This is a genomic window from Ruegeria sp. BE3 (assembly GCF_056538865.1).
Map to the genome: position 1 here is coordinate 171,283 of NZ_JBQFTW010000005.1, position 95,385 is coordinate 266,667.

A 95,385-nucleotide genomic window follows, 5' to 3' on the forward strand; every position below is an offset into this window, starting at 1 on the left:
GCCGTCCTGGAATCCCGAGGCAAATATACCGGGTCTGTCCGACATCCTTGTACGCCGTTCCGGCGTTGCGTTGGATTCGGCTTTGCCGGGGTTGTTCACGCAGGACGGCTGGGCCTATGCGCGGGATTACGGCATTGGCGTCGCCGTACAGGATGCCCGCCGCATGGTTCCGGTGGTGTTGGGTCAGATGTCTGACCCGGTCAATCAAACCCCGGACGAGGTTCAGGCCCGATTGCATCGGGAAACGATTGCCGTGTGGACGGAGTGGTTGTCCGATCTGCGGGTGGAACCGTTCGATGACCCGGATCGGGCCATTCTGGTTTCAGGCGTATTGGCGCAACGCGCGAATCCGCTATCGCAGGTGCTGCGCGCAAGCTGGACGCAGATGGGAGGGCGGGACCAAAGCCGAAGCTTTGACCAAAAGGTCGAATTGGGCCGTGTCTTTGGTCCGGTGGTCCAATGGATGGATGAAGGCGGCATGGCAGAGCTCAGCCAGTTGTTTTCAACATTGAACGTGGCGCTCAGCACGCGGCAGCGCGACGGAGAGAAAGGTACAGCGAAACTGGTTAGCGTGCAGGAGCGTGCGCGGACGATCAACGTGCTTCAAACTGCCCCCCGGATCATTGTGCAGATTGCCGAAGATGTGCTGGCACAGGCCAACGCGGCAACCTCTCAGTCCGGCGCAGATCCACTGGTTCTACGCTGGCAACAAACCATCTATCCCACCTGCCGCAGAGTGTTGCACAATCAGTACCCATTCGCAGACGGTGCGGACGCAGTTCCGTCCGAGGTTACTGCATTGATGGCCCCAAACGGCAGTCTGATGCAATTCTACAGTGCTTATCTGGCCCAATTCCTCGATCAATCCTCACGGCCATGGCGCTGGAAACCAGAAGCGCGTTTTGCCGGGCTGGACCCAGATTCAGCCGCCTTTTTCGAACGTGCCGTCCTGCTGTCCGATGCGCTTTTTGATGCGCAGGGTCAGTTGCAGTTGCAGTTAGAGATGGCGGCATTGGCCGAACGCGGACGAATGGTCGTCGCAGTGGGGGGGCAGGGCGCACCAGTGCGTGCAACGGGTGAACCCGCGATATTGGCATGGCCGGGCCCGGCGCCGTTAATGGGGGCCAGTATCAGCTTCCGCGAGGGCACAGACAATGCAGAGCTTAATGCCGCTGGATATTGGGGATTGCTGAGGCTTCTGGATCGGTTCCGGCTGCGGTTTCGCGACGAAGGTGCCCGGGTTCTGGTCGACATTCGCAGCGATGATGGACGCGCTTTTGTGGAAATTGTGTTCCCGGATGCGGCGAACCCAGTTTCGGCGCGCAGCTTGATGCGTGGATTCTCATGCCCACCGGTTCTGTAAATTGCGCGCCGGGACTCTGCGGCGCGCCATGCCTGTGCTACATTAGCACGCAGATTTGAAAGAGATTTTCAGGAAGCGAGTGCAGTGATGTTTGACGAGCGGCATTTCCAAGCCAAGACCGAGCCAGTCGATACCCCCGACGACCCGGATGGGTTGCGCTTTGCCCGGATGACCGGCTTCGATGCCATCAGCACGTGTTTCAAATTCGAACTCACACTGCAGTCATCCGATTTCAACGTTAGTTCGGACAAGTTGCTGGGAACTCCCGTTACGGTCCGGGCCGGGTTTGAAGAACACGAGCGCTATTTTCACGGCTTGGTTGATCGGTTTCGCTTTGCCGGTCTCAAAGAAGGGTGGGGTTTTTATGAGCTCACGCTCAGGCCTGCCTTGTGGTTTCTATCGAAGACCACAGATAATCGCATTTTTCAGGCCAAAAGCGTTGTCGAGATCATCGAAGAAATTCTGGGTGAGCAGGACAATCTGCTGTTCGAACTGCGTCTGAACGAAAGTTATGAGCCGCGCGACTATTGCGTTCAATATGGTGAAAGCGATCTGGATTTTATCCAGCGGCTGATGGAGCATGAAGGCATTTATTATTTTCATGAATTTGACGATGGGGAACACAAGCTGGTTCTGGTCGATGACATTGCCACCTTGATTGCCACCGATGGGATGTCCGAGATCGAATTTGAAGGCGACAAGATTGATTTTGCGCAGGACCCGCAAGTCATCACGGATTGGGACAGAACTGATGCTGTCGTGCCGGGTGCCTATGTGCATACCGACTATGATTTCATCAAACCGTCCGCCGATCTGATGGCGCTGGACGAGCTGCCGGTCGGACATGAACAGGACGACAAGGAACGTTACAGCTATCCCGGTACCTATAAGGACCATGGACGCGGCAAAGATCTGGCCACTGTCAGACTGCAAGAGGGCCTGTCCCCGGCACAAAGGATCACTGCTGTATCCACCGCACGAATGCCGTGGTCCGGTGCGCGCTTCAAGTTGGCGCTGTATCCGCGTGATGCCGAGAACGCGGAATACTGTATCCTGCGGGTCGATTATGACATGCAGGGCAAGGCCTATTCGTCGCTTCTGGGCGACAACGAACACCCCGGCTTCGAGGCCAGATATCTTCTGATGCCCGGTGATATCCAATACCGGCCACCCCAAGTAACTCCAAAATCCGTTATGCGTGGCCCGCAGACAGCTGTGGTTGTGGGCCCATCCGGAGAAGAGATTCACACAGATGAATACTCGCGCGTCAAAGTGCAGTTCCATTGGGACCGCGAGGGGGCGAATGACGAAAATTCCTCGTGCTGGGTGCGGGTGTCGTCCGTCTGGGCTGGGGCGGGTTGGGGCTTTATCCAGATACCGCGCATCGGGCAGGAGGTCATCGTTGATTTTCTGGAAGGTGATCCGGATCAGCCGATTATCACAGGCCGCGTCTATAACGCAGAACAGATGCCGCCTTACGGGTTACCTGACAATGCGACGCAATCGGGTTGGAAGTCTAACTCGTCATTGGGCGGGGGCGGCTGGAATGAATTGCGTTTCGAAGACAAAAAGGGCTCGGAAGAGGTATATTTCCAGGCCGAAAAGGACCACAATGAGCTGGTCAAGAATAATGAGACCCGCACCATTGGCAACGATTGGGTCGAGGATGTGGGCCATGACGGCACCCAATCCATCGGCAATGACCGCACCGAAAGTGTCGGCAACAACAAGTCTACATCGGTGGGTGTAAACCGCGATGTGACCATCGGCAGCCATGACACTGAAACAGTCGGCGCAACGCGTACGCTTACTGTCGGGGATACGGAATCGATCACCATCGGCTCCAGTTCCACTGAAACCATCGGTTTGAACCACACCCAGACCGTAGCGGCGCTGCAGACCGTATCAGTTGGTGCGGCGCGTACCGATACGGTAGGCGCTGCAGAAACCCGATCTGTCGGGGCGGTACAGACGAATACAATCGGTGCGAGCCGTTCAATGACCGTGGGGGCGCAACAGGATCACGAGATCGGTGCTGATGACAGTTGGAAAATCGGCGGTAACCAAAAGGTCGAAATCGCAGCAACGCAAGATGTCGAGATTGGTGCCGACGGGGCCTATAAGATTGCTGGTTCAAGGTCTGTGAATGTCTCTAAAGACTCGAAACACGTAATTGCTGAGATGATGGAGGTCGAGGTTGGCAAAGATCTGTCGATCAAGGCCGTCGACAGCATCACTTTGGTTTGTGGAGATGCCAAGCTGCAGATGAAAAAGGACGGAACGATTGTGCTGGATGGCAAAGATCTGTCGTTGAAGGCCAGCGGTAAGATCGTAGCCAAGGCCAGTGGCAACATGACATTGAAAGCCAGCAAGATCAGCCAGAACTGAGTTCGCCTATTGGGGGGTCACCCAAAAAGATTGCCAAAGCAGTCTTCTGGTTTGACCGGCGGGTCCGAGGCCCAGGCCAGCGGCGGTGTCAGCGAAGAAGCCACGGCTGGAGGATCGGAAACGGGCTGCAGGGCTGCGTACAACGCATCCGGGTTAAATGCTGGGCTTTGTGACATGCAAAGCGCTGGGAAAACAGCGGCGGCCCAGTTTTCAACCCCTGCCTGATCGGCAGACTCCACAGGACAACACGCCGCCAGAGGAAAGTGCCGCCCGACGGCATCTTGGCTGGGCAATATCGCCAGAGCCAGCATATGCTCCGGCCCCTGTATCAAAGCGTGCAGGGCCGTCTCAGGCCAGATTTCGGGCCGACGGGCCGGTTCGGCCAGATGCAGGGTCAGCCATCTATCCAGCAAAGGCCGGATATGTGGTCTCAACCCGCGTGCGATGAAATCGCCGGATGCTGGCATTTTGCCAAAGAAGCCAGTACCCATCGATCAGAACCCGCTGGGGCAATCAAAGCCGGAAAACATTTCCAGATTAAAGGGGTTGTCCACGGAATTGGCGCGGAGATCGAAATCGGCTTTGTAATTGGCCGCCGAAAGGCTAAGGCGGAACACTTCGGGCAGTGTTGTGGGCGAAAGGCGCCCGGCCCGGATCAGTCGCAAAAACGCCCAGGACCCGGTCTGCGAGGTGATGACCTCGGTCGAGCCATCCACAGGCGCGAAGCTCATCGTGATCATATTTGTCCCATCCGGTCCCGGCCATGTCATCGGCACTGGCCGCGCGGCTGCGTTGAAGTAGCTGAGCGTTTGACCATCCAGATTCAACGTGATCCTGCTTGCGTTGGCTGAAAGGTCCCTGGGCTCCAGCGCAAAGGACATCACCGGACCCGCGCCACCGGGAAACAGGGCCTGACGCATGGCGCGCGCGTTCTGGAAAGGGGACAGCGACGCCGGGTCCAGCCCCAGATCATTGCGCCAGCTCCAGGGCCGGGTGGTGGTATCGATATAAGGAGCAAGGTGGTTTTCGGTGAAACTGTCGACCAAGCCACCAGGCCCGAATAGTCGCGCGAAATCGGCCGTATTCACATCAATCGAACTGGATGGATCAAACGGGTATCGCCCCCGCGTTGCCGAAACACAGAACGGCATCACATCCGCCCGCCATTGTGCGTTGAGGCCAGCGACGATTGCGTCGCGCGTGAATTCGATGGTGTCGCCCGCAATTCCGCGTACCCAGTCATTGATCGGCGGGGGCAAGAACTGCGCCTCGTCGGCAATCGCACCGGTCAGCACCGGCAATCCGCCGCGCGCCAGCAACTCCGCCTGGGGGTTCGCCCCGGCAGATACTGTCTGAAGCTCATTATACAGCGCGGTCAGTGCTACGGTTGTGTCACCGATAAGCGGTGGTTGTCCTTCGACCTCTTCCACGACGCTGCGAACCGGTTTGAAGTGATCGGCGACCGGTGCACCGGGGAGGGTCGCTGTCGCACCCCCGCCGGACCCGACGATTTTAGAACCCTTTTTCGCAAGCTTTCCGACTTTACCGAGTTTTTTGGTGGCGGCCTTGAGCAACCCTTTGGGTGGTCCGCCGCTATCGGTATTTTCAACGCGTGTGAGATGGGTTTGGGCCACCACTTCCAGCAGCAGCCGCTTGAGCGCGCTGTCATCCGACGACAGATCCTTCAGATTGACCCGTGCCGTGTTCAGATCGGTGATCGGGGCCAGCCGGATGTCGCGCAGGAAGCTGTCCCACTGGGCCACGTAGTCATCGTAATATAGCTTGAGAATATCCGTCTCGAGCAATGTCGTTGTGGTATCCGAGCTTTCGGCGCACCCCCCTTCGAACACGGCGCGATCCAGAATGGCCTGCGCAGCCACTTCGGGCACGGCGGGCAGCACCGTCTTGTGGAACCCCTCATAGGTAAAGGCACCGGGGAGGCCCACCCGCAGAGTTTTCTCGGACAGCCGTGTCAAAACACGTGTCCCGTTGGGTCCGGTATGTTCAGCGGGTATCCAGTCCTCGAGCCCCGAAACCTGCGGCTGCCGCATCAAGGACCGATAGGCACGGATCGCAAGCGGTATGGTGCAGATGCTTTCCAGGGCGGTATTCACCAGGGCCGGATCGGGCGCGATACGGTCCTCCTCATTGGCCATCCGGGCAATGGCAGCCAATTGGTGATCAACGGCATCTTGCGTCGGAAATACATCAATCGGGGCGTATTCGGGCAGATCAATCTGCCACCATTCCGCGATGAAGTCGGCGTCATAGGCCGCTAGTCCGGTCATCATCTGGTAGGTTTTCAAGGCGCTAAGCAGGAAGTCCGGATCACGTGAATGGCGCCACATGGTGGCCTCAAGTGTTGCAACCATACGTGGTTCGAGAATATTGCGCAGCGTGTGATCGTAGGCCAGGGTTTGCGCTTGATCCAGCTCGGCTTTGGCGGTGGGGCCGAAAATGGTCATCAAACCAGCTTGCACAGCGCTGTCAGAGTTGACGGTTTCGGTGGCTGCATCCAGCGCCAGATCGAGATCCAGCGGATCGGTCGGAGCCTGGCGGGCAGCGACATTGGCCAGCCGCGCATTCAGCTTAGACAATTGCCGCTCCTGATCCGTCAATCCACCTGAGTAACGGAGATATGAGAATGTAAACATCAGCACGGCCACCACCGTCGCAAGTGTCGCCGCCGCCAATGTACCGCGGAATATCCAACGCCGGCGATCTTCGGCACGTGGATCAAAGGTGCCCAGACCGGCCTCCTTGAACACAACCTCGGTTAACAGATTGCGCAGGAAGAACGATCGTTTTTCCCCCATCGCGCGTGGTTTGGGCGGTGCAACCGGCAAGCCCAAAGACTGGCTCATACCAGAGATCATCTGATCGATGGGTGAACCTTCCTGGGTGGCCGAAGTCAGATAGAACCCCCGCAGCCAGGGGCTGTCTTCATAGCGGCTTTCCCCGAAGACGGCGTCGATCAGTTGCTTGATCGGACCGCCCAACTGGTCCAGTTGACTGGGAAAGCGGAAGGCTGCGCCACGTTGGTCCAGCGGCAAATCCGATGCCATGCGCCCGACCAGACGGTGTTCGAGTTCGGATTGCAGGGCACGGGTTTCGCGATCTATCGTAACCCCATCTACCCGGACATCTGTGGGTAGGGTAGCACCCCAAACCTGCTCGCGCTCACGGGTCGACAGATCGGCAAAGAAGGGCTCGAACCCAGGGATCAGATCCGCTTTGGTGATCATCAGATAAACAGGAAGTTGCAGGCCCAGCTCATCCTGCAGTTCGATCAGACGCTTGCGCAGCTCTCGCCCGTGTTCACGGATCGAGGCGTCGGACCCGGCAAGTTCCTGAACCGACAAGGTCAGGATCACACCGTTCAGCGCGCGCCGACCGCGGTGTTTGCTCAGCAGTTTGAGAAAACCTTTCCATTCGGCGGCATCGACCTCGGCGTCGCTTTGCTGTTGTACATAGCGGCCTGCAGTGTCGACCAGCACGGCCTCTTCGGTGAAAAACCAATCGCAGTTTCGAGTGCCACCAACGCCTTTGAGGTCGTCTGACAGGTCAATTGGGAAATGCAGACCGGAATTACGCAGGGCTGCGGTTTTGCCAGTGCCGGGCGGGCCGATGAACAGATACCAGGGCATGTCGCGCAGGAATTTACGCCCCCCCAGTTTCGATCGTTTCATCTGATCCATGATTTCGGCGAATTTGGCGTTGACCTCAGCAACATTTTCCTCGCCGGGCGCGCTGGGCTCTTCGGGCGGGGCGGCGGCCAGTTCGGCGACAAACATGCGATTGGCACGCGCTGCCCTGATCTGCTTGTAAAGCAACCGCAGCAGCCACAGAATCCAGATCACGCCAATGGTAATTGTGCGTGACAGATCACTTTCCAGAGGCGCTGTTTCGCCGAATTTCAGCAATCCTCCAAACAGCCAGATCAGTACCGATAACAGGCTGAGACCGATGATAGTCCACAAAAGGCGGGAGAAGAGAAAGCCGAAGATTGCTTTGACAACACCCATCCCTAAACCCTCTTTTGAACGATGATTTCGACCCGGCGATTACGGGCACGGCCTTCTTTGGTACCGTTGTCAGCAATCGGTTCCGCCGCAGCGCGCCCCTCGACCGAGATCAGATCGGTCGGAACGCCTGCTGCGATCAGGAGTTCTGCGATTCTTTTGGCACGAGCTTCGGACAGGCCTTGATTGGATTGGAATGGGTTGGTGCGTTGCACCGGAATGCTGTCCGTGTGGCCGACGATACGCAGTTTGCCAATGATGTCCTGATTATCCACGATTACGCTGGCGATCGATTGAACCAAAGTCGTGTATTGCGGGTTCAGATCTGCCTTGGCAGAGCGGAAGACTTCGGGGTTGGTTGCCTGCAGGACCACAATCGCCAGCGAGACGTCCTCGCGCCCGGACAGGGCGGATACGGTGTCAGGTGGGGCGGCCTGCGCAAACAATGGCAACAATTCAATGATCAGCGGCTCGGGTATCGGGCTGGGTTCCTTGACGGTTTCAATGATGGGTCGGAAAATGGCGGCCCGTTCAGGCGGGGGGAGCACTTCGGCCAGCGCATAGAGCTGTTCGCCCTTGTTTGACAGACGAACGCCAAGTCCCACATAGACCAGTGCCATGAACGCGATGACGATCAGGCCAATCGCCCAGAGCGGCACAATGAATCCCGGATTATCATGTTCGGCGACAACCCCTTGCCAATGGGGTGAAATGGCTTTGTCTTCGGCGTCAGAGTCCGTCAGTGCGCGCGCCAGCTGAGCCCGCAGTTGTGTCAGCGTGGCTTCGCCGCTTGAACCCGTCAGCCGGTGTTTGCCACGAAACCCAAGGGACAGGCACAAGAACGCCAGCTCGGCCAGATGTGGATCACGCTCGGGGAAACGCAGCAAGTCGTCGGTCAAGTCAAAGAACCGCTCCCCTGCATCGACATTGCCATAGAGTTCAGCCACCAACGGCATCCTTGGCCAACCAGACCCACCGCCCCATGGCGTGTTGAGCGCAATGTCATCCAGCAGGGCGGCGACAAACCAGGCGCCCTTGTCGGCTTGCCCCAATGTCAGCCCCGAAGAGACAGCGCTGTCGCGGGCATATGTCAGATTGTCCAGTAAACGGGCGCGCAGAACCTCGGGGTTTTCAGGGGCCGAGGCGGTTTCAAGCTCTGGCGCGAGCCCAAGCAGCGGCGAAAACGCATTGACTAGTGGATTGGCCGAAGCTCTTGCGTCCCGCAATCGCGCATCGGAAACTGGAACCGTCGAATGTGAGTGACCATGTTGTGACGCCGTTGCTTCGCGCTTTTTCGACACAGGTCGAATGCGCGTGCGGCCAGCATCTTGGCCCAGTCCGAATGGATCATCTTTCGTCATGGTTTGCGGCTCACGGCGTAGCAGTCAATGTCAGGGTCGCGGTCCAGCTTTCCCGCCACCCCAAGAACAAAACCCGGCGCGTCCGCGAGGGCCGCCCAATGTTCCGAGTTGCGATCAAGTTCCAGACACAGCCTGTCTCCGTCATAGGGGATTTCACGAGGCTGCGAATGAAGAGGTTTTAGCGGAATACCCGGCAGTTTCGATTTCCACAGATCGTCGAAATCATCTGCGGCACCGACAGTGGCCTGATTGATAAAGATCTTACGCATCATCTCTTCGGACATCTCGCTGCCGACCCGGATTACGATACGGTTGCTTTCGATGATACCGGGATTGTCGATGCGCACGGTCCAGATGTTGTCTGCATGCCGTTTGACGGCCAATGCACGGGATTTCGGCTCGACATGCTGAAGCGAGAGTACCAGTGAACGTAGCGTGTCGGTCAGTGCATCGAAGGCGGGTTGCGGATCCGTGTGATCATACAACGGGAACTCGGCCAGCCTGCGTGAAGATGAGCCGAAAGTTGCCATCTGTCCTGCCAGCCCGGAAAGCTCCATGAACAGATCCGAGGGGTGTAGATTGTTCTGCGCCAGAATGTGTGCCATCCGCGGTCGTGCTGCATTGGCCAGTTGCAGTATCAGCAGGTTTTCCATTGATGCGCCCGTGCCGCCCAGAACCATTTTGCCATGGGCATCTGCAATCCGATCAAGACCGGTGACCAGTTCTTTCAGAAAACTGGCATATCCGGATTGCGCTCCGAGTGTGAGAGCAGGCGCAAGAAATCCAGAAGCCAGAGTCACTGCACCGTTGGAATCCAACCCGTTGATGCGCGCGATTGGCAAGGAGGTGTAGCCTGCGGTGTCATCACCGGGCAACAATAGCCGCGGTGCAAGACGTGCCACTTCTATTTCGGTGGGATCGGCCCCGCCGCGTATGGCGTCGCGCACGGTTATGATCTCACCGCGATAGCGGGTGCCGGATGGGTCCGCATGGCTGGGGTCAATCTGTGCGGCGTCGGCCCGTTCCAGCGGCACTGCCAATTGTACCAACCCGGCTTCGGTGTCCGCGCTTACCTGAGCTGGCGGCACCGCCGCTGTGCTGCCGGGTACTGAAAATATCGTACCATCAGGCAGGATACCATCTGCCGTTTCGATACCGATAAGCCCTGCCTCAAGCGCATTGCGGTCCAGCGTCAGACTTCCGAAGCCCCAGTTTTGCAGAGGCACGGCACGGATTGCGCGCTGGGTCAGCCATTCATGATGGCGATCCTGCTGTTGCAAGTGTTGTGTACGCAGGAACAGCCCTTCGGACCAGACCACCTTGTTGCTATCGGTCATGCGCAGTCGGCTCCTTTTGCGGTTCAGGCGTCTTGAAGTTGCAGACCCGAGGGTCCGGCGGACAGGATCACACCGGCATTCTTGCCGGGTGCGGGCGTTTTGGCGCGGAATTGCTTGCCCGTCGGGTCGCGGAAGGCAGCTACGAACCCAACGACGGTTGTTTCCGGCTGCATGGTCAGGGTTTTGGTTGCCACATTGCCCGGGGTCAGCACGATCTGTTCGGCTTTGAGCAGCTCACTGCCCAGGGCCGCGGATGGGTCCTGAAGGGCGAAGAAATCCGCGCTGTCAAAAGCACCGCTGCCAGACATCTGAAGCAGGAAGATGGTCAACGGTCGGTCCTGCCCGTCCACACCGGGGTTCGCACCGGGTTGCCCCTGTGCCGACACTGTCAGAGTACCTGGTTTTTTACAGGCGGAAATGGTCAGGGTGGCGGCGATGCCGCCGATGAATAAACGTCGGTTCAGGCTCATCTCTGCTAACTCCCTTTTGTTTCGTATGCATCGCGAAAATCCGCGCCGACCTCGCCAAGAAACCGCTCTTCTGCAGATTTGGCGATGTCTCGGTATCGTTCCTGATAAAGCTGCCACATCTTGGCGGAACGCCCGCCTGCCACGATCTGTTCCAGAAAACCGGTATCCTCCAGTTCCCTCTCAACCTCCTCCGGGTCGAACCGGTCGATCATCCGGCGTAGCGCTGCCTGCAGAGCTTTCCAAGTGCGGATCTGGTGATCGGCAAGGTCACGATAGGCATCAGTTACAGCCCGATCGCCGGGCAGGTAGGTGGCGTCTCGATTGCGTATGATAGAAAGCAGTGCTTCGTCCGTGCTGGCCAGAAACTTCAGCGGGTTAACGTCTGAATTCGCAATGATGGTCTGGGCTACGCGGATCTTCTGCTTTTCCTGTGCCCGGGTGCGCAGCAAGAACATCAACCCTTCAACGCTTTCGCGCAGGCGCGCGCCGATCGCCTCAATCTCTTCTGCTGTGGCACGTTCAGCATCTTCTTCCGAAAGCCCCAAACCCCGAAACAGGGCCGTGCGCAGATCGGCGTCTTCGGTTGCCAAAGGTGTCTGGGGCTGAACCGGCTCTGTCGGTTTATGTGCAGGTTCGGGGGCAATCCTTACGGATGGCGCAGGATCTGTCGCGTCTGCTGCCCCATCCGGCAGAGGATCTTCGTGTGTCTCGGTGGGCGTGTCGTCGAAATACCGGCTCGCCGAAAACGATGTCTCCTGCGGGGCGGCAGATCGCCTGCTGAGGTCAAGCTCAAACGGATCGCGCTGATCCAGCGGGCGGGGCGGAGGGGCCGGTTCATTCGGCTCGGCCCATTTGTCCCACTCGTCGGATGTGCTTCTGGTACCAAATGGGTCGGGCAACTCCTTGGGTCTTTCCTTTGGTCCAGCATCCGGCATCTCAGATGTGCCGAAATCGAAAAAGCTGTCGCCGGCTGGTTGTGGCGAAGTGGCTTCGTCCGTCTTAGCGTCGTGCAGATCGACGCGAATGACAAAATCGCCAAGACGCAGGCGCATCTGATGTTCCAGTCGGAGGCTGTTGCCCGTGCCCAATGGTTCCGATGATCCGTCAATGAACAGCCCGCCCGAGCTGGCATCCAGAACCGCAAGCTCACCGCTCTCGTCGGTCAGAATTAGGTGTTTGCGCGAAATGAACATATCCGGGTCATCCAGCCGCCAGTCGCAATCCTCACCTCTCCCGATCAGCATCTGGCCACCCAGATAGGTTTTCTGCGTTTCGCTTTGCGCATGTGGGGCGCTTTCGAGAGTCAGGGTTACGTTCATGCGGCCACCTTGTTGTCAGGGGTGGCACTCCAGTTTTTTGTGATACTGGGCACGCAAAGGTCGTCAGCATCCTGATCCGGCAACGGGTTGAGCCAGATCGTACGCCCCAATTGGCATGCGCCCAGCCGGGCATCCGGTACTTCGTCGGCGCGCAGGACAAGGCGCAGGTTGAATTCGATCTCGCGCCCGGCCGCAAACACCACGGCATGGCACAGCCGCTCCCACAGATCCGGATTTTCCAGAAATGCAGCGAATTGGTCAAAGCTCAACGGGCCGACACGTAGCTCGGCTCGTGACAGGCGGTCAAAGCTGCGCGCGCCCACGACCGCCTCAGTCCCCAGACCTGAATGAGCCTGGCCCAGACGGGTTTGCAGCGCTTCGGGCAGATCGATCCAGACACCGACAAATTCTTCAAGCGCGACCGGCGCATCCACGACAGACTCGATAAAGGCGGTCAAACGTTCGGGACTGTGACGGTCCTGTACCAGCGACGTTGCGTGCCGCAATTTGGCATCGTTCAATTTTTTGTCGTCGGACAGGGTGCCGGGCAGGCCAAGCCCCGCTAGGGCTCGCAGCATGGCAGTTACCCGCCCGCCATCGTCATGGACCATGTGAATTTCCGGACGGGCGTCGGCCCAGGCGCGCCAGTAGAACGCCAGCATCCGGTGCTGAAGCATGTTGACGAGGTCCAGAAAGGACGTGTCCGCCAGTGCGCCGGCGTTGTCGCCAGCGAACCAGCGGTTCGACAAGCGCTCGCGTACCCAGCGGGTCAGGTGTAGCGGCATCGGACCTTCAGGACCCAACAGGCCCAGGACATTGACGGAAACCTGTGGAACGCCGCCTTCGCGAAGGGTCAGGCTGGCGACATCTTGTGTGGCAAATCCTTGCCTTGGTGATTGACCCAGTCGGGCAGGTTCGTTCATGGGCCCGCCAGAGCGGCCAAACCTTTGCCCATCAGTTTCCAGCAGTGCCAGCATCTGGAAGAAATCCATCTCGGTGATGCTTTGTTCTGCTAGATCGGGCTGCGCGCGCCGGGCGTCATCGGCCATGCTACCTCCTGTTGTTGCTGCGTCAGATGCGTGCGGGTCCGGATGAACGAGTTGATGCCGACATGGCGGGCGAACAGGTGCGACAGCAAAGCTGACAGCAGCAGCGAACTGTGACCCGACAGAACGGTCTCGTCTATTTCCAGCTTGATCTCGACCCCGTGGCCAAAGCAGATAGGTCCGGGGCGCTGGATCCGCTCGATCACGGGCCGGGATTGTACGCGCGTCAGCGAGCGACCGTGGCGTTCCAGCGTCGGATCGCCCCGGTCGGCATATAGCATCAGCAATGCGCGCAGAGGTTCACTGTCGCGCCCTTCGGCTGCCAACGAGATGTGGTTCAGGCTGAGTTGTGCGATCCAGCGCCAGGTCAGATCGTCCATCTTGCGTTCGGACCCGGACCCCGATGGGAGGGCCGCGCGCAGCGATGGACGCGGCCGTTTGAAGGCGCTTAACAGGTCGACCTTGCCCACCGGATCACCGGTTTCCAATGTCAGCACCGGGGTGTCATCAAGGATCGGCAGATCGCGGTTTGTGCAGAGGGCCCGGATATCCAGCCGTTTGAGGGCCCCACTGCTGTTCATGCCAGCGGGGTGGGTCACCGAGATGAACAGATCGTCACCGGTATAGCTGGTCCGGGTTTGCCCACGTCTGATTTCATCTTCGCCCGGTCGGCGCGGTCGGCGTTCGACCGAGTAGACATAGCCGGAATCCGAGCGCTGTTCGACGGAAAATATCGGGGTGACACGCGCCTGCGGCCCGTTGGTTTCGGCATCTTCAACACGAAGCAGGCGATAGACCTCGTAATCCCGGGGGCGCGTGCGGTCAGCATGAATGATGTGTGCCGATTTCTGCGGATCTAGCTGAACCAGATTGCATTCCCGCTCGAACAGATTGACCAGCGGAGTGGCAAAAAGTTGAAAATCCTTCAACTTCACATCGTTGAGCGCGGGTTGTTCCTTATCCAGCAAGATCACCAATTCGATGCTGGTGCCCGTGCAAGTTTCCACTGCGCTAAACAGGCCCGATAGCCGTGCATAATGGAACCGCTCCGGCATCAGGAAGTATTCCCGCAGCAATCGATAGCCTTCGAAGGCGTGGCGAACCTTGGGGGTCAGTGCCTCATCGTCCGAGATGCCGACCATGGTCGGTGCCGCCGCGGGCTGAAATCGTGCGTTGCGTTCGGCTGGGCGTACCACCATACGATGCCCGAATCCAAACACCGCATCAAAAATTGCACCTGCTCTGCTGCTGGTTCCGAAGTAGATATCCAGACTGTCCAAGCTCAGATCGGACATTAGCCCTGGGCCGGTGCGTGTCAGTTCGATCCGCAAGCCCGCCTGGGGCTGCGATCCCGCCTGATCCCCGATCCCTGCCTCTCGCAGGGAGCCCGGGTCCTGCAGGTATTCCACCTTGGAGATTTTGACGGGCCACAGATGCACCGCCTGTGCTGTCGTGAATGTTGAACGTGTGGTCAGCCCGTCGCGCAGGCCAGATACCAATCTTGTGCCCCGGACAACCTCGTGCCCGCCCACCATGCTGTCGATCTGCGGGCCGGGAGCCAGACGCGCCATGGACATGGCCGGACTGGGGCCGGCCAGATCGGGATACAGAGTGTCCAGCAGGTTGCGTACATAGCGGCTGGCCTCACCATCTACCTTTAATCGGGTACGAGCGCCCAGAAATGCGACGCCTTCGAGCAGGCGTTCAACATAGGGATCGGGGCAAGGTGTGCTTTCAATCGAAAGGTTGCGTGCCACATTCGGATGAATTGCAGCAAATTCTCCGGCCAATTCGCGGATATGGGTCAGTTCCTCTTCGTAATATGCCAGGAACGCGCGATCCATCAGAGCTCTACCAACGTTGTTGCGGCCTCTCCGTTGTCGAGGTCGATCGCTGTGGACAAACGCAGCCGTTCTGGCACTGGAGACAGTAAAAGAACGCCGTCGATGGTGATCCGCATACCTGTCTTGTCGTTGAAGTCGACCTTTACCCGAACGGTGTTCTTCTTCAGCCGGGGCTCATAGATGTGCAGGACCTGCCTGATCTCACGCTCTAAAGAGTCCTTGTCGAAATCGGATCCGCGACGCCCCGAGAATGATGGCACACCATAGTTCAGCACCGAACTTCGGACCTGCGGAAAATCCGTCAGTTCTTCGGCGGTGGTCTGTGTGGTCATCTGTTCCAGTTCGGTCAGCAGAAAATCGGCCTCCATCCGTTCGATGTTGAACAGCATCTCGATATCACGACGCACGGCTTCGCGCAGAGTGTCGGCATCAACCACAATGCCGCTGTCTTCCAACCTTTGACGCTGGTGCATCTTGGCAACGTAGACGTGTAGTTTCTGTCGCTGCTCGTCGCCAAGGTCTACTAGCTGCTCAACCGCGCGCGCACCGCCCAAAACGACCTGCTCCAAGTCGACATTGCGTCCCAGCTCTTTGCTAAGTTCCAGGCGCATACTGTCGGTTTCAGCCAGAACACCCGGCAATTCATCGACCAGCCGGTCCCACAGGGACGGCTGGACGCGTTCTTGACGGGCAGACAGCCCAGACCTTTGGTTTGACATAAGTTCAGTCGGCCCTTTTTGGGTCACGCACCGGCTGAGATATCGTATTCAATCTCGTGCTCATCTCCGGCGCTGTGGTCGTCGGCCTGAACGGTGTAGAGGATCGAGATCTTCTCACATGTCAGGCTCACATGTTCTTCAATCACCAGACTGTCCTGAGGTGTTGGAAGAATTTCATAACCTGAAACTACGACATTCTCCATTTTGATCACCAGATAATCCAGATGCGCTTCGCCGGAATCCTTGCGAACCGCGATTGTCACCTCCGGGAAGTCCTTGCCCTGCATGCAAGCCAGCGCAAGATAGGGTGAGGAGGCGTCATAGAACTTGTTGACTTTGACGGCCCCAACCTGGGCACGGGCAAGCGACCGACCACTGCCGACCTGTGCAGTTGCGCCCTGCTGGATGATCCAGTCGATGGAGTGGACATCGATCTCATCTTCGTGATCAGCGCGCACGCTTTCGCCAGGGACGTCGTCGATCAGCATATATCCGGTTAACATGGAATTACTCCTTTAACTTAATGAACTACGATTTGACGGAGGGCAGCTCGGATACGAGCCTCAAGCTCGCGTTGATGCCTTCCAGTTGGTAATGAGGTCTGAGGAAAAACCGCGCATTGTAGTAGCCAGGGCGTCCTTCGACACTGTCCACCTCAACCTCTGCCGCAGCAAGTGGACGTTTGGCCTTGGCTTTGTCATCAGCCATGGACGGGTTGGCCAACACATAGCGGTTGATCCATTCGCTTAGCCAAACCTGCATATCGGACCGCTCTTTGAACGTGCCCACCTTGTCGCGTGCAATGGCCTTGAGGTAATGCGCGAACCGACTGACCGGGAACAGATAGGGCAGGTTGGCAGACAGCCGTTCATTGGCCTGCGCATCCGGATCGACCAAACGTCCGGCCCGGGTTTCGTCATCCTGCAGCGAATGAGCCCCGATAAAGGCAGCCAGATCGGTGTTCTTGCGATGCAGTACCGGCATCATGCCCAGCTTGGCCAGTTCAGCCTCGCGCCGGTCATCGATGGCGATCTCGGTCGGGCATTTCATTGCAATCGAGCCATCGTCGGTCGGGAAGCTGTGAACCGGTAGATTGGTCACGGTTCCACCGGATTCCACGCCCCGGATCTGGGTTCCCCACCCATACAGCTTGTGGCTGCGGTTGATATTCACGCCCATCGCAAAGGCGGCATTCATCCAGACATAGTGATCATGCTTGCCGTCAATGGCTTCTTCGAAATCGAAACCCTTGACCGGAATGGTGTCCGCGCCATAGGGCAGGCGGCCCAGCACGCGTGGCATGGTCAACCCGATGTATCGTGCATCCTCGCTTTCGCGCAGCGATTGCCAGCTGGCATAATCCGGAGACGACACGATGCCTTCGAGATCCTGCGGGTTGGGCAATTCCTGCCAGCTTTCCATCTTGAACAGCTGCGGCGCAGCGGCGGCAATGAACGGTGCGTGGGCCGAGGCACATATCCCCGACATCTCGCGCAACAGACTGACGTCCTGCGGATTGTGTGAGAACTCATAAGCACCGATGATCGCCCCGAAGGGCTCGCCGCCGAATTGCGAATACTCGGCCTGATAGATGCTTTTGTAGATCGGGGACTGGTCCCACATCTGGCCTTCGAAGTCCTGCAGCGTTTCGCCCAGATCCTCTTTCTTGATGTTCATCACCCGGATCTTGAGCTTCTGATCCGTCTCGGTGTTGTTCACCAGATAGTGCAGACCACGCCAGGTGCCTTCCATCTGACGCACTTCGTCATTGTGCAGGATTTCATTCATCTGCGTGGTCAGAAGACCATCGATACCGGCAATCAGTGACTTGATGGATTTGATCGCATTGCCCGAGATCGTGGCCGAACCTGAGCGATCCTTGGCAGCAATCGCCAGATTGGCAACCAGCCCCTTGAGCTTGTCACTCTCACTGTCTTTTATGCGGAAATCTTTTTCCAGCAGGTCGGAAAATTCACCCAGATCCAGTTCTTCGGCCTCGGCGGCACCTCCGGCGGCCTGTGCTTCTTTCTCAGCCATGCTTAACCCTCCTCGCTTTCAGCGTTTTTCAGGGCTTCTTCGGCGGCCTGCGCGAGAAGCGGTTCGTTGTTCAGAAGTTGGGCGATGCGCTTTTCAGCATCGACCTTGCCGTCCATGTATCCCAGCAATTCCTCAAGCTGGTTGCGCATTTTCAGCAGCTCGTTGAGGGCCGGAACCTGCGCTGCCATCTTGTCAGGGGCAAAGTCACCCATGCTGGAAAAGGTCAGATCCACGAAAAGTTCTTCGTCGGCTTCCCCGCCATCTGCAGATGGCAATGTGTTTGGAACACGGGTCTTCACACGCGGACCAAGGGCTTCCATAAATTTGTTGAAACGACCCGCATCGGTTTCGACAAAGTTGCGCTCACCTACGGGTTTTTTGGCTTCAGGTGTCTCGGATTTCCCCGCCAGATCGGCCATTACGCCCATCACAAATGGCAATTCAATCGTCGTGGGACTGCCATAATGTTCAACGTCATAAGCAATTTGCACCCTCGGGGCGCGATTACGCTCAATGACCTTCTGCTTACTTTCGGACATTTAAAACTCCTTCGAAATTTTAAGACTTTCTCCCCTTGGCGTCCTCCACGCCTGCAACGTTGCGAAACTCTTTCAGGCCGGATGGGGCGACTTCCTCCATCAGGTCCATGAAATCCATCGGGACCATGCGCCTTAGCCGACGGGCCAGATGAGGAATCGGGCTTGACGGTTCAGTGCGCTCGTAAAAGGCGATAATGCTGTCCAGGCACCGTTCGACATCCGCACGGGAATTCACGACGCCGGGTGTCGCAGAGCTGGCGGGCGTGGCGGTTGACGGAGCAGCCTGCGGTTGCTCGGATACGATTTCCTGTTCGCCGTCAGACTGACGGATGTCTGACATTGCCACCTCCAGCGTGGTTCGTACCTGTCCCAGAAATTCCCCTAGTTCGTTCAGGTTCAGCCCCGGATCCTTTTCGTAACCGGCCTGAGTGTTGAAACGTACGCAAATGGAGCCAAGTGCCTCCTGTGCCTGATTCAAGGCTGCAACCAGTGCTTCGGCGCGATCCGGTTCTTCTGCCGCCAGCGCACGTGTTCCCGCCTTGACGCGCCCGACGCGGGCTTCGTGCTTGGCCGCGATCCCTGCCAGTTCTTCTTCGGTAGCACCGGCATATTTGGCTTGCGCGTCAAACGCGCTCAACGTGGCGGCCGCCAAATCCTCTCCGGTCAGGGGGCCGATGCCACGGGGGCTGAGTGCGACTGAAAACTTCAGGTCACCAAGAAGTCCGTTGTCATCATTCTCCAACTGTTTGATCGCATTCTGCCTGGGCTGAACGCAGGCTTGCGGCGTATCGCGGTCCCGCAGTGCCGGGTTCAGAGTGTCCCAATAGGTTTCCAGCGTTGCGTCCAGCATCTTAAGGCCAGCTGCCAGTCCCTCGAAACCGTCAGTGGCGACACCGGCACGGATGAGAATATTCAACATCCGCAGATCGCGACCCGTCTGGGCCAGGTCTAATCCGTCGCGTTCAATAGACGGCCAGTCGATCGGTGCAGCAGAGGGGTTGAGTGTCCCGTCGGGCAGCACGCGATTGGTCTTCGTCGCTGTTTCAAGCAAACGTTCTATCGCGTGGAAACGCGGTTCGTTCCTCAGTTCCACCCCGGAAGGGTTGTCACCTTCCAACGGCTCAAGAAGGATCCCAAAATCCATACAGCAGCCTAAAATTTGTGTTCAACAATGTTCAAAGTCTCGCAAAACAATCTGATTCTTGCAATAAAATCACTATATCTCGATATTTGGCATTATTTGTGTGAACTAGATACCAGAAGATGTCTGCAGCCTTGGTCATCGTGGATGACGGGTCATGAATTCGAATTTGCCTTTGGTGAAGGGTGCAGCTTCATGTGATACTGAACAGCAACTACGCCGGAGGGTTGCATGCGTGTTACAGAACGGATCGATGGAATTATGATCGGTGTCCTTCAGGGGTTCGAGGACGGCGTGCCTTTGGTCGCATATCCGGCCAATCCGCTGGATCACCCGGTCGCAGCGCGCAGTCTGGTGATGTTGGACGACAATCACACCGGATGCGAGGTGGCGCTCCAATTCGAACAAGGGCAGGTTGATTGCCCGTTGATCCTTGGACGGATCATTGCGCCGGGCGACGGTGCCGAGATTGTCCGGGATGGAGACCGCGTGCGCGTCACCGGTCAGGAGCGGATTGAACTGCGCTGCGGCAAGGCATCAATCATCATGGAAGCGGATGGTCATATCACCATCAGGGGCAGCTATCTGGTCAACCATGCAACGGCGTCCAACCGTATCCGCGGTGGTTCGGTCAACATCAACTGAACAGGTGACTGGTGACAAGCCTGATCCTTGAAAACATAGTGCGACAACACGCAGAAGAGGCGGCGCATCTGTGGAATATCTACGATTACGTGTTGCTCAATCCCGATGAAAACCCGGATATGGACGAAGAGCGCATCGACCGGGTCGTGGAACGCCTGAACGCTCATATCGACGGGCTCCGCGTTGCAGGTGAGGAAGGGTTGCGCGTGGCGCAGGAACGGTTCGATGAATATCCCGAACCAGGTGAGCTGTTCGTTTTGAGGATGCTGCAACCCAACGCCGCCGATGTCTGGATCGCCGATTTGAATCTGGATGGGGTGCGGGCGTATTTGGCAGAGAAGTTAGCGGGTTAGGCCATAGTCACCTGATCAAATTTTAACCAATATTCCTCGTCGAATATCAGAACGTCTTTCATACCTAGCGACCACAATGTGTCTCCGCCAACAACAAGCTCTGAAAAACTGTTAGCAATTTTGAGGGGTTCCGGAATAAGCGTGAGTTCATCTTCAACATCGAGAATGAACAACGCAGTGAACCCGGCCAAATAAATGTCTCCGTGATATTCCGCTACGCTCCATATATCGATTATCCCGGGTTCGCTGCAAAGAAGTTCGAAGTTATCCTGTCTACCACGCAATACAGTCCCGTACTGACCGGCCGTATAAACCTGCCCACCCTTCGTACATAAGACAGCGTAGAAACAAGCGTTTGTCTGACTTTGAACCGGATGCCAATCTGTTCCGTCAAAACGCCAGACCACACCAAATTCCCCCGCTGCGTAGAGCTCGTGAGCACCAAAACCATCAATGGATTCGAAGTTCTGCTGATCAAATTCTTTGCGTAGTGTTTCGGATGGGCTGATATCGGTCCATTTGTTGGCGCCGTCGCGCCGGAAAACTTGCATAGATGTTCCAGCGGCATAAAACCTGCCATCGATCCAGGCAAGTTTACGCAACGGCCCGCGTTTGACAGCGATGTCTTCTTCGATTGTTTCACCATTAACAAAATGAATGAACTTACCCCAGTCTCCTAAAAAGGCTGGGCCTGATTGGTGACCTTCACTGTAACAAGCAGAAACAATGCTGTGATCGCGATTTCCGATGGGTTTGACCGTACCGTTATGCATTTCCAGCAAGGCTGCGTGCGGTTCGTTCCTATCGCCAGCCAATTCGTCAATGACGCATGAAAAAGCCAGCGTGATATCATCCTTGGCAGCTCCACAAGTCAGCGAGAAATCGTTAAGAATTGGTTGCATATGTGGCTTCCTCAACCGCCGGCCATTTTCATTGCCTTGTCGAGATAAGACTGGATATTGTCGATCATACGCCTTGCTTCGACTGCCGGTCGGCCCGGGTTTTTGTCTGCGCGCAACGGTGTATTCTCTGTGACCCCTGCTTCTTCGTGAAATGCGTCAAGCTGCGCTTTGATGCAGGCGGGGCTACAATCAGATTCCGGAAAAACCTTTTTCATTGATGAAATCGATTTATCACGCATCTGGCCATAAGTAAGCGAATGGCAATTCAATGGGTTCTTTGGATCACTTGGTGACAATGCATTGTCAAGGATCTCGCAATACATGTCGTTATGCATCAATCCATGGCTTCCCTTGTTATGTGTTGCCCCTTCGGCACAAACACATGGTGCTGCCTTCTCATTGTAGCTGACTCCAGGCAGTGCGGTTCCGTCCACCGAAAAACTGGATTCGGGTACTAGGTGGTGGCCTGTTTGCTTGCCACAGCATTCTCCCTTGTCGGCGTCCTTTTTTGCCACAAGTTTGCATTTCATTGCTGCAAGACAAGGGTTTTTGCGCGCCGCACCAGAGTCACGCATACGTTCTTTGTTTACGCGGTTTTCGTCTGACGCCAGATCTTTTGACGCCTTTAGACCAACGAAGACCGCGCCGCCGGCTTTATGTGAAATTGTATCGTCCGAACTCCGGGTAGTGTTGTCCACACCGGGGGAAAGGCTTAGTCCCGCTGCTTTGCAAGCTTCATCAAGATTCTTGTAGTCTTTGCAGCCTTCCTGCATCTTTTGGATATCTTTGGCGCAGGGATTTGTCGGGTCAACCACCCAAGGTTGCCCAATCTTCGGCCAGGGTGGCGCGTTGGGCGGTGAGCCATGATTGTTGGTCTCGATATCCGAGAACCGGCATATATTCTTGCCCTCGGCTTTCACATTCATCGAATAGGCCTGCGATTTGGCCTTGCCGGTGTTCTTTGAACTGACGATGCCCTTTTTACTCGCACTTCCGGCCTCAGTGCCGGTGGTTTTTGTGAAATGTGAGTTGTTTTTCAAGTTGATCGTTTCGTCACCGATTTTGACGGTTCCGGTGCCTTTGTCCGTATTACTGTCCATCCCGAAGGAAGGATAGGGGATCGGAACGCCCGGCGGTGTTGGCGGGGCTTGCGGCGGCGTGAAACAAACATCGGGAAACGCGGCAATCACTTGGTTGGATTGCTTCTTGCAGGACACTTCCAGATTATTGGCGAAGACGGTCATGCGGCGCTAGCCTTGTCTGAAATCTCGGGTGCGAAGAACACTGCCGCGCCGCAGGTTCCATCATCCCCCGACGCTTCTATGAGCACCGGATTACCTGGCGCGTAGCGCTTGATCGAAGCTTCCAGCGCCCATGCGATCATTATCGGAACCGCTGCGGCGCCCACGTTCCCGATGCATTCGGTCGGAGTCCAAAGTTCCTGTAACTCCCGGTGTTCACGCAAAAGCCGTTGCATCGACAACGCGGTTTGTTTGAAGAAATAAGCCTCACCGGTCAGATCAGAAATGCGATAATCAATCCGGTCGAATGTAATGCCCGAGTTCTCAAGCGCCTGACGATAGGCGCTGGTCATGCCATCGGCGCGGAGCGGCAGTTCTTCATCGTTGTACAAATAGGCCAATTCGCGGTTCAAGCCGAGACCTGTCATCGCAAGCTGTGTCGGCGCCCCGCCGGTACATAGCAGCGCGGCGGCTGCCTCGCCAGGAATGAAACCATTGGCGTTGTTCCCGTCGAGAAGACGACCGGCTTGGATGAAACTGGCGACGGCGGGACCTGTCAAAAGGCTGTCTGCGCCGACAATCAGTACGTGATCATCCGGGTTCTGACGGAGTATGCGACTGGCGCGTTCCAGTGCGGCAAAGCCCGAGGGCCGGCCATATTCCACGGTTTCGAAACTGGTCTGTTGCGACAGGCCTGAAAATTCGATCAGCTTTCGGGCGAAACTGTCGGGGTCGCGCACGGGCGCGCCGCGTCTGGTTTCTTCGGCCAGACAGAGAATGACGGTCAGGTTTTCGATCTGTGCGCGGAAGCCCTCAAGCGCGTCGACCACAGCACCAGCTGCCAGATGCGCGACACGTTTTTCACCGACCCAATTTCGGGGCAGGGGGACCGGAGCCCCCAATTGCCATTCACCATCGGCGGCCAGAAAATCGGTTTCCTGAAACCCGTCCAGCCCGCCCCGCATGGCCGCCGCAGATGCCGCGCGATTCAAGCCGACGGCCGTGACCATTCCTGCGGACAGGATGTTGACGGCGCCGGTCATAACGCAACCTGTTCAGGCATGCGTAAGGAATGGGCTGGCCTGTAGACTTTGCCTTTCTGCTTAGCGCGCACCTGCGCGCGCGTAGGCGGTCCAATCCAGAACTCGGTAAATTCGGTGATCACCCGGCGAATAGGCACCTCGACGCGCCAGGTGAGCGAGAAAACCCTGTTCTCGGCGTCAATCAGCAGCGTGTCAGGCAGGGCAGTTTGTTCCAGTGCATTTTCCCAATCGCGCCAGATGGTCAGCGGCAATCTGGTATCGGGCAGGTAAAATGCTTCTTTCCCGCGCGGCGTCAAGTTGACGAGTACCACTTGAGCGCCGCCGGCAGGATAGTCGATCTGCTGATCGGTCGCGGTCTGCTGATAATAGCGTTCATCGAAATCTGCGGGCAAAAACGGAAAGACATTGTCTTTCCAGTTATCGTCATAAGTTCCGGCAAATCGCTGCCGTTCGGGTGAAACGCGCGATATTGGCCCCAGCGCCATTGGTTTGTAATCTTCATAGGGCGAAGTAACGGGCACTCCGATTTCTTCGGTGTTTGGAAGGGGAAGCCCGCTCAGGCGTGACTGGTTTTTGACGCTGGCAAATCCCTGTCCGATAGGGTTGGGCAGATAGACGGGTGGAAGCTTGTCTTCCGGGTCCAGCATGCAGGCTCCGCCAAAAGCAGTATCGTAGCTGAACGCCGCCCGGGAAAAGGGAATAGGGTCAGTTGTCGTGATTGCTGGGCCGATCACACGCCATTCCCGGTGACCGATGACGTTGAACGTCTTGGCCATGGCGCCAACTTTCAAACCGACTTGAACCTTTTGGGCGGGTTTACCGCCCGGCGCATAGGCGGCTCCGTTCAGGACGACGTCACATTTGCCTTTGCGAAACGCAAAATCGGTTTCCCATGTGGTTGCCGAATACCCCGGTTCGCCACTGTATTCATCGGCCATCACCAACGGAGCCTGCTGTGGCATTGGCAGCGGTGGCTGATCCGGGTGGTCGGGAAATCCGAAGGTGCCCTTGACCACCAGCGACAAGTATTCGCGCCCGGCCACATCCATTCCCATCGTGATGCCATAGGCGAAATTAGTTTTATTGAAAACCTGCATCTGCTGGGCCTATGCAAATTTGTAGGCGAACCCGTCCGGGCCACCGGAAACAACTACCGAAGTCAGCTCAGCCCCTTCCAGCGAATAGTTCAGGATCTGGCGGCTGAGCTCGGGCAAAAGCGTATTCGTCAGGATCGCATCGATCATCCGGCCGCCGCTTTCAATTTCAGTGCACCGATCTTTGATGAGCTGCATCGCACTTGCGTCAACAGTCAGCTCAGCGCCGTATCCTTCTTCCAGCCGTCTGGCGATACCGCGCAGCTTGTGCCCGGCGATGGCCTCGATCATTGAATCTGACAATGGATAATAGGGGATCGTCACCACTCGCCCCAGCAAAGCGGCGGGAAAGACATTCAGCAGCGGAGCGCGCAGCGCCGCGGTCAACTCCTCCATATCGGCCGTTTTGCTGCCGTCTTCCGTCATCGCCATGATCTCTTCCGAGCCAACATTCGAGGTCAGCAGGATTAGCGTGTTCTTGAAATCGATCCGGCGCCCTTCGCTGTCATCCATCATGCCTTTGTCAAAGACCTGAAAGAAAATCTCGTGCACGTCCGAATGAGCTTTCTCGACCTCATCCAGTAGAATGACCGAGTATGGGCGGCGGCGCACGGCTTCGGTCAGAATGCCGCCTTTGCCATAGCCAACATAGCCCGGAGGTGCCCCTTTCAGCGTCGAGACAGTGTGCGCCTCCTGAAATTCGCTCATGTTGATCGAGATCAGGTTTCCTTCGCCGCCATACATCAGATCAGCCAGTGCCAGCGCGGTTTCTGTCTTGCCGACGCCCGAAGGGCCGCACAGCATGAAAACGCCGACGGGCTTTTCCGGTGCGCCAAGACCCGCAGTGGCGGTCTGAATACGATTAGCGATCATCTCCATCGCATGGTTTTGTCCAACAACCCGTTCCGCCATGGTCGTTGCCAGCGCCAGCGCTCGTTCGCTCTGGCTGGACAGCATCCGCCCCATGGGAATGCCGGTCCAGTCCTGAACAATGGCGGCGACGGCTTGCTTATCAACTGATGGCAGGATCAGCGGAGTCTCACCCTGCGCCTCGGTTAGCTGGGTCATTTTCTGGCGCAGTTCAGATAGCGCGGCATCGCGATCAAAGGGTTCGGTTTCAGGTTTGGTTGGATCACTATCTTGTTCATCCGCACCAGCCTCAATTTCGGCGCCGGTTTCATCCAGAACTGCGCCAGAGGCGCGCAACTGGCCGCGCAGCTCGAGGATGTCTTTGACCAAGGCCTGCTCCGCTTCCCAACGGGCATTGGCGGCCTCCAGCTGGCTTTTGGCCGCTGCGATTGCGGCATCGACATCGGTCTTGCGCTCGTCGATGTCGATGCCGATCTCGCCCTCCCGGTCGATGATTCCAGCTTCGATCTCCAGCGCGGCCAGACGTCGTTCGACATCGTCAACTTCGGCAGGTGTGGCATGTTGCGACACGGCGACCCGGGCGCAGGCGGTATCCAGCAATGAGATCGCCTTGTCCGGCAACTGACGGCTTGGAATATAACGGTGCGAGAGTTTGACCGAAGCTTCTATCGCTTCGTCCAGAACCTCGACCTGATGGTGCTTCTCCAGCACTCCGGTGACGCCACGGCACATCAATATGGCCTTGTCTTCGGACGGTTCATCGATTTTGACGACCTGAAAGCGCCGGGTCAGGGCGGGGTCGGGTTCGATATGCTGTTTGTATTCAGCCCATGTTGTCGCCGCGACGGTCCGCAGTTCTCCCCTTGCCAGTGCAGGTTTCAGCAAATTGGCAGCATCGCCTGTTCCAGCCGCACCCCCTGCGCCGATCAACGTATGAGCTTCGTCTATGAAAAGGATGATGGGTGTGTCTGAGCTTTGAACTTCGTCGATCACGGCTTTCAGGCGCTTTTCGAATTCGCCTTTGACCGATGCCCCGGCCTGCATCAACCCGATGTCCAGCATATGCAGGTCCACGTTGCGCAACTGAGGCGGAACATCGCCCCGTGCCAGACGTTGGGCAAATCCTTCGACCACGGCGGTTTTACCCACACCTGCTTCACCCGTCAGGATCGGGTTGTTCTGCTTGCGACGCATCAGAATATCGATGATCTGACGGATCTCGGCGTCACGCCCGACAACCGGATCCATCGCCCCGTCCCGGGCGCGCTGTGTCAGGTTGGTGGCATATTTTTCAAGCGACGACTCGCCACCGCGCGCCGGTTTACGGGGGGCTTCTGCGGCACCGTCGGGTTCAATGCGTTCCAGCGAAGCCGCCAGAAGGTCGTCAAGTTGCGCTGCCATCGCCGCCGGGTCGAGCTTGTCGAACTCAAGACTGATCTTGAACAACAACCCCTCCAGCACGGGAACCTGCAGGGCGCCCAGCAAAATATAGGCTGAACGAACGGTGTCATCGCCAAAGTCAAGCGATCCAAAGTTCCATGCTTCTTGAATGGCCCGGAAAATATGATCCGAGAATTCTTCGACTGATCCGGCACCATGGGGCAGGGCATCGGTTGCACGCAGCATGTCACCGGTCAGTTTGTGGCGATCAACACCCGCAGCATCCAGCAGGATGTCCATATCTGAACGCTCGGAATCTGCCAGTTCGGTTATGAAATGCACAAGCTCGACATAAGGATTACCGCGTCTTTTCGCGGCTTGTGCGGCACCTGAAAAAGCTGCGAAACAAATCGGATTAAGTTTGCCCACAAGCTCTTTGCGTTTCACTGTTTCCTGCGACCCCCGTGGTGCCATACACTGTCCCTCAATTGCGAAAAAATTTAAATTCTCTGAAAAAGCAAACCGGTATAGTACATAAAGTATAAGCTAATTCCGGAATTGAATCGATAGTTTTGACAATGGGCTAATTCCAGCGGGGCGCGTTGATGATTGATCCGATGCCAGGTGATATTTTTCAGACCGGCCAGGTTCTGAACAACACTTATGAAATTCTGGGTGTGCTCGGCCGGGGTGGTACGGGCGAGGTTTACCTGGCCCGCAACCGGGTCGTGGACCGGAAGGTGGCGATCAAGGCGCTTAATTCGCAGTTCTCCGGCAATGCTGACTATGTCGAACTAATGAAGCGCGAAGAAGAGATACGTACTATCGTGCACGATGCAGTGGTGCGCTATTCCGAGTGCTCGATGTCAGATCAGAACCACGTGTTTCTGGTGATGGAGTTTGTTGACGGAACCTCGCTGAACGACCTGATGGTGAAGCGCCGGATCGAAGATCGGGAGCTTTTGATTGTCGCGCACCGCGTGCTTGAAGGGTTGGTTCAGGTGCACCGCAACGGGATCGTGCATCGCGATCTGAGCCCGGACAATATCATCCTGCGCGATGGTGACCCCGAGCGGGCGACGATTATCGACTTTGGTATCGCCAAGGATACAACGACAGGTGCTCGTACAATCGTTGGGAACGATTTTGCAGGAAAATATGAATATGCCGCACCCGAACAACTGGAAGGCCAGGCCGAGCGTCGGACGGATCTGTATGCGTTGGGGGCATCGCTTCTGGCTACAGCGCGGGGGGAAATCCCGTTTCTTGGTGCCACGCCGGGCGAGGTCATCCGGCGCAAACAACAACCATTGGACACATCCGGGCTTGGTGAAAACCTGCGGCACCTGATTGACTGGTTGTCTGCTCCCGCGCCTGACGATCGTCCCAGCGATGCGGCTGAAGCGTTGGAATGGGTTGGTGGGAAATTGAAGCCGGCCAGTGCTTCTTCTGAACGTGGCACAAAGGGTCGCGGAAGAACCGGTGGAAACATGTTTATTGGTTTGCCTGTTGCTTTGGTTGCCGTGCTCGGAGGGCTGTGGGCAGGTGGAGTTTTTGACGACCTGTTCAAACCACCACTGCCAGTCGCCAGCCCCTATGAGCTGACTGTAACCACTCTGGTTGACGGCAGTATGGTTTTGGCCAGTCATGCGCCGGATCAGCCGGGGGCCGATGTCATCCGAACCGGATTCGAGCGCGCAACCGGACAGTCAGCATCGCAAGAGGCCGTCACTCTGGCTGATGGAGTGCCCAGCCCTGAGTGGCCCACGTTGATGAACCAATTGATGGGCCTTGCCGCCAATCTGGAAAGCTGGGAGCTGTCGGTGACGGACGCGCACGCCAATCTGAGTGGTATCGCGTCCAGTGGTTCGGCGCGGGGTGCTCTTGAGGCTCAACTGGCTCAGTTCGTCAGCGCCTCGGGCATTGAGGTCGAACGGGATATTGTCGCAGGTCCCCGCGTTCTGTCACGCGCTGCATTGCAATCGTCACTGTCGCGACTGGGAAATTGCGGGCCGCTTAGCGCCTCAGCCACTGCTGACGGCACATATGCGTTGTTTGACACGATCACCATCACCGGTGATCTGGCCAACGGATCTGATCAGGATACGATCCAGCGTGCGCTGGGCCCAGTAGTGGGTGACAGAAACCTGCGTTTTGACACCACGATCCTGAATGATCAGCTTTGTGCTATTCGCGCAGTGCTTCCGGATGTGCCTTCCGCGAACCTGTCAATTTGGCTGGGAGATGGGGCCACTGGCGCGCCCTCGCTCAGCGGTGTATTTCGGACAGGCGAAAACCCGATGGTCGAAGTGCATGTGCCTGAAACGATTTCGGACGGGTCGCTGTGGGTCATGGTGGTCGACAATACTGGAACCGTGTTCCATGTGTTGCCGAATGTGAACCGGACCGCACATAACCTGGCTTCTCTGGGAGAGATCCAGAACGGGGTACGACAGGTGCGGGTTCTCCATTCGATTGAAGAGTTCAAGCAAGACAATACGCGCCTGGCGATCCGGATCAATGAAGGCGACTATGGAAAAACAGAAGTGATCGCAATTCTGAGCCGCTCGGACTTGTTCGATCTCCGCCGCCCCCGCGATGAAAGCGTGACATCGGTGGCTGAGGCTTTGGCCGGAGCCTTAGAAGGCCGAGAGGGGGAAATCATCGGCGTTGCCAGCCGGATCATTGATGCCCGACCCTGAGGCTGGTTAGAACAGATCGAACCGCACTGGGTTGATGGCCCAATACACCCGCGCTGCCAAAAGCAGACGTTCTTTGGGATCATTCAATGTTGCTGCGGACAGTGGAACACCCTGTGCTACTGCGACGTTTTCCAGGGCCTTTTTGGTGGCCGGTCCGACCTGGCCATCGACCGCCACGTTTTGCCCCAGTTCATTCAAGGCCAACTGCAAACCCCGATCCAGCGCAGTACGTGATAGAGTCCCCAATTGATCGCTGGCCTGTCCTGCGGCGTCGGTATCTGCCAGAAGTGAAGCCTTGGCCGCACGCAAGGCCGCGTCCGCTGGCCCCTTACCCGGGACCTGCCCGTCTAGAATGATATAAGCGCCGTTTGCCCCGCCCCATGCATCGCCACGTGCCAGCGACATGTCATACCAGCCCAGCGCTTCTGTTTTAGTCCGACCGGGAAGCTGACCTCGTAAGATCATGCGGGCCACGCTGGCAGGTGCTGTTGGGTGACCTCCCTCGGTGGCGGCCAGAAAATACTCCAGCGCCTTGTCGTGATCCACCGGATTGCCGCCCAGCCCGTTCAGGGCCACGTAAGCGAGGTTGTCGTACCCGTAAATGTCCTTACGCAATTCGGACGCCCGTAAATAACGCATACCGCGTTCAGGGATATAATGGTCGGAGTTTTCACGCAGGAAATACAGCCCCAGTTCGTTCATCGAATAGGTATGACCCAGCTCGACTGAACGTTCGAGCAATTCAAAGCCGCGTTGTTTGGCCGCTTGCGTTGTACCTTCGCGCAGCAACTTCTTGCCCAGCGTATGCATCGCATAAGGATCTTGTTCGGCAGTACCCTGTTCCAACAACTCCAGCGCCATCTGCGGATCACGGGGGATGCGGGTAACCGCACGGTCTATCCGTTCAGAGTCCAGCAAAACTGCAAGGGCATATTTCGCGCGGATATGACCGGCCTGTGCAGCGGCCAAGATGTTGGCATAAGCCTCGCTTAGTTGACCGGCGGCTTGCTGAACGCGACCAAGTTGATAACGAAACCGCGCATTGTCGGGGTCGGTCGCAACAGCTGTCTGACAGGCCTTCAGCCCATCGGAAATTCTGATTTCATTGGGCAGACGAAACACGCCCACGCCGTTCAGATCCAATGCATCGCCCGCCTCAAGATCACAGGCGTTCATGTTCAGTTTCAGCGATACATCAACCCGCTGGCGCTGCTGGCCCGAGGTCACTATCTCGACCGAGAATGTATCCGAGATGTCGGGTGTGACGAAATCCACCGCGCGGATGTCGGAAATTTCCGGAGCGTAGGAGATTGCGCCATTATCCTGTCCTGAGCCAATGGCAATAACACCCTGTTCGGGTCGCTCGACCAACTGAACTTCGTCAATATCGGTGCCCAGTGCCTGCTCCAGAAGCTGGGACAGCGGCACGTTCTTGTTGAATTGCTGGGTCAGATCCAACGACCGAGATATTGCTGCCTGAGGTGTTTCCGACACCGCCTCGGATTGCGATTGCGTCAGGTAGAAAGGTTTAACCAGCGTTGAGCTTTCCCATGGAATCTGTTGCCCGTTGGTCGAACTGTGCACACGTTCTCGAATGACCGGAAACAGAGCCTGAATGTTTTCAAACGGCGCGGCGCGCGCGGTCTCCAGAACGGCTGCTGTATAGGGGCTGTTCTGGCCCGAGGCTCCATCGCTTGCCACCGCCCCGGGTGAGGTCGAATAGGCCACGAGTGAGTTCAGCGGCGTTCGGAATACATCAAAGCCGGTGCGTGTTTCGAACAGGTTGGCGTCCAGATCGGCCGCCAGTCGGATGTCGCTGAAAGGATTGTCCCGGCAGGAATCAAGGATGGCCACATGTGCGGAACTACGGGCGGATAGCGTATCGATAACCCGGTCCAGTGTCATCGTCGCAAGAGGAACGTCATAGATGCTTTCGAACCTGGCATCCACGGGCAGCAGGTAATTCCTGCGCCCGATCTGGATTCCGTGCCCGGCATAATAAAACAGAACATTGGCAGAATCCGGGATGTTGAGGACGGCGGTACGGAGTAGTTCTTCGAATTCACGCTTTTCAAGATCATACCCGTCATAGACCTTAAAGTTGAACTCGCGCAGTAATGCCGCGATGTCCTGAGCATCCTTGCGTGCATTGCTGAGGTCACCGACATGGGTGTAATCCTGATTGCCGATCACGATCGCAATGCGCGGTGCGCCCGGCGTTTGTGCCAGCGTCGCGTTGCCGAGCAGGCATAGAGGAAGCATTACACCCAGTATTCGGCCTGCAACTTCGCGCCAGAACATGCGTGGCTCCTCCGTATCAGCCCCAGCTTCCTCCGCCGCCGCCTCCAGCGCCACCACCATCGCCGCCGCCGCCACCACCGCCTCCGTCGCCGCCATCGCGATCCTCACCAGTGGGCGAAGAACTGGGTGAAGGTGTCTGTACAGGGGCGGACGCAGGTGATTGCGCTGCGGGTGTTGCAACCGCCGGAGCAGCAGCTGCAGCCGGTTGCGGCTCAACAGTCGGCTCTGTCTGGCTGCTATCGATCGGAAGGCCATCGCAGCCTGCCAAAATTAACGTGCCGCACATCATGAACGATAGTGATACTCGGACCATCACGGGTTTCCCCCTTTAAATTCAACCATAATAATACAATAATAACTTTACGTTGAGTAAGCTCAATCTGTCCATGCTTGTTTAACAAAGACCATTTTGCAGTGCTGTGAAGTTAGTCACTCTCGTTTATGATCGGCCCGTAGGATTAGTGCCCATTGAAATGGCTACAGTCTCTGTTCCGGGCTAATTCAAGCTACTGAACTTCAGGAGGCGAGTTGAGCAACTTGTTTTGGCTTGGCGACGCGCAGATGTCGTGCCGTGAGCCCTATTTCCCCAAGTTGCCACGGCAAACCAAGTGTTGATGGTCATAGATTTCTGAGCGGGATTTTCTTCTTCAACCGCAATGGCTTGTGTTGGTGGGGTGCGCCCAAAGAATACGATCTGCATAAGCTTCTACAAAACTGCTGGAGCCGTTGGAGTGATAAAGATTTCTCCGCTCAGATGATGGCGGGGCTATCTGCCGATTCCAACGAGATGAAGGCCGCGATGATCGACGCCACCTATCTGAAAACCCACCGCGCTGAGCCCAGTTTGAGCGTCAATTATGGAGGATCATGAACCGATCAGGGGGATCAATTTCCCGACGAACGGGGACCGCGTGGACCCCTGATTAACAGAGCCAAAAAGGGGCATGAATACCAAGCTGCATGCCATCTGCGATAGCCCGAGAAGTCCCCTCAACCTGTTCGTGATTGCGGGACAGATCAGCGATCACATCGGTGCATAGGCGTTGTTGAACAGCCTGCCGTAAGTCGAACGGTTATTCGGAGATCGCGGCTATGATGCGGATTGGCTTAGAGAAGCGTTGGACGACAATAGGATATGCGCGTGATCCCTCGTCGCAGACAGCGTAAAACGCCGGAGATGCGCGACAAGCGTAGGTGCAAATGGCACAACCGGATTGAGATCATGTTCGGCAAGCTAAAAGATCGGAGGCGTGTTGGAACTCGATACGACAGGGGCCCTATCCGCCATCAGCTCTCGTGCCCTTGTCATTTTCTAGCTATGGGTCCTGAGCCTAGACATGAAAGTTGCACAGGCTTTAGGCTGATCTAGCCCGGCACCTCTGATACATAGCGGTAGGGGCGACTTTCGTCCTTGACCCCGATGGGGTCCTGAGGGCAATGCTCCACTATCCGATGACCAACGGTCGTTCGGTCGATGTGCTTCTTCGTCTGGTGAAGGCGCTTCAAACGTCCGAGGCCCACAAAGATTGAGATCCCGGAGAATTGGCAGCCTGGTGAGGCGGTTGTTGTTCCTCCGTCTGCAACTGCCGATGCTGCAAACGCAAGGATGTCTGAAGACTTTGACATAAAGGAAATGATTTTCCGACCGGAGCGTTTTGCCTTCCGCAAATAAAGACACAGGAAAAGGGATATGGAAGACACGTGGATTACCAAGTTCAAGGGCCTCAGTCGCCTGCCTGCTGATATCCGGGCCGAACTTGAAGAGGGTAGTGAAATCATCTCGGTACCTGCGGGCACTCAGATATTTGCTCCGGGGCAAACTGCGGATAACCTCTGGTTGCTGCTTGATGGCACTGTCAAAGTGCAACAGAAATCCGAGTCTGGTAGAGAGGTATTTCTTTACCGAGTTCATGCAGGTGAAAGCTGCGTGCTGACGACGGCGTGTATGCTGGCGTTTGAAGACTATGCTGCCGAGGGCATGTCAGAGACCGATGTCAAAGCTGTCGCAATCCCGCGTAGGACATTCGACGATCTTGTCGCAAAATCACCGGTGTTCCGAGAGTTTGTGTTCACGGCTTATTCGCGTCGGATCACGGATCTTTTCACGCTGATCGACGATATCGTATTTAAACGGATGGATGTACGGCTGGCATCCCGCCTGCTTGAGCTTGCGGACCACAGGAATGCTGTTCATGCCACACACGCAGTGCTGGGAACCGAACTTGGAACCGCCCGAGAGGTTATTTCGCGCACCCTTTCAGAGTTTCAGCGGCGTGGTTGGGTTGAGCAATCAAGAGGTGAGGTCAGGCTTATCGAAAGAGAGGGGCTGGAACATCTGGTGAAATCCTCAGGCGCATAGCGCTGAATGACGTTCTACAAAAGAAATTGGCATGGTTCTTCAAAGTTGATCTTGAGTACGCAAACGGCGACGCCAACCGCTGCCCTCCGTTACGGCGATCACTCCGGGTCGCATTAACGCAGTCCCAGCATCTGATGCTTGAGCTCCTGTGAGTCTTCGCAGACCTTGCATTGGAATGAGCCCTTGACCGGGGCCTTGGGAACGCGCCGATAAGCATGCCGGAGATTGGCCCGCCTGCAAAGGACAGCATGTTTCCCGTTGGTGACCAAGTCACCAAAGCTCTGAGAGGGTCTGTGCAAATGTTCATCCATCGATTCTCGATGGAGTGAGACATGACCACCAATATGGGAAAATTCGACCGGGCGGCGCGGATCCTGATCGCAGCAGCTCTGGCATACTTAGCTTTGGCTACAAACCTGTTGGGCGCAGGTATTTTGTTCTGGCTGGCACTGATTGTCGCCGCGATTTTCACCCTTACTGCATTTGTGGGCAACTGCCCGGTCTACAGCATAATTGGCCTCAAGACCTGTCGGGACTGCTGATGATCGAAACCATGTTTACCCCGTGGATGTCGCTGACAGGTGGCGTTCTGATTGGCGTGGCATCGGTTCTGCTGATGTTATTGATAGGTCGCGTGATGGGTGCGACAGGCATTCTCGCCGGGCTGCTGAGGCCCGCTTCAGGCGATGACTTCGCATGGCGGGCTGTATTGCTGGCAGGGATGGTGACCGGCCCGATGGTGGTCTGGCTGACGTCGGGCCAGATGCCGACAGTCCAGGTTCCAGAATCCACCACAGCACTGGTTCTGGGGGGGATCATCGTCGGGCTGGGCGTGACCTTCGGTGCAGGTTGTACCTCGGGTCACGGAGTGTGCGGCATGGCGCGGCTGAGCCTCCGCTCGATTGCCGCGACGGGGACGTTCATGCTGTTCACCTTTGTCACGGTTTTCATCATCCGCCACGTGATTGGAGGATAAGCCATGAAGCTGATCGCAATCTATGTGACGGGTCTGATCTTCGGCGTCGGCATCTCGCTTTCGGGCATGGCAAACCCGGCTAAGGTTCTAAATTTCTTTGATGTTTTTGGTGCCTGGGATCCCTCTCTGATCTTCGTGATGGGGGGCGCCTTGGTGACGACGTTCATTGGCTACAAGCTGGTGTTTGGTCGGGCTGCACCGATGCTTGATCCCGCGTTCCACCTGCCATCGGCCACTGGGATCGATGCGAAGCTCCTCGGCGGCTCCGCTTTGTTCGGCATCGGCTGGGGCATTGCAGGGTTCTGCCCCGGTGGCGCGCTGCCCGCGCTCGGGACTGGCCGGTGGGAGGTCTTTACCTTTGTCGGTGCTCTCATTGTTGGCATCGCGGTTGCCAAGTTCCTGCAATCTGCGCTGACGCCCGATCTGCAAATCAACAATTGACGACCCTTCGGAGGAGAGAAGTTATGACCACCTATCCCGTCAACATGACCGTAAAACCTGACGTCTTTGCGTTCTTTGATCCGGCGACGAATACGATCAGCTATATCGTGAAAGATCCGAATTCCAACGCCTGTGCCATCGTCGACAGCGTCATGGACATCGACTATGCCGCAGGGCGCATCACTTTTGACCACGCGGATGAGCTGATCCGCGTGGTCACTGAAAAAGGCCTGCAACTGGAATGGATCATCGAGACCCATGTGCATGCCGACCACCTGTCCGCCGCGCCCTATATCCAGCAGAAGCTGGGCGGCAAGATCGGTGTGGGATCCAATATCACGGTTGTGCAGGACACGTTCGGCAAGGTCTTCAACGAAGGCACGGAGTTTCAACGCGACGGCTCGCAATTCGACGCCCTGTTCGAGGATGGCGATACGTACACAATCGGGACGATGCAGGCTTTTGCCATGTATACTCCCGGTCATACCCCGGCATGCATGGTGCATGTGATGGGCAACGCCGCTTTTGTCGGTGACACGCTGTTCATGCCCGATGGCGGCTCAGCACGCGCCGATTTTCCGGGGGGCGATGCAAGGGTCCTTTACGACTCAATCCAAAAGGTGCTGGCCCTGCCTGATGAAACCCGTTTGTTCATGTGCCACGACTATGGTCCGAACGGGCGCGACCTTGCATGGGAAACCAGCGTGGCTGAAGAAAAAGCCCACAATATCCATGTCGGGGGCGGCAAGACGAAAGAAGAGTTCGTCAGGTTCCGTACCGAACGTGACGCCACGCTGGCGATGCCGAACCTGATTATCCCTTCTCTGCAGGTCAACATGCGGGCCGGGGAAGTTCCAAGGGACTCGGACGGCAATCCGATGCTCAAGGTTCCGGTCAACACGCTCTAAGCGGCCAGAGGGAGGAAAGACATGGAATTCCGAACCATATCGCCCAAGTTTGCGGTCAGCCCGCAGATCACCGTTGACGACGTCAAGACAATCGCGGCGAAGGGCTTTCGCGCGATCATCTGTAACCGTCCCGATGGTGAAGGAGTTGATCAGCCGTCCTTCAAAGAGGTTGCCGCCGCCGCCGAAGCCGCGGGTATCGAGATGCGTTATGTTCCTGTGCAATCGGGCATGGTCAAGGATCAGGACGTTCAGTCATTTGGCGATGCGCTCGAAGACCTGCAGCGACCGGTTCTGGCCTATTGCCGGACCGGGACACGCTCGGCCACCTTGTGGTCGTTTCATGAGGCCAAAAAGCGTCCGATCTCGGAAATCCTGATGGCTGCCAAGGCGGCGGGGTATGACATGAACGGTGTTGCCCGTCGAATTGCCAATGGGGGCAAAACGCCGACCGATACCGGTGATGCCCATTTTCAGGTTGTGATTGTGGGTGCAGGTGCCGGTGGCATCTCGGTCGCGGCCAGCCTGAAAGCGCGGCAGCCTGATCTGGACATTGCGGTCATCGATCCGGCGGACATCCACTACTATCAACCCGGCTGGACCATGGTTGGCGGTGGTATCTTTGATGCGCAGACAACGGCGAAAACCATGGGCAGTCTGATTCCAAAAGGCGTCCACTGGATCAAAGCTGCGGTCGCCGCGTTTGAACCGCAGAACAACGCGGTTGTGCTCGATGGTTGCCGGGTGGTGAAATACGACCGGCTCGTAGTTTGTCCGGGTCTGAAGCTGGATTGGGGCAAGGTGGAAGGTCTTGAGGACACACTGGGGCGCAATGGCGTGACCTCGAACTATCGTTATGATCTTGCGCCCTATACCTGGCAGCTGGTGCAGGACATGAAACAGGGCCGTGCCATTTTCACCCAACCGCCGATGCCGATCAAATGCGCGGGAGCGCCGCAGAAAGCGATGTATCTATCAGGCGACGCCTGGTTTCGTCGCGGTGTACTTGGGGATATTGACATCCAGTTCATGAACGCGGGCGGGGTGCTGTTCGGGGTCAAGGACTATGTTCCGGCGCTAGAGCAATACGTGGAGAAATACGACGCCACGCTCAACTTCTTCCACAATCTGATGGCGATCGACGGACCGGCCAAAAAGGCGGTGTTCGAGGTGGCCAGACCGGACAGCGACGCAAGCACGATCGAGGTCGAATTCGACATGATCCATGTCTGCCCGCCACAGACCGCACCTGATTTTGTGCGGGTCTCACTACTGGCGGATGCGGCGGGCTGGGTCGATGTCGATCAGGCTACACTGCGCCACAAGAGCTATGACAACATCTGGTCGCTGGGTGATGTGATGAACGCTCCGAATGCCAAGACCGCTGCAGCGGCGCGAAAACAGGCGCCGACGGTTGCAGGCAATATCGTCGCTGACATCGCGGGTCGCTCGGCAGTGGCGCAATACGATGGCTATGGGTCATGCCCGCTGACGGTGGAACGTGGAAAGATCGTGTTGGCCGAGTTCGGCTATGGTGGTGCTTTGAAACCCAGCTTTCCGCGTTTCTTGATCGACGGGACAAAGCCCACTCGCATGGCGTGGTTTCTGAAAGAAAGCCTGCTGCCGCCGATCTATTGGAAGGCAATGCTGCGCGGCAAGGAATGGATGGCGCGGCCGGAAAAGCTGAATGTTGCAACGGAATAATCGATGGGTCTGTCTGCGTAATTTCCCCCGTTTCAATGCGTAGCGAAGCGCGGGCGGCGCCGTGGGCGTCGCCCGCCATCCAGATTGAAAGAGCAAGATGAAAGATCGACTTCGCCGATATGTCCCTGTTCTGGGCTGGGCGCGCAGCTATACGCGCGGCGCGTTTTCAAACGATCTGATCGCGGCGCTGATCGTGACGATCATGTTGATTCCGCAATCGCTGGCCTATGCTCTGTTGGCGGGGCTGCCTCCCGAAGCCGGCATCTATGCGTCCATTCTGCCAATTGTGCTTTACTCCATCTTTGGCACTAGCCGCGCGCTGGCCGTCGGGCCGGTGGCGGTGGTGTCGCTGTTGACGGCCACGGCCATTGGGCAGGTCGCTGAACAGGGCACGGCAGGCTATGCAGTCGCAGCCCTGACACTGGCCTTCTTGTCCGGCGCTTTTCTTGTGTTGATGGGTGTTCTGCGTCTGGGTTTTCTAGCCAACTTCCTCAGCCATCCGGTGATTGCCGGATTCATCACGGCCTCGGGGGTATTGATCGCGACCAGTCAGGTGAAACACATACTGGGTGTCAACGCACATGGGCACACGCTGCCTGAAATGGTCGGGTCAATATTTGCGCATCTGCCCCAGATCAATTGGATTACATTGGCAATTGGCGTGATTACGACCGGTTTTCTGTTCTGGGTACGCAGGCATCTTAAGTCATCTCTGCAGCGCCTTGGAGCCGGGCCAGTTCTGGCCGACGTTCTGACTAAAGCCGGGCCCGTGGCTGCCGTAGTTGCTACAACGGTTGCCGTTTGGGGCTTTGATCTGAACGCGCAGGGTGTGCAGATTGTGGGGGCTGTGCCGCAAAGCTTACCTCCGCTGACATTGCCCAGCTTTTCATCAGATCTGATCGAAGCGCTTGTGATTCCAGCGATCCTCATCTCTATCATCGGCTTTGTCGAAAGTGTCTCAGTCGCACAGACGCTGGCGGCGAAAAAGCGTCAACGTATTGACCCGGATCAGGAACTGATCGGTTTGGGTGCAGCCAACCTCGGGGCCGCGTTCACCGGAGGGTATCCGGTTACGGGTGGCTTTGCGCGTTCGGTGGTTAACTTCGATGCAGGGGCTGAAACCCCGGCTGCGGGGGCCTTTACCGCCATCGGCCTTGCCATCGCTGCGGTTGCGCTAACCCCTTTGGTCTACTACCTGCCCAAAGCCACACTGGCGGCGACGATTATCGTTGCCGTGCTCAGTCTTGTGGATCTATCGATCCTGAAAAAGACTTGGGATTACTCCTGCGCCGATTTCACGGCAGTTTCCGCAACTATTCTTCTGACGTTGGGCTTGGGCGTTGAAGTCGGAGTGGCGTCCGGAGTGGCGATCTCGGTTTTGCTGCACCTTTACAAAACCTCCCGCCCGCATGTGGCCGAAGTCGGTCTTGTCCCCGGAACCCAACATTTCAGGAACATCCAGCGTCATGATGTGGAAACCGTGCCTTCGCTTGTAACGCTGCGCGTTGATGAAAGCCTGTATTTTGTAAATGCACGTTTTCTGGAGACCTTCGTTCAGAACCGCGTGACCGATGGTGGTGCCGTTCGGAACGTGGTGCTGATGTTTTCTGCAGTGAATGAGGTCGATTTTTCTGCCCTCGAAAGCCTTGAGGCGATAAACCATCGGCTGACCGACATGGGGGTCGGTCTACACTTGTCCGAAGTCAAGGGACCCGTCATGGACAGATTGAACCGCACGCATTTCCCTGAGGTTCTAAATGGTCAAATCTTCCTGTCTCAATACGAGGCTTGGTTCAGCTTGAGAGCTTAAAGTACACCAAAAAGTCGAGCACAGTCAGTGTGGCACCGGACACCCAATGTGCGTGTGACGAGGATACGCAACAGATCTCGTGACCCGGTCTCCTAATATCAGGCCATAGTGTTCCGCCGTGACGATGGCGCAGTAGAGATACATCTATTCGCCGTAGCAAGGTTTCATTCATACTCCAAGATTTCAGCGTTGATAGCTTCTTCTATTGCGCTCGCACTGCGATCAGCCGCGAATACTTCGTCATCCTCGTATTCAAGGTGGCGTGGTCGACCCGCACGCCGCGTTCGGACATGATCTCTTCCGAGTCGTGATAGGACACCGCGTGCCGAAGATAGAAGAACATGGCATACAAAACTAAATCCTATTGAAAGTGGCAGCCTTTAAAAAAACGAAACTATGACCCGTCCGAAACTATTTATTCTAAGCAAATGCTACAACGGGCAACCGCGTTAATCTGAACCAAGAGATTGCGACGCAACTGAAGATTTTCCATTTTCGCAAATCAGCCCCGTGCTTTGGAACGGTACGCTCTGCATGAAGTTGTTAGGGGTTCTTTCGGGGCCTCCGACACAGCTGGCTGTGGTCCCATGGGTAAATGTGCAGCGACGTGGAAATTCACGGAAAGGTGAGGAAATCAACAATTGGAAAAAAAATATTACCAATTTAAAAAACTCAGACTATCTTGCGCCTGCATCGGCATGGCCTCGCACGGGCATGACGATGATCAAAGGGAGGAACACATGACCAAGAAGCTCATTACACGCCGCAGCGCATTCAAGACGATTGCTGGTGCAGGCGCGGCGTCTCTGGCGGCCCCTCACATTGCGACGGCTGCAGGAGAAGGAACCACTTGGAAGATCCAGACATCTTGGCCCGGGGGGATCGGGCTACAGACCTTCAAAGACTGGTGCGCCACAATCGAAGAAAAAACCGGCGGGGAACTTGCTTTTCAAGCCTTTGGTGCCAATGATGTTGTGGGTGATTTCCAGCTGGCCGATGCGGTGAAAAATGGCGTTTTGGACGCCATCAATCCGTTCACCATCTATTATCAAGGCATCATCCCCGCGGCAGTGTTCCTCAGCTCTTACCCGCTGGGGCTGCGTCAGCCGCATGAGTATGACACATTCTACTATGGCCTCGGTGGCATCGACATTGCTCGCGAATTGCTGGGCGCACAGGGGCTGCATTTTGTCGGTCCGGTGCATCATGGACCGAACATCATCCACTCGAAAGTTCCGATCCGTTCGATCGATGATTTCGAAGGCCGCAAGATGCGACTGCCCGGCGGCATGGTTGCCGAAGTATTCTCGGAACTTGGTGCTGAAACCACGGTTCTACCGGGGTCGGAGATTTTCCCGGCACTGGAAAAGGGCACCATCGACGTGGCCGACTTTGTTGGTCCTGCAGTGAACCATGCATTGGGTTTCAGCCAAGTGACCGATTACATCGTAATGGGACCGCCGGGCTTTATGTCGGTGTACCAGCCGGTCGACCTCATGGATATCACCGTCGGCAAGGCCGCATGGGACAAGCTAAGCCCGCAGATGCAGGAATTTGTCGAGATGGAAACCCATGTCTATTCCGATCTGCACCACGCCGCGATTCAGGCCGCCGATCAGGAAGCCTGGAAAAAATTCGAGGCCGAAGGCACCGAGATCACCCGCCTGTCGCAGGACGATGTCGAGCTAATGACCGAGATCGCCGTGCCGATCTGGTTCAAATACGCCAACCGCGACAAAGACGCGGCGCGGGTGTTCAAGATCCAGCTCGATTACATGATGTCCGGTTCGCTGGGCTATGTGACACCGGAGATGATCGAAGGTCAGACTCTGGACCTGTAATTCTCGGGCCACGTACCCTTCGGTCCGCGCAGGTTCTGCGCGGACCTAACTTTCCTTTGGACTTCGGAACGTAACATGCCAAGCGTCGATTTTACGCTGCCGCACTGGCTGTATTGGGTGGGTTTGGTCGCCTTTCCCGCTTTGGCCATGGTGCTGGCGCGCCGCACGCAACCTCAGACCCGCACCTATGGGCTGCCACTAGGGTATTTGATCCTGGTGACTGGTGGGATGCTGGGTCTGCATCGCTTTTATTTGCGCAATCTGCTGGGGCTCGTCTATCTGCCGGTCTTCCTCATGATCCTCTACGCCAACGGACAGGAGCGTGAGGCGCGGAACGAATTCTCCAATGCAATAAACGTGGTGCGCCAGGCCGAACGTGTGATCGAACGTGAAGCTGGCCGGGTTGAGACTGCCGAGGCTGAGCTGGATGAGCTAAGGGCTGCCGCTGAAGCCGCGCAAGACGGCACCGCTTTGCAGAAACGACGTGCCGAGCGGGCGCTGGACCGGGCGGAAAAAGCTATCAGTACCGGCCGCGAGCGTTTGGACGAAGCAAACGCCGATTTGCAAGAGGCGCAACCGCTTGCCGAAACCGCCGGCGCGACCCGCGCGATGTGGAGTTCGGTTGCGCGCTACGCCTTTTACACAATTCTGGCTTTCCTCGTTGTGGACGCCCTGTTGCTTCCCCGGCTTGTCAATCGCGCGCGGGAGAAAGCTGCAGTGGACCCCGACGAACCAGAGCTGGAAATCGACGAGGAAACCGCCGCCCGGGCAGCCGAGATGGACCCCGGTGCGCGGAAGGCCGATCATGAATATGCCGAAAACTGGATTGATCGACTGTCCTTATATGCAGGTGAATTTGTCAGCTATTGGGCGGTGATTGCGGTCTTTGTCTACTACTACGAAGTGATCGTCCGCTATGTGTTCAATGCACCGACCAACTGGGCGCATGAATCCATGTATCTGATGTTCGGCATGCAGTACCTGATCGCGGGCTCATATGCGATGCTGACCGAAAGCCACGTGCGTGTCGACATCTTCTATGCGCCGCTGTCCAAGCCCAGAAAAGCCTGGGCCGATCTGTTCACATCGATCTTCTTCTTCATCTTTGCCGGCACGTTGCTGGTGACGTCGTACATCTTTGCGATGGACGCAATCGCAGTGCCTACCGGCAATTCAGTTGTCTCGGAATGGGCGCGCGGCAATCTCGGCTTCTTCGAGATGTTCGGGGCGCTGACTTTTGGCGACTGGACGGATCCGAATGTCCGCTGGGGTGAGATCAGCTTCAACGAATGGGAAATCCCTCTCTGGCCGATGAAGTGGATGATGGTTGTGGGCGCGATCCTGTTGATTTTGCAAGGGGTGTCGAAACTGTCCAAAGACATCCGAACTATTGCACGGGGGTTCTGACCGATGGGTCTGGAAATGTCCATCGAGCTGCTGACGCTCGTAATGTTCGGGTCGTTGCTGGCCCTGCTGATGGCCGGTTTGCCGCTGGCCTTTGTGACCGGGGGGCTGGCTTGCGTCTTCTTGTTCCTTTTGGGAGACGCACGAGCCCTGAATATCGTGCCCAGCCGGATCTTCCCGCTGATGACGAATTATCAGCTGTCGGCGATCCCGCTATTCATCTTCATGGCTGCGATGCTGGAAAGGGCAGGGATCATCAACGACATGTTCGATGTGATCTACAAGGTTCTCGGCGGGCTCAAGGGCGGACTGGCGGCGGCGACCATTCTGGCCTCGACCGTGCTGGCGGCGATGGTCGGCGTGATCGGTGCGGCGGTTGTAACGATGGGAATCATCGCGCTGCCAGCAATGTTGAAGCGCAACTATGACCCAAAGATCGCTATGGGTTCGATCATGGCTGGGGGCACTCTGGGCATTTTGATCCCGCCATCGATCCTTGCCATCATCTATGCAGTTGTTGCTGAGCAATCTGTAGGCGAGCTGTTCATCGGCGCGGTGGTGCCCGGGCTGATGCTCTCGGGGATGTATATCCTCTATGTTGTGGTCCGGTCCTATATCAATCCGGTGCTGGGACCGCCGATCCCCGAAGATGAGCGGATCTCAAATCGCGAAAAACTGCGCCTGCTAAGCAAGATGTCAGCTCCAATCGCATTGATCGTCATCGTATTGGGGGTGATTTTCTCGGGCGTTGCCACGCCGGTTGAGGCCGCGGGCATCGGCACATTCGGTGCTTTTATCGTAGCTGCGATCCACAACAAACTGGACTGGCCCACGGTGCGTGAGGCCTGTGTAACTACGCTCAAAGCTTCGGCCATGGTGATCTGGATCATGTTTGGCGCGACCATCTTTGTGGGGCTTTACGTGCTGGAAGGTGGTCAGCAATTTGTGCAGGAGACGATGCAGAACGCTGGTCTGGGTCCGTGGGGCATTCTGATCGTCATGCAGATATTGCTGGTCGTGCTGGGCATGTTCTTGGACTGGGTTGGTATTCTGCTGCTGTGCGTGCCGATCTTCGTGCCGATCATCAAGGCGCTGGGTGCCGCAGCCTTTGGTTTTGATGACCCGAATGATCTGGTTTTGTGGTTCGGGGTTCTCTACCTCGTGAACATGCAGATGAGCTTTCTGTCTCCGCCCTTCGGTTATGCACTGTTCTACTTGCGTGGAGTTGCGCCGCCATCGATTCCGATGACAGATATCTTCAAAGCTGCGCTGCCCTTCCTGTTCTTGCAGATCGTCGGTCTGGTGATCTGCATGCTATTCCCATGGGTGGTGACCTGGTTGCCAAATCTAGTTTACGGTTAGGGCTTTGTCAGATCGTTTGTCGATCATCTTGCATAGCTGTTAACAGAAGTTTCGATGGTTAATTCCTGCGCCGGATATCGAAAGGTTAGGCGCAGGTGTTGCGGCAGGAACAGATGACATTGCCAGCTTCTTTGCGCACGGGCTTTGGTCGGGCGCGGCCAGAAAGCTGTGCTTTTGCACGCATGATTTTGGAACCCTGTTTTCGCAATATGGGGCTTTCACAGATATACAATGCGTAATTTTGTTATGCATTGATTGACTCTCGGACCCTAGATTTCTTATCCTGCACAAGTGCGGACGATCATAGTTAGGACAAACCTTGCCCGCTGAGATCACCGATTACCGCACAAAATTCCGGCGCGGCCGGATGGGAAATGCGGGGACAGACGGATGAATGTGATTGTACAAACTGAGCGGATCGGAGAATTCACTTATCTCGATGCTGCGACCGAGACGTCCTTGCTGCGAAATGGCAAGGTGTACACGCGGCGCGACAACAGCGGATCAGATGATCATTGGGTTGGTGTCACCTTCGATAAACGCAAGATACCCGTACATGACGCCCGCGCATTTGATGGGGCAGGGCAGCACCGGCTGGGCCCCAATGGTTTTGAGCTGTTGCAGCAGCCGCTGGACGGCCCCGAGTTTGATTTTCTGGATAATCAGCAAGTGGTAGAGCGCTATTATCCGCAGTGTCAGGAGGTCATCCGTCAGTCCACTGGCGCACGGATCGTGGCCGCCTTTGATCACAATGTCCGTTCGGTTTCAGGTAATCGCAGCAAGCAACGTATCACAGGCGGCCAGCAGGTGCAGCCGCCGCTACATATGGTTCATGGCGATTACACCATGACCAGCGCCCCGCAACGGTTGTGTGATCTGACCCGACCACCGACCAGCAATGATACCTACCGCTTCACGCTGGCGGACGGGGCGGCGTTGCTCGACAAGGATGCAGTGGATCAGGCGATTGGCGCAGGACGGTACGCCATCATCAATCTGTGGCGTAGCATCGCCAGTGAGCCAGTGATGACCAACCCACTGGCGTTGTGCGACGCGGCATTGGTCTGCCCCGAGGATCTGGTGGTGTTTGAAATCAACTATGCGGACCGGATCGGCGAAAACTACTATGCCAAATATTCGGATCAGCACCAATGGCTGTTCTATCCCGAAATGACGCGGGATGAGGCGCTGTTGATCAAACAATGGGATTCAGCGGGGGAACTGTCGCGTTCTAAAGGGGCCCGGGCCGATAGCTCTCGACCGGATGGCGGCTCAACGTTCAGCTTCCACAGTGCCTTTGCCGATCCGTCGGTCGGAGACGACGCCCCGGACCGTTGGAGCATCGAGGTCCGCTGTGCTGTTCTCTACGATGTATAACCCCCGAAAAACCGCGAATTGAGAGATGCTATGTCGACTGTCTGTGCAATCGTTGGTGCCGGAGAGGGTCTGGGTACAGCTTTGGCGCGCAAATTCTGTAGTGAAGGAATGGATATCGCGCTGATATCGCGCACCGAAGAGGGAAGCGCCGCTGCCAAAGCCTCCGCTCTGGCAGCGCGGCCCGAGGCGCAGGTGAAGTATTACTGCGCTGACGCCACTGACCCCACGACATTGGAATATGCCTTGTTCGTCGCTGCCAGCGAATTGGGTCGGATTGATCTGCTGATCTACAACGTGCGGGATGCCTTTACCGCCATTGACCCGCTGGACATGACCTATGAGGCGCTAGAGGCAACCTTGCGGCTTGAAGTTGTCGGTGCTTTTGCAGCGGCAAAAACGGTCATGCCCGCGATGCGGGAGCGGGGCCAGGGCAGCGTGTTTTTCTCAAGCTCGACCGCCGCGTTCCGGGGATCAGGCAAGATGCCGCTTTATGCAATCGGAAAATTCGGTTTACGGGCGCTGTCGCAAAGTCTGGCACGCGCCTATGCCAAGGACGGTATTCATATCGTACATGTGCGTCTGGACTGTGATCTGGATGTACCGGTGATGCATGAACGCTATGGCGACCGCTATGACCCCGAGAAGCTGGCACAGCCGGATGACGTGGCGCTCAGCTATTGGCACACATATCTGCAGCCACGCTCCGCCTGGAGCAATGAGATCGAGTTGCGTCCTTATTCCGAAACCTGGACGTTCTGAGCGCCTGCGCTCATCTTTCGGGCCGGTCTTGCGCTACGGCTGGGCAGTAGGAGGGGGTGCAACCACCATGTCTGATGACCGAAAATCCGTCGACCGTGATCGCTTTCCACCATTTGGTGGACTCAAGGCGTTTTTTGAGGTGGCATTGGTGGGCAACACCGTGCGCGCAGCCGAACGCCTAGGTATATCGCCTTCGTCGATCAGCCATCAGCTCAAGGCGTTGGAGGCAGAGCTGGGCGTACGGCTGATCGAAAACCGCAAGGGTAAGCTGTATCTGCTGGCTGAAGGGGTCCGTTATTTCGACCGGATCAAGCAGCCGATGCTTGAGATTCTGCGCGCGACCGAAGCGGTTCGTTCCGCCCCCGGGCGCAAGCGGGTGTCGCTGACCCTGACACCTTCGTTTGCCGCCGGATGGCTGATGCCTCGGCTGCTGGATCTGGATAGAAAACACCCGGATCTTGAGATCAACCTGATCACCACCACGCGCGTTGTCGATCTGCTGCGGGAAAATATCGATCTGGCAATCCGGCGCGGATCAGGCGTGTGGGACGGATACATCGTCAAACCGTTGCTGGCCGAGGCCATCGTTCCGGTTATGTCCCCCGTGCTTTGGGACTCACTACAATGTGAAACGCTTTCAGAAGCTTTTCAGAAGGCACGGATACTGGTCAATACCACGGTCGAGGGCGAGTGGGATACATGGTGCGCCACGCGGGATCTGACGCCACCAGACCCGGAGCGGTTCTATGATCTGGAAACCTATGAACTGACTATTCAGGCGGCACAAGACGGGCTGGGAATAGCCTTGGGACGCAGGCCTTTGGTTGATCCGTTGCTGGAAACGGGTGCGCTTGTACAACCTTTCCAAACGCCCGAGATCAGCGACAGCGCATATTACATCGTGCATCGCGACACGGCGTTGAGTTCTGACGTCAAGCGCCTGCAGGACTGGCTGTTGTCGCAGGTCATGTGAATTTTATTCATATCCTTCTGAATTGTTTGCAGTACCTCGAATGCGCCGTGCTGCCTAGTCTGACGCTGGCAACAATCACGGAGTCCGCCATGGCGCAGGCCGAGACACAACAGTTCAGCGGCCCTTTGGCCGGGATACGCATCATTGATCTGACCACCGTCATTTCCGGACCGATGGCTACGATGATGCTGGCAGATCAGGGCGCGGATGTCATCAAGGTGGAACGCGCCGACGGCGATTATACCCGGCAACTGGCGACGCGACGCGGCGGGCACGCAGCCTCATTCCTGAATAACAATCGTAACAAACGCTCAATCGTTGTCGATCTCAAGAACCCCTCGGATTTGGAGGCGGTGAAACAGTTGGTGGCAACGGCAGATGTGTTCATTCAGAACTTTCGGCCCGGCGTTGCTGACCGGCTTGGGCTAGGATACGAGGCGCTGAGCGCAAAAAACCCCAGGCTGGTGCATATGTCCATCGCGGGATTTGGCTTTGATGGGCCATTGGCCGGGAAGCCAGTGTATGATCCACTGATACAAGCGGTCTCGGCCCTGACCACAGTGCAGGCGGGTTCGGACGAGGAACGTCCGCGTCTGGTGCGCACCATTTTGCCCGACAAGCTGACCGCTGTGCAGGCCAGTCAGGCCATAACTGCCGCGCTGTTGGCGCGAGAGCGGATCGGCAAGGGGCAGAAGGTGACGCTGTCAATGCTGGATACGGTGACTGCGTTCCTGTGGGCTTCGGACATGAACGGGCATACGTTCGTGGGAGACGAGATGGAGAAAGAGGAAAGCCAGTCTTTTCACGATCTGATCTATCAGGTGAAGGACGGCTATCTGAGCATCTCCATCATGCAGGACAAGCATTGGGAAGCGCTGGCTCAGGCCACCGGCCATCCGGAAATCCTAACGGACGAGCGCTTCAAAACGGCCGAAAGTCGCGAGGTTCATCGCTCCGCGCGGCTGGAGCTGACACAATCCATCGTCAGCCAGGCAGAGCGCGACATGCTGCTGACCGCTCTAGAAGCCGCCGGAGTGCCTTGCGCCCCGGTACTGACTCGGAAGGAAATGCGGACCCATCCTCAACTACAGGCGAACGGCACGCTGTTTGAATACGACCACCCCACTGCGGGGCGTTTGCGCCAAGCGCGTAACCCTGCAGTGTTCCACGGTACTCCGGCCAGCAATATCCGCCCGGCACCAGAACTGGGTGCACATACGGATGAGGTGCTGGTGCCGCTGATGCCGGATCGGATGGCGCGCTCGTCATGATTGATTTCTATTACGCCCCAACACCGAACGGCTGGAAGGTCGCCATTATGCTGGCAGAAGTTGGGCTGGCGCATAACACCATCCTGATGCGGCTGCCGCAAGGCGATCAGTTGCGGACCGACTTTCTGGCTATCAGTCCCAATGGCAGAATTCCGGCGATTGTCGATCATACTGCAGAACGCTCTCTACCAGTGTTCGAAAGCGGGGCTATCTTGTTGTACCTGTCGGACAAGACCGGCCTGTTCGGGGCCCGTAACCGGGTTGAGCAGAAGGAACTGACCGAGTGGATGTTCTGGCAGGCCGCCAATCAAGGGCCGATGGCAGGTCAGCTAAGCCATTTTGCAAACTACGCGCCAGATGGGCAGGACTATTCCCACAACCGCTACAAAGGTGAATACGAACGCTCGCTCGCGGTGCTCGAAAACCGCCTGGAAGGGCGCGACTTCATCCTGTCGGATTATTCCATCGCGGACATGATGACGTTTCCCTGGGCCTTCATCGCCAAACCGTTAGGGGTGTCCTTGGACCAGTTCCCCAATGTGGCGGCCTGGCGTCACCGCATCAAGCAGCGCCCCGCTGTGCGCGCTGCGATCGACCTGCACAAAGACGCACAATTTTCCGAAGCAGCCAACGCGACCAACAATTCGGTTCTGTTCAACCAGTCGGCAGACCATCTGCGACGGTCGCAAGACCAGACTCCGACCTGACACAAAACAGGGCCACCAAATGCGCCTTGACCGACCGAGGGACACCCAACATGGAGACGAAGATATGCCAGAAATTTCAGGAAGCTGCCTCTGCGGGCAAGTCAGCTATAGGTCCACTGAGTCCGAGCCGAAAATGACAGCAATTTGTCATTGCCCCGATTGCCAAAAACAGACTGGTACAGGTTTCTCTGTGAATGTTCTGGTGCCGACCAGTTCAGTGGCGCTCAGCGGGTCGTCGCTTGGGCAATATGTGGTGGATGGGGCCTCGGGTTCGCCAGTGCGGCGTAATTTCTGCACCAATTGCGGATCGCCTCTGTCCACCGAACTGGACGCGTTCGACCACCTGTCTGCGATCAAGGCGGGAACGTTGAACGACAGTTCGTGGGTGCAGCCTACAGTTCAGATCTGGTGCGACTCGTCTCAGACATGGTCGGTGCTGGATGATGCGCTGCCGCAGGTCGCGAAAAATCCCGGCTGACCCTATAGTGATCGAAGGCGGTTATAACGATGGCCATCTTCGATGCTTAAGGCAAATAAAAGGAAAAACACCTTGAAACTTGCAGCAGTTCAGGCCGCACCGGTCTTTCTGGACCCTGCCGCCACCACCCAAAAGGCGCTTGCCCTGCTGCAAGAGGCCGCTTCGAACGGGGCGAAGACCGTCGTCTTCCCCGAGGTTTTCCTGTCGGGCTACCCGGTGTGGCTGCGCGCGCCTGAGGTGGCCCATAACGACGCGCTTCTGAAAATCGGTCATGTTGCCTATCTGAAATCCGCCATTTCGACCGACGGCCCCGAAGTCACGTCCCTCGTGGACGCAGCCCGGCGATTGGGTGTGTTCGTTTATGTGGGTATCGTTGAACGGACCGGCTCGGGCGGCTCGGTCTATGCTGCACTGGTGGCAATCCATCCCGAACAGGGCGTCGTCAGTGTGCATCGCAAGCTCAAACCAACCTTCCATGAACGGCTGATCTGGGCCGATGGAGATGGGCATGGGCTGCAAGTGCATGATTGGCAAGGGCTGAAATTCGGAGGTTTGAACTGCTATGAGAACTGGCAGCCGCTGGCGCGTCAGGCGCTGTACGATCAGGGCGAACAAGTGCATATCGCCACTTGGCCAGGAGATCTGGACGTGACTGAGAATATCACGCAGTTCATTGCGCTCGAGGGGCGGGTGTATTGCGTCTCGGTCTCGGGCCTGCTGCGGGTTCAGGACATTCCCGACAGTTTTCCTCTACGCGATCAAGTCATAAAAGGGCGGGATGTGATCAACGATGGCGGCTCAATGATTGCCAGGCCGGATGGTGCGTTGATTGCAGGGCCGGTGGTCGGCGAAGAGCAGATCCTCTATGCCGATATTTCTGCCGAGGCCATTTTAGGCGCGCGCCTGAAACTGGACCCCGCTGGCCACTATAGCCGCCGCGACGTGTTGAGCCTGGAGCACAATTCTCGGCGCTTGGATTGAGCGTCAAACCTGTTTAGTGAGACTGTTTTCGCGGATGGCCAGTACCGAAGAATAGGTAGACACCGAATAGGGCACGCAGTAAGTCATCATAATTTTCAGGGCCATGGTTGGATCGACATCCGCTGAAAACAACCGATCGCCATGGTTAATCGAAGCCAGCAAAGTACCGACGATCAACGCGATGCACATTGCCCGCCGTACCACCTCGCACCTGACGGCAAGCTGCAGTAACTTCGAGACTATCTCTTCGGACTTTGGTCGCTTGTTCGCTATTCTTGGTCTTCCGTTTCCAAAACCTAGCGATGGACCAGTTCAGAAGGGGAGGCTTAGCCTGTGCAGACATTTCATATCAGTCTGCCCAAGGTAAACGTCTGCTTGAAGACCGCGGTCATGACGCCGATTGGTTGAGAGAAGGCGGAAGCAGGGTAAGGCAACTGTCCGCCTTGACAAGCGTCGAGATTATGTTTGGCAGGCTCAAAGATTGGCAGCGTATGGCATCCAGATATGACAGATGTCCGAAGGTCTTTCTGGCCCCAGCCGTTGTCTATTGGCTATGTGCCCCGAACCTAGGCTAGCAAATCGAAGTTGCGTGCCAGATATTTTTGACTGACATGTAATTGTCCAGGCCTTCGGTTCCGCCTTCTCGACCATAACCACTGGACTTGACGCCACCGAAGGGTGTTTCCGGCATGGAGGCCTCCAGTGTGTTGATTGAAAGGTTGCCGACCTCGACCTCATCCACCAGCCGGTCGATATAATCGGCGCGATTGGTGAAGGCGTAGCCGGCAAGGCCATAGGGAACAGCGTTCGCTTGTTCGATGGCGTGATCCAACGAGCTGACGGGGTTGACGACTGCGACGGGGCCAAAGGGTTCTTCTTGCATGATGCGAGCATTGTCCGGCACGTTCAGCAGCACGGTGGGTTGAAAGAAGTATCCTATGTCGCCATGACGCGCGCCACCTGTGGCGACCGTGGCCCCTTTTGCGCGGGCGTCTTCGACAAGTTCGGTCAGTGCAGGGATACGGCGGTCGTTGGCGGTCGGCCCCATTTCCACACCATCGTCCATGCCATTACCGACGACGGTAGCCTGGGCGCGCTTCACAAAAGCATCGGCGTAGTCGTCGAAAATGCTCTCATGAGCAAAGAATCGAGTGGGAGATGTACAGACCTGACCGGCATTGCGCATCTTGCGCACAGCGCTGGAGGTCGCTGCCGTTTGCACATCAGTATCCTCGCAGACGATGACCGGCGCGTGGCCGCCCAATTCCATCAGCACACGCGTGTCATTCTGCGCTGCCAACGTGGTCAGATGGCGGCCCACAGAGGTTGAACCGGTGAAAGCGACGAGCCGAACAGGCTCCTGCGGGATCAGGTAAGCCGAGATGTCGGCCGGATTCCCGAAGACAAGGTTCAATACACCGGGCGGCAACCCTGCATCTTCAAAGGCTCTGGCAATGTGAATGGCGCCTGCGGGCGTTTCCTCGGCAGCCTTCAGAATCACGGAGCACCCCGAAGCCAGTGCGCCCGCGATCTTGCGTGCAGGCTGGCTCATCGGAAAGTTCCACGGAGAAAACGCAGCAACTACGCCAACGGGTTGGTGATGCACGGAAAACTTGTGACCACGGGCGGCGGGGATCACGCGGCCATAGGTCCGCATTGCCTCTCCCGCATCCCATTCGAAGAATTCCGCGCCACGGATCACCTCTAGTCGAGCCTGTTGCAAGGGTTTGCCATGCTCCAGCGTGATCGAGGTGGCGATCTCTTCCTGCCGTTCTCGCATCAGGGCGGCAGCACGCAGGATCGTATCAGCGCGGTCCCGTGGCGACGTGCGGCTCCAGAGCGCGAAACCTTTAACTGCGGCATCCAGAGCATCGTCGAGATCGCTCTGCCCGGCGCAGGGAAGGCGGCCGATTTCCTCTTCGGTGGCCGGATTGACCACCGGTATATCAGAGCGTGTCTTGCGCCACTCGCCCGCGATGAACAGCTTCATTTCTGGATACATGGACAGCCGCCTTTTGATTGACTGAACATTAGATCACCCGCCATGGGCATTCGCCTCAAGTGAATTGGATGAATACTGATATCAGAATGAGGAATATCAGCCCTGCCTCATTTGCGCCGCCAAGTGGAGCGCCGCCTTGAACGCCCGCCCCGCCGGGGACAAGTCATCATCGGCGCGCAACGAAACGCCGATTGGTCCATGACCGAAGGGGACCGTCCAGTCCAGCTCTACCAAATGGTCATTTTCGATGTCGTGGGCGACAACTTCGGCTGGCATCAGCCCGATCAGATCGCGCGACTGTAACAGGGTGCGGTTGGTCAGGTAAGACACGCTTTCGATCGAGACCGTAGGCACATATTGCTGTTGCCCGGTAAAGAAATGATCGACCTGCCGCCGCAATGTGGTTTCCAGCGGCGGCAGGACCCAGCCAAAAGGCTTGGTCTGGGCAAAGCTGACCTCAGCATTGCCCGCCAGAGGATGCGTTGGCCCGACTACGGCCAGAATGCGATCATCAAAAAGTTTTTCCTGCCTGATCTTGTCGCGATGACGGTGCGATGGAAGGCGCCCGACCACCATATCGATTTCTCCTGACAGCAATCCCGGCATCAGCACCTCATTGGTGCCTTCCACCACTTTGATCGCAACCTTTGGACGTTCGGTCAAAAGAACTTCAATAGCTGATGGCAACAGACTGGCAGAGGCTGCCAGCAGAGTACCAACGACTACGCGGCCGGCATTTCCTTCGCTCAGATCATCAAGTTCCTGAGCCGCTTGCGATATCTGCGCGAAAATCAGCTTGCCATGCCGGATCAAAGTTTCGCCAAAAACAGTCGGCCCGACACCGCGATTAGTGCGGTCGAACAGTTTGACCTCGAAATCCAGTTCCAGATCCTGGATCATCTTGGTGGCGGCGGGCTGAGATATCCCCAGCGACCGGGCGGCATTCTGGATGTTTCCGTGCGTTCCAACCGCCACCAGTAAACGCAACTGCCGTAGCTTAAGCCGAGTCAGCGCGCGCTCAACGATGCGGGCATGGCGTTCCATCACAAGGTGATCCTTAGGTCGATCTGGTCAAGCTTTGCCACTACGCTCATCGCGGCCAAGGCCGAAGACCGGGGGTTGTCGGGCAGGGAATTGCCATGGATTTGAAAATGAAACTCTCCAAACGTGCCCTTTGCGGTAACTTCATGAGTGTTCTGCGTAATTGACGCATCCGCGATCAGGCGAACATGCGTCTCATCAAAGCCAAGCCCGGACAATGCGACGGCAGCCGCTACATTTGCATTCTTGGGGTAATCCAGCGCCGCGGCGCGGGCACTTCCTTCGAAATGCACCTGTGCCCCTTCTGATAAACCATCAAGATCCAGCTTGTCTTCCGCCGGAGAGCCACGCCACCCCTGCGGTGGCTTGCGACTGGTATAGGTTACAGTGCTCAGCCCGCCGACATTCGCCGCGCTCAGGCAATCCAGAGCACCGATAGCTCCGCTCGCCAGATACAGTCTTGAATTTCCTTCCTTGGCTGCCTGCGTAAGCGCGGATTGGATAGCCGCGTCTGCAAGCGCCCCGAGCGATACTGTGAGCATGTTGATACCGCGCGCCAGAATGCGGGGACCATGCTCCGCCAGCGCCGCGTGCCCTGCGCAATCAATCATCAGATCCAGATCATCTGGCAACGCTTCGACCGTTGCAACCTCCAGTGTTGCGTCGGGCGCCACTCGCTCAGGCCGCAGCAAAATGGCGGTAAGTTCATGTCCGCGATCCGCAAGGGCCGCGCGGACATATCGCGCAATGGCGCCTTTTCCGATCAATCCAACCTTCATTCCATTGTCATAGGTTAATCCAAATTGCACTGGAATTGAAAAGCGTCAGATATTCATTTTTTCGATACCCACTTACCGGCTTCACCTTGGACGCCGCCCGCGCAATGCAGTTTGTTAGCGGCAGCACATTCTACAGGTAGCGGCTCATGCAATATACAAAACACGAAGCGAAGGCTTATGCCCGCGAGAACATGACGGGCATCTGGGCGGCCGCTCTGAACCCGTTCAGAGAAGACCTCTCGCTGGATGAGGAAGGCCTGCGCGCCAATATCCGGCATTGGATCGACGACCTTGGCATTCAGGGCCTGTTTATCGCGGGCAAGCAGGGGGAATTCTGGGCGATGAGCCTGGAGGAGCGCAAGCGCAATATAACCATCGCGGTTGAGGAGTGCGCCGGACAGGCCGGGACGATCATGTCGATCTCGGATCAGAACCTAAATACGGCGCTGGAGCTTGGCCGCCACGCGCAGGATTGTGGCGCGGATTATGTTGTGGTTCATGCGCCGATGCTCAGCTTTTGTCAGGAACGTGGGGAGCTGCTCTATCAGTATTATAAACGCTTCTGCGATGAACTGGACATCGGCATCGCCATGTGGAGCCATCCTGACAGCGGCTATCTAATGCAGCCCGAGGAATGCGCGCGGATCGCGGATTTACCCAACATTGTCGCGATCAAATACTCGGTTCCGCGCGAGATGTATGTGCGCCTGAGCCATATGGTTGGTGATAAGATCCATGTCTCGACATCAGCTGAACACGAATGGCTGGACAACATTCTGGAGCTCGATTGGAAGCTCTATCTGTGTTCATCCCCGCCCTATCAGTTGCAGACGGCCAATGATCAGCGCATGAATGAATACACGCGGCTGGCATTTGAAGGCAAAGCAGAAGAGGCGCGGCGCGTCTTTGACAGCCTCAACCCAGTGCGGGATGCGATGAAGCGCACCAAACCGGCCAGCAAACCCACCGCTTTTGGCAAATACTGGCAAGAACTTCTGGGGCAGCATGGCGGGCGTGTCCGGGCACCTATGTTAGAGCTGACCGAGGCAGAGAAAGAGCTTATCCGCAACGGGTTCAACGAATGCGGACTGAAGCTTTGATATAAGTAAATCAGATACCTACTTACGGACAATTTCTTTGCAGCTATGGAGATTGTCACACAGAATTTTTCGCGATGGGAGAAGGTCATGTCAAAACTGTCCGCGTTCAACTTCAAGACCTGGATTGATGAACACCGTCATCTGCTTAAGCCCCCGGTGGGCAACAAGATGGTTTTCGAAGACTCTGACATGATGGTCACGGTTGTAGGTGGCCCCAACAAGCGCACCGACTATCACGACGATCCGGTCGAGGAGTTCTTTTATCAGCTTGAGGGTGATATGCTACTCAAGCTCTATGATGGCGAAGAATTCTATGATGTGCCGATCCGCGAGGGTGAGATTTTCCTGCTGCCGCCGCATGTGCGCCATTCGCCGCAGCGTCCGCAGGAGGGCTCGGTGGGGCTGGTGATCGAACCTAAGCGTCAGCAAGGGCAGTTCGATGCAATCGAATGGTACTGCTTTGAATGTCAGCACAAAGTATTCCGAGCCGAGTTTCAGCTGCAGTCCATCGTCAAGGACCTGCCACCGGTTTACGAGAAATTCTATGCGTCGGAAGAGGACCGAACCTGCCCGAATTGTGGTACCGTGCATCCGGGCAAGGAACCTCCTGAAGGCTGGGTAAAGCTATAATAGGTCAGAAAAAAGACAGGGAAAACGATGAAACACTTCGCCAAGATTATTACCTCGGCAGCCCTCGTGGCCGCGTCATCCGTTGCCGTGAAGGCCGAAGAATTTCGACTGGGGCTGATCACTCCGCCCCCACATATCTGGACCAAGGCCGCCGAAGCCTTCGGCGCTGAGCTGGCCGACACCTCGGGTGGTGCACACAGTGTTTCCGTCTTTCCGGCCCGCCAGTTGGGCAATGAGGCCGAGATGCTGCAGCAGTTGCAAACCGGTGCGCTTGATATGGCCTTCATGACGGTCGCCGAGGTTTCGAACCGGGCGCCCGAGCTTGGAGCGTTTTATGCACCCTACCTAGCCAATGATATCGGCCATGCGGGCCGCATTCTTCGCTCAGACACGGCCAAATCCATGCTTGAACCGCTGCCCGGGCAGGTGGGGGTCGTCGGTGTCGGCTATGGCATGGCAGGTCTGCGCCAGATCGTCAGTCGTGGGGAAATCGGCTCTGCGGAGGATCTTGCCGGGCTGAAATTGCGAATCACGCCTTTCACGCCGATTCTGGATTTCTACAACGCTGTTGGTGCCGCGCCGACCCCGATGCCCCTTCCCGCAGTCTATGATGCACTGGCCAATGGTCAGGTCGATGCCATTGACATGGATGCGGAACTGATCTGGGTCCTGAAATACTATGATCACGCTGATACCATCGTGCAGTCGGATCATATGATGTTCCCGATGGTCGGCCTTGTGTCCGCCAAGGTCTGGGCCGGGCTATCAGATGAGGATCGCGCCATGATCGGCGATCTGATGGCCAAACATGTGGACAGCACCATCGACAGCTATGTCGCCAACGAAGCAGGCTGGCTGGAGCAGATCGCAGGCACGGGCAAGACCTACACCAAAGTGGATGCCTCGTTCTTTGGCGATGCGATTGACGAATGGAATGCCACCTGGTCCGAAAAAACCTCGTCGCTTGAAGCTTTGCGCGCAACGGCAGCAGAAACCGAGTAAGGTTCAATACAGGCAGTGAACTGGGCGCGAGTACGCTCGCGCCCTTTTTTCGTGGGGAAGGGGCCATGTTGTATCGTGTGTCAGCCGCTTGGGCGCGGATCGAGTTGCAGGCCGCAGCTTTGCTGGCGGTCTGCGTGACGCTATTGATCCTTCTGAATGTTGCTACCCGCAATGTTGGGCAAGCGTTGTTCTGGGTCGACGAACTGGCGATCTATGCCATGGTCTGGATGACTTTTCTTGGCGCCTCGGCCGCGTTGCACTATCGCAGCTCGGTTTCGATTACGATCCTGTCCGATGTCGCGTCCCATCGATGGCGTCGTGTGATCCGCAAATGTGTCGATGTCATCGTCTTCGCCTTTTCGCTGGCGATGCTGTGGTTCTGCTGGCGATGGTTTCTGCCCGCCGATCTTGCCAGTGCCGGATTCGACACGGTGAAGTTTCAGGGCAGCACTTTCAACTTCATCTATGCTGAACCAACGCTGACGCTAGGCTTGCCGAAATATCTGTTTTGGCTGGTAATGTGGCTCTTTGCCCTTGGCGCGACGCTGCATTCAACGACGCATCTTTTGTCAGCGGCACAGACAGAGGACGCAGCATGAGCGCTGTACTTTTTCTGGTAGCGTTGCTGCTGTCCGTGCCCGTTGCCATTGTGCTTGCAATCACCGCGGTCTGGTATGTCTGGGAAAGCGGCAACACGGTTCTTTTCGACAGCTTTGCCCAGAAGATGTTCGGAGGGCTGGAAAATTATGGCCTGCTGGCCATTCCGCTGTTTATGCTGACCGGTGAATTGATGAACGAAGGTGGCATGACCCGCCGCCTTGTCGCGCTGGCACGTGTCTTTGTTGGCGGGTTTCGCGGAGGGTTGGCCTATATCAACCTGCTGGCCAATATGTTCATGGCTGCGATCATCGGCTCGGCCACTGCTCAGATCGCGGTGATGTCGCGCGCAATGGTGCCCGCCATGAAAGACGAAGGCTATGATGAGGGGTTTGCCGCAGCAACAACGGCGGCAGGGGGGCTTCTGGCCCCCGTCATTCCGCCTTCGATGATGTTTGTCATCTTTGGCGTTCTGGCCCAGATCCCCATCGGGCAAATGTTTATTGCCGGAATCATTCCCGGGCTTCTGCTGGCACTGTGCTTTGCGCTGGTGATAACGCTAATCGGCTGGTCGCAGCAGTTTCCAAAAGGCGAGTGGATGTCGCGCAGCGAAGCCGTACGCGCATTGCTTCAGGCTCTGCCAGCGATGCTGGTACCGGTGTCCATCATCGGGGGCATCCTGCTGGGCATCGCAACACCAACGGAATCCGCCGCCGTTGCTTCGCTTATAGCCTTTCTTATCGGCTGGCTGGTCTACCGTGATCTTGACCCGCAAAAATTGGGCGAGATGTTCAGGCGGACAGCCTCAAATGCGTCGATGATCCTGTTCATGATCGCAGCGGCCAGCGTCTTTGGTTGGGTCATCATCTATGAAGAATTGCCGCAGAAACTGGCTGATCTGATCACATCGATCACTTCGGATCCCTTCATGTTCCTTTTGATCGTCAACGTGGCGCTTCTGTTGATCGGCATGGTCATCGACGGTATCGCCGCGATCATCCTGATCACGCCCATCCTGCTGCCCATCGCGACCGGCTCTTATGACATCAGCCCCTATCAGTTCGGGGTCGTAGCCTGCCTGAACCTCGTGCTCGGGCTTTTGACGCCGCCTGTCGGCATAGGTCTTTATATTGCATCTTCCATGAGCGGAACCACGCCAGGTGCGATTCTGAAATCGCTCTGGCCGTTTTTGATCGCAGTGGCCGCAGTTCTAGTTCTGCTGAGCTATTTTCCAAGTTTGTCCACGTTTCTGATCTGACAGGGCACAAGATCGCAGCCGTAGATACCTGGTGGAGCCATATCATCACGCACATGCGTCAACCGTGGTTAGGGCGAACAGGTCTTATAGGCCCGACAATCAAGCGAAGTACCCCGTGCTGAGATAAGTGAGAAAACGTCTGTTTGCACGACATGAGCAAAATACGCTGCAATCGTGCAGGTATCACCGGAGCCGGAATTCAGCTCCGGTGACATTTGTCAGCTCTGTTTGGGTTCCACAGGTATGTAGAGGTCACCACCTTCACGGAACCGCGCGGCCATTGCCTCCATTCCTTCCTTCTGCGCCTCAGACCGAATGTCGTGGCTGATCCGCATTGAGCAAAATTTCGGCCCGCACATGGAACAGAAATGCGCCACCTTGTGCGCCTGTTTGGGCAGGGTTTGATCGTGGAATTCACGTGCGGTGTCCGGGTCCAGCGACAGGTTGAACTGATCCTCCCAGCGGAACTCGAACCGGGCGCGGGACAGGGCATCGTCGCGACGTTGCGCACCCGGCAGGCCTTTGGCCAGATCGGCCGCATGGGCGGCAATCTTATAGGTGATCACGCCGGTTTTCACGTCATCCCGGTCGGGCAGGCCCAGATGCTCCTTGGGCGTGACATAGCAGAGCATCGCGCAGCCGAACCAGCCGATCATCGCCGCGCCAATGCCGCTGGTGATGTGATCATAGCCCGGCGCGATGTCTGTAGTCAGGGGGCCAAGCGTATAAAAGGGCGCTTCGCGGCAGCACTCCAACTGCTTGTCCATGTTTTCCTTGATCTTGTGCATGGCCACGTGGCCGGGGCCTTCGATCATCACCTGACAATCCTTGGCCCAAGCGATCCTGGTTAGTTCGCCCAGCGTCTCAAGTTCGGCAAACTGTGCCTCGTCATTTGCGTCTGCAATAGAACCGGGCCGCAGGCCGTCACCGAGGCTGAATGATACGTCGTAGGCACGGCAGATGTCGCAGATCTCTTCGAAATGTTCATAGAGGAAGCTTTCCTTGTGATGATGCAGGCACCACTTGGCCATGATCGAGCCGCCGCGGGACACGATACCGGTGACGCGGTTTACAGTCATCGGCACCATATGGAGCCGAACGCCCGCATGGATGGTGAAATAGTCCACCCCCTGTTCCGCCTGTTCGATCAGCGTGTCGCGGAATACCTCCCAGGTCAGGTCCTCGGCGATGCCATTCACCTTTTCCAGCGCCTGATAGAGCGGAACAGTGCCGATCGGGACGGGTGAATTGCGGATGATCCATTCGCGGGTATTGTGAATGTTGCGCCCGGTGGACAGGTCCATCACCGTGTCCGCGCCCCAACGGATTGACCAGACCATCTTGTCCACCTCCTCTTCCATCGAGGAGGTCACAGCCGAAGTACCCATATTGGCGTTGATCTTGACCAGAAAATTGCGCCCGATGATCATCGGTTCGCTTTCGGGATGATTGATGTTGGCCGGGATGATCGCGCGGCCTGCGGCAACCTCGTCCCGCACGAATTCCGGGGTCACATAATCTGGTATGTTGGCACCCCAGTCATTGCCTTCGCGTTGCTCGGCCACAGCCTCGCGCAGTTGGTTTTCGCGGATGGCGATAAATTCCATCTCCGGGGTGATAATCCCGGCGCGGGCATAGGCCAGTTGCGTCACTGCCTTGCCATCCGTGGCGCGCAGCGGGCGCGGACGGACCGGGAATTCCGGGGTCAGCCGATCCCCGTCGACAAAGCCATTATCCTCGGGTTTGATCTCGCGCCCGTCATACTCCTCGACATCGCTGCGCGCCTCGATCCACTTTCGGCGCAACGGGGCCAGACCTTGTCGAATATCAGTAATCACATTCGGATCAGTGTAGGGACCCGAGCTGTCATAGACCGGCAGCGGCGGTTCACCGGCCGTTGGATGGACCGAGATTTCGCGCATCGGGACGCGCACATCAGGGTGCCGCGTGCCACTCACGTAAATCTTGCGCGACGCTGGTAATTCACCCGTGGTGATCTTGGGATTGGGGACGTTCATTATGGTGCTCCTCAAGCAATTCAACTCAAAAAGACACCAGATGAGTCGTGGCTTGGGGAAACGAGAGGGCGTGGAGCCCCCTTGTTCGGAGAGCGCCTGCCCGGTTTCCGGCCTGCGCACCCTAGCTTCCTACGCCAGTGTCAACTGGGTCAGGTTCAAAGGGTCGCGTCGCCGGGCAATGCCCCGTCAGCCTCTCAGTCCCCTTGGTGGGACTCCCCTGCGTGCGAAATTTGTATTGCATGTTGTGCGGAGTAACAACGCATAGGTGTCACCTTCACCATCATTTGGACGAAGAACTTCGTGACAGTTGATTTGTTGCGGCACCGGGGCAGCTTGAATCATACCTCTTGGCGGTGAACCCCTTTTGTCAATAAGACCTAAGTCCGACCAGAAGCGGCGGATTTACTTCAAGGTGTGAATACCAAAGGGATCGCGACTTTAGGCAGGTTGGAAACGATCACGCGTTCGGTTGGCGAAGGCGACCAGCGAGAGCATTACGGGGACTTCAACCAGAACGCCTACAACCGTCGCCAGAGCTGCGCCTGAATTCAGCCCAAACAGGCTTATGGCGACGGCAACGGCCAGTTCAAAAAAGTTGGAGGTACCAATCATCGCGCAAGGAGCCGCGATACGGTGCGGGACCTTCAGCGCATAGGCCGCCCCGTATGCCAGGGCAAAGATCCCATAGCTTTGTATCAGAATCGGGACGGCGATCAGGACGATGACCATCGGTTTGGACAGAATCGTCTGGCCCTGAAGACCGAACAGGATCACCACCGTCGCAATCAGCCCCATTACGGACCAAGGTTTGACTCGGGCCGAGAAGCTGTCGATGGCCTCTGACGATCCAAGCCGCTTACGGGTGATCAGACCGGCGATCAAGGGAAGGATGACGTATAACACGGTGGCCAGAACCAGTGTCTGCCACGGGACTGAGATATCGGTGACCCCTAGCAAAAAGGCGACGATAGGCGCGAATGCAACAACCATGATCAGGTCGTTGACCGAAACCTGAACTAGCGTATAGGTGGCGTCGCCTTTGGTCAGCTGCGACCAGACGAAGACCATTGCGGTGCACGGCGCGGCACCTAACAGGATCAAGCCAGCGGTATATTGCGCGGCGTCTTCGGGCTCGATCCATGGCGCAAAGACATAGTCGAAGAATAGTACTGCCAGAAGGGCCATGGTGAACGGTTTGATCAGCCAGTTGACTGTTAGTGTGACGATCAGGCCTTTCGGTTGGCGTGCAACACCTGCGACCGCGCCGAAATCGACTCCGACCATCATGGGATAAACCATGGCCCAAATCAAAACGGCCACGACAAGATTTACACTAGCGACCTCGGCCGAAGCCACAAGCCCGACCAAACCGGGTGCAGCCAGACCGATCAGCACACCTGCGACCATGGCAAGGGCGACCCAGACGGTTAAGTAACGTTCGAAGATGCTCATGAATATGCCTCTTTAGTCTGGTCTTGCAGTTTGCCGGATATGAGCGCAGCTAAGGCAACCATTGCAGCCGCCGTGCCTAGCACAAGGGGCAGCCCGCCGATCTGATAGGTGAAGCCAGACAGAACGGTTCCGACAAGGCGGCCAGTCGCGTTGGCCATATAGTAAAAGCCCACATCCATTGTGACCCGCTCGGACTTGGTAAAGGCGAGGATCAGGTAGGAATGCAGCGAAGAGTTGACGGCGAAGATCGCCCCGAACACCAGCAGGCCAACGACCAGCGTGGTCGTCAGCCAGGTCTCAGGACCAGATGACAGCCAGACAGCCAGCGTCAAAGCCGCAAGAACGCAGAACAGTGCTACGGCCCAGTTACGCGCTGCGCGGATCAGGTCTTCTTCGGAACGGTTCGTGGCGCGTAGGATTTTGGGTGCGCTGGCCTGAACCGCTCCGTAAAGGATGATCCAGAATGCCATGAACGTGCCGATCATGAAAAACGCGCTGCGATTGCCCACTTCGGTGCCGTCGGACAAGACTGCGTAGAAATAAATCGGGATTCCGACGACGAACCACACATCCCGTGCACCGAACAGAAAGACACGCGCGGTCGACAACCAGTTCACATTGGCGGATTTTGAGAACACCTCGGAAAACTTCGCCCCCTTGCGCCCTTTGGGCAGGCCCGGCGGCATAAATCGAACGACGGCGAACAGGATTACCGCGAGCACGACCGCCATGACCAGGATGGCCGCCTGAAATCCAAGCGTGGCCAACATGACAGCGCCCAGCAAGAAACCCAGACCCTTGACTGCGTTCTTGGATCCCGTCAGCACGGCCACCCAGCGGAACAACCCGCCGCCTTCTGCGGGCGCCAGCAGTTTTACAGCGGATTTCGAAGACATCTTGGCCAGGTCTTTGGCCACTCCGCTCGCCCCTTGCACGATCATGACAAAGGCGACAGACGCACCAATCGCCCAGTCGGGGTTTAGTTGTGTCAGAGCCAGAAGCGCCAACACTTGCAACCCAAGCCCCGCATAAAGCGTCGATGTCAGCCCGAAGCGCGCCGCGATCCAGCCCGCCGCGAGGTTCGTCACCATCCCCGCAATTTCATAAAGGACAAACAGATAAGCCAGCTGTACCGGCGAGAAGCCCAGCGTATGAAAGTGCAGCAGCACCAGCATCCGCAGCGCGCCATCCGTCAGCATAAACGCCCAATAGGCCGCGGTGACTGCGATATAGGCTGACAGTCCCTCCGGCCGCTCGGTCATAGCGAGGACCCAACCATCAGCGCAACATCGACCAGGCGATAAGCATAACCCATCTCGTTATCGTACCACGCATAGATCTTCACCTGAGTTTCATTCACCACCATGGTCGAGGGCGCATCGACGATCGAAGACCGCGCGTCATTGGTGTAATCGGTGGACACCAAAGGCCGGGTTTCATAGCCCAGAATACCCTTCAGCTCACCTTCGGCGGCGGTTTTGAAGAAGGCGTTGACCTCTTCAACAGTGGTTTCACGCTCAACCTCAAACACGCAATCGGTCAGCGAGGCATTCAGCAAGGGAATCCGGACTGCATGGCCGTTCAGCCTGCCTTTCAGTTCGGGATAGATAAGCGTGATTGCCGTTGCTGAACCTGTGGTGGTCGGGATCAACGAATTCAGCGCCGATCGCGCGCGGCGCAAATCTTTTGCGGGGCGATCAACGATAGTTTGCGTGTTGGTCACGTCATGGATCGTAGTCATCGAACCGTGACGAATACCAAGGTTCTCGTGGATCACCTTAACCACCGGCGCCAAGCAGTTGGTAGTGCAGGACGCTGCCGTCACGATATGATGCGTGTCGGGGTCATAAGTGTCCTCATTGACGCCCATGACAATATTGGCGGCGGTGCCATCTTTGACCGGGGCTGAGACAACAACCTTTTTTACACCCGCTTCGAAATAAGGAGTCAGCTTCGCCTCGGTCTTAAAGACGCCGGTACAGTCAATAACGACATCGACGCCGTCGAATGGAAGATTGGTCAGATCCTTGGTGCCAACGAAGGGCAGGCGTGTGCCATTGATCGACACACTACTGTCGTCATGCGCGAACTCTGCATCCCAGCGACCATGCACCGTGTCGAACTCCAGCAGATGCGCATGCATTTCGGGATCACCGACCTCATCATTGATCCAGGCGATGTTTGCACCTTTTTCAAGCAATGGCTTCAGGGCCAGTTTCCCCATCCGGCCCAGACCGTTTACCGCGTAAGTCGTCATTCCGCGTCCTCAAGTTGCGTCCTGCCGATGTCATCCACGGCGGATTGCAATGCGATCCGGTCAAGGCTTTCGACCGGCAAAGAGGTAAAAGCCTGAATACGCCGCTTGAGCGCACCGTAAGCGTTCTGGAATGCGAGGCTTTTTTCAGCATCAGTGCCTTCGGCCTTCACCGGATCTTCCATACCCCAATGACCGCTAATTGGCTGACCGTCCCAGGCAGGGCATTCCTCGTTCGCAGCCTTGTTGCAGACAGTGAAGACAAAATCCAACTGTGGTGCGTCCGGGCCGGAAAACTCAACAACGTTCTTGGATCGCAGCACGTCGGTGTTGTGCCCTTTGTCTTTCAGGACCTGCACCGCAAACGGGTTTAGCTCCGAAAAGGGACGTGTTCCTGCAGAATAGACGTTGAACCTGTCTCCGGCGATATCTCGCAGCAGCGACTCGGCAAAAATAGACCGCGCCGAGTTGCCGACGCAGATGAAAAGTACGTTGAATTTCCGATCCGTCATGGTGCCTTTTCCTTGCTTCAGGGGCATGCAGATATCAGGGCGACCGCGGCAGCAATCGTTCAACAAAAAGCCGAGCATGTGCTGCACGTTCTTCATATCAACTGTATAGAGCAGAGAAGTGCCGACACGTTCCTGGGCCACCAATTCGGCCCTTAGAAGCGCATTGAGATAGCTCGACAGAGTACTGGCCTTGATGCCGAGTTCAGACGCCAACTCGCCTGCAGGTACCTTGTCAGGAAAACGTCGCATTAACATGCGAAACACTGACAGGCGCTGCGGGTGGCCAAGAGCTGAGAGTTGATTCGATACTTCTTTTACCATATTTCGCGAAATATCGAAATAAAGCTTATGCGTCAACGGTTCTGTTTTCATGCTCGAACCGACCGCAACACGGCTTAAGAGCGCAAGTGAAAAACTCAACCATTAGCGCTTGGCTGGATATAGATTCAGATTCCGGAGCCACGGCATATGGCCGACGGCGCTAGCTTCGAATAATGCGTTGCAACCTATGTCGCCGGGCTCGCCATTTGCGGGCATCATTTTGAGTGGACCGCGTAATAGAACGGGTTCTCGGCGTAGTCGTGCAAGAATTGCCGCACTTTAACGTCAAGCGCGAACGGTTGTATTTTCCGTTTGGCTAGTGACGGCGCGCATTAATCCTACTGCAGCTTGTGTGCCATCTATCAGAGGTACAGGAACAGAAGGGCCTATTTTGCGGGCGAAACCGGCCAATGGACCTCCTCCGAGAACGATAGAAGACGCGCCTTGGGCGGCAAGGTGTCGGCATTTTGCGCTCAAGGCGTCATGCAAGCGGGATTGCACCGTTCCGGGATCACCTTGATCACCACCAGTGACGGACGCGATGCCTATCAGCGCGTCGGTAAGGCCCAGTTCTTTGACTTTTTGAATAAGCGGTGGGGCGACTCTGTCACCGAAGGTTACGATCCCAAAATTGCCGCCTAAAGCGTGGGCAGCGGTGAAGGCAGCGCTGGCGATGCCAATGACTGGCGTATTGGGTCGAAGGCGTCGGATGTCTTGGGCGCCTGTATCGCCGAAAGAGGCCAGAATGATCCCGTCGCATGGCTGATCATGAGCGTCAACGGCGGCTTTCACGCCATCAACCGCCAGGCGGGTATCGGCATCCGTCACGATGAGTTCCGGACCGAACGCAGCTGGCATAGTTGTGAAGACATCACCTGGCGACGCCACGGCATCTGCGGCCTCTTTGATCTTGGCGGTGACGCCTTCTGACGTATTCGGATTTACAATCAGCAGCCGCATCAGAGGATCACCGACGGTAGCCAGAGAGAAATGAAGGGAAATAGGTTAATCAGGATCAAGGCAATGATCATCGCGCCAATGAACCAGAGCATCGAGGGGATGATCTTCGCGATGGAAATCTTCGCAATGGCGCAGGTGATCAGCACGACCGATGCGACGGGGGGAGTCTGCTGGCCAATCCCTAGGTTAATCGTGAGGATCAAACCGAAATGCACCCTGTCGATTCCAAGCTGATCGGCAAGCGGCAGAAAAATCGGGACCAGCATCAGGATCGCTGGTGTTCCGTGGATGATGGTGCCTGCCAGCAGGAAGAAGATGTTAATAGCGGCCAGAACCACCCAGTAATTCTCGGAAATACCCAAAATAGCATGAGCGATATCCTGCGGAATACGCTGGTTGGTTAGATACCATCCCAGAAGTGTCGAGGTTGCCACGATAAACATGAGCATTGCTGACCGTTTGCCCGCGACTCGCAGCGTGTCGATCAACGTGCCGATCCGAACTGTCCGGTAAAACACTGCGGCCAGAACGATTGACCAGAACGCGGCAATGGCGCCGGCCTCGGTGGCGGTAAAGATCCCGCCCAGAATACCAACGAGGACCAGCACGGGCAGCGTCAGCGGAATGAGCGCGTCCTTACCGGTCTCTGCAACGCGTGAGAAGGAAAACGCACCTTCCGTTGGATAGTTGCGCCGGACTGCCAACATATAGGTTGTGCCCATCAGCAGCGCACAGACGAGCAAACCTGGCACAATGCCCGCAGCGAACAGTTCCGCAATCGATGTATTGGCCACATAAGCATATAGAATGAGGTTCAGTTATGGTGGCACTATGATCGCCATGGTCGCTGATGTGGAGGTGACAGCCGCAGCAAAAGCCGCCGGATATCCTCGCTTGCGCATCTGCGGGATCATTACCGACCCAATCGCCGCAGCATCTGAGGTGGCGGTGCCGGAGATTTCTGAAAAGAAGAGCGATGTCAGAATATTGACGTGTGCCAACCCGCCCCGGATGTGTCCGACAAGGGACGATGCAAAGGCGATCAGTTTCTCGGCGATCTTGCCCTGATTCATAATCTCGCCTGCAATCATGAAAAGCAGCGCTGCCACCAGCAGATAGTTGTTGGCCCCTCCAAAGGGGATCAGCCCGATGATCTGCGGTGCAACTGCAGGATCAAGCAAGATCATGGTTGCCGCCGTGACGCCAAGCACGAAAGCGATTGGCAATCCGGCAATCAGAAGGGTGACGAGGAGAATCAGGATGATCCAGCCAGGGTCAAGAAACATCAGGCGTCGCTTTCGGGTAATAGATCGTCAGGGTGGATACTGCCGGTCATGATGCCGACAAGGCGTACGGCGCAAAAGATCACGATGAGCACCCCCCCGACCGCCATTGTGCCGCGAAACAGGATCATTGGCAGATCAATAGAGATCAGCGACCGGCCCGCAAAACTCTCTGCGGCAATCCCGCCATACCAGGCCAGCAGTGCTCCGAAGCCGCCCATAAGGATCAGGTTGGCCATGGTAACCACACGTTTCAAGGCTTCTGGAAAAACGCGTAATACGGCGTCAAAGCCCAAATGTTCGTTTGTCCGGGTTAGATAGGCCGCGCCGATAAAGGTCAGAGCCGCCAACATGTGTGCCGGAAGCTCTTCACCCCAGGACACACTGTCGTTCAGGATGAACCGGGCAAAGACCGCCCAGTTCAGAAGCAAAAGCAATAAACCCGCCATGGCTACGACCAGCGCGTCGAGCGCTGCGGTGATCCATCTGTCACCAATTTGGATAAGCGTGGCCAAGTGGTTCATGAGCCTACTCGATACCCAGAGCAGTCTTGGTCGCTTCGATCATGTCCGCGCCAATCACGTCAACAAACGTAGGGCTTTCATAAAGCGGCGCGGCTGCGGCTTGGAATGCAGAAAAGTCGATCTCATTCACTTCCAGCTTGTCCGACAATGCAGCGATGGTTTCGGTATCCGTTTTTTCACCCCATTCGAACGTCCAGGATGCAACTTCATTTGCCACTGTCATCAGCGTTTCTTTTAACGCGGGATCGAGGCTGGCCAGATAGGGTTCGCCAAAGACAAGGAATGTCGGCAGGTAGACGTGGTTTGATAGCGACATATAGCCTTGCACTTCGTACAGCTTAGCCGTGTCTACCACGTTTGCCGGATTTTCCTGTCCGTCGATGGTGCCCTGATCAAGCGCCGAATAAACTTCGCCAAACGAAAGCGGTGTTGCATTTGCGCCAAGCGTGTTGAACATTTCAACGCGTTGCTTGTTTGTGGGGGTGCGGATTTTCAACCCTTCCAGATCATCGGGCGTCACAATCGGGCGCACCTTATTGGTGATCTGACGAAAGCCATTGTCCCACATCGCAGCAAGCACCATGCCGCTACCATCGAACCCATCGGCAAGCATTTCACCAGCGGGGCTCGCCGCAAAAACTTGCACGGCGGAACGGTCTTCAAAAAGATATGGCAGATCGAAAATCGCTGTGCGCGAATTGATCTGGCTCACAGCAGAGGCAGACAATGAGGTGTGGTGCGTGCCTAGTGACAGGCCCTGCAGCACGTCTTCTTCCTTGCCAAGCGTGTTTGACATGAAGATCTGTACGTCGATTTCTCCGGGTGCAGCTTCTTCGACACGCCGTTCGTATTCTTGCAGGAAGACATGCGCAAAAGAGCCCTCCGGAAGAGACGAATTGATCTGAAGGACAGCCTCAGCGGCGACGGAAAATGGGAAAACAGCAGCAACTGTTGTCATTACAAAGTATCGTGTCATCGGTCGGGCTCCTCGTGAGAGACAGTGAAGATTCGTATTGATAGTATGAAAAAAATTTTTCACATAATGTGAATTATGAAATAGTATTTTTACATCATGACACGCGATTTGCTTCAACTGAGCAGGCAAGGCCTGTTGGAGAGTGTTTTTGGACAACCGAAAAACAATCTATCCGGATATGCGTGTTTAGAGTTCGGCGAACCGACCGTGGATGTCTTCGATCTTGGCAAGTCGGTTTCGGCCCTCGGTGCCGGAACGCTCCAAGGCTCGCGCCGCGATCAAATTACAAACCGCCAGTACGCCCGTGTGATCAAGCAGGGGCCCGTTCGATGCGGTAACGCAGGTGAACCGCCACGTCACCGGAAGTGCTTCTATTGCAGGGGCGTCGCCAATAAATGCTGTTCTGGTTCCTGCATCAAGCGCTGCCGCAGCGAGAGTCGCCGCGTTGCTTGGCGCCCGGCGCAATCCAATCAGCATCAGCACGTCTTGGGGGCCAAAACTTGCGGCGGTTTCGGCCAGAGTTTCGCCCGGGTTAGGGACAAGGCTGACCTGCGGCAGCACTTGGCAGGTTTGCCACGAAAGGTAATTCGCCAGCGGATAACCGGACCGAAATCCAGCGACCCAAAGGCGCGGTGCGGCGTACATGGCTTCGACAAGATCGTTCAGGGCCTGATCGTCCAATGCTTCGAACGTCTTTTCCAGGTTGCGTCGAGATTGCTCCAGATGAGGCGCTATAGCATTCCCCTCCGACGTGCCTCCCGCCGCCAGCCGATGCAATGCGGCACCGGTTTGTCCTTCATTACGAACCGCCTTACGCGCGTCTTCATAGGATGCGTACCCGATCTTGCGGACGAACCGGGATACTGTGGCATTCGAAACGCTTGCCAAACCGGCGATTTCGGAAGCTGAATAACCCGCCAAGTCGCCCGGAAAACTAAGTATCGCTTCTGCCAACCTCCGCTCGCTTGGGTGAAGCTCTGGCAAACTGGCGCGCACACGCGCAATGAATGACTGTGATGACGCATTTTTCATATATGCAAAATGCGTTTCATAAATCCTCGTGTAAAGCGCTCGATCGTTTGTCTGTGCTCAACCAGAGTTAGCCAAGCCAAAACGGTGACCGCGTGGCCGGGCCTTTCGACTAACATTGCCGCAGCCAAAGAACAGGTGATGGAAAGTCCGTCCGCTTTCTTCGCAGTCACATAGTAAAATAATAATTAAAAGTTATCAAAAAATGCCATTCATTAGATATCGTTGATCATTTTTACTGTTGCTGCTAAATCTCGCACCATGACTCAGCTTTCAAAAACAATCGCCAACACGCGTTACAAATACCTTGGATCAGAGGGACTGGAGACGGTTCATTTCGAGGGCCAGGCTTTTCTGAAGGTTTCACCTGAGGGCGTCAGAACGCTTACGTCTACCGCATTCGCGGAAGTGTCACACCTATTTCGCGCCAGTCACCTTGCGCAGTTGGCAGACATTCTGGAGGACGCCGAAGCCTCGGCCAACGATCAGTATGTGGCATTGGAGTTACTCAAAAACGCCGTGATTTCAGCAGAAAGGGAATTTCCCAGCTGTCAGGACACGGGCACGGCCATCATCCATGGCAAGAAGGGGCAGAACGTGTTGGTTCAGGGCGATCTGCACGAGGCCGTGCGTGAAGGTGTACGAGACACTTGGGAGACCCGCAATCTGCGGTTCTCTCAGATGGCGCCGTTGACTATGTTCGAGGAGCAGAACACCGGCACCAATCTACCCGCACAAATCGACATTGAGGCCCATACCGGCGACGCCCTTGATTTCCTGTTCATGGCCAAGGGCGGCGGATCGGCCAATAAGACCTTCTTGTTTCAGGAAACTCGCAGGTTGCTGGAACCTGAGCGTATTTTGGATTTTTTTGATGAAAAGATCAGGACTTTGGGCACCACCGCTTGCCCGCCCTACCACCTGGCCATTGTTGTTGGCGGCTTGTCGGCCGAGCAATGTCTGAAGACAGTGAAACAGGCCTCGGCGCGCGAACTGGATGACCTGCCGACGACCGGCAGCCCGGATGGCCGCGCCTTTCGGGATATTGAACTTGAGGCGCAGATTCTGGACCTGACCCGCAATATGTCCCTGGGGGCACAATTCGGGGGCAAGTATTTCTGCCATGATGTGCGCGTGATCCGATTACCACGCCATGGTGGCAGCCTGCCTGTCGGGATGGGGGTCAGTTGTTCGGCTGATCGGCAGATCAAGGGGCGCATTGACCGAGACGGTATCTGGCTGGAGCAACTGGAACATGATCCCGCCCGCTTTCTGCCCACGGAAGATTTCGGGGCACAGCCTGCGACCCGGATCAATCTGGATCAGCCAATGGGCGGCATTTGCGCGGCGCTGTCCGATCTATCCGTTTCCAGTCCTGTTCTGTTGTCCGGTACGATGATTGTTGCCCGGGATCTAGTTCATGCGGAACTCGCCCGATTGGTCAATGAAGGCCGGGACTTGCCCCGCTATATGCTGGACCATCCGATATATTATGCGGGTCCGGCCAAAACGCCTGACGGACATGCCTCGGGGTCATTTGGTCCTACGACCGCAGCCCGAATGGACCCATATGTACCGGAACTGCAGGCACATGGTGCGTCACGGGTCATGATCGCCAAAGGCAATCGGGCGGTGTCGGTTGTGCAGAGCTGCCAGAGTTATGGCGGATTCTTTCTGGGCTCGGTCGGCGGCGCGGCAGCGGTGTTGGGCAAGGATGTCATCAAAAGCATTGAAGTTCTTGATTTCCCGGAATTTGGAATGGAAGCCGTTTTTCGCATCAAGGTCGTGGATTTTCCCGCATTTGTGATTATTGACGACAAAGGGGGCGATTTCTTTACACGCAAGCCGAACCTTTGAAGAATAGGAATTGCGATGTCACCGTCGTCTGAAAAGATCACCTTACGCCAGTTGCAGATTCTTCTGGTTGCGATCGAAACCCGCAGCTTTGTGCGCGCAGCTGAGAGGTTGTCGCTGACACCACCTGCAGTATCAATGCAGATGAGCCGTTTGAGCGAGGCGTTTGGCGCGCCTCTGTTCGAAAAGTCAGGGCGCTCGGTCATTCCCAGTGAGGTGGCCACCGCCCTTGTGCCCTATGCCGAACGGATGACGGAAACGTTGTCCGAGGCGGTTGATGTGGTGCAGATTATGCAGGGTAAACTGGATCACCGTGTGCGGGTCGCCATGGTCTCGACAGCGCGCAATTTCGGGCCGCATCTGTTGGCGCAATTTCAACAGCAGCATCCCGAATGCGATCTGCAGTTCAAGATTGCAAACCGTCGTGAGGTAATCGCGATGCTGGATGACGGTCAGATCGATTTGGCGCTGATGGGGCGCCCACCGAGGCGGCTGGAAACGACCTCACACCAGTTTGCCAAGCACCCATATGTCCTGATCGGACATCCGGACCATCCGCTGGTACGATCCAGCCGCATCCGCCGGTCAGATTTGCCTGCCCATAATTTCCTGGTGCGCGAGAAAGGGTCGGGAACACGTATGGTACACGAACATTTCTTTTCCGATTCAGGGCTGCCGCAGCCCCGAGCGCAGGAAATGGAAAGCAATGCCAACATCAAACAGGCGGTCATGGCGAATATGGGATTGGCTTTCATATCGGCCCATACGATTGCGCTGGAAATCATGGCGAACAAGCTCAGGATTCTGAATGTCGAAGGCATGCCGGAATACCGCGATTGGTTTGTCCTTCATCTTCGCGACAAGCCCTTGCGCCCTGCTGCGCGTGCCTTTCGGGATTTTGTCGATCAGGAAGGGCCTGGTTTCATGCGAGACTTTTTCAAAGACGCCGGGATTGCAACATAGCCTGCGCCCGGACCACGATTGGGAGGTCTATCATTTTTCCGTCCAACATGATTGCCCCTAAACCCTGTCCAACCGCGGTTTCATATGCCTCGACGACACGGGTGGCATAGTTAATCTCATCAGCATTCGGGGCGAAAACGGAATTCACGACGCCGACTTGGCGCGGGTGAATACACATGACCCCATCAAATCCGATACTGCGTCCAAGCTCGACGCTGGTTCTGAACAGATCCATATTGTCAATTTCGGCGATGCTTGCAGGTAGCCCAATTGCTTCAAGACCTGCTGCCTTTGCAGCCCAGATCAGGGATTGTGCGGCAGGCTGCAGGGCGGCGGCGATGGGAAGACAACCGGAATCGGTCGAGAAGTCTTCGGTGCCGAAGGCCAGAGCTTTCAATCGCGGCGTGGATCGTGCGATGACCGAAGCGTGCAACAATGCCTCGGTTGTTTCGATAAGCGCAATCAGTCCGATCTGACGGTCCTGCACTTTGTTCTGGCGTTCCAGCAAGGAGAGGTAATCGTCGATCAGACGCAGGTGGTCCGCTCCTATGACTTTGGGCAACATGATAGCCTCGACCCCGGGTAGGATGGCGGTTTCAAGATCCCGCACGCATTCGCCTAGATCGGCATTCACCCGAACAATGACCGGCATATCTTGCGCCACCAGCGTTGAAACCGTGTCGGCCAGACCATCCCGCGCAGCCTGTTTGCGGTCACGCGGCACGCTGTCTTCCAGATCCAGCAGGATCGCATCTGCACCGCGTTCATGCGCGCGTGCCACCAAACCGGCCCGATGCGCAGGGGTAAACAGGTAGGACCGGATCATGCCGGGACCTGCTCGGCAAACTCCATCCGAATAATGTCGGAATGTTCGCCGAGCGCCGGGACCCGACCAAAATGCGGGGTTTCGGGGTCGAAGCTGTGGCGCACCGGCGCGGCAACCAAATGTGCCTCTTCGCCGTTTTCCAGAGTAACTGCCGTGCGGCGCAGCTGAGGATGCTCGGCAAAGGCTCCGACCGAGTTTACCGCGCCATAAGCGATAGCCGCATTGAACAGTTTGGCCTCCAGCGCGGCCCGGTCATGTGCTAAGAAGAAGCTTGCCACGATTTCATCAAGAGCGGCGCGATTGGCAACGCGCTGCGCGGCGTCGCAGAACCGGAGGTCCGTGGCCAGTTCAGGCTGTTCGATCACTTCGGCACACAGGCGTTTCCATTCGCGTTCGTTTTGGATCGAGATCGCCAGAATTTCGTTATCTGCCGTAGTGAATCCGCCATATGGTGCGATCGAGGGATGGTGCAGGCCCACCGGTTGCGGCGCATTGCCAGCGTAGACTGTGTGCATCAAGGGCACGGTCATCCAATCGGCGGCAGTATCGAACAGGGACAGTTTCACCGCGCTGCCCTCGCCGCTGATGCCGCGCGCAATAAGGGCTTTCTGAATGCCAATAATGGCGTTCATGCTTGCACCGATATCGCAGACCGACACACCGATACGGCCCGGATGGCCCGGGGCCCCATTTACGGACACAAGCCCGCTCTCGCATTGCACCAGAAAGTCATAAGCCTTCATGTCGCTATAACGACCATCCTCGCCATAGCCGCTGATGTCACAGGTGATCAGGCGCGGGTTGCGTTTGCGCAGCACATCCTCTCCAAAGCCGGCACGGGCAATCGCGCCCGGTGCAAGGTTCTGGATGAACACATCCGCCTTATCGAGAATCCGGTGTAGCAGCGCGGCATCCTCAGGGTTCTTGATGTCCAGACACAGGCTTTCCTTGCCGTGATTGGCCCAGACAAAATACGAGGCCGAACCTTTGACCGCTCCATCATATTTTCGGGCAAAATCGCCGGTGTCTCGTTCGATTTTGATCACGCGTGCGCCACCCTGGGCAAAGTGACAGGATGCAAGAGGTGCCGCAACGGCCTGTTCCAATGAAACAACCAGCAGGCCTTCGTAAGGTTTGAATGGGGTATCGGTCATGCGGCGTCTCGCGTCTGCAAAAGGGCAAGGGTGCGGTGCATTTCATTGGCAACGATTGTCATGCCTTCGTCAAAACCCATGCCAGGTTTGACCAGAACGCGGTCGGGCCGGGTCGCCATGGCTGCATGCAGGCAGGCACGGGCTGAGATATCGGTCTCGTTGCAGGTACCGCCCTGATAGGCCGCAACACCATTGGCCTTGCAGTAGAGAACGGCATCGATGGTATTGTGCAACGATCCCAGGTCCGGCGTTTTGATCTGAACCATGTCGCAGCAGCCAGCGTCAACAAAACGCATAACGTCCTCGAACGTGTTGCACCATTCGTCCGCGACGATTTTAACATTGCTACCAAGCGTCTTTAGAACGGTACGAATATCACCCAGCAGGGTGATCTGGCCCTCCTGCGATCCGGCATCCGCTGGCCCTTCGATATACAGATCGAACGGTGCAGCGCGGCGCTCCAGTGTGGCCAGATAGCTGGCGATCTTGTCAGCGTCATTGTCGAAGATCATTCCGATTGTGCCATAGACATCAATATGCAGCACCGGGTGATAGCCTGGATCGCTGCGCAGGTCCTGGATGCGCCGTGACAGCCACGTGACATATTCGGCCAGTTTGCCGCCGTTTTGCCCCAGTTTTTGCGGGATGTTGTTGATCAGGCCATGGGGCAGGGCATCGACGCGTTTCAACACCATCTTGTCCACGGCTTCATAGCGGTTGTCGCCACTTTGCCCGAACAGCTTCAACGGAGCGATAACCGGTTCCAACCCCCATTCGTCGCAGACAACTTCAAATTTTATCCTGCCTTTCGCAATAGCCGCGGCCGACAGCAAAGCTTGTGACAAGCCGTATCTGACCGCCGTATGCAGCGGCTGCCCGTCGATTGTCAGCTTATCGAAATACGCCGCACTTTTGCGAAAGTTTGTGACGTCGTGCCCGATCAACCGAGGGGCCAGATGTTGCTTTAGAAACGGGATGACCTGCCCGGCCAAAAACAGGGGATCGCGGCCCGCGGCGCCGGAATACTGAACTGCCGCACAATCGCCTTCGGCAATCTGCCCGTTGTCCAGTTCAAGCAGGATCGAGACGCTCTCTCCAAATTGTCTGACACGGGCGAAACCCTCGGTTATGGCCGCACCGCTATAGACGAAACCGTCCTGCTTGGCGCCCAGTTTGATGGCCGCCTGATCGTCAAAATAGTACGAGGCGAGCCCCGGAGCAAAAACGACATTCTTGATCTTCATCTTACACTCTGTGAGTTAGGCGGTGATCGCAGGGCGACCAATCAGTTTGCTGGCGGATATGGCACGGACGTCGTCGACCACCATGTCAAAGGATACGTCCCGCCCTTCCGCGCGGGCGCGTTCGGCGATCCGATCCTTGTGGAAGGTCATGACATCATTGGGCAGCGGCACGTTCCCGGTCTCAAAGATCCTCAATGCCCCATGGTTGTCGCGCACTGGCGTCAGTTTCCCCGCGTTACCCGAGGCCGGAGCGAAGGGCACATCCATTACACCGGTTTCAAAGGCCAATACCGCACCGCGCGCGATGTCACCCTTTCCCAGTTTTAATACGGCGCGCATGACGGCGTGAACTTCGGCATCGATCACTTCAACCTCAGTGAGGATTTCATTGCCGTCGTTCCGGTTCTGATCCGCGATCATGTTCACCATCTGCCGGGTTGCCTTAAGACCGGCTTGATTTGCCTCGAGTGAAGGAATCCCGCTGGCTTCATGCGGAGTCTTGACAATTATCTTAGTGGCCCGCGCTTGTTTGGCGGCCAAGGCACCCAAGCAAATTACCGCTGTGGCCTTAGCCTCGTCTTCGGGGAAGCCGCCCATCCACTGATGGAAAACGGTCGTCAGCTTGTAGTCCTCATAACCCGCGTTCTGGAAATAGTGATGACCCAACCGCCGCAGCGACCGCAGCGCTGCCACGTCCTGAACAAGATTGCCGGCCTGACCGTAACCCAGCGTGATACAGCGCACGCCCTGTTCCAGCGCCAGCAGCCCTTCGATGATTGCGACGACATGAGACACGAATGGCGGTACAAGCGTTCCGGTCAACGGGCCGAAAGGCTCGCGATTGATGCGCACACCGTGCTCTTCGAAACGCCCTACCAGCCGGTCGCAATATTGCCAGTGGCGGATCGACTGTTCCAGCGGGATATTCTTGGCATAGGGAATGTTGTACGAAATACCGCCGCCCTCGTAGGACGAGAACCCGGCGCTCAGCGTCACCTCGGTCAGCAGCCGCGCATCCGGAGTTCCATGACGCACCTGGATCGGCTTCGACACTGCATCCACCAGTTTTTCGCACCCGGTGACACCGTGATTTACAGCCGGAAACCCATTCAACAATGAGGTTCCGGCAGCGCGGGACCGATCGATGCCTTCCTGCGCCTCGTCATAGCGGTTGTGGCGCGTGTAGGCGTCGATGGTGGTGGGCAACACATCGCAATACGGGGACAGACCTTCCATCAACGCTGTATGTTCCCGCAACAACGCCACACCAGCGCGCGGCTGCAGCAGTGTTTTCCCTGTTTCGTCCGCTTGTGCCAGTGCCACCGAGAATTGCTTGTCCTCGGGCAGTGCAGCCTGACGCTCAACCGCGGTTTCAAAATTTACTTCGGAACCCGTGTGCCATGATTGAAGAACGGTTTCGCGTTCAGCGTCAAAAACGGCATCGGCCAGCCGGGTATTCGTGATCTCTGGCATGTCAGTCATGTCATCATCGGCCGTCTACACGGCAGCCCAGTCGGTAAATCTGATCGAGACTGCGCCGGAGTTATGGCCGATATTCGGAATGCGGCGCAGATCGATATCGTCCTTCAGCAACGCGACAACATCGCTGATGTTGACCGAGGCTGGAAAGACGCGGTCATATCCCATGTCCTGAAAGCACTGCGCAACAGTCGCAAAGTCCCGCTTGCCGATCACAAGGTTCCCGCCGACATACAACAGAATTTCCCCAATCCCTGCGTTTTCACATCGCTCACGCAGCCCCTGGCAATCGATCTCACCATGGCCATAGATCGATGACACAAGGATCGCGTCCGCATTTTCCGCAAGTGCTGCCGTGACGAACTCTGTCTGACTGACCATGACACCAAGATTGACGACTTCTATCCCAGCCCGGGTCAGCAGGCTGGTCAGGATCTTGTTTCCAACGGCGTGGCAATCAGCGCCGATTACGCCCAGAACTACTTTATACGTTTTATCTGCCGCAAACATCTGTGGTGTCTCCTCCTGTCGCGCTGCCGGAGTTGGTAATTGCGATTCTCGTTATCGTAAAGATAAATGACTGACTTTTTATTATAGATAAATATTAGTTACTTGATGAGTGATCCTGGATGATATTCTCGGCAGGCCGAAAACGACCTCTCCGTTTAGAAGCTTATCCCGGAACCTTGCGAACGGTATCCGTTCTCTCAAGGCGTACTTGGCTGGATGTCAGTAGTCTTGGCGCCGGTTGTCGCAGCTGTCAGAACAATCAGGAAGCATACACAGAAAATCCGAAACACCGCTGCGACGGATCAATCGTTGTGCGCAAAAGCTCCTGATTGGGACGATCCCGTTACCGAAATCCGGAACCAATGCACTGAGATGAAAAAAACTTGTCCACCAAGACCGACTACCCAAATCAGGTGGTCATGTGTCATGGTTGGATTGGACAACCAAAGAGATCAAGAGGACCGGAATGGCGCAGGCCGAAACGACCGATGAAAAAGTGATCTTTTCGCAGGACCCACATAAGGTTCGGGACAGTAGCGAAAAGAATCTGGAAACTGCGATCGGGCGCGAAATCAAGGCTTTGCGATTGCAGCAGGCTACGACAATTGCCGAATTGTCGGCGCTGACCGGTTTGTCGATCAGTATGTTGTCCAAAATCGAAAACGGCGCAACTTCGCCTTCGTTGACAACGCTGCAGTCCCTTGCGAATGCGTTAAGCACACCAATCACGTCGTTCTTTCGCCGCTATGAGGAAACTCGCAACGCGGTGCATACGAAAGCGGGCGAGGGCGTCGAGACCGAGAGGGCGGGCACCCGAGCTGGACATCAGTACAACCTTTTGGGTCATTTGGGGGCCAATGCCAGCGGAGTCGTGGTTGAGCCCTATCTGATTTCGCTGACCGAGGAGTCGGACAAGTTTCCTACGTTCCAGCATGACGGGATCGAAATGCTGTATATGCTGGAAGGTGAGGTCGATTATCGCCATGGCGACAGCATCTATGCATTGAAGCCGGGGGATACTCTTTTCTTTGATGCCGACGCGCCTCACGGGCCCGAGATTTTGGTGAAGTTGCCCGCCAAGTATCTGTCGATCATCTCATATCCTCAGACCAGTTGATCCTTAACGTCTTGTTTTCTTTTGAACCGGGGTGGCAGTCGCCTCGGGTGTTTGATGCATGCAAGCCAGCTTACTTACGCATTTTCCCCACATGAAAATTTATTTCTTCTTGTTGTTTTCTTGAGGTTGGGCTGATAATGTCAGATTCGACAAAACTTCAGAGGGCAAAAGCTAATGTGCGGAATTGTCGGACTATTCCTTAAAGACCAGTCACTTGCGCCCCAATTGGGTTCGATGCTGACGGACATGCTGGTCACGATGACCGACCGGGGCCCGGACAGCGCAGGTATTGCAATTTATGGCGCCGAGGCGAACGGCGCTGCGAAACTAACGGTGCAGTCGGATTCACCCGACGAGGATTTTCGGACCCTTGCGGCAGATCTTGAGGCCGCGATTGGAACAAAAGTTTCCTTGCGGTCGAATGACACTCATGCCGTTCTGGAATTGGACAGCACAAAGGTCGAGCAGGCGCGTCAGGCCGTGCGTGAGCTGCGCCCCGGACTGCGCGTAATGTCGGACGGCGCGACGATTGAAATCTACAAAGAGGTCGGCCTGCCCAAGGACGTGGCGGAGCGGTTCAACGTCTCGACCATGAGCGGTAGCCATGGCATCGGCCATACGCGGATGGCAACTGAATCTGCCGTGACCACCGAGGGGGCACACCCGTTCAACACCGGCTCGGATCAATGCCTCGTGCACAATGGGTCGCTGTCGAACCACAATGCGCTGCGCCGCAAGCTTAAGCGCGAAGGCGTTCGCGTTGAATCGATGAATGATACCGAGGTTGGTGCAGCTTACCTGACCTGGAAGATGCAGAACGGCGCAACTCTGGGTGAGGCGTTGGAAAGCAGCCTGGAAGATCTGGACGGGTTCTTCACTTTCGTCGTCGGCACAAAAGACGGGTTCGGCGTGGTCCGTGACCCGATCGCCTGTAAACCGGCCGTTATGGCCGAGACTGACCAATATGTCGCCTTTGGCAGTGAGTACCGCGCGCTGGTTAACCTGCCCGGTATCGAAGACGCCCGCGTCTGGGAACCTGAACCTTCGACCGTCTATTTCTGGAGCCACTAAGATGCAGACTTACGATGTTGCAGAAAGCGGCCTGCGTGGTTTGAACTCGACCCTTCAGGCGCAAAGTAAAGAGACCAATCAAACCAGCTGGGAAGTCCAGAACCCCAAGGGCAGTCACGCCATCGCGGTGGGTCTGGACGCGCCGATTGAGGTCACCGTCAAAGGCTCGACCGGGTATTATTGCGCAGGCATGAACCAACAGGCGACCATCAAGGTCGAAGGTTCGGTGGGTCCGGGTGTTGCTGAAAACATGATGTCGGGCACCGTGATCGTCGAAGGCGATGCCAGTCAATATGCCGGGGCGACCGGGCATGGCGGTTTGCTGGTGATCAAGGGCAATGCCAGCTCGCGCTGTGGGATTTCCATGAAAGGGATCGATATCGTCGTCTATGGCAATATCGGCCACATGTCGGCGTTCATGGCACAGGCAGGCAATCTGGTTGTTTGTGGCGATGCGGGCGATGCGCTTGGTGACTCGCTGTATGAGGCGCGGCTGTTCGTGCGCGGCTCGGTCAAAAGTCTGGGCGCGGATTGCATCGAGAAAGAGATGCGGTCCGAACATCTGGAACTGCTGGCCGACCTTCTGGAACGCGCCGGAACGGATGCGAAGCCGGAGGAATTCAAGCGCTATGGCTCGGCCCGTCAGCTCTATAATTTCGACGTCGACAACGCAGCCGCTTACTGAGGACGAAGGGTATGAAAGATATGGATCAGACCATCCCCCGCACCATGCCGATTCAGTCGGCGACGTTTACCAACCCGATCAACGCTGAAATCCGGCGGGCCGCGGCGACCGGCATTTATGACATTCGCGGTGGCGGAGCCAAACGCAAGGTGCCCCATTTTGACGACTTGCTGTTTCTCGGGGCCTCGGTTTCGCGCTATCCACTGGAAGGGTATCGCGAGCGGTGCGATACCTCGGTGACGCTGGGCACACGCTTTGCCAAGAAGCCCATCGAACTGGACATTCCCGTCACCATTGCGGGCATGAGCTTTGGCGCTCTGTCGGGTCCGGCGAAGGAAGCTCTGGGTCGTGGCGCGTCGATGGCTGGAACGTCGACCACCACCGGCGACGGCGGTATGACGCCCGAAGAACGCGGCCATTCGTCCAAGCTGGTCTATCAGTACCTGCCGTCGCGCTATGGCATGAACCCGAACGATCTGCGCAAGGCGGATGCGATTGAGGTTGTTGTCGGTCAGGGTGCGAAGCCCGGCGGCGGCGGTATGCTGCTGGGTCAGAAGATCAGTGACCGCGTGGCTGAGATGCGCACGTTGCCCAAGGGTATCGATCAGCGTTCGGCCTGTCGCCACCCGGATTGGACCGGGCCGGATGACCTGGAAATCAAGATCCTCGAACTGCGTGAGATCACCGACTGGCAGGTGCCGATCTACGTGAAAGTCGGTGCGACCCGGCCCTATTACGATACAGCGCTGGCCGTGAAAGCCGGGGCTGACGTGGTGGTGATGGACGGGATGCAGGGCGGTACAGCCGCAACGCAGGATGTGTTCATCGAACATGTTGGCATTCCCACGCTGGCCTGTATCCGCCCCGCGGTTCAGGCCCTGCAGGACTTGGGCGTGCATCGTGAAGTGCAGCTTGTGATCTCGGGCGGTATCCGCACCGGTGCCGATGTGGCCAAAGCCATGGCTCTGGGTGCGGATGCGGTGGCTATTGGTACTGCGGCCCTGATCGCTTTGGGTGACAACGACCCGAAATGGGAGAGCGAGTACCAGAAACTCGGCACCACCACCGGCGCGTATGATGACTGGCACGAAGGGCAGGACCCGGCGGGCATCACCACGCAGGACCCGGAACTGGCCGCGCGTCTTGACCCTATCGAGGCTGGGCGTCGCCTGCGCAACTACCTGAAGGTGATAACGCTTGAGGCGCAGACCATCGCGCGTGCTTGCGGCCACAATCACCTGCACAATCTGGAACCCGAGGACCTGTGTGCCCTGACCATGGAGGCCGCCGCCATGGCGCGTGTGCCGCTGGCGGGTACCGACTGGTACCCGGGCAAGGCAGGGTTCTGATCGACACATGAGACCAAGGCGCGGCCCGAAAGGGCGGCGCCTTTCTTCTATTGAGACATATCAACAGGGAAAGGGAAGCCGACCATGACGATAGATCTGGCTGCTTTCGCCAAAGAAAAAGGCGTCAAATACTTCATGATTTCGTTCACCGATCTGTTTGGTGGACAGCGGGCCAAGCTGGTGCCCGCACAGGCCATCGCCGACATGCAGGAGGACGGTGCGGGCTTTGCTGGCTTCGCCACGTATCTCGACATGACCCCGGCGCATCCGGATATGTTGGCGGTGCCCGATCCGTCCTCGGTCATTCAGTTGCCCTGGAAGCCCGAGGTTGCCTGGGTGGCCGGAAACTGTGTGATGGAGGGCAAGGACGTGGCGCAGGCCCCGCGCAACGTGCTGCGCCGCTTGATTGACGAGGCCGCTGCAGAAGGCATGCATGTCAAAACGGGTATCGAAGCGGAATTCTTCCTGCTGACCCCGGATGGCGAGCAAATCAGTGACCCGTTCGATACGGCGGAGAAGCCTTGTTACGATCAACAGGCCGTCATGCGCCGCTATGATGTGGTGCGCGAGATTTGCGACTACATGCTGGAACTGGGCTGGGGCCCGTATCAGAACGACCACGAAGACGCCAACGGACAGTTCGAAATGAACTGGGAGTTTGACGATGTTCTGAAGACTGCTGACAAGCATTCGTTCTTCAAGTTCATGACCAAATCGGTGGCTGAAAAGCACGGCTTGCGCGCCACCTTCATGCCCAAACCCGTGGAGGGGCTGACCGGCAACGGCTGCCACGCCCATATCTCGGTCTGGGATGCGCCGGGCGCGGATGCCAAAACCAACGTGTTCGCCGGCGAAGGCGAAGGCCCCACCGGCGAGGTCGGTCTGGGTGAGCAGGGCAAGTATTTCCTCGGCGGTATCATGAAACATGCCAGCGCGCTGGCGGCGATCACCAACCCCACGGTGAACTCCTATAAACGTATCAACGCGCCGCGGACCATGTCGGGGGCGACCTGGGCCCCCAACACCGTGACCTGGACCGGTAACAATCGCACCCACATGGTGCGTGTCCCTGGCCCCGGTCGGTTCGAACTGCGCCTGCCCGATGGTGCCACCAACCCCTACCTGTTGCAGGCGGTGATCATCGCCGCCGGCCTCTCCGGCATCCGCTCGAAGGCTGATCCGGGCCGTCGCTATGACATCGACATGTATGCCGAGGGCCATACGGTCACCGATGCGCCAAAGCTGCCTCTTAACATGCTGGATGCGCTGCGTGATTACGACAAGGATACAGAGTTGAAGGCGGCCATGGGCCAGGAGTTCTCGGCAGCATATCTGAAGATGAAACATCAGGAATGGAACTCCTTCGTCTCTCACTTCTCAAGATGGGAAAAAGAACACACGCTCGATATCTGATCCTGTTTGGGCGGCGCAAATTCACGCAGATTTACGCCGCAATCAGACCATCCATGTCGCCGGAGTGTTCGCCTACACTCCGGCGTTCCTGTTTCAATCGATCATCTTTTGTGAGGTGGCGCATGATCGATACCCGATTGACCCGTCTTTTCGGGCTGACCTGTCCCGTTGTTCTGGCGCCGACGCCGGGACTTGCCGACGGGTCATTGGCTGCGGCAGTCGCACGGGCGGGTGGCTTGGGGCTGATCGGTGCTGGGGAACGCGATGCGGACTGGATCGAACGCCAGTTTCAAGCCGCAGGAAATGAGCCGGTGGGCTGCGGGTTCACGACCTCGCATCTGGCAAAATCGCCCGAGCTGTTGGACATGGTTCTGGCACGGCGTCCTCGCGCAGTTTTCCTTTCTCATAGCGACCCACGTCCGTTTGCACCCCGGATTGCACAAGCCAATGTCCCGTTGATTTGTCAGGTCCTAGATTTGCAAGGCGCCGCGTTGGCCGTTGAGGCGGGTGCTGACGTAGTGGTGGCGCAAAGTAGCGTATCATCGGAGAAATCAGGAGCACGTACGACGTTTGCCTTGTTGCCCGAAGTCGCGGATTTCCTGTATCGCGAGGCGCATGACACCCTGCTGTTGGCTGCCGGAGCCATTGCCGATTCCCGCGGGCTGGCAGCCGCTTTGGTAATGGGCGCGGATGGTGTTGTCATGGGCGCTCGACTTTGGGCCAGTGAAGAAGGGCAAGTTCATTCAGACTTAGCCAAGGTCGTCCTGCATGCGACCGGAGATGATAGGGTTCAGGCCTTGAACTCAGACGAAAACCAGCCTGAGCCTGTGGTCGCACCCACTTTGCGTAACTTACATGCGACGATACCTGTTGGCGAAGGGATAGGTCTGATCAGAGACATGCCGCCGGTAGGGGATATCCTGAATACAATAACGCAAAAGGCCGAGCGGTTGATGGTGCACGCGCAGCGCAAGGTGATCCCGTAGGGCTTGCCGGGATCGCGCAGCGCAAAGCCCGCTTGAGTTCGGTATTCGAAGCCCTGTTGAACATGTGCTGCTTGATTCGAAGAGGTCGGCCGAAAAATTCTGGCGATTGTATTGAGTTTTGCTCAGCGAAATTGCGAAAACGTCATAATTGTCGAGCGGATTCAGGGTATTTTTTGCGAATCATGCAAATTTACGTGACGCATTCGTAAAAAATAATAGACAAGGTGCGTTTTTCGCAGTTCATTGCTGGCAGACACTACGAAAACGCTCGGCCGCAGAGCCGTGGTGTCGATTTCGAAACCCTATGTCAGGAACTTGAACGATGAAGCCAATCAATTCGTTGCTTGAGTCTTTCTTCGAAGAAACCACTCCAAAACGTGGCCTGCCCGCTGCGGCCTATAAGGATGCAGAATTCTGGCGGGCCGAATGTACCTCGGTCTTTACACGCAACTGGGTTTGTGTCGGGTTCGCACATGAGCTGCGTGCTGCAGGGGATGCTGTCCCGGTCACGGTGGCTGAACATCCCTTGCTGCTCATCCGTAACACTGCAGGCGAGATACGGGCTTTTCACAACATTTGCCGTCACCGTTGTCTGACCCTGGTCGATGCGCCCAAAAATGTGGGTAAGCTCATCCGCTGCCCTTATCATGCCTGGGCCTATGATCTGGACGGACAGCTGCGTGCTGCGCCTCATTTCGGTGGTGCAAACGATCATCAGGCCGAAGGGTTCGACAAGAAACGAAACAGCCTGGTCCCCGTGCGCAGCCATGTCTGGAAAGATTGGATCTTCGTCAATCTCGACGGTAACGCGCCAGATTTTGACGAGTATTCCGCCACCATTCAGGGCCGTTTGGAGGGGATGGACTGGGACAAGTTGGAATGCATCGGAACGCTCGATTTCGGCGAGATTGCCTGTAACTGGAAGTTCATCATGGAGAATTTCATCGAGCCTTACCATGTCCAGTTCGTGCATTCCTCGACCACGGATCAGCCATTGGAAGACCACTATACGATCGTCGACGGCAACTGCATGGGCAGTGCGGTTGATCTGGAGGAAGAGATCGGGACATCGGGCAGCCTGGGTGTCAGCTCGCGCTATCTGACGCTCTATCCGAACTTCATTCTGGGCCGGTATTTTCCGGACCAGATGGGGGTCTATCTGAATATCCCCACCGGCCCCGGCACAATGATGCAGAAGCGGGCGCTTTACACCACAGAAGGGCAGGCGCTGACACAGGACGAGATCGAAGGCCTGAAGCAGCTGTGGTGGGATGTGCACAAAGAAGATCATGAGATGACCGAACGGCTGCAGCTGGGACGGGCCTCATCCATCTCGGATGAAGGCGGCGTGCTGTCTCCGGCATGGGAGGACAGCGTGCGCGCGTTCCAGGAAATGGTGGCGCGGGATGTGACCGCCACCGAAAACCACTGAATTGAGGAGAAAACCGTGACCGATAATATCAGCAGCGGGTTCCGCCTTGCTCATACGATGATGCGGGTGATGGATATGGAAAAATCGCTGGAGTTCTATTGCGGGATCTTGGGGATGCAGGTCCTGCGCCGCACTGATTACCACGAAGGCAAATTCACGAACACGTTCATCGGCTATGGCCCCGAGGCGGAATTCCCGACGCTGGAACTGACCGCAAACTGGGATCAGGAAGAGTCGTATGACCACGGCAATAGCTGGGGCCATATCTGCATCGAAACCCCGGATGTCTACAAGGCGTGTGAGGATCTGGCAGCTGCCGGGGTGAATATCACACGCCCGCCGGGGCCGATGAAGAACGGCACTCGCGTCATCGCGTTCTGCGAAGACCCGGACGGCTACAAGGTTGAACTGAACGAATCCATTCTGAAACATCTGGCCAAGGAAGGGTCCTGATCCATGGGCGATAAACCACAGCTATTCAAATTCGATCTGGTCGAGGATCGCTACAACGCGATGGGCGACAGCGACACGTATATCAAGCCGATGGTGACCAGCGAATTCAGCAAGACCATGTGCGGCGGCATCAATGTGCTCAACAACATCAAGGTGCCATGGGACCTGACCTGTGACGAGATCATCTATTGCCTGGAAGGCACCTTCCGGCTGGTCTGCGATGGCGAAGAATATATCTGCAACCGCGGCGACGTTCTGTTCGTACCCAAGGACAACCACATCTCATACGAAGCAGATGAGAAGTGTGTGATCTTCTACGCTGCCTATCCGCATAACTGGAAACAACTGGCTGGGATCACCAAAGTTCCGGGCATCGATCCCGACGACTTCGTGGCGGGCTGAACGTCCGACGCTGCCTGAAGGCGGGTGTTCTTGTTCCTCTCTCAACGTCCGGGACACCCGCTTTCCCCATGGCGAGAACACCGCCCAATTCCAGACCGTCAGGTTCTGAGTTCCGAAACCTGACGGCCCCCCAACAGGAGGAAGCCAAGTGCCCAAAGACAATGCAAACAGCAAGATCTACTACGAAAGCTTTCAGGACGCGGTTGAACGCAACCGTCCCAAAATCCCCGCCGTCAAAAAGCAGTTAGAGGAGGCAGGCGTCAAATATGTGATGGGGGCCTGGATCGACCTGCATGGCATCCCCAAAACCAAGCCTGTCCCGATGAGCGATTTCGAAGAGCTGTGCCTGGGCAAAGGGCCACAATTCGCGGTGCATTCGATTTCCTATGTCCCCGAACTGAGCCCCGCCGACAGTGATCAGGTCGTGGTGCCGGATCTGGACGCGGTCTATATCTGCCCATGGGACACCTCGATGGCGATCATCTTTTCGGACCTCTACTGGGAAGATGCGCCCTATAATGTCTGCCCCCGCCAAGCACTGAAGCGCGCGATGCACGAGGCTGCGCAGGATGGCTATGTAGGCTATGCCGGAGTCGAACCCGAATTTATCGTGATGAAGTATGACGAGGCCGGTCAACCGGTGAAAGCCTTCGACAACGATCCGGCGGATGGCTTGCGCCCGCGTCGTCAGGCGTTTGGCTATGATGTGGAATATTCAGTCGACTCTATGCCGTTCCTGAAGGACATGATCGACATCATCGAAGGGCTGGGCTGGAACCTGCATGACGTGGTGGCTGAAGGCGCCTATTCTCAGTTCGAGCTTGATTTCCACTATACCAACATCCTGGAAATGTCCGACCGGCTGGCGTTCTTGCGGATTGTGTTGAAAGAGGTCGCCAAGAAACACGGTATGTTCGTAACCTTCATGCCGAAACCCACCGTGGGTGACTGGCGCTCAGGCGCACATATCAACATGTCGATGCAGCATGAAAGCCGCCCCGGCGAAAACATCTTCAAGACTGAGGATGGCGAGTGGTCGGAGGAAAGCCGTTACGCCGTCGGAGGCTTGATGCAGCACGCCGAGGCGATTACTGCGATTACCTGCCCGACTGTGAACTCGTATAACGGTTTGGTTCCACGCGTGGGTGGGTTCGAAGGCGGCACTGTCACATGGGCGCCGACCAACATCACCTTCGGGTACAACAATCGATCCGCCCAATTCCGCTTGCCGCAAAGCCGCCACTGCATTGAAAACCGCGCTTGCGACATGACGATGAATGTTTATCTGGCTATGGCGATGCACCTGACTTGTGCGGTTCAGGGGATCAAGAACAAGATCGATCCCGGCAAACCCACGGATTTCGACCTCTATTCCAAGACTGACAGTGAGCTGACCGAGCTTGGTATTCGCCGCCTGCCGCGCACCTTGTGGAACGCAATCGAAGCGTTGCGTCATGACGAGATGGCCGAACACGTGATGGGTCCGGTCATGCGCAAGTCCTATCTGGAGTACAAAAACGACGAGTGGGAGCGGTATCACCAATCTGTCACTGATTGGGAAGTGCAGGAATACCTAAGGCTCTACTGACCGAAACACGGATGGCCCCGGTGGTTTTCGGGGCCATTCTCAAATTAACAGCAGGGGTATCCATGGCACAGGAATTCCAGTTGCTCGAACTCGGCGACTTCCCACTTTTGTCAGGTGAGGTACTGAAGGGTGCCAAGCTCGCTTACCAAACCTATGGAACCCTGTCGCCCGCGCGGGATAACGTCGTCGTGCTGCCGACGTTTTATACCGGCACCAATTCCCGTAACGAGGGGTTCTTCGGCCCGGGCCGAGCCTTGGATCCGGCGCGGCATTTCATTGTCAGCCCGAACCTGTTCGGCAACGGGCGGTCATCTTCACCCTCGAACACACCTGCGCCGCAGGATGGCCCGCGATTTCCAATGGTGCAGATGTGGGACAATATCGCGGCACAGCATCGTTTGATCCACGACCATCTTGGTATCGAGCAGATCGCGCTGGTTGCAGGCTGGTCCATGGCCGGGTGCCAGTCGTACCAATGGGCAGCGCAATATCCCGATATGGTCAAGGCGATCCTGCCGTTTTGCGCCTCAGCCAAAACGTCGCCTCATAATTTTGTATTTCTCGAAGGCGTCAAAGCTGCGCTCTGCGCTGATCAAAGCTGGAACGGAGGCGATTACGATGAACCACCCGCGGCGGGGCTAAAAGCCTTTGGGCGGGTCTATGCAGGTTGGGCATTTTCCCAGACGTTTTATCGCGAAGGTCTGTATAAGCAGCTTGGCTTCAACACGATCGAAGACCTTCTGATTGACTGGGAGATCGATCATGCTGAGGGCTGGGACGCCAACAACCTTTTGGCCAAGCTGGCAACTTGGCAAGCTGGCGACATCTCAGCAGGCCCGCTTTACAATGGTGATTTCAAAGCGGCCCTTGGTGCGATCAAGGCCCGTGCAATCCTGATGCCATGCAAGCAGGATCTGTACTTCCCGCCAGAAGACAACGCCATCGAAGCGCAGCACATGCAGTATGCAGACTTCCGTCCCTATGACTCTCCTTGGGGTCACTGTGCCGCCAATCCGGGCAACGATGCAGGTTTCACCGCCTCGTTGGACTCGGGGATTCGAGAGCTTTTGCAGGAATAGTTCGCAAGAGGCATTTCGCCATTCAGGATATCATCGATGGAATGGTACTTCCGCGCGAAGACACCAGCTGTTTCCTGAAGGGTTTAGAAGGGATTTTCCGGACCGAAAGAGATCATGCACATATCAGGCAAGGAAAATCAGGAGCTGATTGAAGCGCTGGTTAAAGCCTGAAATCCACAGCATAGCCCTCGCGTTTACGGGAAATCGGTTTGAAATCTTTGAGGGTTCAGCCCTATGATCCAAGCAATGCTGGCCTGATACAACAAGAGGACGCCCCGTGAATTTATCGCGAAACTCAGAAACGGACAGGCCGTCCCGCCAACGGGGCACTCATTCGGTCGGAGAGCGATTGAACAGCGAGATCGTTCAGATGCTCGAACTCGACGGGCGAATGCCATTTTCAGAGATCGCGCAGAAGCTTGATGTTTCCGAGGGCACAGTACGTAATCGTGTCAACGCCATGAAAGAGGCTGGCCTGCTTCGGATCGTTGCGATCACCGATCCCACAGCTTCGGAATATAAGGCGGATGCCATGATCTGCTTGAAGGTTGCGCCGGGTACGACCCCGCAAACCGTCGCGGATCGACTGGGTGAAGTGACCAGCGTGGTTTACATTCTCTGGGTTACGGGACGATTTGATCTGATGGTTGAACTGGTCTGTGACGAGCCCGATGATCTTGCGACCTTTTTGGAAGAGCACATTCACGGCGTTGAGGATATCGTGGATGCCGAGGTGATGCTGGGCCTCAAGAATTTCAAGAATCAGTTTCTGCTCAAGCGTAATTTGGAACCGCGGTCCTAGGATCAGGGCGGCACAGCTATGTTCTGCATTTCATTTCGGTTCTGCTGAGCTTTTGAATGCATCAGGGTTTTGAGCTCCCATTAACATTTAGATTGCCGGGTGATGGGATGAGTTCTTCCTCATTGTTCAAATCAATGCTGCCCAGATTAAAAACCGACCAAGCTTGGCGGACAAAATGATCTTGCCGGCCCGATAGATCGCCTGACGTCAGCCTGATGGCAGCACATCATCGCTGCCGACCCGCATCGAATTCTTGGCACGCCGGTCGCTGATCGGCGTGACGCCAAAAGTTTCCCGATAATGCCGCATGAACGCGCCGGGGGTTGCGTAGCCGACCATATAAGCCACCTCTGCAATCGGGTCGTTTGTATACAGTACCAGCTGTCGCGCCTGGTTCATTCGCATCCTGCGGTAATAGCTGAGCGGGCTTTGACCGGTCGCTTTTTTGAACCCGCGCTCAAGTGAGCGTGCTGACAGGCCGACCGCATCGGCCACTTCACTGATCTGGATGGGGTTTTCGATATGTTCTGCAAAGTGCTGAATAGCCCGTGCCACCTGTTTCGGAAGCAAATCCTGACTCTTGGCGGTCGAGAGCGCCGGAACTTTTTGTGACATGGCGGCGCTGCGGATGAAAGGGTGCTGAAACCAGCACGCAACTTCGGCCATGATGTCGTCGCCTAGGTGGTCTTCGATCAACGTCAGCATATGGTCAAACACGGCTGATGCACCAGAGATGGTTGTGAAGGCACCTTCCGTACAAATTACGGTGTCTGTGATCGGAATCTCGGGAAACTCGGCCTGAAAGGCGGCCTCATAACACCAGTGGACAGATAGGGGCTGATCTCCGGTCAACCGGGTTCTGGCCAAAGGAAATACACCGCCGCTGATCGCGCCAAGCTGCGTTTTGTCGCTCAGCAGCCTTTGCAGGGCCGCGTTCGCTTTGGAGGGGTATTCGAACACACTGTTGGGGCTTGCGGTAAACAGCAAATGATCCAGGGCTTTCACGTCAGCCAAAGCGCAATGCGGCGAAAATGTTACTCCGGCAGAGGACTGCACAGGCGCATTTTTTTCAGCAACCACTGTCCAGCGGAATACATTCTGCCCTGAAATCTCGTTGGCGGCCCGCAGGGGCTCGATACACGAGGTCAGGCAAGCCATGGGGAATCCCGGAAAGATCAGGATGCCAAGAGATGTGGTATGTGCTTTCTCCGCCATTTTCCGATCACAAAATCACAATTCCTGCGACCGGCCATCGGATCGAAAGATTGATTGTGAAGCTGTATCCTGATGTCATTTCGGTTGGCCCAACAGATGTTGCTCAATCAATTGGAAAGCATATCCGATATGGATTTTCTGTATATATCCGACTGCCGCGATATCTTTACGTTCCAACGCCATCAATAAATCGGATGTTTCCCGGGTCAGTGCATCATATGCGTCAGACCCTACCAGTTGCTCCATGCGGTGCCAAACACTGGTCGCTTGAAAATAGGCCTGGTTCCAGAACTCGCGCAGTGTCGAATTGCCGATCAATGATGTGATCAACGCCTGAAGGCGCTGGTTAAGTTTCACGAACTCCTGAGAGTCAAGCCGTTCCCGCAGCGCCAGGGCGCATTCATGAATCGACCGGATCTCTTCCTGATGATGGATTTCGATAGAGGTTGGTGACAGTTCTCCGATCAGACCGGCCAGCACCATCCTCACTTCATAGAGATGGCGTATACGCTTGCCCGAAAGCTCAATGACAACTGTCCCGACACCATTGCGTGTTTCGACCAGACCTAAATGCCCGATACGCTGAATTGCATCCCGGACCGGAGTTCTGCTGACGCCGAACTCCTTAGCGAGCGCGGCTTCTTTCAGCTGATCGCCGGGCCGGTAATGCGCAAAGCAGATACGTTCAAGAATTTGCTCCTGAATCTGGTCAACTGTGACCTTGGCAGGTGCATCGATCTGTCGTTCGGTAATAATCAAGTATCGGAGCCTTCCGCGTGAGCTGAGTTCGATTTTAGTGGGCTGTATACATCTTATTTCAGTCGATGTTGAGATTTAAGCTGCAAATCAGAGATCAGCCCCTGACTTCATGCAGATAAAGCAAGACCCAACCCGTATACTTTCATAGATCGGACAACCCCTCTTTCAGATTTGTCAGCAACCCAGAAGATTCCATATGCATGCGAAGGCGCTGATTGTAGCCGCCGGGCGTGTTCAGTGACTGGACCAGCTGTCGGCAGCTTGGCGCGGAAATCAGGCTTGATCCGACAAGCGTGCGCAGAAAGGCTTCGCCTTGTTCGGTGTCCTGCACTTGCTGACCAAGCCAGTCACCTGCGCCTTGAACCATAAAGACAGCTGGCGACAACACGGCCTGCGCAGCCAGATAGGCGTTCAGTTCGGCAACATTATTCATCTGAAATACCGAATTTCGTGCGCCGAACAGGTCATCCACAATAGATGTATCGCCAAGCACCAGAATTGGAGAGCCGCCAACTGCAATCCCCGGAAATGGGATCATGTTGGCCACTGCGCGGGCAGGGGCAACCATGTCCGTCAGTTCTTCCAGCGTAGGGCCGGTCATAAGTGAAATGACTTGCTGATCCGGCAGGAACTTTAGGCCTTCAAGCACGGGGTGAGCCTGTTCAGCTAGCAAGCCCAGAAAATGACGTCGCTTGCGTCGATCACGTTCTGATTGTCTGCGACCGTCACGTTTGAGAACTTACGGGCCAAACCGGCAGACTGCGTTTCACCGCGGCGGGATACAGTGATCTGATGACCATCAGCCGCCATTCCTTCGACGACTGCTACTGCGATGGTACCAGTGCCGATAACTCCAATTTTCATCAGATAACTATCCTTGTGTTGGCGTTGCAGGGATGCCTTGTCAGTCTGATATGTCTATCAGGCCCACAGAACACTTCTTGTGAAAGCTTGCTTCAAGCGTTCGATTCAACCTCGTGCGTGAGCAGGTATATGCAGATCAGACGGTACTCGTATCCGATGTGGACGCGTTGAATGTGTCCAATTGCAGTTATGTCGTCTTGCTCCAGCGCAGCGAGCAACTCCTTGGTTTCAATCATGAGGGCGTCATAAACCTCCTGCCCAACGGTTTTCTCCATACGGTGCCACACGCTGGATGCTTGAACATGAGCCTGGTTCCAGAGCTCCCGAAGTATCGCGTTGCCTATCAATGAGCCTATCAGCGTCTGCGACTGCTGGTTCAGGGCAACAAATTTCTGCGCGTCGCCGTTTTCGCAAAGCGCGATGGCCTTGCGGTGGATCAGACGCGCTTCGTCACAGTGTTGTTGCGTAATGGTGGCCGGGGAAAGCTCGCCGACGACCGAGGCCAGCGCCAGCCGGACCTCATAGAGATGTCGGATGCGTTCGTCGGACAACGCGATAACGACCGTGCCAACCCCGTTCCGGGTTTCGACCAGCCCGAGATGAGCGATTCGTGCCAGTGCGTCGCGCACGGGTGTACGACTGACACCAAATTCTCTGGCTAAGGTCGCCTCCTTCAGTTGGTCGTTCGGGCGATATTGAGCAACGCAAATGCGTTGAAGAATCTGATCCTGAATTTGAGCAACCGACAGTTTGTTCTGCATCTTACACTGTGGCGCATCCTTTCCCATGTTCTTCAACCTTCTCGTGGCTCTCAAGACCGTCTCAAAAAGCATCTACAGCTTGGAACGCCGTCCTTGATGCCTGTCTTTCTGAGCACATCCCGGGCCATGGGTTGGTAGGAACAGGTTGCGGTTTTAGCTGCATTTTCGGGGTCATT

Annotated in this window: 86 protein-coding genes and 2 pseudogenes (1 of these 88 only partly in view); 43 read left to right on the forward strand and 45 right to left on the reverse strand. The window is 56.5% G+C overall.

What is annotated here, in order from left to right; genetic code table 11:
- Together ACR0AZ_RS13785 and ACR0AZ_RS13790 are read left to right on the forward strand one after the other, a co-directional pair.
- On the forward strand, positions 1-1,363 hold the 3' portion of the coding sequence (locus tag ACR0AZ_RS13785; protein ID WP_480667672.1) for an ImcF-related family protein. The gene continues 1,088 nt to the left of window position 1, outside the view; only the last 1,363 of its 2,451 coding nucleotides appear in the window; its start codon lies beyond the left edge, outside the window; its stop codon occupies positions 1,361-1,363.
- 87 nt (positions 1,364-1,450) lie between these two features.
- Positions 1,451-3,751 (forward strand): type VI secretion system Vgr family protein, encoded by a 2,301-nt coding sequence (locus tag ACR0AZ_RS13790; protein ID WP_480659463.1) that lies wholly within the window; start codon positions 1,451-1,453, stop codon positions 3,749-3,751.
- Between the two features lie 17 nt (positions 3,752-3,768).
- Here ACR0AZ_RS13790 and tagF read toward each other — a convergent pair whose 3' ends face one another.
- The 13 genes from tagF to ACR0AZ_RS13855 are packed head-to-tail and all read right to left on the reverse strand — an operon-like array spanning position 3,769 to position 19,589.
- On the reverse strand, positions 3,769-4,242 hold the full coding sequence (gene tagF, locus ACR0AZ_RS13795) for a type VI secretion system-associated protein TagF (RefSeq protein ID WP_480659464.1): 474 nt from the start codon (positions 4,240-4,242) through the stop codon (positions 3,769-3,771).
- Between the two features lie 3 nt (positions 4,243-4,245).
- Positions 4,246-7,776, reverse strand: a complete 3,531-nt coding sequence (tssM, locus tag ACR0AZ_RS13800) for a type VI secretion system membrane subunit TssM (RefSeq protein WP_480667673.1) — start codon at positions 7,774-7,776, stop codon at positions 4,246-4,248.
- A 2-nt stretch (positions 7,777-7,778) separates the two neighbouring features.
- Positions 7,779-9,134: a type IVB secretion system protein IcmH/DotU gene (icmH, locus tag ACR0AZ_RS13805; protein WP_480667674.1), complete on the reverse strand. Its 1,356-nt coding sequence runs from the start codon at positions 9,132-9,134 to the stop codon at positions 7,779-7,781.
- A complete protein-coding gene (gene tssK, locus ACR0AZ_RS13810; protein ID WP_480667675.1) occupies positions 9,131-10,471 on the reverse strand; it encodes a type VI secretion system baseplate subunit TssK in 1,341 nt (446 codons plus the stop codon). The genes icmH and tssK overlap by 4 nt, the downstream gene beginning before the upstream one ends.
- A 23-nt stretch (positions 10,472-10,494) precedes the next feature.
- The gene (gene tssJ, locus ACR0AZ_RS13815; protein WP_480472152.1) at positions 10,495-10,941 is read right to left on the reverse strand and encodes a type VI secretion system lipoprotein TssJ; all 447 of its coding nucleotides are present in this window, start codon (positions 10,939-10,941) and stop codon (positions 10,495-10,497) included.
- 5 nt (positions 10,942-10,946) lie between these two features.
- A complete protein-coding gene (gene tagH / locus ACR0AZ_RS13820; RefSeq protein WP_480667676.1) occupies positions 10,947-12,260 on the reverse strand; it encodes a type VI secretion system-associated FHA domain protein TagH in 1,314 nt (437 codons plus the stop codon).
- On the reverse strand, positions 12,257-13,309 hold the full coding sequence (gene tssG, locus ACR0AZ_RS13825) for a type VI secretion system baseplate subunit TssG (RefSeq protein ID WP_480667677.1): 1,053 nt from the start codon (positions 13,307-13,309) through the stop codon (positions 12,257-12,259). The genes tagH and tssG overlap by 4 nt, the downstream gene beginning before the upstream one ends.
- Complete coding sequence (gene tssF, locus ACR0AZ_RS13830; protein ID WP_480667678.1) at positions 13,273-15,150, reverse strand: type VI secretion system baseplate subunit TssF; 1,878 nt, start codon at positions 15,148-15,150, stop codon at positions 13,273-13,275. Before tssF ends, tssG begins: the two co-directional genes overlap by 37 nt.
- Positions 15,150-15,869 carry a type VI secretion system baseplate subunit TssE gene (gene tssE / locus ACR0AZ_RS13835; protein ID WP_480667679.1) on the reverse strand — a complete coding sequence of 240 codons (720 nt, stop codon included), beginning with the start codon at positions 15,867-15,869 and terminating at the stop codon, positions 15,150-15,152. Before tssE ends, tssF begins: the two co-directional genes overlap by 1 nt.
- A gap of 23 nt (positions 15,870-15,892) precedes the next feature.
- A complete protein-coding gene (locus ACR0AZ_RS13840) occupies positions 15,893-16,372 on the reverse strand; it encodes an Hcp family type VI secretion system effector (RefSeq protein ID WP_480472147.1) in 480 nt (159 codons plus the stop codon).
- 25 nt (positions 16,373-16,397) lie between these two features.
- Positions 16,398-17,906: a type VI secretion system contractile sheath large subunit gene (tssC, locus tag ACR0AZ_RS13845; RefSeq protein WP_480472146.1), complete on the reverse strand. Its 1,509-nt coding sequence runs from the start codon at positions 17,904-17,906 to the stop codon at positions 16,398-16,400.
- A 2-nt stretch (positions 17,907-17,908) separates the two neighbouring features.
- A complete protein-coding gene (tssB, locus tag ACR0AZ_RS13850; protein WP_480472145.1) occupies positions 17,909-18,445 on the reverse strand; it encodes a type VI secretion system contractile sheath small subunit in 537 nt (178 codons plus the stop codon).
- A 19-nt stretch (positions 18,446-18,464) separates the two neighbouring features.
- Positions 18,465-19,589 (reverse strand): type VI secretion system protein TssA, encoded by a 1,125-nt coding sequence (locus ACR0AZ_RS13855; RefSeq protein WP_480667680.1) that lies wholly within the window; start codon positions 19,587-19,589, stop codon positions 18,465-18,467.
- 228 nt (positions 19,590-19,817) lie between these two features.
- Here ACR0AZ_RS13855 and ACR0AZ_RS13860 point away from each other — a divergent pair, with 228 nt between their 5' ends.
- Together ACR0AZ_RS13860 and ACR0AZ_RS13865 are read left to right on the forward strand one after the other, a co-directional pair.
- Positions 19,818-20,231, forward strand: coding sequence for a DUF6484 domain-containing protein (locus tag ACR0AZ_RS13860; protein ID WP_480472143.1), 414 nt, complete (start codon positions 19,818-19,820; stop codon positions 20,229-20,231).
- 38 nt (positions 20,232-20,269) lie between these two features.
- Entirely contained in the window at positions 20,270-20,584 is a 315-nt protein-coding gene (locus ACR0AZ_RS13865; RefSeq protein ID WP_480667681.1) for a hypothetical protein, read from the forward strand.
- On the opposite strand, the gene ACR0AZ_RS13870 is transcribed toward ACR0AZ_RS13865, so the two are convergent.
- The 5 genes from ACR0AZ_RS13870 to tssH are packed head-to-tail and all read right to left on the reverse strand — an operon-like array spanning position 20,581 to position 27,588.
- Positions 20,581-21,486: a beta propeller repeat protein gene (locus ACR0AZ_RS13870; RefSeq protein WP_480472141.1), complete on the reverse strand. Its 906-nt coding sequence runs from the start codon at positions 21,484-21,486 to the stop codon at positions 20,581-20,583. The genes ACR0AZ_RS13865 and ACR0AZ_RS13870 overlap by 4 nt on opposite strands.
- Before the next feature lie 11 nt (positions 21,487-21,497).
- Positions 21,498-22,730: a PAAR-like domain-containing protein gene (locus tag ACR0AZ_RS13875; RefSeq protein ID WP_480472140.1), complete on the reverse strand. Its 1,233-nt coding sequence runs from the start codon at positions 22,728-22,730 to the stop codon at positions 21,498-21,500.
- Positions 22,727-23,770, reverse strand: a complete 1,044-nt coding sequence (locus ACR0AZ_RS13880; protein WP_480472139.1) for a 3-oxoacyl-ACP synthase — start codon at positions 23,768-23,770, stop codon at positions 22,727-22,729. The genes ACR0AZ_RS13875 and ACR0AZ_RS13880 overlap by 4 nt, the downstream gene beginning before the upstream one ends.
- Positions 23,767-24,867, reverse strand: a complete 1,101-nt coding sequence (locus ACR0AZ_RS13885) for a DUF2169 family type VI secretion system accessory protein (RefSeq protein WP_480472138.1) — start codon at positions 24,865-24,867, stop codon at positions 23,767-23,769. Before ACR0AZ_RS13885 ends, ACR0AZ_RS13880 begins: the two co-directional genes overlap by 4 nt.
- Positions 24,868-24,876: 9 nt before the next feature.
- The gene (gene tssH, locus ACR0AZ_RS13890; protein ID WP_480667682.1) at positions 24,877-27,588 is read right to left on the reverse strand and encodes a type VI secretion system ATPase TssH; all 2,712 of its coding nucleotides are present in this window, start codon (positions 27,586-27,588) and stop codon (positions 24,877-24,879) included.
- Positions 27,589-27,719: 131 nt separating this feature from the next.
- Between tssH and ACR0AZ_RS13895 the strand changes: the two genes are divergently transcribed.
- Positions 27,720-29,816, forward strand: coding sequence for a serine/threonine protein kinase (locus ACR0AZ_RS13895; RefSeq protein WP_480472136.1), 2,097 nt, complete (start codon positions 27,720-27,722; stop codon positions 29,814-29,816).
- Positions 29,817-29,822: 6 nt separating this feature from the next.
- Here the strand turns inward: ACR0AZ_RS13895 and ACR0AZ_RS13900 are convergent, their stop codons facing one another.
- Positions 29,823-32,213: a caspase family protein gene (locus tag ACR0AZ_RS13900; RefSeq protein ID WP_480667683.1), complete on the reverse strand. Its 2,391-nt coding sequence runs from the start codon at positions 32,211-32,213 to the stop codon at positions 29,823-29,825.
- Complete coding sequence (locus tag ACR0AZ_RS13905) at positions 32,134-32,430, reverse strand: hypothetical protein (RefSeq protein WP_480472134.1); 297 nt, start codon at positions 32,428-32,430, stop codon at positions 32,134-32,136. The genes ACR0AZ_RS13900 and ACR0AZ_RS13905 overlap by 80 nt, the downstream gene beginning before the upstream one ends.
- A 215-nt stretch (positions 32,431-32,645) precedes the next feature.
- Between ACR0AZ_RS13905 and ACR0AZ_RS13910 the strand changes: the two are divergent.
- The 9 genes and pseudogenes from ACR0AZ_RS13910 (at position 32,646) to ACR0AZ_RS13950 (ending at position 40,312) form a co-directional block, all read left to right on the forward strand.
- Positions 32,646-33,486, forward strand: a pseudogene (locus tag ACR0AZ_RS13910) (IS5 family transposase).
- Positions 33,487-33,648: 162 nt separating this feature from the next.
- A complete protein-coding gene (locus ACR0AZ_RS13915) occupies positions 33,649-33,789 on the forward strand; it encodes a hypothetical protein (protein WP_480667711.1) in 141 nt (46 codons plus the stop codon).
- 18 nt (positions 33,790-33,807) lie between these two features.
- Positions 33,808-34,476 (forward strand): Crp/Fnr family transcriptional regulator, encoded by a 669-nt coding sequence (locus ACR0AZ_RS13920; RefSeq protein WP_480472133.1) that lies wholly within the window; start codon positions 33,808-33,810, stop codon positions 34,474-34,476.
- A gap of 332 nt (positions 34,477-34,808) precedes the next feature.
- Complete coding sequence (locus ACR0AZ_RS13925) at positions 34,809-35,018, forward strand: YgaP family membrane protein (RefSeq protein WP_480472132.1); 210 nt, start codon at positions 34,809-34,811, stop codon at positions 35,016-35,018.
- The gene (locus ACR0AZ_RS13930; RefSeq protein ID WP_480667684.1) at positions 35,018-35,452 is read left to right on the forward strand and encodes a YeeE/YedE family protein; all 435 of its coding nucleotides are present in this window, start codon (positions 35,018-35,020) and stop codon (positions 35,450-35,452) included. The genes ACR0AZ_RS13925 and ACR0AZ_RS13930 overlap by 1 nt, the downstream gene beginning before the upstream one ends.
- 3 nt (positions 35,453-35,455) lie before the next feature.
- On the forward strand, positions 35,456-35,893 hold the full coding sequence (locus ACR0AZ_RS13935; protein ID WP_480472130.1) for a DUF6691 family protein: 438 nt from the start codon (positions 35,456-35,458) through the stop codon (positions 35,891-35,893).
- A 23-nt stretch (positions 35,894-35,916) separates the two neighbouring features.
- Complete coding sequence (locus tag ACR0AZ_RS13940; RefSeq protein WP_480667685.1) at positions 35,917-36,801, forward strand: MBL fold metallo-hydrolase; 885 nt, start codon at positions 35,917-35,919, stop codon at positions 36,799-36,801.
- A 21-nt stretch (positions 36,802-36,822) separates the two neighbouring features.
- The gene (locus tag ACR0AZ_RS13945; protein WP_480472128.1) at positions 36,823-38,502 is read left to right on the forward strand and encodes a bifunctional protein tyrosine phosphatase family protein/NAD(P)/FAD-dependent oxidoreductase; all 1,680 of its coding nucleotides are present in this window, start codon (positions 36,823-36,825) and stop codon (positions 38,500-38,502) included.
- A 97-nt stretch (positions 38,503-38,599) separates the two neighbouring features.
- The gene (locus ACR0AZ_RS13950) at positions 38,600-40,312 is read left to right on the forward strand and encodes a SulP family inorganic anion transporter (RefSeq protein WP_480472127.1); all 1,713 of its coding nucleotides are present in this window, start codon (positions 38,600-38,602) and stop codon (positions 40,310-40,312) included.
- Positions 40,313-40,514: 202 nt separating this feature from the next.
- Here the strand turns inward: ACR0AZ_RS13950 and ACR0AZ_RS13955 are convergent, their stop codons facing one another.
- On the reverse strand, positions 40,515-40,655 hold the full coding sequence (locus ACR0AZ_RS13955) for a hypothetical protein (protein ID WP_480472126.1): 141 nt from the start codon (positions 40,653-40,655) through the stop codon (positions 40,515-40,517).
- 397 nt (positions 40,656-41,052) lie between these two features.
- Here ACR0AZ_RS13955 and dctP point away from each other — a divergent pair, with 397 nt between their 5' ends.
- From dctP to ACR0AZ_RS14005, 10 genes are all read left to right on the forward strand, one after another.
- Positions 41,053-42,153 (forward strand): TRAP transporter substrate-binding protein DctP, encoded by a 1,101-nt coding sequence (dctP, locus tag ACR0AZ_RS13960; RefSeq protein ID WP_480472125.1) that lies wholly within the window; start codon positions 41,053-41,055, stop codon positions 42,151-42,153.
- Between the two features lie 75 nt (positions 42,154-42,228).
- The gene (locus ACR0AZ_RS13965; protein WP_480667686.1) at positions 42,229-43,560 is read left to right on the forward strand and encodes a TRAP transporter small permease subunit; all 1,332 of its coding nucleotides are present in this window, start codon (positions 42,229-42,231) and stop codon (positions 43,558-43,560) included.
- Positions 43,561-43,563: 3 nt separating this feature from the next.
- A complete protein-coding gene (locus ACR0AZ_RS13970) occupies positions 43,564-44,919 on the forward strand; it encodes a TRAP transporter large permease (RefSeq protein ID WP_480667687.1) in 1,356 nt (451 codons plus the stop codon).
- 390 nt (positions 44,920-45,309) lie between these two features.
- Complete coding sequence (locus ACR0AZ_RS13975; RefSeq protein WP_480472122.1) at positions 45,310-46,296, forward strand: CmcJ/NvfI family oxidoreductase; 987 nt, start codon at positions 45,310-45,312, stop codon at positions 46,294-46,296.
- 30 nt (positions 46,297-46,326) lie between these two features.
- On the forward strand, positions 46,327-47,055 hold the full coding sequence (locus ACR0AZ_RS13980; RefSeq protein WP_480667688.1) for an SDR family NAD(P)-dependent oxidoreductase: 729 nt from the start codon (positions 46,327-46,329) through the stop codon (positions 47,053-47,055).
- Between the two features lie 67 nt (positions 47,056-47,122).
- Positions 47,123-48,028 carry a LysR substrate-binding domain-containing protein gene (locus ACR0AZ_RS13985; RefSeq protein ID WP_480472120.1) on the forward strand — a complete coding sequence of 302 codons (906 nt, stop codon included), beginning with the start codon at positions 47,123-47,125 and terminating at the stop codon, positions 48,026-48,028.
- An 89-nt stretch (positions 48,029-48,117) separates the two neighbouring features.
- The gene (locus ACR0AZ_RS13990; RefSeq protein ID WP_480472119.1) at positions 48,118-49,299 is read left to right on the forward strand and encodes a CaiB/BaiF CoA transferase family protein; all 1,182 of its coding nucleotides are present in this window, start codon (positions 48,118-48,120) and stop codon (positions 49,297-49,299) included.
- Positions 49,296-50,006 (forward strand): glutathione S-transferase family protein, encoded by a 711-nt coding sequence (locus ACR0AZ_RS13995; protein ID WP_480667689.1) that lies wholly within the window; start codon positions 49,296-49,298, stop codon positions 50,004-50,006. The genes ACR0AZ_RS13990 and ACR0AZ_RS13995 overlap by 4 nt, the downstream gene beginning before the upstream one ends.
- A gap of 64 nt (positions 50,007-50,070) precedes the next feature.
- Positions 50,071-50,484, forward strand: coding sequence for a GFA family protein (locus ACR0AZ_RS14000; RefSeq protein ID WP_480485025.1), 414 nt, complete (start codon positions 50,071-50,073; stop codon positions 50,482-50,484).
- Positions 50,485-50,556: 72 nt separating this feature from the next.
- On the forward strand, positions 50,557-51,465 hold the full coding sequence (locus tag ACR0AZ_RS14005; protein ID WP_480472116.1) for a carbon-nitrogen hydrolase family protein: 909 nt from the start codon (positions 50,557-50,559) through the stop codon (positions 51,463-51,465).
- A 3-nt stretch (positions 51,466-51,468) separates the two neighbouring features.
- Here ACR0AZ_RS14005 and nrtS read toward each other — a convergent pair whose 3' ends face one another.
- The 4 genes from nrtS to ACR0AZ_RS14025 all read right to left on the reverse strand — a co-directional run bounded on the left by nrtS (position 51,469) and on the right by ACR0AZ_RS14025 (position 55,287).
- Entirely contained in the window at positions 51,469-51,654 is a 186-nt protein-coding gene (gene nrtS / locus ACR0AZ_RS14010) for a nitrate/nitrite transporter NrtS (RefSeq protein WP_480667690.1), read from the reverse strand.
- A gap of 382 nt (positions 51,655-52,036) precedes the next feature.
- The gene (locus ACR0AZ_RS14015; protein WP_480472114.1) at positions 52,037-53,467 is read right to left on the reverse strand and encodes an NAD-dependent succinate-semialdehyde dehydrogenase; all 1,431 of its coding nucleotides are present in this window, start codon (positions 53,465-53,467) and stop codon (positions 52,037-52,039) included.
- A gap of 96 nt (positions 53,468-53,563) precedes the next feature.
- Positions 53,564-54,511, reverse strand: coding sequence for a LysR substrate-binding domain-containing protein (locus tag ACR0AZ_RS14020; protein ID WP_480472113.1), 948 nt, complete (start codon positions 54,509-54,511; stop codon positions 53,564-53,566).
- Positions 54,511-55,287, reverse strand: a complete 777-nt coding sequence (locus tag ACR0AZ_RS14025) for an aspartate dehydrogenase (protein WP_480667691.1) — start codon at positions 55,285-55,287, stop codon at positions 54,511-54,513. The genes ACR0AZ_RS14020 and ACR0AZ_RS14025 overlap by 1 nt, the downstream gene beginning before the upstream one ends.
- 146 nt (positions 55,288-55,433) lie before the next feature.
- Here ACR0AZ_RS14025 and ACR0AZ_RS14030 point away from each other — a divergent pair, with 146 nt between their 5' ends.
- From ACR0AZ_RS14030 to ACR0AZ_RS14050, 5 genes are all read left to right on the forward strand, one after another.
- The gene (locus ACR0AZ_RS14030; RefSeq protein WP_480667692.1) at positions 55,434-56,387 is read left to right on the forward strand and encodes a dihydrodipicolinate synthase family protein; all 954 of its coding nucleotides are present in this window, start codon (positions 55,434-55,436) and stop codon (positions 56,385-56,387) included.
- A gap of 87 nt (positions 56,388-56,474) precedes the next feature.
- Positions 56,475-57,017, forward strand: a complete 543-nt coding sequence (locus ACR0AZ_RS14035) for a 3-hydroxyanthranilate 3,4-dioxygenase (RefSeq protein ID WP_480472110.1) — start codon at positions 56,475-56,477, stop codon at positions 57,015-57,017.
- 27 nt (positions 57,018-57,044) lie between these two features.
- The gene (locus tag ACR0AZ_RS14040) at positions 57,045-58,019 is read left to right on the forward strand and encodes a TRAP transporter substrate-binding protein (RefSeq protein WP_480472109.1); all 975 of its coding nucleotides are present in this window, start codon (positions 57,045-57,047) and stop codon (positions 58,017-58,019) included.
- Positions 58,020-58,084: 65 nt separating this feature from the next.
- Complete coding sequence (locus ACR0AZ_RS14045; protein WP_480472108.1) at positions 58,085-58,618, forward strand: TRAP transporter small permease; 534 nt, start codon at positions 58,085-58,087, stop codon at positions 58,616-58,618.
- A complete protein-coding gene (locus ACR0AZ_RS14050) occupies positions 58,615-59,874 on the forward strand; it encodes a TRAP transporter large permease (protein WP_480667693.1) in 1,260 nt (419 codons plus the stop codon). The genes ACR0AZ_RS14045 and ACR0AZ_RS14050 overlap by 4 nt, the downstream gene beginning before the upstream one ends.
- 218 nt (positions 59,875-60,092) lie before the next feature.
- Here the strand turns inward: ACR0AZ_RS14050 and thiC are convergent, their stop codons facing one another.
- The 10 genes and pseudogenes from thiC to ACR0AZ_RS14100 all read right to left on the reverse strand — a co-directional run bounded on the left by thiC (position 60,093) and on the right by ACR0AZ_RS14100 (position 71,206).
- Positions 60,093-61,892, reverse strand: a complete 1,800-nt coding sequence (gene thiC, locus ACR0AZ_RS14055; protein WP_480472106.1) for a phosphomethylpyrimidine synthase ThiC — start codon at positions 61,890-61,892, stop codon at positions 60,093-60,095.
- Positions 61,893-62,330: 438 nt separating this feature from the next.
- The gene (gene arsB / locus ACR0AZ_RS14060) at positions 62,331-63,344 is read right to left on the reverse strand and encodes an ACR3 family arsenite efflux transporter (RefSeq protein WP_480667694.1); all 1,014 of its coding nucleotides are present in this window, start codon (positions 63,342-63,344) and stop codon (positions 62,331-62,333) included.
- A complete protein-coding gene (gene arsJ, locus ACR0AZ_RS14065; protein ID WP_480667695.1) occupies positions 63,341-64,606 on the reverse strand; it encodes an organoarsenical effux MFS transporter ArsJ in 1,266 nt (421 codons plus the stop codon). The genes arsB and arsJ overlap by 4 nt, the downstream gene beginning before the upstream one ends.
- Entirely contained in the window at positions 64,603-65,601 is a 999-nt protein-coding gene (locus tag ACR0AZ_RS14070; protein ID WP_480667696.1) for an ArsJ-associated glyceraldehyde-3-phosphate dehydrogenase, read from the reverse strand. Before ACR0AZ_RS14070 ends, arsJ begins: the two co-directional genes overlap by 4 nt.
- Positions 65,598-66,431: an arsenate reductase/protein-tyrosine-phosphatase family protein gene (locus ACR0AZ_RS14075; RefSeq protein WP_480667712.1), complete on the reverse strand. Its 834-nt coding sequence runs from the start codon at positions 66,429-66,431 to the stop codon at positions 65,598-65,600. The genes ACR0AZ_RS14070 and ACR0AZ_RS14075 overlap by 4 nt, the downstream gene beginning before the upstream one ends.
- Before the next feature lie 285 nt (positions 66,432-66,716).
- The gene (locus ACR0AZ_RS14080) at positions 66,717-67,391 is read right to left on the reverse strand and encodes an aspartate/glutamate racemase family protein (RefSeq protein WP_480472102.1); all 675 of its coding nucleotides are present in this window, start codon (positions 67,389-67,391) and stop codon (positions 66,717-66,719) included.
- Positions 67,391-68,677, reverse strand: a pseudogene (locus ACR0AZ_RS14085) (TRAP transporter large permease). The gene ACR0AZ_RS14080 and the pseudogene ACR0AZ_RS14085 overlap by 1 nt, the downstream one beginning before the upstream one ends.
- The gene (locus tag ACR0AZ_RS14090) at positions 68,677-69,198 is read right to left on the reverse strand and encodes a TRAP transporter small permease (RefSeq protein ID WP_480667697.1); all 522 of its coding nucleotides are present in this window, start codon (positions 69,196-69,198) and stop codon (positions 68,677-68,679) included. Before ACR0AZ_RS14090 ends, ACR0AZ_RS14085 begins: the two are co-directional and overlap by 1 nt.
- Before the next feature lie 4 nt (positions 69,199-69,202).
- The gene (locus tag ACR0AZ_RS14095) at positions 69,203-70,303 is read right to left on the reverse strand and encodes a TRAP transporter substrate-binding protein (RefSeq protein ID WP_480667698.1); all 1,101 of its coding nucleotides are present in this window, start codon (positions 70,301-70,303) and stop codon (positions 69,203-69,205) included.
- 57 nt (positions 70,304-70,360) lie between these two features.
- Positions 70,361-71,206, reverse strand: coding sequence for a MurR/RpiR family transcriptional regulator (locus tag ACR0AZ_RS14100; protein WP_480472099.1), 846 nt, complete (start codon positions 71,204-71,206; stop codon positions 70,361-70,363).
- Positions 71,207-71,464: 258 nt separating this feature from the next.
- On the opposite strand from ACR0AZ_RS14100, the gene ACR0AZ_RS14105 reads away from it, so the two are divergent.
- Together ACR0AZ_RS14105 and ACR0AZ_RS14110 are read left to right on the forward strand one after the other, a co-directional pair.
- Positions 71,465-73,060: a FumA C-terminus/TtdB family hydratase beta subunit gene (locus ACR0AZ_RS14105; protein WP_480667699.1), complete on the forward strand. Its 1,596-nt coding sequence runs from the start codon at positions 71,465-71,467 to the stop codon at positions 73,058-73,060.
- 15 nt (positions 73,061-73,075) lie between these two features.
- Positions 73,076-74,020 carry a LysR family transcriptional regulator gene (locus tag ACR0AZ_RS14110; protein WP_480667700.1) on the forward strand — a complete coding sequence of 315 codons (945 nt, stop codon included), beginning with the start codon at positions 73,076-73,078 and terminating at the stop codon, positions 74,018-74,020.
- Here the strand turns inward: ACR0AZ_RS14110 and ACR0AZ_RS14115 are convergent.
- The 5 genes from ACR0AZ_RS14115 to glmS are packed head-to-tail and all read right to left on the reverse strand — an operon-like array spanning position 73,995 to position 79,233.
- Complete coding sequence (locus tag ACR0AZ_RS14115) at positions 73,995-74,846, reverse strand: HpcH/HpaI aldolase/citrate lyase family protein (RefSeq protein ID WP_480472096.1); 852 nt, start codon at positions 74,844-74,846, stop codon at positions 73,995-73,997. The two genes, ACR0AZ_RS14110 and ACR0AZ_RS14115, sit on opposite strands and share 26 nt — an antisense overlap.
- The gene (locus ACR0AZ_RS14120; protein ID WP_480472095.1) at positions 74,843-76,000 is read right to left on the reverse strand and encodes a CaiB/BaiF CoA transferase family protein; all 1,158 of its coding nucleotides are present in this window, start codon (positions 75,998-76,000) and stop codon (positions 74,843-74,845) included. The genes ACR0AZ_RS14115 and ACR0AZ_RS14120 overlap by 4 nt, the downstream gene beginning before the upstream one ends.
- A complete protein-coding gene (locus ACR0AZ_RS14125; RefSeq protein WP_480667701.1) occupies positions 75,997-77,244 on the reverse strand; it encodes a methylaspartate ammonia-lyase in 1,248 nt (415 codons plus the stop codon). The genes ACR0AZ_RS14120 and ACR0AZ_RS14125 overlap by 4 nt, the downstream gene beginning before the upstream one ends.
- Before the next feature lie 15 nt (positions 77,245-77,259).
- Positions 77,260-78,726, reverse strand: coding sequence for a methylaspartate mutase subunit E (locus ACR0AZ_RS14130; RefSeq protein WP_480667702.1), 1,467 nt, complete (start codon positions 78,724-78,726; stop codon positions 77,260-77,262).
- A gap of 15 nt (positions 78,727-78,741) precedes the next feature.
- On the reverse strand, positions 78,742-79,233 hold the full coding sequence (gene glmS, locus ACR0AZ_RS14135; RefSeq protein WP_480667703.1) for a methylaspartate mutase subunit S: 492 nt from the start codon (positions 79,231-79,233) through the stop codon (positions 78,742-78,744).
- Positions 79,234-79,699: 466 nt separating this feature from the next.
- Between glmS and ACR0AZ_RS14140 the strand changes: the two genes are divergently transcribed.
- The 12 genes from ACR0AZ_RS14140 (at position 79,700) to ACR0AZ_RS14195 (ending at position 91,610) form a co-directional block, all read left to right on the forward strand.
- Complete coding sequence (locus tag ACR0AZ_RS14140) at positions 79,700-80,350, forward strand: helix-turn-helix domain-containing protein (protein WP_480667704.1); 651 nt, start codon at positions 79,700-79,702, stop codon at positions 80,348-80,350.
- 174 nt (positions 80,351-80,524) lie between these two features.
- A complete protein-coding gene (locus tag ACR0AZ_RS14145; RefSeq protein ID WP_480667705.1) occupies positions 80,525-81,421 on the forward strand; it encodes a class II glutamine amidotransferase in 897 nt (298 codons plus the stop codon).
- A 1-nt stretch (position 81,422) separates the two neighbouring features.
- A complete protein-coding gene (locus ACR0AZ_RS14150; RefSeq protein WP_480667706.1) occupies positions 81,423-82,106 on the forward strand; it encodes a protein GlxC in 684 nt (227 codons plus the stop codon).
- A 20-nt stretch (positions 82,107-82,126) separates the two neighbouring features.
- On the forward strand, positions 82,127-83,455 hold the full coding sequence (locus tag ACR0AZ_RS14155; protein WP_480667713.1) for an FMN-binding glutamate synthase family protein: 1,329 nt from the start codon (positions 82,127-82,129) through the stop codon (positions 83,453-83,455).
- Positions 83,456-83,539: 84 nt separating this feature from the next.
- Positions 83,540-84,868 (forward strand): type III glutamate--ammonia ligase, encoded by a 1,329-nt coding sequence (gene glnT, locus ACR0AZ_RS14160; RefSeq protein ID WP_480472088.1) that lies wholly within the window; start codon positions 83,540-83,542, stop codon positions 84,866-84,868.
- 365 nt (positions 84,869-85,233) lie between these two features.
- A complete protein-coding gene (locus tag ACR0AZ_RS14165; RefSeq protein WP_480472087.1) occupies positions 85,234-85,854 on the forward strand; it encodes a nitronate monooxygenase in 621 nt (206 codons plus the stop codon).
- 322 nt (positions 85,855-86,176) lie between these two features.
- Entirely contained in the window at positions 86,177-87,286 is a 1,110-nt protein-coding gene (locus tag ACR0AZ_RS14170) for an aromatic ring-hydroxylating oxygenase subunit alpha (protein WP_480472086.1), read from the forward strand.
- A gap of 15 nt (positions 87,287-87,301) precedes the next feature.
- Positions 87,302-87,739 (forward strand): lactoylglutathione lyase, encoded by a 438-nt coding sequence (gene gloA, locus ACR0AZ_RS14175; protein WP_480472085.1) that lies wholly within the window; start codon positions 87,302-87,304, stop codon positions 87,737-87,739.
- A gap of 3 nt (positions 87,740-87,742) precedes the next feature.
- A complete protein-coding gene (locus tag ACR0AZ_RS14180; protein ID WP_480472084.1) occupies positions 87,743-88,141 on the forward strand; it encodes a cupin domain-containing protein in 399 nt (132 codons plus the stop codon).
- Positions 88,142-88,289: 148 nt separating this feature from the next.
- Entirely contained in the window at positions 88,290-89,729 is a 1,440-nt protein-coding gene (locus tag ACR0AZ_RS14185; protein ID WP_480472083.1) for a glutamine synthetase family protein, read from the forward strand.
- Between the two features lie 62 nt (positions 89,730-89,791).
- Positions 89,792-90,808 (forward strand): alpha/beta fold hydrolase, encoded by a 1,017-nt coding sequence (locus tag ACR0AZ_RS14190; RefSeq protein ID WP_480667707.1) that lies wholly within the window; start codon positions 89,792-89,794, stop codon positions 90,806-90,808.
- A 349-nt stretch (positions 90,809-91,157) separates the two neighbouring features.
- Complete coding sequence (locus ACR0AZ_RS14195) at positions 91,158-91,610, forward strand: Lrp/AsnC family transcriptional regulator (RefSeq protein ID WP_480472081.1); 453 nt, start codon at positions 91,158-91,160, stop codon at positions 91,608-91,610.
- Between the two features lie 207 nt (positions 91,611-91,817).
- On the opposite strand, the gene ACR0AZ_RS14200 is transcribed toward ACR0AZ_RS14195, so the two are convergent.
- The 5 genes from ACR0AZ_RS14200 to ACR0AZ_RS14220 all read right to left on the reverse strand — a co-directional run bounded on the left by ACR0AZ_RS14200 (position 91,818) and on the right by ACR0AZ_RS14220 (position 95,209).
- Positions 91,818-92,825, reverse strand: a complete 1,008-nt coding sequence (locus tag ACR0AZ_RS14200; protein WP_480472080.1) for a GlxA family transcriptional regulator — start codon at positions 92,823-92,825, stop codon at positions 91,818-91,820.
- 75 nt (positions 92,826-92,900) lie between these two features.
- Positions 92,901-93,584 carry a GntR family transcriptional regulator gene (locus tag ACR0AZ_RS14205; protein ID WP_480472079.1) on the reverse strand — a complete coding sequence of 228 codons (684 nt, stop codon included), beginning with the start codon at positions 93,582-93,584 and terminating at the stop codon, positions 92,901-92,903.
- Positions 93,585-93,726: 142 nt separating this feature from the next.
- Positions 93,727-94,185 (reverse strand): pyrroline-5-carboxylate reductase, encoded by a 459-nt coding sequence (locus ACR0AZ_RS14210; protein WP_480667708.1) that lies wholly within the window; start codon positions 94,183-94,185, stop codon positions 93,727-93,729.
- Positions 94,186-94,250: 65 nt separating this feature from the next.
- A complete protein-coding gene (locus tag ACR0AZ_RS14215; protein ID WP_480667709.1) occupies positions 94,251-94,448 on the reverse strand; it encodes an NAD(P)-binding domain-containing protein in 198 nt (65 codons plus the stop codon).
- Between the two features lie 92 nt (positions 94,449-94,540).
- Positions 94,541-95,209, reverse strand: a complete 669-nt coding sequence (locus ACR0AZ_RS14220; protein WP_480667710.1) for a GntR family transcriptional regulator — start codon at positions 95,207-95,209, stop codon at positions 94,541-94,543.
- Between the last annotated feature and the right edge of the window lie 176 nt (positions 95,210-95,385).

Coding starts and splice junctions, on each gene's coding strand:
- ACR0AZ_RS13790 (WP_480659463.1), top strand. CDS start 1,451: ATGTTTGACGAGCGGCATTTCCAAGCCAAGACCGAGCCAGTCGATACC.
- tagF (WP_480659464.1), bottom strand. CDS start 4,242: ATGGGTACTGGCTTCTTTGGCAAAATGCCAGCATCCGGCGATTTCATC.
- tssM (WP_480667673.1), bottom strand. CDS start 7,776: ATGGGTGTTGTCAAAGCAATCTTCGGCTTTCTCTTCTCCCGCCTTTTG.
- icmH (WP_480667674.1), bottom strand. CDS start 9,134: ATGACGAAAGATGATCCATTCGGACTGGGCCAAGATGCTGGCCGCACG.
- tssK (WP_480667675.1), bottom strand. CDS start 10,471: ATGACCGATAGCAACAAGGTGGTCTGGTCCGAAGGGCTGTTCCTGCGT.
- tssJ (WP_480472152.1), bottom strand. CDS start 10,941: ATGAGCCTGAACCGACGTTTATTCATCGGCGGCATCGCCGCCACCCTG.
- tagH (WP_480667676.1), bottom strand. CDS start 12,260: ATGAACGTAACCCTGACTCTCGAAAGCGCCCCACATGCGCAAAGCGAA.
- tssG (WP_480667677.1), bottom strand. CDS start 13,309: ATGGCCGATGACGCCCGGCGCGCGCAGCCCGATCTAGCAGAACAAAGC.
- tssF (WP_480667678.1), bottom strand. CDS start 15,150: ATGGATCGCGCGTTCCTGGCATATTACGAAGAGGAACTGACCCATATC.
- tssE (WP_480667679.1), bottom strand. CDS start 15,869: ATGTCAAACCAAAGGTCTGGGCTGTCTGCCCGTCAAGAACGCGTCCAG.
- ACR0AZ_RS13840 (WP_480472147.1), bottom strand. CDS start 16,372: ATGTTAACCGGATATATGCTGATCGACGACGTCCCTGGCGAAAGCGTG.
- tssC (WP_480472146.1), bottom strand. CDS start 17,906: ATGGCTGAGAAAGAAGCACAGGCCGCCGGAGGTGCCGCCGAGGCCGAA.
- tssB (WP_480472145.1), bottom strand. CDS start 18,445: ATGTCCGAAAGTAAGCAGAAGGTCATTGAGCGTAATCGCGCCCCGAGG.
- ACR0AZ_RS13855 (WP_480667680.1), bottom strand. CDS start 19,589: ATGGATTTTGGGATCCTTCTTGAGCCGTTGGAAGGTGACAACCCTTCC.
- ACR0AZ_RS13860 (WP_480472143.1), top strand. CDS start 19,818: ATGCGTGTTACAGAACGGATCGATGGAATTATGATCGGTGTCCTTCAG.
- ACR0AZ_RS13870 (WP_480472141.1), bottom strand. CDS start 21,486: ATGCAACCAATTCTTAACGATTTCTCGCTGACTTGTGGAGCTGCCAAG.
- ACR0AZ_RS13875 (WP_480472140.1), bottom strand. CDS start 22,730: ATGACCGTCTTCGCCAATAATCTGGAAGTGTCCTGCAAGAAGCAATCC.
- ACR0AZ_RS13880 (WP_480472139.1), bottom strand. CDS start 23,770: ATGACCGGCGCCGTCAACATCCTGTCCGCAGGAATGGTCACGGCCGTC.
- ACR0AZ_RS13885 (WP_480472138.1), bottom strand. CDS start 24,867: ATGCAGGTTTTCAATAAAACTAATTTCGCCTATGGCATCACGATGGGA.
- tssH (WP_480667682.1), bottom strand. CDS start 27,588: ATGGCACCACGGGGGTCGCAGGAAACAGTGAAACGCAAAGAGCTTGTG.
- ACR0AZ_RS13895 (WP_480472136.1), top strand. CDS start 27,720: ATGATTGATCCGATGCCAGGTGATATTTTTCAGACCGGCCAGGTTCTG.
- ACR0AZ_RS13900 (WP_480667683.1), bottom strand. CDS start 32,213: ATGGCGGCGACGGAGGCGGTGGTGGCGGCGGCGGCGATGGTGGTGGCG.
- ACR0AZ_RS13905 (WP_480472134.1), bottom strand. CDS start 32,430: ATGGTCCGAGTATCACTATCGTTCATGATGTGCGGCACGTTAATTTTG.
- ACR0AZ_RS13920 (WP_480472133.1), top strand. CDS start 33,808: ATGGAAGACACGTGGATTACCAAGTTCAAGGGCCTCAGTCGCCTGCCT.
- ACR0AZ_RS13925 (WP_480472132.1), top strand. CDS start 34,809: ATGACCACCAATATGGGAAAATTCGACCGGGCGGCGCGGATCCTGATC.
- ACR0AZ_RS13930 (WP_480667684.1), top strand. CDS start 35,018: ATGATCGAAACCATGTTTACCCCGTGGATGTCGCTGACAGGTGGCGTT.
- ACR0AZ_RS13935 (WP_480472130.1), top strand. CDS start 35,456: ATGAAGCTGATCGCAATCTATGTGACGGGTCTGATCTTCGGCGTCGGC.
- ACR0AZ_RS13940 (WP_480667685.1), top strand. CDS start 35,917: ATGACCACCTATCCCGTCAACATGACCGTAAAACCTGACGTCTTTGCG.
- ACR0AZ_RS13945 (WP_480472128.1), top strand. CDS start 36,823: ATGGAATTCCGAACCATATCGCCCAAGTTTGCGGTCAGCCCGCAGATC.
- ACR0AZ_RS13950 (WP_480472127.1), top strand. CDS start 38,600: ATGAAAGATCGACTTCGCCGATATGTCCCTGTTCTGGGCTGGGCGCGC.
- ACR0AZ_RS13955 (WP_480472126.1), bottom strand. CDS start 40,655: ATGTTCTTCTATCTTCGGCACGCGGTGTCCTATCACGACTCGGAAGAG.
- dctP (WP_480472125.1), top strand. CDS start 41,053: ATGACCAAGAAGCTCATTACACGCCGCAGCGCATTCAAGACGATTGCT.
- ACR0AZ_RS13965 (WP_480667686.1), top strand. CDS start 42,229: ATGCCAAGCGTCGATTTTACGCTGCCGCACTGGCTGTATTGGGTGGGT.
- ACR0AZ_RS13970 (WP_480667687.1), top strand. CDS start 43,564: ATGGGTCTGGAAATGTCCATCGAGCTGCTGACGCTCGTAATGTTCGGG.
- ACR0AZ_RS13975 (WP_480472122.1), top strand. CDS start 45,310: ATGAATGTGATTGTACAAACTGAGCGGATCGGAGAATTCACTTATCTC.
- ACR0AZ_RS13980 (WP_480667688.1), top strand. CDS start 46,327: ATGTCGACTGTCTGTGCAATCGTTGGTGCCGGAGAGGGTCTGGGTACA.
- ACR0AZ_RS13985 (WP_480472120.1), top strand. CDS start 47,123: ATGTCTGATGACCGAAAATCCGTCGACCGTGATCGCTTTCCACCATTT.
- ACR0AZ_RS13990 (WP_480472119.1), top strand. CDS start 48,118: ATGGCGCAGGCCGAGACACAACAGTTCAGCGGCCCTTTGGCCGGGATA.
- ACR0AZ_RS13995 (WP_480667689.1), top strand. CDS start 49,296: ATGATTGATTTCTATTACGCCCCAACACCGAACGGCTGGAAGGTCGCC.
- ACR0AZ_RS14000 (WP_480485025.1), top strand. CDS start 50,071: ATGCCAGAAATTTCAGGAAGCTGCCTCTGCGGGCAAGTCAGCTATAGG.
- nrtS (WP_480667690.1), bottom strand. CDS start 51,654: ATGTGCATCGCGTTGATCGTCGGTACTTTGCTGGCTTCGATTAACCAT.
- ACR0AZ_RS14015 (WP_480472114.1), bottom strand. CDS start 53,467: ATGTATCCAGAAATGAAGCTGTTCATCGCGGGCGAGTGGCGCAAGACA.
- ACR0AZ_RS14020 (WP_480472113.1), bottom strand. CDS start 54,511: ATGGAACGCCATGCCCGCATCGTTGAGCGCGCGCTGACTCGGCTTAAG.
- ACR0AZ_RS14025 (WP_480667691.1), bottom strand. CDS start 55,287: ATGAAGGTTGGATTGATCGGAAAAGGCGCCATTGCGCGATATGTCCGC.
- ACR0AZ_RS14030 (WP_480667692.1), top strand. CDS start 55,434: ATGCAATATACAAAACACGAAGCGAAGGCTTATGCCCGCGAGAACATG.
- ACR0AZ_RS14035 (WP_480472110.1), top strand. CDS start 56,475: ATGTCAAAACTGTCCGCGTTCAACTTCAAGACCTGGATTGATGAACAC.
- ACR0AZ_RS14040 (WP_480472109.1), top strand. CDS start 57,045: ATGAAACACTTCGCCAAGATTATTACCTCGGCAGCCCTCGTGGCCGCG.
- ACR0AZ_RS14045 (WP_480472108.1), top strand. CDS start 58,085: ATGTTGTATCGTGTGTCAGCCGCTTGGGCGCGGATCGAGTTGCAGGCC.
- ACR0AZ_RS14050 (WP_480667693.1), top strand. CDS start 58,615: ATGAGCGCTGTACTTTTTCTGGTAGCGTTGCTGCTGTCCGTGCCCGTT.
- thiC (WP_480472106.1), bottom strand. CDS start 61,892: ATGAACGTCCCCAATCCCAAGATCACCACGGGTGAATTACCAGCGTCG.
- arsB (WP_480667694.1), bottom strand. CDS start 63,344: ATGAGCATCTTCGAACGTTACTTAACCGTCTGGGTCGCCCTTGCCATG.
- arsJ (WP_480667695.1), bottom strand. CDS start 64,606: ATGACCGAGCGGCCGGAGGGACTGTCAGCCTATATCGCAGTCACCGCG.
- ACR0AZ_RS14070 (WP_480667696.1), bottom strand. CDS start 65,601: ATGACGACTTACGCGGTAAACGGTCTGGGCCGGATGGGGAAACTGGCC.
- ACR0AZ_RS14075 (WP_480667712.1), bottom strand. CDS start 66,431: ATGGTAAAAGAAGTATCGAATCAACTCTCAGCTCTTGGCCACCCGCAG.
- ACR0AZ_RS14080 (WP_480472102.1), bottom strand. CDS start 67,391: ATGCGGCTGCTGATTGTAAATCCGAATACGTCAGAAGGCGTCACCGCC.
- ACR0AZ_RS14090 (WP_480667697.1), bottom strand. CDS start 69,198: ATGAACCACTTGGCCACGCTTATCCAAATTGGTGACAGATGGATCACC.
- ACR0AZ_RS14100 (WP_480472099.1), bottom strand. CDS start 71,206: ATGAAAAATGCGTCATCACAGTCATTCATTGCGCGTGTGCGCGCCAGT.
- ACR0AZ_RS14105 (WP_480667699.1), top strand. CDS start 71,465: ATGACTCAGCTTTCAAAAACAATCGCCAACACGCGTTACAAATACCTT.
- ACR0AZ_RS14110 (WP_480667700.1), top strand. CDS start 73,076: ATGTCACCGTCGTCTGAAAAGATCACCTTACGCCAGTTGCAGATTCTT.
- ACR0AZ_RS14115 (WP_480472096.1), bottom strand. CDS start 74,846: ATGATCCGGTCCTACCTGTTTACCCCTGCGCATCGGGCCGGTTTGGTG.
- ACR0AZ_RS14120 (WP_480472095.1), bottom strand. CDS start 76,000: ATGACCGATACCCCATTCAAACCTTACGAAGGCCTGCTGGTTGTTTCA.
- ACR0AZ_RS14125 (WP_480667701.1), bottom strand. CDS start 77,244: ATGAAGATCAAGAATGTCGTTTTTGCTCCGGGGCTCGCCTCGTACTAT.
- ACR0AZ_RS14130 (WP_480667702.1), bottom strand. CDS start 78,726: ATGACTGACATGCCAGAGATCACGAATACCCGGCTGGCCGATGCCGTT.
- glmS (WP_480667703.1), bottom strand. CDS start 79,233: ATGTTTGCGGCAGATAAAACGTATAAAGTAGTTCTGGGCGTAATCGGC.
- ACR0AZ_RS14140 (WP_480667704.1), top strand. CDS start 79,700: ATGGCGCAGGCCGAAACGACCGATGAAAAAGTGATCTTTTCGCAGGAC.
- ACR0AZ_RS14145 (WP_480667705.1), top strand. CDS start 80,525: ATGTGCGGAATTGTCGGACTATTCCTTAAAGACCAGTCACTTGCGCCC.
- ACR0AZ_RS14150 (WP_480667706.1), top strand. CDS start 81,423: ATGCAGACTTACGATGTTGCAGAAAGCGGCCTGCGTGGTTTGAACTCG.
- ACR0AZ_RS14155 (WP_480667713.1), top strand. CDS start 82,127: ATGGATCAGACCATCCCCCGCACCATGCCGATTCAGTCGGCGACGTTT.
- glnT (WP_480472088.1), top strand. CDS start 83,540: ATGACGATAGATCTGGCTGCTTTCGCCAAAGAAAAAGGCGTCAAATAC.
- ACR0AZ_RS14165 (WP_480472087.1), top strand. CDS start 85,234: ATGGTTCTGGCACGGCGTCCTCGCGCAGTTTTCCTTTCTCATAGCGAC.
- ACR0AZ_RS14170 (WP_480472086.1), top strand. CDS start 86,177: ATGAAGCCAATCAATTCGTTGCTTGAGTCTTTCTTCGAAGAAACCACT.
- ACR0AZ_RS14180 (WP_480472084.1), top strand. CDS start 87,743: ATGGGCGATAAACCACAGCTATTCAAATTCGATCTGGTCGAGGATCGC.
- ACR0AZ_RS14190 (WP_480667707.1), top strand. CDS start 89,792: ATGGCACAGGAATTCCAGTTGCTCGAACTCGGCGACTTCCCACTTTTG.
- ACR0AZ_RS14200 (WP_480472080.1), bottom strand. CDS start 92,825: ATGGCGGAGAAAGCACATACCACATCTCTTGGCATCCTGATCTTTCCG.
- ACR0AZ_RS14210 (WP_480667708.1), bottom strand. CDS start 94,185: ATGACCGGCCCTACGCTGGAAGAACTGACGGACATGGTTGCCCCTGCC.
- ACR0AZ_RS14215 (WP_480667709.1), bottom strand. CDS start 94,448: ATGAAAATTGGAGTTATCGGCACTGGTACCATCGCAGTAGCAGTCGTC.
- ACR0AZ_RS14220 (WP_480667710.1), bottom strand. CDS start 95,209: ATGCAGAACAAACTGTCGGTTGCTCAAATTCAGGATCAGATTCTTCAA.